Source organism: Modicisalibacter tunisiensis (assembly GCF_020148005.1).
Taxonomy (GTDB): domain Bacteria; phylum Pseudomonadota; class Gammaproteobacteria; order Pseudomonadales; family Halomonadaceae; genus Modicisalibacter; species Modicisalibacter tunisiensis.
Map to the genome: position 1 here is coordinate 2,502,599 of NZ_JAGXFD010000001.1, position 111,638 is coordinate 2,614,236.

Consider the following 111,638-nt stretch of genomic DNA (forward strand, 5'->3'; position numbering starts at 1 on the left):
GTGGCGCAGATGGACGAGGTCACCCAGCAGAATGCCGAGCGCGTGCAGACCTCGGCGCGCGCCGCCCGCGAGCTCGACGAGCAGGTGATGCACCTGGCCGAGGCGATCGGCGTGCTGCGCCTGAGCGGCAGCGGCCGGGAGCAGGTCGATCGCGAGACCCGCTTCCGTGCCGCGCGGGCCCGCAAGCAGGGCGGGGCGGCGGCCCCGGCGCTGGGCCACGAGCCGGCCGACACGTCGTCGCGTCAGGCACCTCGCCAGCCGGCGCGCAGTACCACGGCGGACACCGAATGGGAGGCCTTTTGATCCCCCCGGCAGGGTCCGGCGATCCGGCGGGCGGTACCGCGCGGGCATCGGCGCCGGGTCTGGAGCGGGACCTGATCATGACCGATGCCGACTTCAACCGGGTGCGTCAGCTGATCTATCAGCGGGCCGGCATCGTGCTGGCCGAGCACAAGCGGGAAATGGTCTACAGCCGTCTGGCACGTCGTCTGCGGCTGCATCGGCTGACGCGCTTCACCGACTACCTGGCGCGCCTGGAGCGCCAGCCGGAGGCCCGCGAGTGGGAGGCCTTCACCAATGCCCTGACCACCAACCTCACGGCCTTCTTCCGCGAGGCGCACCATTTCCCGCTGCTGGCCAGCCACGTCCAGTCGCGCGGCGGGCCGGTTCGCGTGTGGTGCGCGGCGGCGTCGACCGGTGAAGAACCGTACTCGATCGCCATGACGCTCAGCGAGACCCTGGGGGCGCATGCCCGCGAGGCTCGGGTGCTGGCCACGGACATCGACACCGACGCCCTGACGCGAGCGCGCGAGGCGGTCTACCCGCTGGAGCAGGTGCTCAAGCTGCCCGACGAGCGCCGCAAGCGCTTCTTCCTGCGGGGTGGCGGCACCCGTGCCGGGCTGGCGCGAATCCGCCCCGAACTGATGTCGATGGTGGAGTTTCGCCCGCTCAACCTGCTGGCGCCGTCATGGCCGATCGAAGGGCCCTTCGATGCGATCTTCTGTCGCAACGTGATGATCTACTTCGACAAGGAGACGCAGGCGCGCATCCTCGACCGGTTCGTGCCGCTGCTCAAGCCGGACGGCCTGCTCTTCGCCGGCCATTCGGAAAACTTTTCCTACATCAGCCAGGCATTCCGCCTGCGCGGCCAGACGGTCTACGAGCTGGCCGATTCCGCCTCAAGTCGTGCGGCAAGCCGCCGATAAGAAGACACAGCGACTCGGCGGCTGCCCCAGGGCGCGGCCGGGCAATGGATAGGAGACCCTCTCTTGAGTGCCCCGAAGATCAAGGTGTTGTGCGTCGACGACTCGGCGTTGATTCGTGACCTGATGACGGAAATCATCAATGCGCACGATGACATGGAAGTGGTGGCGACGGCGCCCGATCCGCTGGTGGCACGAGACCTGATCAAGCGTACCAACCCCGACGTCCTGACCCTCGACGTGGAGATGCCGCGCATGGACGGCATCGACTTCCTCGAGCGGCTGATGCGGCTGCGGCCCATGCCCGTGCTGATGGTATCGTCGCTCACCCAGGCCGGCTCGGAGGTGACGCTCAAGGCGCTGGAGCTGGGGGCGGTGGACTTCATCGCCAAGCCGCAGCTGGGCATTCGCAGCGGCATGCTCGAGTACAGCGAGATGATCGCCGACAAGCTGCGTGCCGCCGCCCGCTCGCGGCCACGGGCCGCCCCTCGCCGGGACGCGCCGCGTGCCGCGACCCCCGTCAGGGCGCCGCTGATCTCGAGCGAGAAGCTGATCATCATCGGCGCCTCGACGGGGGGGACCGAGGCCATCCGCCAGGTCCTGGAACCGTTGCCCGCCAACTCGCCGGCCATCCTGATCACCCAGCACATGCCGGGCGGTTTCACCCGCTCCTTCGCGGAGCGGCTCGATCGGCTGTGTCGCATTCAGGTCAAGGAGGCCGAGGAGGGCGAGCGCGTGCTGCCCGGGCATGCCTACATCGCGCCCGGGGATCGCCACCTCAAGCTGGCGCGCAGCGGGGCCAACTACGTGGTCAGGCTCGACGACGGCGAGCCGGTCAACCGCCATCGCCCCTCGGTTGACGTGCTGTTTCATTCCGCCGCGGTCAACGCCGGCCGCAACGCGGTCGGCGCGCTGCTGACCGGCATGGGGCGTGACGGGGCCGCGGGGCTGCTCGAGATGCGCCAGGCGGGCGCCCACACCCTGGCCCAGAGCGAGGAAACCTGCGTGGTCTACGGCATGCCGCGTGAAGCCGTGGCGCTGGGCGCGGCCGTCGACATCGTCGATCTCGACCAGATGGCCTCGCGGATCATGCAGCTGGTCGCTGCCTCCGGGCGGGCGCAGCGCGTCTGAACCGGCGATGCCGGCCGGCGAGGGTCGGCATCGCCATGAAACTACCCTGAACACATCGATTGATAACGAGGAACGACGATGGCCGACAAGAACATGAGCATCCTGGTGGTCGATGACTTCCCCACCATGCGCCGCATCGTGCGCAGCTTGCTCAAGGAGCTGGGCTACAGCAACGTCGAGGAAGCCGAGGACGGCCAGGATGCACTGGGCAAGCTGCGTGGCGGCGGCTTCGAGTTCGTCGTGTCCGACTGGAACATGCCGAACCTCGACGGCCTGGAAATGCTCAAGCAGATCCGCGCCGACGACGCCCTGAAATCCCTGCCGGTGCTGATGGTGACCGCCGAGGCCAAGAAGGAAAACATCATTGCCGCGGCCCAGGCCGGTGCCAACGGCTATGTCGTCAAGCCCTTCACGGCCGCGACCCTGGAAGAGAAGCTCAACAAGATCTTCGAAAAACTCGGCAAGTGAGTGCCGTAGCGAGGGAGGGTTAGCCATGAGTGCTGAAGCGCAGCACACCGGAACACAGGCCAGCGACGACCTGATCCAGCGCATTGGCCAGTTGACCCGCATGCTGCGTGACAGCATGCGGGAGCTGGGCCTGGACAAGGAGATCGAGAAGGCCGCGGAGGCGATCCCGGATGCCCGGGACCGGCTCAGTTACGTCGCCTCGATGACCGAGCAGGCCGCCGAGCGGGCGCTCAATGCCATCGACCGCGCCCAGCCCCTGCAGGAGTCGCTGGAGGAGCGGGCGCGATCACTCGATGCCCGCTGGGCCGACTGGTTTGCCGAGCCCAAGGAGCTCGACGAGGCCAAGGCGCTGGTACAGGACACCCGGGCCTACCTGGGCGACGTGCCGACGCAGACCAAGGCCACCAACGCCGAGCTGTTCGAGATCATGATGGCCCAGGACTTTCAGGACCTGACCGGCCAGGTGATCAAGCGGATGATGGACATGATCCGCGAGATCGAGAACCAGCTGGTGCAGGTGCTGCTGGACAACGTTCCCGACAGCCAGGATCGCCAGGAGCTGCGCCGCTCGATGGAGAACGAGCGCGAGGCGTCGCTGCTCAACGGTCCGCAGGTCAAGCCGGAGGGCGAGGACGTGGTCAGCAGCCAGGACCAGGTCGACGATCTGCTGGATTCGCTGGGCTTCTGAGCGCGACAGGCGCCTTGCGGCGCCGTCTGCACGACACTCCCGCCAGCGCGGCAATCGAGGATTAGCGCTCGATTCGTCGCGCTTTTTGCGTGTTCGTCCGCCGGGTCGGCCACGCAGAATAAGCCACGATTCCGCAAGGGCCAGGATGTGGCACAGAGGCGATGGCCGAGGACAGCAGCGACGAGGACAAGACAGAAGACCCGACGCCACGCCGCCTCGAGAAGGCGCGTGAAGAAGGGCAGATCGCTCGTTCGCGGGAGCTGACCACCTTCCTGATGCTGATGGCCGGGGTGGGCGGTCTGTGGAGCCTGGGTGCGCAGCTCTACGACCAGCTCGGCCTGATGATGGAGCAGGCCTTTCTCTTCGATCGCGGCATCGCCTTCGACACCACGCGCATGCTGGCCAAGCTGTGGACGCTGGGCGAACACAGCCTGGTGGCCGTGCTGCCGCTGTTCCTGCTGCTTACCGTGGTGGCTGCCGTGGCTCCGGCCCTGCTGGGCGGCTGGGTGCTGTCGGGCAAGTCGCTCAAGCCGCAGCCCTCCAAGCTCAACCCGCTCAAGGGCATCAAGCGCCTGGTCTCGTCGCAGATCGTCGCCGAACTGGCCAAGGCGATCGCCAAGTCGCTGCTCACCGGCAGCGTGGCCGGGGTCTTCGTGTGGTTCAAGCGCGACGAGCTGCTGGGACTGATGAGTCAGCCGCTCGAGCAGGCCCTGGCCCATGCCATGCGGCTGGCGGCGGTGTGCTGCGCGCTGATCGTGCTCTCGCTGGTGGTGGTGATCCTCATCGACGTGCCCTATCAGCTGTGGAGTCACAACAAGAAGCTGCGCATGACCAAGGACGAGATCAAGAAGGAGCACAAGGAGTCGGAGGGCGACCCGCAGATCAAGGGGCGGATCCGCCAGCAGCAGCAGGCCATGGCGCGCGGGCGCATGATGAGCAAGGTGCCCGAGGCCGACGTGATCGTCACCAACCCGACCCATTACGCCGTGGCGCTGAGTTACCGCGATGGCGAGATGGGCGCACCGCGGGTGATCGCCAAGGGGGCGGACGCCGTGGCGGCACGGATCCGCGAGATCGGCGACGAGCACCAGGTGCCCCGGCTCGAGGCGCCGCCGCTGGCGCGGGCCCTGTATCGTCACGTCGACCTGGATCAGGAGATCCCGGTCGACCTCTACACGGCGGTCGCCGAGGTCATGGCCTGGGCCTTCCGCCTGCATCAGGTACGTCGCGATGGCGGCGAGGTACCCGAGCCGCCCGGCAACCTGCCGATACCGGCCGCCCTGGATGACGATGCCGCATCGTCCCGCGAGGAGACGCCATGAATCTGATGGATACGCTGGGCCGCCAGAACTGGCTCGGCGATGCCCGAATGAAGCTGCTGGCCGGGCCTCTGCTGATCATCATGATCCTGTCGATGATGATCCTGCCGCTGCCGCCGTTCGCGCTCGACATGTTCTTCACCTTCAACATCGCCATGTCGGTGATGGTGCTGCTGGTCAGCATGTTCACCCAGAAGCCGCTGGACTTCGCGGCGTTTCCCGCGGTGCTGCTGTTCACCACCTTGCTGCGGCTCTCGCTCAACGTGGCCTCGACCCGCGTGGTGCTGATGAACGGCGACGCGGGCGGCGACGCGGCCGGCAAGGTGATCGAGGCGTTCGGCGAATTCCTGATCGGCGGCAACTTCGCCGTCGGCCTGGTGGTATTCCTGATCCTGGTGATCATCAACTTCATGGTCATCACCAAGGGGGCGGGGCGCATCGCCGAGGTGGGCGCGCGCTTCACCCTGGACTCCATGCCCGGCAAGCAGATGGCCATCGACGCCGACCTCAACGCCGGCCTGATCGGCGAGGAGGACGCCAAGCAGCGTCGCGCCGAGGTCGCCCAGGAAGCCGACTTCTACGGGTCGATGGACGGGGCCAGCAAGTTCGTGCGCGGCGACGCCGTGGCGGGCCTTATCATCATGGTGGTCAACCTGATCGGCGGGCTGCTGATCGGCGTGATCCAGCACGACATGGCGGTGGCCGACGCCGCGCGCACCTATGCGCTGCTGACCATCGGCGACGGCCTGGTGGCGCAGATTCCGGCGCTGGTGATTTCCACCGCCGCCGGTGTCACCGTCTCGCGGGTCAACACCGAGCAGGACGTCGGCCAGCAGATGATCTCGCAGCTGTTCGCCAATCCGCAGGTGCTGGTGCTGGCCGCCTGCGTGATGGGGCTGCTGGGGCTGGTGCCGGGCATGCCCAACCTGGTCTTCCTGCTGTTCAGTACCCTGCTGGGGTCGCTGGCCTGGTGGATGATCCGCCAGCGCGACGACAAGCTGGCCGAGCAGGCCACCCAGGAGGCGCCGCCGCCGTCGCCCGAGGTGCCCGAGGCCAGCTGGGACGACGTCCAGCTGGTGGACACCCTGGGGCTGGAAGTCGGCCATCGCCTGATTCCGCTGGTCGATCACCGTCAGGACGGCGAGCTGCTGGGGCGCATCAAGAGTGTGCGCAAGAAGTTCGCCCAGGAGGTCGGCTTCCTGCCCCCCGTGGTGCACATCCGCGACAATCTCGAACTGGGTCCCAACACCTACGTGCTGACCCTGAAGGGCGTGGAGATCGGTCGCGCCGAGGCGCATCCCGGCAAGTGGCTGGCCATCGATCCCGGCCAGGTCTCGGGCCAGCTGGAGGGCACGCCGACCCAGGACCCGGCCTTCGGGCTGCCCGCCGTGTGGATCGACGCCGGCCAGCGCGAGCACGCCCAGGTCTACGGCTACACGGTGGTCGATGCCAGCACGGTGGTGGCGACGCATCTCAATCACCTGCTGCACCGCCACGCCGGCGACATGCTGGGCCGCCAGGAGACCCAGCAGCTGCTCGACAAGCTGGGCGAGGAGAGCAAGTCGCTGGTCGAGGATGTGGTGCCCAAGCTGGTGTCGCTGACCACCCTGCAGCGCCTGCTGCAGAACCTGCTCGAGGAGGAGGTGTCGATTCGCGACCTGCGGACCATCCTCGATACCCTGGCCGAGCACGCCTCGCCGCAGAGCGACACCCAGGACCTGACCGCGGTGGTGCGCGTGGCGCTGGGCCGCGCGATCACCCAGCAGTGGTTCCCCGGCCAGGGCGAGCTGCACGTCATCGGCCTGGACGCCAACCTCGAGCAGGTGCTCAGCCAGGCGATGAACGGCGGCGGCGCCATCGAGCCGGGGCTGGCCGACACCCTGATGCAGCAGACCGAAGCGGCGGTGACCCGCCAGGAGGCCCTGGGCGAGCCCACGGTGCTGGTGGTGCCGCACAGCCTGCGGCCGCTGCTGTCGCGCTTCCTGCGCCGCCGGCTGCGTCAGCTGGTGGTGATGTCGCAGGCCGAGATTCCCGATGATCGAACCATCCGCGTCACCGCTCTGGTCGGAGGCCGTCAATAATGAGTGTTCAGCGTTTCGTCGGTGCCAACAGTCGCGAGGCCATGCGCCGGGTGCGGGCCGCACTGGGCGATGACGCCCTGATCCTGGCCAATCGTCGGGTCGCCGAGGGGGTCGAGATCCTGGCGCTGGCCGAGGAGATGGTGCCGCCGGCGGGGCCGGGGCCGGGGTCGGCCGTCGGTGAGGCGCGTCCCGCCGGCGAAGCGCCGGATCGTCCGAGTGGCGCTCATGCCGGGCCGGCCTCCCGTCCTGCCGGCTCGTCGCCCGCGGCTGCGCCGCCGGCGGTTTCCCGTCCGGCACCCTCGGCCCCTGCCGAGCACACGCCGCCCCCGGACACGGCGGCCCCGAGTCCGGGCGACCCGCGTCCGGGCGACCCGCGTCCGGGCGACCCGAATCCGGGCGACCCGTTCGCCGCCTTCAGCGAACGGCTGCTCGGCGAGATGCAGGACCTGCGCGCGCTGCTGGTCGGCCGTCAGGAGGCCGCCGCTCCGGTGGGCACGGCCGAGGACGACAATCGCGTGATGCTCAACCGCCGCCTGCAGGGCGCCGGCTACGGCAATGCCCTGGCCCGGGAGCTGCTCGACGCCCTGCCGCTGGAGCTCGTCCATGCGACGGCGGAGGCGGCCCTGGCCTGGCTGGAGCGGCAGCTGGTCTCGCGGCTGGCCGTGCTGGACGACGAGTCCCGGCTGCTCGACGAGGGCGGCGTCTTCGCGCTGCTGGGGCCCACCGGGGTGGGCAAGACCACCACCACCGCCAAGCTGGCGGCCCGCTACGTGATGCGCCACGGCGCGGGCGGGGTCGCGCTGGTGACCACCGACAGCTACCGCATCGGCGCCCACGAGCAGCTGCGCATCTATGCCCGGCTGATGGGCGCCGAGGTGCATGCGCTGGATGCCGACGCGCCGCTGGACGATCTGCTGGCGCGCCTGGCCGACAAGCGCCTGGTGATCATCGATACCGTGGGCATGAGCCAGCGCGACCGCCGGCTGGTCGATCAGGTGGCCAGGCTGGGGCAGGGGGCGCGACCCGTGCGGCGGCTGTTGCTGCTCAATGCGGCGAGTCACGGCGAGACCCTCGAGGAGGTGGTCGAGACCTACCAGCGGGCCTCGTTGGCCGCCGGCGCGCCGCTGTATGGCGCGATTCTCACCAAGGTCGACGAGGCACCGCGGCTGGGGGCGGTACTGGACATCGCCATCCGCCACGACCTGCGGCTGCACTATGTCTCCCAGGGCCAGCAGGTGCCGGAGGATCTGCGCCTGGTCGACCCGCATGGGCTGGTCGGGCAGTCGCTGACCCCCGTCGACGACTCGGCCTTCGTCGGCGAGCCGCTGGCCTGGCAGGCGACCCCCTCGGCGCGGCGCTGGCGAGGACTGTCCCGCAGCCTGCTGGGGCAGGGCCGCTCGCTGGCGGTGGTGATGGCGCAGCTGCGGGCCCGCGTCGGCGGCGTGGCCGCGCTCGACGCCGCCTGGCCGCTGCAGGGGCTGCCGCTGGCGCGGCAACAGGCGCACCTCGACCGGTTGCGGGGCCTGCCCGCGATCGGCGAGGAGGCGGCGGCGGTGATGCTCTGGTCACGCCACGGGCCGATCAAGGGCAGCCAGTGCCGTCTGCCGGCGCTGTGTCTCAATGCCCGGGGGCTGCCGCTGGCGGCGCCCTGGCCGAGCCACTGCCAGCCGGCGGGCGAGGCGGAGAGGCTGGCTGCCGTCGAGACGCGGCTGGGTGTCGATCGTCATTTCCTGCCCCGCTGTCCCTCGGCCGCGGCCCGCCGGCATCTGCTGGATGCCGGCAGCGACTGGCTGGCGCTGGCCCAGGCCAATACGCGGGTGATCTTCGAAGGCGAGCGGCTGGCGCTGAAGGCGCTCGCCGAGCAGGCGGGCGTGCATGACACGCTGAACTGTCGGTACCGGGGGCGGGAGGGCCGCCTGGCGACGGGCTGGCTGCCGGTGTCGCTGAGCGATGGAACCCCGCTCCAGGCCTGGTTCGCGGTACTGCGCGACCCGGACACCGGCCGCCGACGCCTGACGCGCTACTGGCTCGCGGCGGACAAGGCCGCGGCCTCGCGCCCGGTGCTGCTGGTCGCGCACCTGGTCGCCGAGGAATGGAGCTCGCTGGCCGGCCGCGCCTGGCAATGGCTGGCGCCGGAGGCCGGCGAGGGTGTCGACACCGAGTTGCGTGCCTGGCTGGCCTCCGCGCTCGCCGCCCTGGCGGTGCGCCTCGATCAGGAAACCGCCGACTGGGCGATGGATGTGCGCGGTCATCTGCTGGCATTGCTGGGCGGCTCGCGCAAGCGCAGCGCCGCCGTCCTGCTCGAGGCCCTGTGGCACCTGCTGGCCGCCCGCGACGCCTTCGTGCTGGCGGCCGGGCCCTTGCTGGGCGGAGGTGACGACGCCTCATGAGTGACGGGGATCAGGCCGCCGGCCTGCGACGCTGGGCCGCCGAGATGGCGCCGGTGCCGGAGGCCGACGACAGCAGCGAGCGGGCAGAGGCGGTGACGCCGGAAACGCAAACGCCTGCCACGGCGGAGGAAACCGGGACGCCGACCTGGATTGTCGAGGCGTTACTGGAGCTGGCAGCGTCCCCCGCCGTGGTGGCCGAGACGGCGCCCGCGCCGCGCCGGCTGCTGCTGGTGCTGGGGCTGCCGGGCGGTGATGAGGCGGACACCCGGCCGGTCAGCGAGGCGCTGGCCCGCTGGCAGGCACAGGGCCAGCAGTGGGTCGGCGAGGCGGACGCCTGGCGCATCGTGCCCACGTCGGTGGACAGTCCGCACCTGCCGACCCTGGTCGGCGAGCAGTCGCGCTGGGCGCTGTGGGTGGGCAATGATGCCGAGGCCTTTCGGCGCACCTACCGCCTGCTGAAACGACTGGCGCAGCGGGGTGGTCCGCGCCGGCTGCTGCTGGTGCATCCGCCGCTGGCCTCGCGGGTCGGACTGCTGGCCAACCTGCAGCAGGCCGCGGCGAGCTTCTTCGGCTTCGAGCTGTGGATCGTGCCCGTTCCCCGGCGTCGGCGACCCGACGCATGAGCCGGGCGCGGCGCTTGTCGGCCGGGCTGCTGGTGGCCGGGCTGCTGCTGATGGCCGGGCCGGCCAGCGGTGCGGGAAGCTGGGTAGGGCGGGCGCCGGGCGTGACGCTGGGCACGCCCGGGCGCGTGGCAACCGCCGAGCCCATCACGCCACCGCCGGGGCTGCGGCCCGGGCGCATCACCACCGTGTCCTGGCGGTTCCGGGTGCCGGCGGGTCTGCCGGGGCTGGATGCCTGGCTGTGCCATCCCCGCCGTTGCCTGGAATTGCCGGCGGCGCGCGGGCGCAGTGAGGCCCTGCGCGGTCTGCCGGCCCGCGAGCCGCTGACCCTGCGCTTTCGCCTGCCGCCCGGCACCCGGCGTGGTGCGGTACCTTTCACCGGACTCCAGGTGATCGTCAACTATCGCGAGACGCAAAACGCTAAATAGCCCGAGACCCGGTCAGGTATTCGCCGCTTGGGGTGTCCGGCGAGAGCGACATAATGCCGGTATCGGTCGCCGCTCGGCGCCGCCACCGGCTGCAGGCTTGGAACCGAAGATGTACACGGCACAGGGTAAAATCGATCAACGGGCCTTGCTGGACCAGTACCTGCCCGTCGTCCGGCGCCAGGCGCTGGCGCTCCAGGTTCGCCTGCCGGCCAGCGTCGATCTGGACGACCTGATTCAGGCCGGCATGGTCGGACTGCTCGATGCCCTGGGGCGCTACAGCGCCGAGCAGGGGGCGAGCCTGGCGACCTATGCCAGCCAGCGGATTCGCGGGGCGATGATCGACGAGCTGCGCAGTCGCGACTGGGTGCCGCGCAGCGTCCGCCGCCATGCCCGCGAGATCGACGAGACCATCCGCCGGCTCGAGCAGCAGCTGGGGCGTCAGGCCGAGGAGCGCGAGATCGCCGACGCCCTGGCGCTGGAGGTCGACGAGTATCGCCAGCGACTGGCCGACACCAACGGCGGCCACCTGATGGGGCTCGACGAGATCATCGCCGAGGGCGGTGAACCCGAGGCCGGTGATGGCGCACCGCCGTCACCCTTCGAGGCGCTGGCCGGCTCGCAGCAGCGCGAGCGCCTGGTCGCGGCGATCGAGCAGCTTCCCGAACGCGAGAAGCTGCTGCTCGGCCTGTACTATCAGGAAGAGCTCAACCTCAAGGAGATCGGGGCGGTGCTCGGGGTCAGCGAATCCCGGGTCTGCCAGCTTCACAGTCAGGCGGTGGCCCGTCTGCGCAGCCGCCTCAGGGCCGCCGAGGAGGCCGAGGACTGAGCCGGCTTTCGTGCCTCCCTCTGTTGATGGCCTGTCGAGCCGAGGCGATCAGCCCGTTTCGGCGGCTTCTCCCGTCGTTTCCTTCTCTTCCGTCCCTTTCGTGCCTTCGGGGGCCTGCCACTGGCGCCGGAGCCCTTCCGCGATCTGTTCGGCCACGCTGTTCCAGCTTTTCCCCAGGGCCTTGACCAGCGCCGGGTAGCCGTCCTGCTCCAGCACTTCGCTGGCCTGGAAGGACGACTGTCGGCGAAGCTCGCCCTGCCCGTCACGCAGCTGCCAGAGTCCGCCGGCGATGGCCCGGCCGTCGTAGCGGCCCTGGAACTGCTCGACCTCCACGGACAGGTGCCAGGCCGTGTCGGGGCCGGTGCCTCCGAGCACGCGCGCCCCGGGCAGGGCACGGCTCAGCCGCTGACGCAGCGTCCGCGCCAGCTGCCGGTCGAGCGGTTCCGCCCACTGGTGCCGGCCGGCCGCCTGCAGGCGCAGGGGATCGGTCTGCAGCACGATGCCGGCGTCATCCAGGTAGCGGGCGACGCGCACGTCGTCGATGACCAGGGTGTGCTCGGCCGGACCCCGCACGGCAGAGGACGTGGTCGTGTCGCCGGCCGGCAGCAGGTAGCGTTCGGTGGCCGGCCCGCCGCCGCTGGCGCAGCCGGCCAGCAGGGCGCCCAGCAGCATCAGGCAAAGCGGCTTGGTGACTTGCATCCCTTCATCTCCCTGTCAAGGTCAGCGCTCGGGGGCCCGCGGGACCGGATCACTCGACGGCTTTCGATCGAAGATCAGCGCATTGGGCTGCTCCTCGAGGGTCTTCGCCAGCGGCTGCAGGTCCCGGACCAGGCGTTCGATGCCCTGCAGGGTGTCGTTGAGCTGGCGATAGGCCGCGGAGTCCGGCGACAGGCCGTCGAGGGTGGTGCGCAGGTTCTCGAGCGTGCGGTTGAGATTGCCGGGGATCTGGCGGGTCGCCGGGTCATCCAGCATGGCGCGCAGTGCCTCGGCGCTGTGCTGGACTTCCTCGAGGGTGGCCTGCGAGGTGGCCAGGGTCTGATCGAGCTTGTCGAGTATCGGTTCCACCTGCAGGGCGTTGAGCTTGTCGAGCAGGTTGGAGACCTTCTGCTCGATCTGCGCGAAGCCGCCGGCGGTGGTGGGGAAGACCGTCTTGCCCTCGAAGGTTTCCGCCTGATAGTCGCCGCGCAGTTCCTTGTCGAAGTTGAGGTCCACGAACAGCGCGCCGGTGAGCAGGTTGCCGGCCTTGAGCGAGGCGCGCAGCCCGTAGTCGAACATCCGCGTGAAGCGCTCGTGCCAGGCATTGAGGTCGATCGGTGCGTCGCTGCCGGCATTCAGCCGCTGGGGCTCGATGCGGATCAGCACGGGAATGGCGAAGCGCTGGCGGGTGTCGGGCTGCGGCGCGGTGAAGTGCCAGGGCACGCTGACCACGGTGCCGACGCGCACGCCGCGGTACTCCACCGGCGAGCCCTTGGAGAGCCCGCGCACGGTGTCGTCGACCAGCATCACGTATTCCAGATAGCGGTTGTAGGTGCCCTGCAGGGCGCTCTCCTCGTCGGGGAAGAGCTGATAGGTGCTGTCCGGCCTGGCCTTGGGGCCGGGAGCGACATCCTCGGGGATGCCGAAGGTCACGCCGCCGCCGACCACCGCCTCGAGGGATTCCACGTTCAGGCTGACCCCTTCGGAATCGAGGCTGACGTTGATGCCCGAGGCCGACCAGAAGCGGGTCGCCTCGGTGATCAGCACGTCATAGGGGGACTCGATGAACAGCCGGTGGTGCATCTCGCGATCCTCGGGGTCGAAGGTGGCGTCTTCCACCCGGCCCACCGTGAAGCCCTGGTAGGTGACCGGGTCGCCGACCCGCAGCGAGCTGCCCAGCTGGCTGATCAGGTTGATGCGGATGCCCTCGGCGCCCGGCGGGGCGACCGGCGGCTGCTCCAGGACCTTGAAATGGTAGCGGGATTCGTCGCTCTGGCCGGGCTGCAGCTGGATGTAGGCCCCCGAGAGCACGGTATTGAGGCCGCTGATGCCCTCGCGCCCGATGCGTGGCTTGACCACCCAGAACTGGGTGCCTGCGTTGAGCATGCGCTCGGCATCCTCGCTCATCCGCGCGGTGACCACCGTGTGGCTCAGGTCGTCCGACAGGCGCACGCTCTCGACGCGGCCGACCTCGACGTTGCGGGTCTTGATCAGCGTCTTGCCGGCCTCGATGCCCTCGGCGTTGGGCATCTCCAGGGTGATCTGCGGTCCGCGCCGGCTGACATTGTCGTACACCAGCCACAGGCCGAGCGCCAGCGCGACCAGGGGCACGATCCAGATCGGCGAGATGCGTGACTGGGCATGGCGACGGGCGCGGTGCGCTTCAGGCATGGGAGGCTTCCTTCTCGGGGGGCCGCGGCGCCTGCCACAGCAGGCGCGGGTCGAAGCTGATGGCGGCCAGCATGGTCAGCACGACCACGGCGGCGAAGGCCAGGGCGGCGGGCCCGGGGGTGATCGACATCAGGGCGCCGGCGCGGATCAGGGCGACGAGGATGGCCACCACGAAGACATCGACCATCGACCAGCGACCGATCAGCTCGGTGAGACGATACAGCCGGGTACGGGTCATGCGAAAGCGTCCGGCACGATGGCGCAGCGCGAAGCACAGCCAGCCCAGGGCCAGCAGCTTGCCCACCGGGACCAGTACGCTGGCGATGAAGATCACCAGTGCCACGGGGTAGGAGCCCATCTGCCAGAGCTGCACGACACCGCCGATGATGGTCGAGGGATGCGCCTCGCCCAGGTGCGTGGTGACCATGATCGGGTAGAGATTCGCCGGCAGGTACATGAAGGACGCCGCGATGATCAGCGCCCAGGTGCGCTGCAGGCTGTTCGGCAGGCGGGCGTGGAGGTGCTCGCCGCAGCGCCGGCAGCGGCCGTTCCCCTGTTCATCGAGGCGGTTGACCAGCCCGCACGTGGGGCAGCCCGACAGCCCCTGCTCGGCTGCCGTGGCGCCGGTGCGGCTCCCGGCCGGGGCCAGTGGCTCGCCGGTCAGCGAGAACCACAGCCAGTCGCGGTCCAGCGACAGGGTGGTCAGCAGCAGCAGCAGGGCGAAGGCGCAGAAGGCCCAGAAGGCGACGCCCAGGCTGATCGCGGCGAGGCTGGCGATCTTGATCAGGCTCACCAGCGCGCCGACGATGAACACGTCGGCCATCATCCACGGGTGCATGTGCACCAGCGAGCGCGCGATGCCCCGGCTCAGCGGCAGGGGGTGGCGGCGGAGCAGGCCGATGTGCAGCCAGATCACGCTGCACAGATAGAGCGCCGGCAGCACGGCGATGGTGAGCATGACGGCGATCGCCACCAGCGGCTGATGGAAGTGCACCAGGCTCGCGGCGGTGTCGTAGAGCCCGATGCGGTTGCCGACGCCGCTGATCTCGAAGCTGATGAAGGGAAAGGCCACTGCCACGACGAGCGCCACCAGTGCGGCCGCGGCCAGGGCCAGGCTGCGCTGGGCCGGCTGGGCGTGCCGGGTGACCAGGGTGTGCCCGCAGCGCGGGCAGTCGGCGCGCTCGCCCGGGCGCAGCGGCGGCAGAGCCACCAGCCAGTCGCACTCGTGGCAGACGCGCAGCCGGCGTCGCGTCCTCGGGGCAGGCGCGAGCGGGAGGGGGAACGTGGCCGGCGACGGCATCCGAGAGATCACCGGCATGCAAGAGGCGCGTTGCACATGCGGCTAGTGTAACCCTTTCATGGTCCGCGTCGAACACCGTTTCGTGCCGGCGCGGCTGGCCGCCACGACCGATCTTGGGCATCATGCGGCGTTCCGGAGCCGCGTCGGCTCCACCGAGTCATGACCAAGGGAGTCTACACGTGCTATTGGCAATCGCAGCCATCCTCGTCGGCCTCGTGCTGCTGGTGTGGAGCGCCGATCGCTTCATCGACGGCGCCGCGGCCACGGCCGCCCACCTGGGCGTGCCCTCGTTGCTGATCGGCATCCTGATCATCGGCTTCGGCACCTCGGCGCCGGAGATGATGGTCTCGGCGCTGGCGGCGCTGGATGGCAACCCCGGGCTGGCGCTGGGCAATGCCTACGGGTCGAACATCGCCAACATCGGCCTGATCCTGGGGGTCGTGGCCCTGGTCAGCCCTCTGGCCGTGCACTCCCAGGTCATCCGTCAGGAGCTGCCGCTGCTGGGCCTGGCCACCCTGATCGCCGGCGCGCTGCTGCTCAATGGCACGATCTCGCGGCTGGATGGCGTGCTGCTGCTGGTCATGCTGGTCGGGGTGATGACCCTGAGCGTGATCCGCGCACGTCGGCAGGGCGGGGATGCGCTCGGCGCCAATACCCAGGAGAGCATGGCCGAACACCCCATGTCGCTGCGTGCCGGCATCGTCTGGACGCTGGTCGGCCTGCTGCTGCTGATCGTCAGTTCGCGACTGCTGGTGTGGGGGGCGGTCTACGTGGCCCAGGCCTTCGGCGTCAGCGACCTGATCATCGGTCTCACCGTCGTGGCGCTGGGTACCTCGCTGCCGGAGCTGGCCTCGTCGATCGCCGCCGTGCGCAAGAACGAGCACGACCTGGTGCTGGGCAACGTGGTGGGCTCCAACCTGTTCAACCTGCTGGCGGTGGTGGGCCTGGCGGCGGTGATCGCGCCGATCGACGTCGATGCCGAGGTGCTGGTTCGCGACTGGCCGGTGATGGCGGTGCTGACGCTGGCCCTGCTGATCTTCGGCATCGGCCTGCGCGGCCAGGGGCGCATCAGCCGGTTCGAGGCGCTCACGCTGCTGCTGGCCTACCTGGGCTACAACGCCTATCTGGTCCATACCCTCGTCCGCGCGGTCTGAGCGCCCCCGCGGCTCTCTCGCTATCCCAAGCAACCCACGATGAGGCCCGGTCCGGTCGGGATCATCATGCGGCAACATGCCCTACCCGGGTGCGGCAACGCGCCCCATTTTCTGCCTTAAGTGCATGCCACGGCGGGCGTATCATGAATCCCGAGCTTGCCTGGCTCGCGGGACGGGAGCGTCTACGCTGACAGGCAATGGTGAATCGTGAACGCCTGCGCGACGGCCACGCGGCCCGAGAGATAACCATCCCACGCAGCGACGATGATCCAGGCCCTGACTTCATCGAGGTATCGTCATGGAACTAGATCCGATCCTGCTGTCGCGATTGCAATTCGCGTTCGTGGTGTCCTTCCACGCCATCTTCCCGGTCTTCACCATCGGGCTGGCCTCCTACCTGGCCCTGCTCTACGGGCTGTTCGTCAAGACCGGCAACCCCGCCTGGGAGCGCCTCGCCGAGCTCTGGACCCGGGTCTTCGCCGTGGTCTTCGGCATGGGGGTGGTCTCGGGCATCGTCATGTCGTTCCAGTTCGGCACCAACTGGAGCAACTTCGCCCAGGCCACGTCGAACTTCCTGGGACCGATGCTCAGCTACGAGGTGATCACCGCGTTCTTCCTCGAGGCCGGCTTCCTCGGCGTGCTGCTGTTCGGCCGCCATCGCGTGTCGCCCAGGGTTCACCTGTTCGCGGCGATCATGGTGGCGATCGGCACGTTGATCTCGGCGTTCTGGATCCTGGCCACCAACAGCTGGATGCAGACGCCGGCCGGCGTCGAGTACCGGGACGGCGTCTTCCATGTCACCTCGTGGCTGGAGGCGATCTTCAACCCGTCGTTCCCGTATCGCCTGGCCCACATGGTCATCGCCTCCTTCCTGACCGGCGGGTTCGTGGTGGCCGGGGTGAGCGCCTGGTATCTGCTGCGCGGTCACGATGTCGAGGCCAATCGCAAGGCGCTGTCGATGTCGCTGTGGCTGCTGCTGATCGCCGCGCCGGTGCAGGCCGTGGTGGGCGACATGCACGGCCTCAACACCCTCGAGCATCAGCCCACCAAGGTGGCGGCCATGGAGGCCAACTGGGAGCGCGAGGCCGGCGTGCCGCTGCTGCTGTTCGCGCTGCCCGACAAGAGCGCCCAGAGCAACCATTTCGAGATCGGCATTCCCCATATGGCGAGCCTGATACTCACCCACGAATGGAACGGCGAGGTCCCCGGGCTGCGCGAGGCGCCGGCCGACGAGCAGCCGCCGGTCTGGATCACCTTCTTCTCGTTCCGCGTCATGGTCGGGCTGGGGCTGCTGATGATCGCCTTCGCAGTGGCCGGCCTGTTGCTGCGTCGCGGCGGGCGCTTTTACACCAGCCGGCCCTTCCTGCAGGGCCTGCGGCTGATGAGCGTGGCGCCGTTCATCGCGGTCCTGGCGGGCTGGTTCGTCACCGAGACGGGCCGAGCCCCGTGGCTGGTCTACGGCATGATGACCCAGGCCGAGGCGGTCACGCCGTCGCTGACCGGCGGCATGGCGCTGTTCACGCTGCTCGGCTACGTGGCCGTCTACGCCGTGGTGTTCTATGCCGGCGTCTACTACCTCACCCGGGTGATCCGCCAGGGCATGACCGAGGAGGGCGAGGTCGAGGACGTGGAGCGGGCCATGCGCCCCCTGTCCGCGTCCCACGTGCCCTATGACGACGACTTCCGCGACGGCTACACCACCAGGAGCTGACCCATGGCGACTATCGACTTGTCTCTGATCTGGGCGGTGATCATCGCCTTCAGCGTCATCATGTACGTGCTGATGGACGGCTTCGACCTGGGCGTGGGGATCCTGTTTCCCCTCGCGCCGGACGAGGAGTCGCGCGACGTGATGATGAACTCCGTGGCGCCGATCTGGGACGGCAACGAGACCTGGCTGGTGCTGGGCGGGGCCGGGCTGCTGGGTGCCTTCCCGCTGGTCTACTCGATCCTGCTGCCGGCGCTCTACATCGGGGTCTTCCTGATGCTGGCCGGGCTGATCTTCCGCGGCATCGCCTTCGAGTTCCGCTTCAAGGCGCGGCGTTCGCGGCGCTGGTGGAACCTGGCCTTCGCCGGCGGCTCGGCGGTGGCCAGCTTCGCCCAGGGCGCCGTGGTGGGCACCTACATCCAGGGCTTCGAGACCGCGGACCGGGTCTTCACCGGCGGTGCGCTCGACTGGCTGACGCCGTTCTCGGTGCTCACCGGGCTGGGCATGATGGCCGGCTATGCGCTGCTGGGGGCCGCCTGGATCGCCATGAAGACCGAGGGCCGTATCCAGGAGTGGGCACGTGGGCTGGTCCGCCCGCTGCTGCTGGCGGTGCTGGGCGTCTTCGCCGCGGTGAGTCTGCTGACGCCGGCCATCGATCCCGATGTCGCGGCGCGCTGGTTCAGCCACATCGAGGTGATCTGGATCCTGCCCGTGCTGGCGCTGGGCTGTGCGCTGCTGGTCTGGCGCGGCGCCGCCCGCGGAGGCGAGAAGCTGCCGTTCCTGGCGACCATGGGCATGTTCGTCTTCACCTACCTGGGGCTGCTGGTCAGCCGCTGGCCCTACGTGATCCCGCCCGACTACACCCTGTGGGATGCCGCCTCGGCGCCCGGTTCCCAGCTGTTCCTGCTGGTCGGGATGCTGTTCGTGATTCCCATCATTCTCGGCTACACCGGCTGGGCCTACTGGGTCTTCCGCGGCAAGGTGCGCCCCGGCGAGGGGTATCACTGAACCGTCATGCTGGCCGATGACACGACGCCGCGCGCCTGGCTGGCCGAACTGGCCGGTCGGGTGCGCGGCTGGCTGTGGCTGACCGGCGCCGCCGGCCTGGCGGCGGGGCTGTGCACCGTGGTGCAGATGGGACTGCTGGCCTGGCTGGTGGACCAGCTGGTGACCCGGTCGCGTGATCCCGCCGAGCTGGCGCCCGTCTTCGGCCTGTTGCTGGGCGTGCTGGCGCTGCGCGCCGTCGCCCAGTGGGCGCAGGAGCGGGCGGCCTTCGAGGCCGGATACCGCGTGCGTGAACGGGTGCGCGAGCAGCTGCTCGATCATCTGGTGGCGCTGGGGCCGGTCGGGCTCGGCGATCGCCACACGGCGGGGCTGGGCCAGCAGTGGGTCGAGCAGGTCGAGGCCCTGGACGGCTATTTCGCCCGCTTTCTGCCCCAGCTGGGGCTGGTGATGGCGCTGCCGCTGGTGATCCTGGCCGTGGTGGCCTGGCTCGACTGGCTGGCGGCCCTGCTGCTGCTGGCCTCGGCGCCGCTGATTCCGCTGTTCATGGCGCTGGTGGGCATGGGCGCCGAACGCCTCAATCGCGAGCAGTTCGAGTCGGTGACCCGGCTGGCCGGGCATTTTCTCGACCGGGTGCGCGGCATCGCCACCCTGCAGCTGTTCAACCGCGCCCGGGAAAGCACCCGCGAGGTCTACGTCGCCGCCGACGACTACCGGCGTCGCAGCCTGCGCACGCTGCGTCTGGCCTTCCTGTCCTCGGCGGTGCTGGAGTTCTTCGCCTCGGTGGCGATCGCGGTGGTGGCGATCTACATCGGCTTCGGCCTGCTGGGCTACATCGCCTTCGGTCCTGCCGACTCGCTGACGCTGTTCAGCGGCCTGCTGATCCTGCTGCTGGCGCCGGAGTTCTTCCAGCCGCTGCGCACCCTGTCCCAGCATTACCACGACCGGGCCGCGGCGCTGGGTGCGGCCGACGGGCTCGTCGCGCTGCTCAAGGAGCCGGCTGCGGCACCGTTCCGGCCGGCGCCGGCCGACCGGGAGGCGCCGCGCATCACGCTGCGGGGCGTGACGCTGCGTCATCGCGGCCGCGACGCACGCCTTGGCCCCTTCGGTCTGAGCGTGGCGCCGGGCGAATGCGTGGCGCTGGTCGGGCCGTCCGGCAGCGGCAAGTCGTCGCTGCTGCAACTGCTGGGCGGTTTTTTGGCGCCGGAGGGCGGCGAGGCGACGATCACCCCGCGCGGGCCGCTGGCGTGGATGGACCAGCGGCCCTGGCTGGTGCAGGGCAGCCTGGCCGACAACCTGCGCCTCGCCGCCCCGGCGGCCGACGAGGCGGCGCTGTGGCAGGCGCTGTGCGAGGTGCACCTCGAGGCGCTGGTGGCCGGGCTGCCGGCAGGGCTAGACACACCACTGGGCGAGCGCGGAGTCGGGCTGTCCGGCGGGCAGGCGCAGCGGCTGGCGCTGGCCCGGGTGTTCCTCGCCGAGGCGCCGCTGCTGCTGCTCGACGAGCCCACCGCGGGGCTCGATGCGGACACCGAGGCGGCGGTGATCGAGGCGCTGCAACGGCTGATGCAGCGGGGGGCGACGGTGGTGATCGCCACCCATCAGCCGGCCCTGTGCGCGGCCGCCGATCGGGTGGTCGAGCTGAACGTGAGCGGGGCAAGCCGGGAGGTGGCGGATGTCTGAGTGTCAGGACGGTTCCCGTCCCGGACGCGGTTCGCTGGTCGCGGACTTCCGCCCCTGGCTGGGTCGGCTGGGGCGTCGCCGCCGTCGCCTGTGGCTGGGTGGGGCGCTGATGCTGCTGACGGCGGCCGCGGGGATCGGCCTGCTGGCGCTGTCCGGCTGGTTCATCACCGCGACGGCGGTCACCGGCGCGCTGATCGCGGCGGGCGTGGCGGCGACGCTCGAGGTCTACGTGCCGGGCGGCGGCATCCGTGCCTTCGCCGTGACCCGCACCGTGGCCCGCTACACCGAGCGGCTCTACAACCACGACACGGTGCTGCGGGTGCTGGCCGACCTGCGGGCCGACCTGTTCGCGGTGCTGGTGCGGCTGGATGGCCAGGCCTTGTCGCGGCTGCGGGCCTCGGAATGGCTCAACCGCCTGACCGCCGATATCGACACCCTGGACGGCCTGTACCTGCGCCTGCTGGCGCCGCCGGTGGTCGCCCTGCTGGCGATGCTGGCGGTGGTGGGGCTGCTGGGGATCATGGCGCCCCCGGTGGCCTGGGGCGCGGGCCTGGTGCTGGCGGCGCTGTGGGGCTGGCTGGTGATCGGCCAGCCGGCCTGGGGAATGACCCCCGGCCAGCGCGAGGTGGTGACCCGCGACCGGCTGCGCAGCCGGATGATCGAGCTGCTGCAGGGGCTGGCGGAGCTGCGCGGCTACGGCACCCTGGCGCCACGGCGCCAAGAGCTGGCGGCACTATCCCGGCGGCTGTATGCCGATCAGCGCCGGCTGGCGGCGCGTCAGGGGGTGGCCCAGGCGCTGGTCGGCTGCGGCGTGAGCGCGGCGGCGGTACTGGCGCTGTGGCTGGGCGCCCGGGCCCACGCCGCCGGGCATATCGGTGCCGCGACCCTGGTCATGTTGCCGCTGGCGGTGCTGGCGCTCGGCGAGGTGTTCGGTGCACTGCCGGGGGCCTTTACCCGCCTGGGCGGTACCCGCGCCGCGGCCCGCCGGCTCAATGCACTGGTCGCTACCTCGGGGCGGATTCGTCCGCCACGGGAGGCGCGGCGGTTGAGCGAGGCGATGCCGGCGCTGGCACTCGAGGGCGTCACGCTGCGCTACCCCGATGCCCTGACCGCGGCGCTCGACGACATCTCGCTGACGCTGCACCCCGGTGAACGGCTGGCGCTGCTCGGCGCGTCCGGGGCCGGGAAGTCATCGATCGGCCAGCTGCTGACTCGCCAGATCGATCCGAGCACCGGGCGTGTCACCGTCGACGGCACCGATCTGCGCCAGGTCTCGCTTGACGATCTGCGCGATCGCATCGCCTGCCTGACCCAGCACAGCGAGCTGTTTCAGGCCTCGGTGGCCGACAACCTGCGCCTGGCCGACCCCGAGGCCGACGAGGCCGCCCTGTGGCGGGTACTCGAGGCGGTGGATCTGGCCGAATGGGCGCGTTCGCTGCCCGAGGGGCTGGAAACCCGGGTCGGCGAGTCGGGTCGGCGCGTCTCCGGCGGTCAGGCGCGGCGGCTGGCGTTGGCCCGGGTGCTGCTGCGTCCGGCGGACGTGGTGATTCTCGACGAGCCGTTCACGGGACTCGATGAGGCCACCGCGGTGCGCGTGGCAGGGCGCCTGGATGCCTGGCTGGCCGGGCGCAGCGTGCTCTATCTGGCCCATGACGCCTCGCGGCTGCCGGGGGTGACGCGAACGTTGACGCTGAGCGAGGGGCATCTACGGTAACCAACTTGCCCAATTGGTCAAGTCAGGCAAGATGGGGGTTCCATCGACTGCGGAGGCTCATGATGCGTGACTGGCTGAAAACCCTGCCCAAGGCGGAACTGCACCTGCATATCGAGGGCACCCTGGAGCCGGAGCTGATGTTCTAGCTGGCCGGGCGCAACGGCATCGCGCTGCCCTACGATTCGATCGAGGCGGTGCGCCGGGCCTATGATTTCAGCGACCTGCAGTCCTTCCTCGATCTTTACTACCAGGGCATGGCGGTACTGCGTACCGCCGATGATTTCCGGGACCTGGCGATGGCTTACTTCCGCCGGGCCCACGCGGAAGGCGTGGTCCACGTCGAGCTGATGTTCGACCCTCAGGCACATCTGGCACGCGGCGTGGCCCTGGCGGTGCCGTTCGAGGGACTGCAGCGGGCGATGCGTCAGGCCGAACGCGAACTGGGGCTGTCGACGGCGTTGATCCTGAGCTTTCTGCGTGACCGGCCGGCCGAGGAGGCGATGGCGGTACTCGATCAGGCCGGCGACTACCTGGCTGTGGTCGATGCGGTCGGGCTGGACAGCGCCGAGCGGGGCAATCCGCCGGAGAAGTTCGCTGCGGTGTTCGCTCGGGCGCGTGACCTGGGTCTGCCCCGGGTCGCCCATGCCGGCGAGGAGGGGCCCGCGGATTACGTCCGTCAGGCCCTCGATGTGCTCGATGTCTGCCGGATCGATCATGGTGTACGCTCGCTCGAGGATCCGGCGCTGGTCGAGCGACTGCGCGAATCGCGAGTACCGCTGACGGTCTGCCCGTTGTCCAACCTGCGTCTGAAGGTGGTCGACACCCTGGAGGCGCATCCGTTACCGGCAATGCTCGACGCCGGCCTGAACCTGACGCTCAATTCCGACGATCCGGCCTATTTCGGCGGCGGCATGCTGGAGAACTTCCTGGCCTGTCGGCAGGCGTTCGGTTGGGATCGGGAAACCTTCCGGCGACTGGCCCGCAATGCGGTGGAGGCGGCGTTCATGACCCCGGCACGGCGCGAGACGCTGCTGGCGCGCATCGACGCGGCCTGAACCTGGGTAGCGAAACCAGCAAACCGGGGGAGCGAAGAAAAAGGGGCGGCGTCCGGAGGAGCGAGCCGCCCAACAGCGCAAGTCGAGCGAAGAGGGTCAGGCCGGCTGGCCGGGGGCGTGCGACACCCGGTGCGTCGGTACGGCGTCGCGCTGGTGCACGCAGCGGCCGTTGGCCCAGGTGGCCTGCACGGCGCGGTCATCGCCGAGGATCATCAGTGCGAAGAGCAGCTCGTCGAGGCGCCGGGTGCGCGCCGCGCGGCGTGCCAGCAGTGGTGTGGCGCGTGGATCGAGCACCACCAGGTCGGCCTCGCCGCCTTCGCGGAGGCTGCCGATGTGTGCATCCAGGTGCAGGGCACGGGCGTTGCCCAGGGTCAGGCGGTAGAAGCCCTGCCAGGCGGTAAGCGGCTGGCCAAGCAGCTGGCCCACCTGATAGGCCGCCTTGAGGGTGCCGAAGCCGGACAGGTCGGTGCCGCCGCCCACGTCACTGGCCAGCGAGATGTTGAGACCCGCCTCGCGGCATGCCCGACGATCGAAAAGGCCGCTGCCCAGGTACAAATTGGAGGTCGGGCAGAAGGCGATGTTGGCGCCGGCCTGGGCGAGCCGCTTGCGCTCGCCGTCCGACAGATGAATGCCGTGGGCGAAGGTGCTGCGCGGCCCCACCAGGCCGTAGCGCTCGTAGACCGCCAGATAGTCGCGGGCCTCGGGAAATAGCTCGGCCACCCAGTCGATCTCGCCGCGATTTTCCGAGAGGTGACTCTGCAGGTGCAGGTCCGGTGCGTTGCGCAGTACGCCGCCGACGGCATCGAGCTGCTCGCGGCTCGAGGTGGGCGCGAAGCGTGGCGTCAGGGTATAGCCGAGCCGGTCGCGACCGTGCCAGTCGGCGATCAGCCGCTCGCTGTCGGCGATGCCGCCCGTGGCGGTGTCGGTCAGCGCCTCGGGCGCGTTGCGATCCATCAGCACCTTGCCGGCGAGCATCCGCAGCCCGCGCTTCCGGGCGGCGGTGAAGAAAGTATCCACCGACACGGGATGCGAAGTGCAGAACACCTGTGCGGTGGTGGTACCGACGCGTAGCGTCTCGTCGAGGAAGGCCTCGGCGACGGTCTCGGCGTGGGCGCGCTCGGCGAAGCGGCACTCCTCGGGGAAGGTGTACTCGTTGAGCCAGTCGAGCAGCTGACGGCCGTAGGAGGCCATGATGTCGAGCTGCACGTAATGCACATGGGTATCGATGAACCCCGGCAGGATCAGCTTGCCACGGTAGTCGACCATCTCGAGACCCGCCGGCAGGTGCGGGGCGAGCGTGGTGTACTCGCCGACGGCGTGGATGCGACCGTCCACCAGCCACAGCGCGCCGTCCTCGATGTGCAGGACGCTGCCCGGTTCCGGGGTATCGCCCTCGCCGGGGTCATTGAGAAAGCCGACCAGCGTGCCGCGCAGCAGGCGGGAATCGGTCATGTGGGGTCTCCAGAAGCGGTTGCAGGTGTCGGTTGCGCCGACGGCGGCGGCGCAAAGGCGGCACGCAGCGTCCCGGGGTCAACGCCACGCTCGTCGCGACGCGCCTCGCGGGGCTTGAGGGTGAGCAGTTCGGCGACCACGGCCACGGCGATCTCGTAGGGCAGCTTGCCGTGGGCGCCCGGCACGCCGATCGGGCAGCGCACGCGCTCCAGGGCGTCGGCGGTGTGCCCGGCATCGCTCAGCCGGCGCCGGAAGCTGGCCCACTTGCTGGCCGAGCCGATCAGGCCGATCGAGGCGCAGTCTCCACGCGTGAGCAGGGCGTCCACCAGTGCGCGATCCTCGGCGTGGTCATGGGTCATCACCAGGGCATGACAGCCGGCGGGCAGGGCAGCGACGGCCGCCTCGGCCCGGGGTGCCGTGTGGCATGCGAGGCGGGGGCGATCGGCCGCCCAGTCGGGAAACGCGGAGCGGCGGCTGTCGTGCCACAGTACGCGCCAGGGCAGCGGCGCCATCAGCCTGACCAGCTCCTGGCCCACATGACCGGCGCCGAACAGGGCCACCGTCATTGCCGCGCCGGGAAACACCTCGAGCAGGACGTGGACGTAGCCGCCGCAGCACTGGCCGGAGCGCGCGCCCAGCGGAAAGGCTTCCAGCCGGGTACCCGGTTGCCCATGTGCCAGTGCCTGCCGGGCGGCGTCGATCACCTGAAACTCGAAGCTGCCTCCGCCCAGGGTATCGTGGACGGCATCGGCGGTGATCACCATCTTGGCCCCCGGCTCGCGCGGGGTGGAGCCCGCCGTGCCCACCAGGCTGGCCAGCACATGGGGCTCGGCGGCACCCTGCAGGCGATGCAGCGCCTCATGCCAGATCATGCTGCGTCTCCTGCGCGGCGGCCGGGGCGCCATCGCGGCGCAGGGCCTCGGCGGCCATCAGTACCCGCTCCGGCGTGGCTGGGGTATCCAGCCGCGGGCAGACGCGATAGTCCGCCAGGCTGGCCAGGGCGTCGCGCAGCGCCGACCACACCGACATGCCGAGCATGAAGGGCGGCTCGCCCACGGCCTTGGAGCGGTAGATGCTGGCCTGCGAGTTGGGGTGGCCCTCGAGCAGCTCGACGTTGAACACCGCCGGCTGGTCGCCGAAGGCGGGAATCTTGTAGGTCGCCGGTCCGTCGGAGATCAGCCGGCCCTTGGCGTTCCACTTGAGTTCCTCGCTGGTCAGCCAGCCCATTCCCTGGATGAAGCCGCCTTCCACCTGGCCGATGTCGATGGCCGGGTTCAGCGAGTCGCCGACGTCGTGAAGGATGTCGACCCGGGTGAGGCGATACTCGCCGGAGAGGGTGTCGACCTCGACCTCGGAGACCGCCGCGCCGTGAGCGTAGTAGTAGAAGGGGCGGCCCTTGCCGGTCTCGCGGTCGTAGTGGATCAGCGGTGTCGAGTAGAAGCCCTTGGCCGACAGCGACACGCGGCCCAGGTAGGCGGCCTGGACGAGCTCGCCCCAGGGAATGCGGCGGTTGAAGGCGACGAGCTCGCCGTCTTCCAGGCGCATGCCCTCGCGGTCAATCTGGTAGTGCTCGGCGGCGAAGTCGAACAGCCGCTCGCGCAGCTGGCCGGCGGCGTCGCGGGCGGCCATGCCGTTGAGATCGGCGCCGCTCGAGGCCGCAGTGGGCGAGGTGTTGGGCACCTTGTCGGTGCGCGTGGCGGTGATGCGCACGCGCCGGGTATCGAGGCCCAGCTCGCGGGCCACCACCTGACAGACCTTGGTGTGCAGGCCCTGGCCCATCTCGGTGCCGCCGTGGTTGATTATCACGCTGCCGTCGGTATAGACGTGCAGCAGCGCGCCGGCCTGGTTGAGGTGCTTGGCGGTGAACGAGATGCCGAACTTCACCGGCGTCAGTGCCAGACCTTTTTTGATGATTGGGCTCGTGGCGTTGAACGCGGTGATCGCCTCGCGGCGCTGCCAATAGTCGCTGCTCGTCTCGAGGCGCTCGATGAGCTCGCTCATCAGCGGGTGCTGGTCGACGGTCTGGCCATAATGAGTCACGTCGCGCTCGGCGCGGTAGAGGTTGCGCTTGCGCACCGTCAGCGGGTCCTCGCCGACGTGGCGGGCGATATCGTCCATTGCCTGCTCTATGATCATCATGCCCTGCGGACCGCCGAACCCGCGAAAGGCGGTATTGGAGGCGGTGTGGGTGCGGGCGCGATGGCCGGTGACCCGGGCCTCGCCCAGCGAATAGGCATTGTCGGCGTGGAACATGGCGCGGTCGACCACCGCCTCGGAGAGGTCCGGCGAATAGCCGCAGTCGCCGATCACGGTGATGTCGCCACCGGCGAGCACGCCCCGGGCGTCGAAGCCCAGCCGGTAGCGGTTGTGGAACGGATGGCGCTTGCCGGTGGCGCGCATGTCCTCGGCACGCGGCAGGCGCAGCCGGGCGGCGCGTCCCGTACGGCGTGCGACGAGTGCGGCGATGCACGCCCAGGGCGAGGCCTGGGTCTCCTTGCCGCCGAAACCGCCACCCATGCGCCGGGTCTCCACGGTCACCGCATGGAAGGGGATGTCGAGCACCTCGGCGACCAGCTTCTGGGTCTCGCTGGGATGCTGGTTGGAGGTGTAGACGACGACGCCCTCGTCCTCGGTGGGGGTGACCAGGCACGCCTGGCCTTCCAGGTAGAAGTGCTCCTGCCCACCGACGAACTGTTCACCCTCGAGCGTGAACGCGGCGCCCGCCAGGGCCGCCTGCCAGTCGCCGCGCTCCTGAACGTGGGTGGGGCGAACCACGTCGCCGTGCTCGGCACTGGCGACCGGGTCGAGGCTCGCCGGCTGTTCGTCGATCTCGACGACGACTTCCCTGACTGCCAGGCGCGCCGCCTTGTAGCTGGTGGCGGCGACCGCGAAGAGCGTCTGGCCGAGGTAGCTGATCTCGTCGTCGACGAACAGTGGGTCGCCGGGGAATACCGGGCCGATATCCGTGTGCCCCGGCACGTCGACGACGGTGACGACGTCGACCACGCCGGGGGCACGCTTGACCGCCTCGAGATCGAGCCGGGTCAGGCGACCGTGGGCCACCGGCGAGAAGCCCAGCGCCACGTGCAGGGCGTCGGCGGGCGCCGGGATGTCGTCGATGTAGGCAGCGCGTCCGGTGACGTGCTTGATGGCGCTCTCGTGGGCCTGGGCCGTGCCCGCACCATTGGCTCGTGTTTCACGGGCCTCGCGTGCCAGGGGGCCGTCGCCCTTGTTGTGGCCATCCTGATCCTGCCGGGCGCAGGCCGAGGCGTCGTCGACCTGGGTCGGCTGGCCCGAGGCGGGGGCGGTGTCGGGCGCCGTCCGGGAAAGCTTAGTGAGCGTACGCATCGAGACACACCTCCATGGCCGGGTTGTTGTTGTCAGTATCGAGGGTCAGGCGCAGCCGCTCCAGCAGGTTGGTCGCCGTGACCAGGCGATACTCGCGGGAGCCCCGCACGTCATCGAGCGGGTCGAATTCGCCGCGCAGGGTGGCCCTGGCCGTCGCGAAGAGCGCCTGGCTGGGCGCCTGGCCCTCCAGCACGGCTTCGGTGGCGCCGGCGCGCTTGGGGATGCCGGCCATGCCGCCGAAGGCCAGATGCACGTCGCGCATCACGCCGTCCTCCAGGCGCCAGGCAAAGGCGGCGAGCACTGCGGAGATATCGTCCTCGCGGCGCTTGGAGATCTTCCACACCTTGAGCTGACGGTCCGCGGTCGGCCTGGGCACGAAGATCGCGCTGAGGAATTCGCCATCCTTGAGCGCCGTCTTCTTGTAGTCGAGGAAGAACTCGCCGATCGGCAGTTCGCGTTCGCCGTTGGGGCCATCAAGGCGCAGGGTTGCGTCGAGGGCGAGCAGCACCGGCGGGGTGTCGCCGATCGGCGAGGCATTGGCGACGTTACCGCCCATGGTGGCGCGGTTGCGGATCTGCTGCGAGGCGAAGCGGTGCATCAGGTGCGAGAAGGCCGGGTAGGCGTCTTCAAGCAGCGGTTCGAGCCGGCGGTAGGTGACGCCGGCGCCGATCCACCAGCCGTCCTCGGTTTCGTCGATGTGCTGCAGTTCGGCGACCCGGGAGAGGTCGATCAGCGCGTCGAGCGACTTGAGCTGCTGGGTGCTTTCCAGCCACAGATCGGTGGCGCCGGCGACCAGGCGCGCCTTGGGCAGGCGCCGACGCAGGTCGCGCAGTTCGGCGAGGTCGCGGGGGCGGGCGAAGAAACCTGTCGCCTCGTTCGGTGCCGAGTTCTTCCGGGTGGCGTCGTGGGCCAGGGCGGCGACGTCGGCCGGCAGCTGCGGGTCGTCGGCCCAGGTCGGATGGGTATCCGGGTAGTCGCTCATGCACAGCGCCGCATCACGGATCGGCCGGTAGCCGGTGCAGCGGCACAGGTTGCCGCCGAGGGCCGCCTCGAGGCGCTGCGGCGTCAGCGGGGCGGGGGCGCGACGCTGCGATTCGTGCAGCGTGAACAGCGACATCACGATGCCCGGCGTGCAGAAGCCGCACTGGCTGCCGTGACAGTCGACCATCGACGCCTGGACGGGATGCAGCGCATCGCCGCGGGCGAGTCCCTCGACGGTGACCAGGTGGCAGCCGTCGATCTGGTGGGCAGGCATGATGCAGGCATTGGCCGTGTGGTAGGCGAGTTCGCCGCTGTGGTCGGGAGTGCCGATCGCCACGGTACAGGCGCCGCAATCTCCCGAGGCGCAGCCTTCCTTGGTGCCGGTGCGCCCCAGATGCACGCGCAACAGTTCGAGAACGCTGGTGTCGGGCGGCACGTCGCGGCACTGCTGGCGCTGCCCGTTGAGATAGAAGTCGATCATCACGGTGGCTCGTTGTTGTTGCTGTTCGAGTATCAAGTCATTTTGACCAAATGGTCAGGTTCGTGAAGCGTGGCGTATCCGCCGGGGGAATGCAAGCCGTGCAGCGGGAAGTTCGCCGCGGCGTTGAGTCTGCCGGTCAGCTGGGGCAAGCTGGCGGCTTTGAGCGGCAGGATGAGCTGATGACGACCCCGCTACCGCCCGATGCCACGCGCACCCGGCTGCGCAACGAACCGCGGATTCTCGACGCGGCCGAGAACGTCTTCGCGCGTCACGGCTATCGTGGTGCCAGCGTGCAGGCCATTGCCGAGGCGGCCGGGCTGCCCAAGTCCAATGTGCTGTATTACGTCGGTAGCAAGCGCAAGCTCTACGTGGCGCTGCTCGAGCGCATGATGAGCCGTTGGAACGCCATGCTCGATGACATCAGTGTCGAGGACGACCCCGCCGAGGTGCTCGAGGCCTTCATCCGCAGCAAGATGACCCTGACACGAACGCATCCGGAGGGCTCGCGGCTGTTCGCCGCCGAGGTTCTGCAGGGCGCCCCCTTCCTCCAGGAGTACCTGCGCGGCGAGTTGCGCGACTGGGTTCGCCAGCGCGCCCGGGTCTTCGAGCAGTGGAGCGAGCGCGGCCTGATGGACCCGGTCGATCCGGTATGGCTGATCTTCCTGATCTGGTCGGCGACGCAGCACTATGCCGACTTCGAGGCCCAGGTGCTGGGGATTACCGACCGGGAGCGGCTCGATGATGCGGACTACCGGTCGGTCACCGACTTTCTCTGTCGGGTCATTCTCAAGGGATGCGGCGTGACGCCACGCGGCCCCCAGTAGAGGGCCACGCGGCCGTACCTCAGAACTTCCAGGTCACCATCGCCTGCGGATTGTGCTCGTCGGCACCCTCGATGCCGTACTTGTTCTTCCAGTACTGGTACTCGACACCGGCATAGAGACGATCGCTGGCCCCCCAGAAATCTCCCACGTCGAGCAGCAGTTGCGGGGCGCTGTTGATGTTGTGCCCGACATGGCCTTCCGACCCGGCATAGTCGAAGTGGCCCTTGAACAGCCACTTCGTGCTGGCGAGATCGAAATGCGACCCCCACACCAGGGTGACCTGCCAGGTGTTGCCGGGCAGGTCGGTGTCGTCGCGTACGTAGGTGTTGAGCTGGAAGTAGTCCATGCCCGGCACATCAAGATCGAAGCCCAGCCCATAGAGGCGCCGATTGATGTTCTCGCCCATCTCGAGCTGGCCGGCGAGCAGCACGTCGGTGACGGGGCCGGCGCCCAGGTCGCTGCCCGTGATCTTGCCCAGGCTCAGGCGCGGGGCATATTCCCCGTAGATGTTGGGCAGGGTCTTGCCGTCGCGGTCGCCTTCGAGGTTGGTGTAGTCGAAGAAGAAGTAATTGTCGCCGTATTCCCAGCCGTTGGCCACCTCGTAGGTGGCGATGCTGCGTTGCTTGTCGCCGAGCGCGTAGTCCCAGCCCTTGAGCAGCGACAGCGATGCCTGGGTCCAGGCGTGGGCGGTGCCGGTGACGCCGACCAGAAGCAGGCCGGCGGTGCAGGCGGAGACGAGACGGGGCGGTGCTGAAGCCTGAATCATGCTTCCCTCTTTGTATTCAATGTTTGTTTTTGTTGTGTGTCACAACGGTATACAAAAATAGCATTATTTGTGCACTTTTTGAGGGTGCCGGTGTGTTCGTGAATAATTCGAAAGGATTCACTGCACTGCGAGAGAAAACGCGGTGCCTCTTGTCGCCATCCAGGCCGGTCTGCAGAGGATTGTCATGGCCGCACGTTCTGCGCCGATTGCCGCGGGGCGCCGAACTCTGCCGAGAGATGGCCTGCGCCGGGAGGTCGGCGGCAGGACAGCGTGATCGGGTATACATGGTCTTGAGCCGCATAACGTGCGATGGTGGTCGCAGTGCGGTGTAACGAGGAGAAGGGCAATGACCACATCCTGGCAGGAGACGGTGCTGGCCGATGTGTCGGGGCGCGGGCGGATCAGTGACCCGCAGATCGTCGAGATGATCCGTCAGGCGGTTCTGACCCAGCGACTGCCGCCGGGGACTCGATTGCCCGAGGTGACGCTGGGCGAGATCTTCGGGGTCAGCCGCTCGGTGGTGCGCAAGGCACTGACGCGACTGGCCTCGGATCATGTGATCGTTCAGCAGCCCAATCAGGTGGCGCGCGTGGCGGCGCCGAGCGTCGAGGAAACCCGCGAGATCTTCGCCGCGCGTCGTCTGATCGAGGGCGAGGTGGCGGCGCTGCTGGCCGGAAACCTGAGCGCCGAGCAACGTCATGAGCTGGCCGCGCTGATCGAGCGCGAGCAGGAAGCCCACGAAAGGGGGGATGAAGCCTCGCGCGTGGAATGTTCACTGGCCGTTCACCGCTACCTGGCCGACCAGTCGCCCAACCGGGTGCTGGGCGCCATGCTGGCGGATCTGATCCTGCGCACCTCGATTGTCATTGCCTTGTACAAGCGTCCGGGGATGGAGGCCTGTTATCTGGATCACGACCATGCCGATCTGCTGACCTTGCTCGAGAGCGGCCCGGCTGAAGCGGCTCGTCGCCGCATGCACGACCATCTGAGCGAGCTGGAAGCGCTGCTGGATCTACGGGCTCAGGAGGCGCGCATCGACCTGGCCGCGATTCTGGGCGGCGTGGCCTGAACGAGCGACCCGAAAATTATCTGTACAAGACTTGTACTACAGGCGGGGCTGGTCTATGTTTAGGGCGTGTTCAACGCTCCCTGCTGTCCCGTTTGAGCACCTTTGGGCCGGCCTCGCACGAGGCCGGCCGTTTTATTTTGCAGCGGCGACTTCAGGCGCGGCTCAACGCGTTTCCTTCCAGAGCTGCAACAGGGCGGCCTTTGCCCCATTGCGACGCGCCGCGTACTCCGCCACGCGTCGGGCGTTGGCACGCTGCGCCGCCGTCATGGTGGGCATTTCCGCGTCACCAAGACCGACGGTGAGATTGCGTCCGACAGGGGAGGAACGGTTTTCGCGAGAAGCGGGCCGGCTCAAGGCGGGCAGGTCGAGTGTCGGTGTCGGGGGCATGGGGCTCTCCTTTGCCACATCGGGGGTGAGTGGAACGGCGTGGGCTTGTCGCGTGACGTCTGCATCACGTGAGGCGTGACTCGTTCGCTGCCGTCCGGGTCGGGCCGGGATCATCACTGGCACCATCGTTCGTAGGCATCGGGGTCTGTCGAGCCAACGGCGAGAAGGTCGGGGTCGATGCCATCGAGACCTCCCCGGTTCTGCCATTCGTGGACGGTGTCGCAGTATTCCTGCTGGCTGGGGGTGGTGAAGGCGGGTTGCGAGGCCGCGGGCTTCAGGGCGACCAGGCCCATGGCGGCCAGCACCATGCCGGTGGTGCCGAAGGCAATGCTTTTATGCATTTTTATGTTTCCCTACGTAAAGATGCGTTAAAAAATCTAGCAGGTCTTCCGCAGGGTTCAAGTCTTCCGGAGGCCGGCATGCGCCCGACCATGACGTGCATCATCAGTCGAGGCGTTGGTGCCTGACACGGCCGGCCGGGGGATGTCAGGCGCGACTATTGGTGCTTCTTGCACCAGCTGGCATAGGTGTCGGGATCGCCCGACCCGGCGGCGAGCAGGTCCGGATCCGGCCCTTCGCTGCCCCCCAGCTTTTGCCATTCCTCGATCTGTTCGCAGTATTGCTGCCTTTCGCGGAGCGTGGCGCTCGATTCCTGCGACGCTTGATGCGCCTGGTAGCCCAGAATGGCGATGACTGCGAGGATGCCTGTCGTGATTCCCAGGGCGGCAAGTTTGTACATGGGCCAACTCGTTTTGTAATTCAATGTTACGAATTTAGCAGTTGAGGGCTGTCGCTGTCATGTGGCTGCCGTCACGGCTCAGCAGATGCGCGGCAGCTGCTCGCCGCTGAGCATGTCGATGATCCGCTCGACGCCGAGCGCGCCCCGGCAGGTGACCTCGCCGGCCGGCGCCTCCTTCACCGCGCCGATGACGACCGCGCCCGAGGCCGGCGCATGGCACCTCAATGCGCCCAGCGCCCGCTCGGCCTCGGCGCCCGGCACGAAGGCGACGAAGCGCCCTTCGTTGGCGACCTGGAGCGGGTCGAGGCCTAGCAGTTCGCAGGCCGCCAGCACGTGATCGGCAACGGGGATCGCGGCTTCGTCGATGCCGATGGCCCGTCCGGCGGCCTCGGCGATCTCGACCAGGGCGCTGGCCAGCCCGCCACGCGTCAGGTCGCGCAGGCAGTGCACCGTGACGCCCGCCGCGAACAGCGCCAGCACGGCCTCGGCGAGCGGGGCGCAGTCGCTCTCGATGACGGTCTCGAAGCCGAAGCCCTCGCGGGCCGCCATGATCGCCATGCCGTGGCGGCCGATGTCGCCGCTCAGGATCACGGCATCGCCGGGTTCGACGCCGGCGGGGCCGACCGGCACCGGCGCCACGACCTGGCCGATCCCGGCGGTATTGATGAACAGGCCGTCCGCCTTGCCGCGCTCGACCACCTTGGTGTCGCCGGTCACCAGGCGCACGCCGCTGGCCGTCGCCGCCGCGCCCATCGAGGCGACGACACGCCGCAGCACCGCGAGCGGCAGTCCCTCCTCGAGGATCAGGCCGACGCTCAGGTAGCGCGGGCGGGCGCCGCACATGGCGAGGTCGTTGACGGTGCCATGGACGGCCAGCGTGCCGATGTCGCCGCCGGGGAAGACCAGCGGCCGGACGACGTAGGAGTCGGTGGTGAAGGCGGCGGGACCGTCGAGCGCCAGCAGCGCGCCGTCGTGTCGGCGGTCGAGCTCCGCATCGGCGAAGGCCGGGCGGATGAGCGCATCGATCAGCCGCGCCATGGCGCGTCCGCCGCCGCCATGGGCGAGCTGCACCGTATCGCCCGCACCGGCTGGCAGCGGGCAGGTCAGCCGGAAGTCGTCGTCGCGGCTCATGAGCTCCTCGCAGGGATACCGCGATAGCGGTAGTAGGCGGCGCAGGCCCCCTCGGCGGAGACCATGGTCACGCCGAGCGGGTGCTCTGGCGTGCAGCGGGTGCCGAAGGCGGGGCAGTCGGTCGGCTTGCACTCCCCCTTGAGCACGCGGCCGCTGATGCATTCGCCGGTGGCCTCCCGGTCGAGGGCCACCGGGCCGAAGCGGTTCTCGGCGTCGAACGCCGCGTAGGCGTGGGCGAGGCCGAGGCCGCTGTCGGCGATGTCGCCGATGCCGCGCCAGCGCCGCGGGATGACCCGGAAGACCTCGCCCATGACCGCCAGCGCCGTCCGGTTGCCGGCCCGGCGGACGACGCGGCTGTACGGGTTCTCGACCTCGGCCCGGCCGGCCTCGAGCTGGCGCACGCAGCGATACACGCCCTCGAGGATGTCGAGCGGCTCGAAGCCGGTCACCACGATCGGCACCCGGTAGTGGGCGGCGAGCGGCAGGTACTCCTCGTAGCCCATCACGGTGCAGACATGGCCGGCGGCCAGGAAGCCCTGGATGCGGTTGTCCGGCGCGTCGAGGATCGCGCGCATGGCTGGCGGCACCAGCACGTGCGAGACCAGCAGCGAGAGGTTGCCGAGGCCCTCCTGCCGGGCCCGGTAGGCCGCCATGGCGTTGGCCGGGGCGGTGGTCTCGAAGCCGACGGCGAAGAACACCACCTCGCGGCGGGGGTTGCGGCGGGCCACCTCCAGCGCGTCCAGCGGGGAATAGACCGCCCGCACGTCGGCGCCGCGCGACCGGGCGGCCAGCAGGTCGCCGCCGCTGCCGGGCACGCGCAGCATGTCGCCGTACGAACACAGGATGACCCCCGCGCGGCCGGCGATCGCGATCGCCTTGTCGACGTATTCGACCGGCGTCACGCAGACCGGGCAGCCCGGCCCGTGCACGAGGCTGACGTCCGGGGGCAGCAGCCGGTCGATGCCGAAGCGCACGATGGCGTGGGTCTGGCCGCCGCAGACCTCCATCAGCGTCCAGGGGCGGGTCACGGTGCGCGCGATGGCGTCGGCCAGGGTGCGTGCCGCCCGGCCGTCGCGGTACTCGTCACGGAATCTCACGGCGCCCCTCCCGGTCGTCGAGCGCGTCGATCTCGCGCAGGTGGTCGAAGATGCGCCCCGCCTCCGCCGCATCGAGGATGCCGATCGCGAAGCCGACGTGGACCAGCACGTGGTCGCCGATCACCGCCTCGGGGACATAGGCGAGACTGACCTGCTTGACGACGCCGCCGAAATCGACGCGGCCGACCCGCATCAGCGGATCGTCCCCCGCCATGCTCAGCAGGCGTCCGGGTATCGCTAGGCACATGGTGATTCTCCCGCGTGTTCCATCCAGCCGGCCCAGACGGCCTGGCCCAGGGCGAGGCCGCCGTCGTTGGGCGGGATGCGGCGATGCCAGAGGGGCTCGAAGCCGCCGGCGCGCAGGGCGGCGACGGCGACCTCGGTCAGAAACGTATTCTGGAAGCAGCCGCCGGAGAGCACGACGGTGCGTTCGCCGGCGTGCTCGGCGGCGGCCACGATGGCCGCGGCGAGGCCGCGGTGCCAGGCGTCCGCGATGACGCCGATATCGACGCCGGCGCGGATGTCGGCGAGCAGGGCGTCGAGTGCCGGCCGCCAGTCGAGTTCCGCCACGGCGCCCTCCGCCGCCTCCCGCAGCGGGAAGGCGTAGGCCGCCCCGGGCGTGCCCGGGCCTGCCGCCCACTCCAGGCGCATGGCCGCCTGGCCCTCGAAGCTCGAGCGCTGCTGGAGGCCGAGCAGGGCGGCGCAGGCATCGAACAGCCGGCCCATGCTGGAGGTCGGCGGGGCGTTCACGCCGCGCGCGAGCAGCGTCCCGAGGATCGTCCGCTCGCCCGGAGCGAAGGCCGCGAGCGGCGTCAGGTCGGTCATGCCGAGGGCGCGTTCGCCGTAGGCGGCGTACAGCAGGCCCAGGGCGGCACGGCGCGGCTCGCGAACGGCCGCCTCGCCGCCGGGCAGCGGGAAGGGGCGAAGGCGGGCGATACGCCGCCAGCCGCTCCCGGACACCCGCAGGAACTCGCCGCCCCAGATCGTGCCGTCGGGCCCCAGGCCGGTACCGTCCCAGGCGACGCCGAGCGCCGGCGGCGCCCGGCCGTGCTCGGCCAGACAGGCGGCGACATGGGCCAGGTGGTGCGGGACGGTGACCCGCGGCAGGCCGGTGCGCTCGAGCGTACGGCGCGACGCGTAGCCGGGGTGATCATCGCCCACGGCCAGCCGCGGTGTCGCATCCAGGAGCCGGACGAGGTCGGCGAGCGCGGCGGCATGGGCACGGCACGCCTCGGCGCTCTCCAGGTCGCCGAGATGCGCGCCGAGCACGACGTCCGTCTCGCGCGTCAGCGCCACGCTCGTCTTGAGGTGACCGCCGCCGGCCAGCAGCCCCGCCCGGACCCCCGCGACCGGGAGGGACGTCGGCGCATGGCCGCGGGCGTGGCGCAGGAGCTGCGGCGCGCCGCCGACCAGCTGGGCCAGCGAGTCGTCGAGCGGGCGGACGATGGGCCGGTCGTGGACCAGGAAGGCGTCGGCGAGGCCGGAAAGCCGCTGCAGCGCCAGGGTCTCGTCGGTGACGATGGGCTCGCCGCCGAGGTTGCCGCTGGTGGCCACCACCGGGAAGCCCAGTTCGCGCAGCAGCAGGTGATGAAGCGGCGTGTAGGGCAGCAGCGCGCCCAGCCGCGGATTGCCGGGCGCCACCGCGGGCGCTATCGGCCCGCCCCGGTACGGGAGCAGCACGATCGGCCGGGCGGCCGACAGCAGCAGGGTCTCGGCGGCGGGCGACACGTCACAGCACGCCTGGATGGCGGCCAGCGACGGGAACATCACGGCGAAGGGCTTGTCGGGGCGCCGCTTGCGGGCGCGCAGCCGGGCGACGGCCGCCACGTCGCGGGCGTCGGCGACGAGATGGAAGCCGCCGAGTCCCTTCACGGCGACGATGCGCCCCTCGCGGATCGCCTGCGCGGCGCCGACGAGGGCGTCATCGTCGCGCGCCAGCACGGCGCCGGCGGCTTCCCACAGCGCCAGCCGGGGGCCGCAGGCGGGACAGGCATTGGGCTCGGCGTGGAAGCGGCGGTTAGCCGGGTCGTGGTACTCGGCCCGGCACGCCGCGCAAAGGGGGAAGTGGCGCATGGCGGTGCGCGACCGGTCGTAGGGCAGGTCCTCGATGATGCTGTAGCGCGGCCCGCAGTCGATGCAGTTGATGAAGGGATAGCGGTAGCGGCGATCATTCGGGTCCAGCAGCTCGGCGAGGCAGCGCTCGCAGGTCGCCAGGTCCGGGAGCAGCTGCAGGCTGCGGGGCCCGCCGGCCTCGCTCGTGGCGATCCGGAAGCCGGCCGCGCCGCGCGGGGCGAGATCGCGAACCTCGAGGGCCGTGATCCGGGCGTTGGCCGGCGGCGTGCGTCGGATCGCGTCGCGCAGGGCGGCCAGGGCCGCGGCGTCGCCCTCCACCTCGATGATCACGCCGGCCGGCGAATTCCGGACCCAACCGGCCAGGCCGCGCGCCGTCGCCTCGCGGTAGACGAAGGGACGGAAGCCGACACCCTGCACGGTGCCCCGGACGGTGAGGCGCCACCGCGCCACTGCGGCCATCGCCGCCGGGTCGGTCGGGAGGGCGTCATGTTTCATGTCGCTCAGACCTCCACCTCGACGGCCTCGAGTCGCAGGTCCTGGGCATGCGCGTGATGGGGGTCGGTGGACACCGCGATGTCGAGCCTCGCTCCATCGGCGATGGTGCCGGCCGCGGCCGCGTCGAAGTGCTCGATGAAATGGTCTTCCGACATGTGGCTGAGGGCGCCGAGCCACACCGACACGGCGACGACACGCCGGGCGCCCTCGGCCTCGGCGATCGCCTCGATGCGGTGTATCAGGTCGCGGATCAACGAGAGTTCATGCATCGCTGGCTGGCTCCTTTGCGTGGCCAGCGAGTTCCAGTCGCAGCCGCTCGCCGACTCGGGCGACCGCCTCGGCGACCACCGGCGACAGCGGTGCACCGGGTTCGAACCGCCGGCCCTCGATGGCGAAGACGACGCTCGGTGCGGGCAGTTGATCCAGCGCGCGGGCCAGTTCGATGGCGTCCGCCAGGCCCAGCCCATGCGTGGAGACCGTGAACATCGCCTGGGGCAACGGCTCGGCGGCCACGTCGAGGCGTCGGATCGTGCCTGCCGGCGCCCCGGAGACACAGGCGTCGACCAGATAGAGTGCCGACGCCTGCCCGAGCAGGGCGAGCAGCGACGTCGCCTCGCCGTCGTGAGTGATGACCTCCACGGGCGCCGGCAGCCTGCCGGCGAGCCACGCCGCCACCGCGAGCCCGGCGGCATCGTCGCCGCGCTCCGGGTTGCCGATACCGATGACGAGTGTTCGGTCCATGAGTCAGTCCCGGTCCAGTTCGAGTCGCAGGAAGTGGGTGGCACAGGAGATGCAGGGATCGTAGTTGCGCACCGTCTGCTCGCAGCGATGGCGCAGCTCGTCGTCCGGCAGGCCGAGGAAGCCCTCCACATACTCGGCCAGGTCCGCCTCGATGCTGGCCTGGTTCTGGGAGGTGGGCGGGACGATCCGCGCCTCGGCGATGGTGCCGTCGGCCGCGAGCCGGTAGCGGTGGTAGAGCAGGCCGCGCGGCGCTTCGGTGGCGCCATGGCCGATGCCGGCGCACGGGGTGACGGCGACGGCCGGCCGCTCGGGTTCCTGGTAGGCGTCGATGAGGCGCAGCGCCTCGTCGCAGGCGAAGAGGACCTCCACCGCGCGCACCACGATGCTCTGGAAAGGGTTGCGGCAGACCGGCCCCAGCCCGGCCTCGCGCGCGGCCTGTTGCACGGCGGACGGCAGGCGATCGAAGTTGAGCGCGTAACGTGCCAGCGGCCCGACCAGATAGCTCGTGCCGTCGACCAGGCGCGACTGCAGCGCCGTCGAGCGCGCCACCTGATGCTCCACGAAATGCGCCTCGTACTGGTCGGCGGCGATGTCGAGGCCGCGACTGGAGGCGATGCGACCCTGGTTGAAGGGGTATTCCTCGGGGTGCGCGAGCGCGACGAAGGTGTAGTCGCGCTCGCGGTCGGGAAAATCGAAGCCGGCCACCCAGTCAAGCGTCTCGGCGGCCAGTTCCCGTGCCCGCTTCAGCGTCTCCGCAAGCCCGGCCAGCTCGCGCCGACGCGGCACGCAATAGAAGCCGCCGACGCGGACATTGATCGGATGGATCTCGCGCCCGCCGAGCAGTGTCATGATGTCGTTGCCGGCCTTCTTGAGGGCCAGCCCGCGGCGGACGGCCTCGCCGTGATCGCGCGCCATGTCGATCGCCCCGGCGTAGCCGAGGAAGTCCGGCGCATGCAGCAGGTAGATATGCAGGGCGTGACTCTCGATCCATTCCCCGCAGTAGAGCAGGCGTCTCAGCTCGCGCAGCGGCCCGTCCACGGTGACGCCCAGGGCGTTTTCCATCGCGTGGACGGCGCTCATCTGGTAGGCGACGGGGCAGATGCCGCAGATCCGTGCGGTGATGTCCGGCGCCTCGGCAAAGTCGCGGCCACGCAGCAGCGCCTCGAAGAAGCGCGGCGGCTCGAAGATGCTCAGCTCGGCCGAGCGGACCTTGCCACCTCGCACGACCACGCTGAATGACCCCTCGCCCTCGACGCGGGCCAGGTAGCCGACCTTGATCGTCTTACGGGTCATGGCGGTCGCTCTCCTCGCGAAACGCCGGTGCCCCGGCGTTGAAGGTACGGTAGACGCGTCGCCGGTCCCGGGCATCCATGCCGAGCGCCTCGAGCGCCGGGTCGAGCGAGACGGTGTTGGGGGTCTCCTGCGGGCCATAGCAGCCGTAGCAGCCGCGATGATAGGCCGGGCAGAGGGCCCCGCAGCCGGCATGGGTCACCGGACCCAGGCACGGCGTGCCGTGGGCCACCATCACGCAGACGTTGCCCCTGAGCTTGCAGTCGAGGCACACGCTGTGGGCCGGCGTCACCGGCCGGCGGCCGGCGAGGAAGGCGGTGATCACCTCGAGCAGCTGGTGCTTGGCGATCGGACAGCCGCGCAGCTCGAAGTCGACCGACACGTGGTCGGCGATCGGCGTGGAGGTCGCCAGGGTCGCGATGTAGTCCGGCCGCGCGTAGACCACGGCGGCGTATTCCCGGACGTCCGCGAAGTTGCGCAGGCCCTGGATGCCGCCCGCCGTGGCGCAGGCGCCGATGGTGACGAGATGAGCGGAGCGTCGCCGCACCTCGCGGATCCGCTCGGCATCGTGCGGCGTGGTGATGGAGCCCTCAACCAGCGACAGGTCATAGCGGCCGCGGAGCTGCCCGCGCGTGGCCTCGGGGAAGTAGGCGATCTCCACGGCGCCCGCGAGGCCCAGGAACTCGTCCTCGCAATCGAGCAGGGTGAGCTGGCAGCCATCGCAGGAGGCGAACTTCCAGACGGCGAGGCGCGGCGTTGCGCGGCGGTTGGCCATGGGTCACAGCTCCTTGAGGCCGAGCAGGCCGCCGAGCCGGTCGTGGCACAAGACCGGGCCGTCGCGGCAGACGAAGACGGGGCCGAACTGGCAATGACCGCACAGGCCCACGGCGCATTTCATGTTGCGTTCCAGGGAAAGATGGATCGCCGCGTCGCCGAGCCCCGCCTCCTTCAGCGCGGCGATGGTGAAGCGCATCATGACCTCGGGACCGCAGACGAACGCCAGGGTGTTCGCGGGGTCGAGCGCCAGGCCGGGGATCAGCCGGGTCACGACCCCCACATGGCCGGTCCAGTCCGACGGTGCATGATCGACCGTCACCCCGATGCGGATATCGTGGCGTCGTTGCCAGGCCGCCAGTTCACGACGGAACAGGATCTCGTCGGGGCTGCGGGTGCCGTAGAGCAGGGCGATGGTGCCGTAACGCTGGCGCTCGGCCAGCAGCCGATAGAGCGCCGGTCGCAGCGGCGCCAGGCCGAGCCCGCCGGCGATCAGCACCACGTCGTGCCCGTGGGCCGCCGCCATCGGCCAGCCGCTGCCGAAGGGGCCGCGCAGGCCGAGGGCGTCGCCGGGCGCCAGGCGCGCCAGGGCGCTCGAGACCGGCCCCACGGCACGGATCGTGTGGACCCGCCGGTTCGTGTCGGCGGGATCCCCGCTCAAGCTGATCGGCACCTCGCCGACGCCGAAGGCGGTCAGCATGTTGAACTGGCCGGGCTGGAAGGCTGTGGCGTCGTCCGCCGCGATGTCGAGCGTGACCGTCCGCGGGGCGTCGCGGCGCCGCTTCAGGACCCGCACGACGCGTGGCGTCAGCGGATCGCCCGGCGGCGCGCGGTCAGGACGGGCTGCCATAGACATCGAGCATCTGCCGCTGGGTGCCGTGCAGGCGTTCGATCAGGATCGGCACGACGCGCTTCATCACCTCGAAGCCCAGGTCATGGTCCTGCTCGCATTTCCGGCGCAGGCAGACGGCATCCATGGCGATCGCCCGGACGGGTTCCAGCGCCCGGGCGTCGTAGGCCCAGCGGTAGGGCGGGACGAGCCAGGAGAGACCGACGAGTTCGCCGGCATCGAGGGTCCGGAACACGATCGCGCCTTGCCCCGGTGTCGGGGTTTCCAGGGCGACGCGGCCCTGGCGCAGCAGGAAGAGCCGGTCGGCCGCCTCCCCCTCGTGAAAGAGATAGTCGCACGCCCTGAAGCGGACATTCGTCGCGCAGCCGCAGACCAGCTGGCAGAACGCCTCGTCGAGGCCGGCGAAGAGGGGATGCGCGCGGATGATGGGCTCCAGCCCGACGCGGGTCATGTCGGCGCCCCGTCACGGGTCTCGCGGATGGCGCGTACCTCCTCGGTGATGTCGATGCCGACTGGGCACCAGGTGATGCAGCGTCCGCAACCCACGCAGCCGGAGGTGCCGAACTGGTCGTGCCAGGTCGCCAGCTTGTGGGTCATCCACTGGCGGTAGCGGGCGCGGCCGCTGGCACGCACGCTGCCGCCGTGAAGGTAGGAGAAATCCATCGTGAAGCAGGAATCCCAGTGCCGCGAGCGCGACGTCTCGGTGCCCGTCAGGTCGCTGGAATCCGCCTCGCTGGTGCAGAAGCAGGTGGGGCAGACCATGGTGCAGTTGCCGCAGGTCAGGCAGCGCGAGGCCACGTCGTCCCAGCGCGGGTGTTCGAGGTTGGCCAGCAGCAGCTCGCGGACGTCGCCGGCCGCCATCTCGCGGCCCATCGAGGCGGCAGTGGCGGCGAGGAGCGCCTCGGCGGCGGCGATCTCCGCATCGCTGGCCGGGCTGGCCGGCAGTTCGGCCAGCACCTCGCGACCCTCGGGCGTGCCCGCCTCGACCAGGAAGCGGTGCTCGCCGTCGCCGACGAGCTCGGTCAGCACCAGGTCGAAGCCGTGTTGCGCCTGCGGTCCGGTGTCCATGGAGGCGCAGAAGCAGGTGCCGCCGGCCTCGGCGCAGTTGACGGCGACGATGAAGTTGTCCCGCCGACGGGCCTGGTAATGGCCGTCGCGATAGTCGCCGCCGAGCAGGACGCGATCCTGGATGGCGATGGCGTGCAGCTCGCAGGCACGGACACCCAGCAGGGCGACGCGGGTCGCCTCGGCCGGCTCGGCGACCACGATGATCTCGTCGTCCTCGTGGCGGGCTCGCCACAGGCGCTGCACGGGCGGATGCAGGAAACGCTTCCAGGAGTGCGGCCCCACCGCGTAGCCGAACAGGGCGGCGTCGCGGCGCCGGGTCAGCCGGTAGTGGCCGGCCTCCTGCTCGTCGGTCCAGCCGGCCGGCAGGTCGTCCAGGGTGTGGATGTCGTCGTAGACGATGGCCTGATCGTGCAGCGTCGGGCCGATGACGCGGTAGCCGCGTGCCCGAAGGGCATCGAGCAGCGCCTGGAGCCCGTCGGTGGTCAAGCGTTGGCAGTCTGGCATCCCGCGGCGCACTCCCCATGGGCATGTTGGCCATTGGCACTCTGGCGACATGCCGGGCCGGTGACATGCAGGAAAGCCTAGTCGGCGATGGGCCGGTCGGCCTTGATGAACATCAAGCGAAGGGAGGCGTGCAGGGTTATCCTGGATTCTGCCCGGCCTGGCGGCGGACATTCCGTGAGCGAGCAACGGGTTGCGCTGAGCCGAGATGGCACGCGGCGATCCGCTTTCTCACCTGACATGAAGATTCGTGACGGGACACGGCAGGCCCATGCCCATGCCCATGCCGTGTTTCAGGCTGCTGGAGCCATGGGGAGTCTGGAAATGTTCAGTCGGCAGGAAAATGAAAAACCGCCACCCGGCATGACCCGTAAGTGGCGGTTTTCATTAATCTTTTTGGTCGGAGCGACTGGATTCGAACCAGCGACCTCTGCAACCCCATTGCAGCGCGCTACCAAGCTGCGCCACGCTCCGATCCTGTCTCGTCAGGGACTCAAGCCCCATCGGGCTTGCCTGCGAACGAGGCATATATTACGGATTTTTCGGCGGGGTGCAAGTGCCAATTTGCACTTGGCATTCAGTCGGTTGGGTGTCTGCGAAAGGCCTGGCGGGTATGAGCGCGATAAATGCGACTTTCGTAGTATAGTTGCGAGTCGTGACACAACGACATGCAAGGGGAACAGGCCATGCCACTGATCATGGGAATGAGTGTTTTGCTGGGTTGCCAGTTCATCGGGGAATTGCTGGTGCGGGCCCTGTCGGTCCCGGTGCCGGGCCCGGTGATGGGCATGGTGGTACTGCTGATCGGTCTGATGATCCGTGGCCGCGTTCCCGACGCCCTGCGGCTGGCGGGAGAGGGGCTGCTGCGCTATCTGACGCTGCTGTTCGTGCCGGCGGGGGTGGGCATCATGGTGCACTTCGGCCTGATCGGCGCGGATATCTGGGTACTGCTGGTGACGCTGGTGGTATCCACCGCGCTGACCATCGCGGTGACGGCCAAGGTGCTCGATAGCCTGGCTCGGCGGCGTTCGGGCGGGGAGGAGGCATGAGTCTGGCGAGTCTCGATCAGCTCTGGGTCTATCTTTCCGGCAATCCGCTGGTCTCGCTGCTGGCGACCCTGATCGCCTTCTACCTGGCGACGCACGTCAACCGTCTGCTGGGGCGTTCGCCCTTCGCGCATCCGGTGCTGGTGGCCATCGCGCTGCTGATTGCCTTTCTTCTGTTCACCGGCATCGATTACGCGACCTATTTCGAGGGGGCGCAGTTCATTCATTTCCTGCTGGGGCCGGCCACGGTGGCGCTGGCGATCCCGCTCTTCGATCATCGCGAGCGGGTGCGTCGCCTGTTGCTGCCGCTGTTGATCGCCTGCCTGTCCGGCATCATCACGGCGGTGAGCTCGACGCTGGGTCTGGCCTTGCTGCTCGGGGCACAGAAGCCGGTGCTGCTGTCGCTGGCGCCGCGCTCCGTGACGTCGCCGATCGCCATGGGGATCGCCGAGCAGATCGGCGGCATTCCCTCGCTGGCTGCCGCGCTGGTGCTGCTGACCGGCTCCGTGGGGTGCGCCCTGGGGCCGTGGATCCTGCGGCTGTTGCGCATCGAGGACCCCAGCGTCAAGGGCTTCACCATGGGGCTGGCGGCCCACGGGTTCGGAACGGCACACTGCTTCGCCTCGATGGGGGCAATGGCCGGTGCCTTTGCCGGGCTGGCGATGGGGCTGACCGGCATGCTCACGGCCTTCATCCTGCCGTTGATCGTGCAGCTTTTCGGGCTGTGACGCCTCGGGCGTGACTAGATCTCGTCCCAGATGCGTTCACGCAGGTCGTGCGAGAGCTCGCTGACCTTGTGGAAGCGCTGCATGGCCGCATCCGCGACGTTCAGGGCGGCTTCCTGATAGCAGCTGGACAGCTCGGCGGGCGTCGGCGTTTCCTGGTTGCACAAGCAACGCGAGACCTTCTCGCCCGAGCTGGCCACCACCTTGAGGAATTCCGCTTCGTGCTGCATGGCTTCGCCGAGCGCCTGCAGCCAGACCAGTTGCATCCGGGCAAGCGGAGTCGAGGTCTCCAGCCACTGCTGCATCCACCATGTCGTCAGTGATGCGCTGTCCTCGAGGGCCGCAGCCGCCGGACGCTTGCGGGTCTTTGAATCCGCCATGGAGAACTCTCCTGTGGGTGGCTGAAACTGGGCTTGAGTATAGATGCTGAAGCGGGAGATGAAGACGGCATGCGACGTGACGACGCCCGAATACTGACCGGTGTCATGAGTGGGAAAGCCACTGGCGTTGAAGAGCCTGCCGGCTGGTGTCCTGTTGGCATGTGGCGACGGTTGGGTCGGCCGTCAGGGCGACGTATACTGCGCGGATTTTGCGGCAAAGAGTTAGCGAGGATTGCATGAGTGTCACCACGGCCTGGATGTTGCTGCTGGCCGGCCTGGTTCTGGTTGCCGGGCTGGCAGGCTATGCGTTTTTCCTCTGGCGTGAGGTGGGGCGTCGTCGTCGCTTTCGCGAGGACGAGGTGCGGCGGGCCAACCGCAACTGCCTGGAGAGCCTCGATGCCATCGCCCGCGCCATGCTGGCCGAGCAGGTGAACCTGACCGAGGGCAGCTGGCGCTGCAAGGTGCTGCTGGAGATCATCGATCCACAACTGCTGGAGCGCGATGCCTTTCGGCCCTTCGGCGAAGTCCACCGGCGCACGTCGCACCTGCGTACCCATTCGGCGCGACGCGAGCTGGCACCGCGCGAGCGCATGCGCGAGGATCGCGAGCGGCTGACGGTGGAGTCGGAGCTGCGCCAGGAGGTGCTCGCCGCGGCCCAGGCCGTGCTGGATTTCAAGCAGCGCTGGCCGGCCAGTCTGCATTGATTGCCCCCTTCAACAGGAGTCCTGCCATGTCCCCGTCATTGCTGGATACGCCGCTGAGCGAGATTCGCCACGCCCTGCATGCGCACCCCGAGCTGTCGGGTGACGAGAGGCGCACCGCCGAGCAGGTGGCCCTCTGGCTGGAAGAGGCCGGGGCGGATAGCGTGCTGCGCCACCTGGGCGGGCACGGCGTGGCCGGCGTGTTCTGGGGCGCGGCTCCGGGGCCGCGGGTGATGCTGCGTGCCGAGCTCGATGCGCTGCCGATTCGCGAGCAGGGAGAGCGTTCCTGGCGCTCGTGCCACGAGGCCGTGGCCCACAGCTGCGGTCATGATGGACACATGAGTGCCCTGCTGGGGGTCGCGCAGCAGCTGGCTCGGCGACGTCCGGCCAGAGGCGAGGTGGTGCTGCTGTTCCAGCCCTCGGAAGAAACCGGCGACGGGGCCGGACGCATCGTCGACTCGGCCGCCTTCGAGACAATCCGGCCGGACCATGTCTATGCCATGCACAATCTGCCCGGTCGGCCGCTGGGCGAGGTTTCGGTGCGCCCCGGGGCGTTCAGCTGCGCCTCCCGGGGGCTGGTCGTGCGGCTCAACGGCCTGTGTTCGCATGCCGCTCATCCGGAACTGGGGCGCAGCCCGGCGATGGCCATGTGCCGCATCCTCCAGGGACTCAAGCGCCTTCCGCTGCAGCTGCCCGACGATCACGGGCTGGTCATGGTCACGTTGATCCATGCGCGTCTGGGCGAGGTGGCCTTCGGCACGTCGCCGGGGCAGGCGGAGGTCATGGCGACCCTGAGGACCGCCAGCGACGACATGATGCGGGCGCTGGCCGAGGCGGCGGTCTCCCTGGTGCAGGCCGAGGCGGAGGAGGATCAGCTGGGTGTCGAGATCGACTGGTGTGACGTGTTCGCGGCCACCGTCAATGCCCCCTCGGCCGTGTCGGTGATCGAGATGGCGGCCCGGCAGGCGGGGGAGTCGGTGGTCCGCCTGGAGACGGCGCATCGCTGGTCGGAGGATTTCGGCGTGCTGGCGGCGAGTGGCGAGGGGGCCATGTTCACGCTGGGCAGCGGCGAGCAGTGCCCGCCCTTGCACCATCCGGCGTATGATTTTCCTGATGTCCTGATTGAGCGGGCCGTCACTCTTTTCACCGGGATTGTCGCTCATCATCTGGATTGAGCGGCCCGAGCGGGCGGTGTTTGCATCGGCCATGACCATGCGTCACGATGATGGCTGCTATTCTTGTTGAGAAATTGTCGTTGATAGCGGCAAGGGAAAAGAGGGGGCACTGGCCGACTTTCTGGTGCTGTGCTTTCTTTTCAGGGGAATGCGTCAACTGGATCAGCGCATCCCCGGACTTGGGTTCGCGGTGTTTGGAACCCGCCAAGTAACGACACGTTACGCTGAGCGCTGTGTTAAGAAGGAGTCTTACATGAAGAAATCAACGACTGGCTTGCTGCTTGGTTCCGCCCTGGTGATCGGTTTGTCGGGCTGTGCCAGCTCCGGCTCCCAGTCCATGGGCGACAGTCAGAAGGATGCGTGGTATCAGTCTCCGTTCGTCTGCGGCCTGGCCGGCGGGCTGATCGGCGGCGGCATCGGCTATGCGTCCAGCAGCGATGCCGACGAGGAAGATGGTGCAGCCATCGGTAGCGTGGCAGGTGCCACTGCCGGCGCTCTCCTGTGTGCCGATTACGGCAGCCAGGCAACCGACAGCGACGGTGATGGCGTGCCCGACGAGCGCGACCAGTGCCCCAACACGCCGGCCGGCGTGGCCGTGGATGCCGACGGCTGCCCGCTGGACACCGACGGTGACGGCGTGCCGGATTACAAGGACGAGTGTCCGGGAACCCCGGCCGGTGTCGAGGTCAATGCCTCCGGCTGCCCGCTGGATTCCGACGGTGACGGTGTGCCCGACTACATGGATCAGTGCCCCGACACCCCGGCGGGTGCCGACGTCAACGCGCTGGGCTGCGAAGCCGATGTGGTCCTGAAGGATGTCAACTTCGAGTTCGACTCCGCGCGCCTTACCTCTCAGGCCGAATCGATCCTGGACGGCGTGGCCGAGAAGTTGGCCAGCAACCCCGGCGTGCGGGTGCGTCTCGAGGGCTATACCGATTCCATCGGCAGCGCGGCCTACAACAAGGACCTGTCTCAGCGTCGTGCGAACTCCGTCAAGGATTACCTGACCTCTCAGGGCATCGCGGCGGATCGCATGAAGGCCATCGGCTACGGTGAATCGCAGCCGATCGCCACCAACGACACCCCGGCAGGGCGCGCCAAGAACCGTCGCGTCGAGCTGGGCGAGTGGAAGCAGCAGTAAGAGCCCGGGTCATCGCGCCGGTTGCCGGCGCGTGACACGCCAGAGGGGCGCTTCGGCGCCCCTTTTTGCTGTCTGGCATCCGGCCTGCAGCCCGGGTGTGCCCGGCCGGGGTGGACGCTCGGCATGGCGGCTGCTACTGTCGTGGCCCTTCCGGGTGCTGCCCCCGGCACTGTCCTCATGCCGTGCCACCAGCAGGAGGCCGCGGCCATGATGGCCGGAGGCGGCGACCCGGGTATCGCGACCTACACTGACCAACTCCGCGACATGTGATCCCTGGTATGGATCACCACTGCGCTCAAGGATGCCTGATGCCCATCGTGACTCTTCCGGACGGCAGCCAACGCTCGTTCGACGCCCCCCTCACCGTGATGCAGCTCGCCGAGTCGATCGGCCCGGGTCTGGCCAAGGCCTGCGTGGCCGGCAAGATCGATGGCGTGCCGGTCGATGCCGCCGACCTGATCGACCATGATGCCGAGGTGGCGATCCTGACCGCCCGCGACCCCGAGGGGCTGGAGGTCATTCGTCACTCCTGTGCCCACCTGATCGGTCATGCGGTCAAGCAGCTTTATCCGGATGCCAAGATGGCGATCGGCCCGGTGATCGATGACGGCTTCTATTACGACATCGACTTCGGCCGCTCGGCGACGCCCGAGGATCTCGAGGCGATCGAGAAGCGCATGAAGCAGCTGATCGACAGGGACTACGACGTGGTCCGTGAATATGTCGATCGTGATCGGGCCATGTTGACCTTCCTGCATCGCGACGAGCCCTACAAGCAGGAGATCGTGCGCGGGATCCCGGAAGGCGAGACGATCCGGCTCTATCATCACGAAGAGTACACGGACATGTGCCGTGGTCCGCACGTGCCCAACACGCGGCATCTCAAGGCCTTCAAGCTGACCAAGCTGGCCGGTGCCTACTGGCGAGGCGATGCCAGCAAGCCGATGCTGACGCGTATCTACGGCACGGCCTGGCCCGACAAGAAACAGCTCAAGGCCTATCTCAAGCGCCTCGAGGAAGCCGAGAAGCGTGACCATCGCAAGCTCGCCAAGAAGATGGATCTCTTCCACCTGCAGGAAGAGGCGCCGGGCATGGTCTTCTGGCACCCCAACGGCTGGACCATGTACCAGGCGCTCGAGCAGTACATGCGTCGCGTGCAGATCGAGAACGGCTATCAGGAGATCAAAACGCCGCAGGTGGTGGACCTGTCGCTGTGGAAGAAGTCCGGCCACTGGGGGCACTATTCGGAGCTGATGTTCGCCACCGAGTCCGAGAAGCGCGAATATGCAGTCAAGCCGATGAACTGCCCGTGCCACGTCCAGGTCTTCAACCAGGGGCTGAAAAGCTACCGGGACCTGCCGCTGCGCCTGGCGGAGTTCGGCAGCTGTCACCGCAACGAGCCGTCGGGCTCCCTGCACGGCCTGATGCGGGTACGAGGCTTCACTCAGGACGATGCCCATATCTTCTGTACCGAGTCGCAGATCCAGGCCGAGGCGGAGGCGTTCATCGCGCTGACGCTCAAGGTCTACCGGGATCTGGGCTTCGAGGATGTCGAACTCAAGCTGTCGACGCGTCCGGACTCCTTCGTCGGCGAGATCGAGGACTGGGAGCGGGCCGAGAAGGGGCTTGCCGAGGCGCTCAATGCCTCCGGGCTCGAGTGGGAGCTGCTGCCCGGAGAAGGGGCCTTCTACGGACCCAAGATCGAGTTTTCCCTGCGCGACTGCCTCAACCGCGTCTGGCAGTGCGGCACGCTGCAGCTCGACTTCAACCTGCCTGGCCGCCTGGGCGCCCAGTACGTCGACGAGGACGGCTCGCGCAAGACACCGGTGATGCTCCACCGTGCGATCCTCGGTTCCTTCGAGCGTTTCCTGGGAATCCTCATCGAGCACTACGCCGGCGCCATGCCGTTGTGGCTGGCACCGCAGCAGGCCGTCGTGCTGACCATCACCGACGCGCAGCGCGATTACGCGCTTGCCGTGGCGCAGCGCTTGCAGAAAATCGGTCTGCGCGTCAAGGCGGACTTGAGGAACGAGAAGATCGGCTTTAAAATCCGTGAGCATACGCTGCAGAAAATCCCCTACCTGCTGGTCGTGGGGGACAAGGAAATTGAATCGGATTCAGTCGCCGTTCGTACCCGTAGTGGTGAGGACCTGGGCAGCATCAGGGTCGATGACCTGATTGCCCGCCTCGAGGCAGAGCGGGGCTGACGACAACGTTAACCTGAACGGAGACGTAACGATCAAGCGGAACAATCAGCGCGGGCGTCCACAAGACAAGCGCCCTCCCATGAACGACCGCATCCGTGAAGACGAAGTGCGGTTGATCGATAGCGACGGTGAGCAGGTCGGTGTGGTGCCGACCCGCGAAGCGCTCGAGCGCGCCGAAGAGGCCGGCATGGATCTCGTGCAGATTTCCAATGCCGACCCCATCGTCTGTAAAATCATGGATTACGGTAAATTCCTCTTCGAGCAGAAGAAGCAGAAGTCGGCTCAGAAGAAGAAGACCAAGCAGATCCAGGTCAAGGAAGTCAAGTTCCGGCCTGGTACCGACGAGGGCGATTATCAGGTCAAGCTCAAGAACCTGACTCGCTTTCTCGAAGGGGGTGACAAGGGTAAGGTCACCCTGCGATTCCGGGGGCGCGAGATGGCACACCAGGACATCGGCCGCAAGCTGATGGAACGGATTGCTGCCGATCTCGAGGAACTGGCCAGTGTGGAGTCCTTCCCCAAGATGGAAGGTCGCCAGATGGTCATGATTCTGGCTCCCAAGAAGAAGTGATCCGAGGGCAGTTGAACGGGTGGTCGTGCGGCAAGCGCGGCCATCGGCCACGGATTTTCTAAAGAAACCCGAGCGGAGACTTTCTCCATGCCGAAGATCAAGAGCAACAGTGGCGCGGCCAAGCGCTTCAAGAAGACGGCCAACGGCTTCAAGCACAAGCAGTCGTTCCGCAGCCACATCCTGACCAAGAAGTCCACCAAGCGTAAGCGTCAGCTGCGCGGCATGAAGCAGATCCATGACGCCGACAAGGCACTGGTTCGCCGCATGCTGCCCAACCTGTAACGCCTTGGTCGAATTCACTAACGTCAGGAGATTGCCATGACTCGCGTCAAGCGTGGCGTCGTAGCACGCCGCCGTCACAAGAAAATCATGAAGCAGGCCAAGGGCTACTACGGTGCCCGGTCTCGCGTGTTCCGTGTCGCCAAGCAGGCGGTCATCAAGGCAGGCCAGTACGCCTACCGCGACCGTCGTCAGCGCAAGCGCCAGTTCCGTGCGCTGTGGATCTCGCGGATCAACGCCGCGGCCCGTCAGAACGGCCTGTCCTACAGCCGCTTCATCGCCGGCCTGAAGAAGTCCGGCATCGAGATCGACCGCAAGGTCCTGGCCGATCTCGCCGTTCACGAAAAGGCTGCCTTTGCCGCTATCGTCGAGAAGGCCAAGGCTGCCCAGTAAGCGAGATGACCACCGGTAGCCTGTGGGTTGCCGGTCGTGCATCGTGAACGTCACAGGGGAAGAGCAGCCGCTCTTCCCCTGTTTTTTTGGACCCGCATTCCGGGATCCCTGACTCAGAATCGGAGCGTAACGGATGGAGCATCTATCCACTCTGGTCAACGAGGCTCGCCAGGCCATCCAGGCTGCCGAGACAGTCGCAGCGCTGGATGAGGTCCGGGTACGTTATCTGGGCAAGAAGGGCGAGATCACCGCCTTGCTCAAGGGCCTGGGCAAGTTGCCGGCCGAGGAACGCCCCCAGGCCGGCGAACAGATCAACCAGGCCAAGCAGGCGCTCAACGCCGACCTCGAGACACGCCGCCGGGCGCTCGAGCAGGCCGCGCTGGAGGCCCGTCTGGCCGAGGAGCGTGTCGATGTCACGCTGCCGGGACGTGGCTCGGCGACGGGTGGCCTGCACCCCGTGACGCGCACGCTGGAGCGCATCGAGGGCCTGTTCACGCATATCGGTTTCGACGTGGCCGTCGGCCCCGAGATCGAGGACGACTACCACAACTTCGAGGCGCTCAACATTCCGGCGCATCACCCCGCACGCGGCATGGCCGATACCTTCTACTTCGATGCCGGCCGCCTGCTGCGCACCCACACCTCGCCGGTGCAGGTGCGGACCATGGAAACCCAGGCGCCGCCGATCCGCATCGTGTGCCCCGGGCGGGTCTACCGCAGCGATTCCGACCTGACCCACACGCCGATGTTCCACCAGGTCGAGGGGCTGCTGGTCGACGAGGACGTGAGCTTCGCGGACCTCAAGGGCACCATCGAGGGCTTCCTGCACGCCTTCTTCGAGCGCGACGACCTGTCGGTGCGCTTCCGGCCGTCGTACTTCCCGTTCACCGAGCCTTCCGCGGAAGTGGACATCCAGTGCGTGATGTGCAGTGGCGAAGGGTGCCGGGTCTGCTCGCACAGCGGCTGGCTCGAGGTCATGGGCTGCGGCATGGTGCACCCGGAAGTGTTCCGCCACTCCGGCATCGACAGCGAGCGCTACAAGGGCTTCGCCTTCGGCATGGGCGCCGAGCGCCTGGCCATGCTGCGCTATGGCGTGAACGATCTGCGGCTGTTCTTCGAGAATGATCTGCGCTTTCTGCGCCAGTTCGCCTGAGCGACACAAGGAGACGGGATCTCAAGATGAAATTTTCCGAACAATGGCTGCGTGAGTGGGTGTCGCCGGCCCTGTCGACCCAGGCGCTGGCCGACCAGATCACCATGGCCGGGCTCGAGGTGGATGCCGTCGAGCCCGTGGCGAGCGACTTCAGCGGGGTCGTGATCGCCGAGGTCATCAGCCGCGAGCCGCATCCTGATGCCGACAAGCTGAACGTCTGTCGTGTCGACGATGGCTCCGGGGAACCGGTTCAGGTGGTCTGCGGCGCGCCCAACGTCGCCGCCGGCCAGAAGGTGCCGTTCGCCCGGGTCGGCGCAGTGCTGCCGGGCGACTTCAAGATCCGGAAGGCCAAGCTGCGGGGCGTCGAGTCGCGCGGCATGATCTGCTCGGCCTCCGAGTTGGGACTGGAAGAGGAAACCTCCCCGGGGATTCTCGAGCTGCCGCCGTCCGCGCCGGCCGGCGACGATTTCCGGGCCTGGCTGTCGCTCGACGACCACACCATCGAGATCGACCTGACGCCCAACCGTGGCGACTGCCTGAGCCTCAAGGGCGTGGCGCGGGAGGTTGGCGTGCTCAACCGCATGGCCGTCGAATCGCCGGCGATCGCCGAGCAGCCGGCCGTCTGCGAGGATACCTTCCCGGTCGCGGTCAGCGCCCCCGAGGCGTGTCCGCGCTATGTCGGTCGGGTGGTGCGCGGGGTCGACGTCGGCGCGGAAACGCCGCTGTGGATGGTCGAGCGCCTGCGCCGCAGCGGGGTGCGCTCGATCAACGTCATCGTCGACATCACCAACTACGTGATGCTCGAGCTGGGGCAGCCGATGCACGCCTTCGATCTGGCCGAGCTGGTCCGGACGATCGAGGTGCGTCATGCCCACGACGGGGAGACCCTGGTACTGCTCGATGGTCAGGAGATCGCGCTGCGTCCCGATACCCTGGTGATCGCCGATGCCGACAAGCCGCTGGCCATGGCCGGCATCATGGGCGGCGAGCACTCCGGCGTGAACGGGGCGACGCGCGACGTCTTCCTCGAGTCGGCCTTCTTCACGCCGCTGGCGGTGGCCGGTCAGGCGCGCTCCTACGGGCTGCACACCGATTCCTCGCACCGCTTCGAGCGGGGGGTCGATCCGGCACTGACCTGGCAGGCGATCGAGCGCGCCACCGAGCTGCTGACCCGCATCGCCGGCGGTCGCCCCGGCCCGGTCAGCGAGACGGCAAGCCCCGATCACCTGCCCGCCGCGCGCCGGGTGCGCCTGCGTGCCGAGCGGATCGAACAGTGCCTGAACCTGGCGCTGCCCGGCGAGGAGGTCGTCGAGATCCTCGATCGGCTGGGCATGCCGGCGGTGGTCGAGGCACTGGGCGCCTGGCAGGTCAGCGTGCCCAGCTGGCGCTTCGACGTGAGCATCGAGGAGGACCTGATCGAGGAGCTGGCGCGCATTCACGGCTACAATCGCCTGCCGGCACGGCGCCCGCCGGTGCGGTTGGGGCTGAGCGCCGACAACGAAGCACGGCAGCCGCTGGCACGCCTGCGGCGTCAGCTGGTGGCCCGTGACTTCCAGGAAGCCATCACCTACAGCTTCGTAGCGCCCGACCTGCAGGGCATGCTGGCCCCCGATGCCGTGGCGCCGCGCCTGGCCAACCCCATCTCCAGCGACATGGCGGTGATGCGGGCGAGCCTGTTTCCGGGGCTGGTCAAGGCGCTGATGCACAACCTCAATCGCCAGCAGAGCCGGGTGCGCTTGTTCGAGGCGGGGCTGGTCTTTCGCGGCGAGCTCGATTCGCTCGAGCAGGTACCCATGCTGGGAGCGCTGGTCGCCGGCCCGCGCAGCCCCGAGGGGTGGGCAGGCGGCCGGGACACGGTGGATTTCTTCGATCTCAAGGGCGATCTGGAAAGCCTCTTCGCCCTGAGTGGCAGTGCAGACGACTGGCGCTTCGAGCCGGCGACCCACCCGGCGCTGCATCCGGGGCAGACGGCACGCATCCTGCGTGACGGCCGCCCGGTCGGCTGGCTGGGTGCGCTGCATCCCGGGGTTCGCCATGAGCTGGGCATCCGGGCCGAGGTCTTCGTGTTCGAGGTCGAGCAGGCGGCGTTGCTCGAGGGGCGGCTGCCGATCTTCGCGCCGCTGTCGCGCTTCCCCGAGGTGCGCCGCGATTTGGCGCTGGTGGTGGAGGCGACGGTACCGGTTCAGGCGCTGCTCGACACGCTGCGCGAGCAGGCCGGCGAATGGCTGACCGACCTGCACCTGTTCGATGTCTATCACGGCAGGGGCGTGGCCGAAGGCCACAAGAGTCTGGCCCTGGGCTTGACCTGGCAGCATCCTTCGCGCACGCTGAATGACGAGGAAATCAATCAGTTAGTCGAGGCGATCGTTGCCGAGTCGAAGCATCGCTTCGGGGCCGAGTTGCGCGGCTGATGTCGTCATCCTGCACGAGGGAGTGATCATGGGGGCGTTGACCAAGGCGGAGTTGGCCGAACATCTGCATGCCGAGCTGGGCGTGTCCAAGCGTGAAGCCAAGTCGATGGTGGAAGCGTTCTTCGAGGAGATCCGCGGTTGCCTGCGCGAGAACGAGCAGGTCAAGCTGTCGGGATTCGGCAACTTCGATCTGCGCGACAAGCGCGAGCGCCCCGGCCGCAACCCCAAGACGGGCGAGGAGATTCCCATTTCGGCACGTCGTGTGGTCACCTTCCGCCCGGGGCAGAAGCTCAAGGCGCGGGTCGAGAGCTACGATGGCCCCCATGACTGAGGCTCCCGTGACTGAGCGAGTGCCGGTCTGACGAGACGCAAACAAAGGGCCCCACCTTGACGGTGGGGCCCTTTGCGTAGCGAACGCCGTAATGCGCTCAGGGGAACAGATGGGACAGTCGAGTGGCCAGCATGATGTTGCCCGTGGCCTTGAGCCGCCCGGACATGAAGGCCTGCATGCCGCTGAGCTCACCGCTCATCACCCCCTTGAGCGTCGCGCTGTCGGTACTCAGCGTGACGGAGGGGTCGTCGTGTTCTCCCGACTGGATGTCCAGCGTGCCGTCCTGAACGGTCAGATAATAATCGTCGGCATCGCTGATGTGGAATTGAAAGGTTTCGTCCATGCCCCGGGCGGCCTGGGGATCGAAGCGGGACCGTAGCATGTCGATGACGCGAGAGGCGTTGCTCATGAAGACTTCCTGATCTGGGCAATGACGTTCCCGTAGCGTATTTAAAACAGATGTTTGAATCAAGCGTGCCGTTGCGGGAGATATTCCGGAGCGGGATGCCTGCCAGAGGAGGTGTGGAGCGTGACGGAGTGGATTGCACACTATGGCCTGTTCCTGGCCAAGATGGCGACGCTGGCGGTGCTGGTGCTGGCCGTCCTGGCGGTCACCTTCCGCCGGCGTGGCGGCGACTCGGATCGTACACGGCTGCGGGTCGAGGAGTGGAATGCGCGCTATCGCGCCCGGCGGCGTCAGTTGCACCTGGCGACCCTCGACAGGAAGGCACGCCGGGCGGCACACAAGGCCTTCAGGCGCGAGGACAAGTCGCGTCACAGGGCGTCGCCCCGGGCCACAGCCGAGCGCGTCTGGGTCATCGACTTCCATGGCGACATCAAGGCGTCCGGGACGCAGCGGCTGGCCGAAGAGGTGTCACTGCTGCTGGACGCCGCCGAGCAGGGCGATGAAGTGGTCGTGCGCCTGGAGTCCGGCGGCGGGCTGGTGCATGCCTACGGCCTGGCTGCCGCCGAGCTTGACCGCCTGCGCGATGCCGGATTGCGCACTACCGTCTGTGTCGACAAGGTGGCCGCGAGCGGCGGCTACATGATGGCGTGCTGCGCCGACCGGCTGCAGGCGGCGCCGTTCGCGGTGCTGGGCTCGATCGGTGTGGTGGCCCAGCTGCCCAACCTGCACCGTCTGCTCAAGCGCCACGATATCGATGTCGAGCTGCTGACCGCCGGGCGCTACAAGCGCACCCTGACCGTGTTCGGCGAGAATACCGAGGAAGGGCGCGAGAAGTTCGTCGAGGACCTGGAGAACACGCACGCACTGTTCAAGGCCTTCGTGGCCGAGCGGCGCCCGGCGCTGGATATCGAGGCCATTGCCACCGGTGAAATCTGGTACGGGCGCCAGGCCGTGGAGAACGGACTGATCGACGCCGTCATCACCAGCGAGGCCTACCTGCTCGAGCGCATGCGCGAGGCACGGGTCTTCCATGTCGCCCTCGAGCAGCGTCGCGGTCTGGCCGAGCGGTTGGGGGCGGGCGTTTCGCAGGGCGTCGAGCGTGGGGTCCAGCGGCTCTATGAAGTGCTGGAGGCGAGCCGCTGGCAACGACGCTGACCGGCGGCGTCAGCGGCCGGGGAACAACCCGGCCAGGGTCTCCACCAGGGCACGAGCGTGATGGCCGTGCAACGAATAGTAGATGGTCTGGGAGGCACGTCGTGTGCTGACCAGCCCCTCTCGACGCAGGATGGCCAGGTGCTGGGACAGCGCCGATTGGCTCAATGCCAGGCGCTTGTTGAGTTCCGAGACCGACAGCTCGGTGTCATCGAGCAGGCACAGGATACGCAGCCGGTTCTCGTTGGCCATGGCCTTCAGCAGGTTGGTAGCGTCGGTGATCGCCGTACTGTCGGGATCAAGCAGCCGGGCGGCTGACTGACGAGTGCTCATTGGGGATCTCCTGGGATAACGGGTCACGCGTGCTGCGCGTGGTTCGGGCCACGTTTGTCGCTTGTTGTTGTCGGCGGCATCTTCGGGCGGTGCATTGTGCTTTCGCGGCAGGCTCGACGGCGGGATGATCCCTCGAGGCGCTTGTGCCCGGCAGCGGCGCATCTGCCTTCATTACTGATTTAGTGAATTGTCATTCACGCTGCAAATGTCCGACAGGCATTGATTTAACGGAAAATCATCGGAGGAGGCTGAGGAGACACTATCGGCCTGACAACTTGTCGACAAGATTGTCGTGACAATCGGCCCGGCGATGAAGTTTCCGGCAATCCTGGCCGGTTTTAGTCGATGGTATGAAGGTAAACGCTGGAGACTGTTCTAGAGTGTCAACAATCGGCAGACATTCCCGGTCTGTCGAGCCACACCAATTCTCTCGACACGGCAGGAACTTCATGAGCGCGTATCAGGCCGAATACCAGCGATCGATCGAACAACCGGAAGCCTTCTGGGCGGAGCAGGCGCAGCGGATTCCGTGGTTCACGCCTCCCGAACGCGTTCTCGAACACGACGAGCACGGGCATGCCCGCTGGTACGGGGATGGCATCCTCAATACCTGCCATGTGGCCATCGATCATCATGTCGAGAACGGGCGGGGCGAGCAGCCGGCGATCCACTGGGATTCACCGGTCAGCCAGTCGCGACGGACGCTGACCTATCGCGAACTGCGTGACGAGGTCGCGCGGTTTGCCGGGGCGTTGCGTGACCTGGGGGTCGAGAAGGGCGACCGGGTGGTGATCTACATGCCGATGGTGCCGGAGGCGCTGGTCGCCATGTACGCCTGTGCCCGACTGGGTGCGGTGCACTCGGTGGTCTTCGGCGGCTTTGCGCCGCACGAACTGGCGGTGCGCATCGACGACGCGCAGCCCCGGGTGGTCGTGGCCGCTTCCTGCGGCATCGAGTTCGAGCGGGTCGTGCCCTACAAGCCGATTCTCGATGCCGCGCTGGCGCAGAGTACGCACCGGCCGGACGCCTGCGTGATTCTTCAGCGTCCGTCGCTGCCCGCCGAGCTGGGGGCAACCGATCACGACTGGGCGGATGTGGCGGCAAGGGCGCAGCCGGCACCCTGCGTGCCCGTGGCGGCCACCGATCCGCTCTATATCCTCTACACCTCCGGGACCACGGGCAAGCCCAAGGGCGTGGTGCGCGATCACGGCGGCCATGCCGTGGCGCTGCACTACTCGATGGAACGCGTCTACGGCATGACGCCCGGTGAGGTGTTCTTTTCCGCGTCCGACGTGGGCTGGGTCGTGGGGCACTCCTATATCGTCTATGCGCCGCTGATCTATGGCTGCACGACCCTGGTCTACGAGGGCAAGCCGGTACGCACCCCCGACGCGGGTGCCTTCTGGCGGTTGATCGAGACCTATCGGGTCAACGTCTTCTTCACGGCGCCGACGGCCTTCCGGGCGATCAAGAAGGAGGATCCGGACGGCCGGCATCTGCCGCAGTACGATATCAGCAGCCTGCGGACGCTGTTCCTGGCCGGCGAGCGGCTCGATCCGCCGACCTTCTACTGGCTGGAAGGGCTGCTCGATGTGCCGGTGATCGATCACTGGTGGCAGACCGAGACCGGCTGGCCGATCGCCGCCAACCTGCAGGGACTCGAGCCGATGCCGACCAAGGCGGGCTCGGCGACCATGCCGGTGCCGGGCTACGCCGTGGCGGTGCTGGACCCCCACGGTGAGCCCGCGGCCCCCAACGAGCAGGGCAGCGTGGTGATTCGCGAGCCGATGCCGCCCGGCTGTCTGGCAGGCATCTGGCGGGATCCGCAACGGTTCCAGCGTGCCTACCTGTCCACCTTCGCGGGCTGTTACCTGACCGGCGACGGTGGCTACTTCGATGAGGAGGGCTATCTGTTCATCATGGGTCGCACCGACGATGTCATCAATGTCGCCGGGCATCGCCTGTCCACCGGTGAGATGGAAGAGGTGGTCGGCGAGCATCCGGCGGTGGCCGAGTGTGCAGTCATCGGGATCCAGGACCCGATAAAGGGTCAGGTGCCGATCGCGCTGGTGATCCCCAAGGATGGCTACGACGGCGACGACGAGGCGCTGGAGGCGGCCCTGAGCGAACGCGTGCGCGAGCGCATCGGCGCCATCGCCAGTCTGCGTCAGGTGCTGGTGGTGTCGCGCCTGCCCAAGACCCGCTCCGGCAAGATCCTGCGCAAGCTGCTGCGCAATATCGCCGACGGCGAGCGCTATGGCGTGCCCTCGACCATCGATCATCCGGCGAGCCTGCAGGACGTGCACGAGACGATGGTCGCCCGCGAGGTGGGGCAGGCCAGCCAGGCGCGTCCCGCGGATTGAGTCGCATGGCGCGGGCTGGCCGCCGGGCGGTCGTGCCCGCTACGGGCCGACGCCCTCGATCAGCCCGGCGATCACCGTCTTGACGAGAAAGGCGCCCAGGCCGGCTCCCAGGACCACGAACAGCATCACGGTCCCCAGCCGGCCGGCCCGCGAACGGCGGGCCAGATCCCAGATGATGAACCCCATGAACAGCATCAGGCCGCCGATCATCACCGGCGTGATCCAGGCTTCGACGATGCGGGTCATGCCTGTCCTCCAGCGCGCAAATCGCCAGTATAACGAGCCGTCGACGGACGCGCAGGCCGCCCTGCCGTCGATGCCGGATTCATGCTAGTATCCGAGCAAATTTCTCAAGCAAGTCGCGGACATGCCTACGCTGAAGATCTTTGTCGGGACCGTGTACGGCGGTGCCCTGGATGTTGCCGAACAGGTCAAGCCCCTTTTCGAGGATGCCGGTTACAGTGTCACCGTGCTGGAGCAGCCGACGCTGGAGGATCTGGTGGAGCCGCTGCCCGATCTGGCGCTGTTCTGCGTGTCCACCACCGGCAGCGGCGATCTGCCCGGCAACCTGACGCCATTCGCCCGGGCGTTGCAGGAGCGTCACCCGGCACTGACCGAGCTGCGTTATGGCCTGATTGCGCTGGGCGACAGCTCCTACGGTGACACCTACTGCGGCGGCGGTCGGCGGCTCGATGCGCTGCTCGAGGAACACGGTGCCCGGCGTCTCGGCGAGCGCCTGGAGGTGGATGCCATGGAAACCTTCATGGCCGATGACGAGGCGCTGCCCTGGGCCGAGCGCTGGATCGACGAGCAGGGACTGCGCCAGGCCTGAGGAGGGCATCGTGAAGCAACGGGTGATGACGCCGGAGCGTGTCAGTGTACTGGTGGGTGTGGCGATCGCCATGCTGGCCAATCTGCCGCGTTACGTGACGGCGGCGGGGCAGTCCGAACGTGCCATGCTGCTGGGCGTGGCACTGGGCGTGGTGGCCCTCGTGGCCCTGCTGTCGTGGCGGCTGCTCGATGCCTCCTCTCGGCAGCGTCTGCCGGGGCTGTTTCGGCGGCTGGGCGTCGCACTGGCGGCGGGACTGATCGCGGTGGCCGTGCTGCAGTGGAGCCAGGGCGGCCTCCAGCGCTGGCTGTGGCTGTCGCACGGCACCACGCTGGGTCTGCTGGGTTATGCCATCCTCGTGGGCTGGCGCCGGCGCGCGCGCGCCTGACACGCAGCGCCACGCCGTCATGCAGTGCCCCGGCCGGTCGGCCGGGGCACTGTCGTCTTCAGGGGCGCGTCACGCGGCGGTCAGGTCAGGGTATAGCAGGGGACATAGTTGCTGCCCGGCAGCTTCATGCGGCCCTGGGCGACGAAGGAGCCCAGCAGCGCATCCAGGCGCTGCATCAGGGTCTCCTCGGCGTGCAGACGGAACGGCCCGCGCGCCTCGATCGCCCGGATCCCGGGCTCCTTGACGTTGCCGGCGACGATGCCCGAGAAGGCACGGCGCAGGTTGGCGGCCAGCTCGTGGACGGGTTGCTGGCGATGCAGGGCGAGCGCCGCCATGGCCTCGTGGGTGGGCTCGAAGGGCTGCTGGAAGGCCGGCTGCACGTTCAGGCGCCAGTTGAAGTAGAAGGCGTCGTGATGGGCCCGGCGGAACTCGGTGACTTCGTCGATGCCCTCGCGCATGGCGCGGGCCACGCCCACCGGGTCGTCGATCAGGATCCGGTAGCGCCGGCCGACGGCCTCGCCCAGGGTGTAGCGCAGGAACTCGTCGATGCGCTTGAAGTAGTCGGCGGCGCTCGAGGGGCCGGTCAGGATCACCGGGAAGGGCGTGTCGGCGTTGGCCGGATGCAGCAGGATGCCCAGCAGGTAGAGGATCTCTTCGGCGGTGCCCACGCCGCCGGGGAACACGATGATGCCGTGCCCGACCCGCACGAAGGCCTCGAGGCGTTTCTCGATGTCGGGCATCACCACCAGCTCGTTGACGATGGGGTTGGGCGATTCGGCCGCGATGATGCCGGGCTCGGAGATACCCAGGTAGCGGCCCTGGCGGCGGCGCTGCTTGGCATGCGCCACGTTGGCGCCCTTCATCGGCCCCTTCATGGCCCCCGGGCCGCAGCCGGTGCAGATGTCTAGGTCCCGTAGGCCCAGGTGGTAGCCCACGTCCTTGGTATAGTCGTACTCTTCGCGCGAGATGGAGTGCCCGCCCCAGCAGACCACCAGGCTGGGTTCCCGCGATGACTTGAGAGCGCCGGCGTTACGCAGGATATGAAAGACGGCGTTGGTGGTGCCTTCGCCGGTGGACAGGTCGAAGCGCGGCTGCTGCTGAATCTCATTGTAGACGTAGACGATGTCGCGCAGGACTGCCGAGAGATGCTCGCGGATGCCGCGGATCATGCGCCCGTCGACGAAGGCGTCGGCCGGGGCGTTGATCAGGCGCAGGCGAATGCCGCGATCCTGCTGCAGGACCTCGATGTCGAAGTCGTGGAAGGCCTCCATGACCGCCAGCCCGTCATCGGTGATCGAGCCGCAGTTGAGCACCGCCAGGGCGCAGCGCCGCAGCAAATCGTGCAGGCCGTTGGCGGACGTGTCGCGCAGCCGATTGACCTCCTGCTGCGAGAGGACCTCGAGACTGCCTTCGGGGGAGATCGTGGTGGAGATTGTTTCGGGCATTGAAGGGTCCTTGTCATGCCATCGTCAAGCATCGTGCCTTGCCGGCGCCAGCGGCGACTCGAGTCGCGCAGCGGGCTCGCGCTGGTGTCCCCGCGGGCCGGGCGTGGGGGCGTGTCCTGAAGGGCAGGCCTCCGACATCGATGCTAACACGCCGCCGGATTCCCCGCAGCGCTGCGGGCGGCGCGCATTTTTGATAAGCTTTTCCGGCATCCCGGTCGACGGCATCCCGGTCGAATCCGGCGGTGACGAATGGCGTCGTCGTCGAGGCCGCGCCCCGGCCCCTGAATCCCCTCGGAGTGGACTGCCGTTCCATGTTCAATGCCCAGTACTTTCGCACGTTCATCACGCTGGTGGAGACCGGCAGTTTCACGCACACGGCGCGTCGACTCGACATGACCCAGCCGGGGGTCAGTCAGCACATTCGCAAGCTGGAGAAGTATCTCGGCAAGCCCCTGCTCAACCGTCACGGGCGGCGCTTCACGCTCACCGAAGCCGGTCGCCGGGCCTATGACTACGCGGTTCGGCTGTTCGCCGAGCACGAGCATTTCCGCCATTCGCTGGACAACGAGTCGCTGCATTCCGGCGAATGCCGGGTCGCCTCGCCCGGCAGTGTCGGGCTGATGTTCTACCCCTTTCTGCTGGGCTATCAACAGATGTATCCGGGGCTGACGATCAACTACAGCTTCGCCTTCAATCACGAAATCGTGCAGGACGTGCTGGCCGGACGCCACGACCTGGGGGTGGTCACCGAGGTGGTCAAGCACCCGGACCTGCACTACGAGCCCTGGCATCAGGAGCCGCTTTGCCTGGTGGTGCCGGCCGACTTTACCGGTACCACCCTGCAGGAATTGATGGCGCTGGGCTTCATGAACTACTCGGACGGCCTCAACAATGCGGGGCAGTTGCTGCGCGCCAACTTTGTCGGCGAGTTCCGTTCCATGAGCCATTTTCCACGCCAGGGATTCACCAACGAGGTGGCCATGGTGCTGGATGCCGTGGCGCGCGGCCTGGGCTTCACCGTGGTCTCGCGACTGGTGCTCGAGACCTCGCCCTGGCAGCGTCAGGTCAAGGCGCTGACCCTGCCCAATCAGGTCTACGAGTCGCTGTACATCGTCACCCAGGCGGGCAGCGAGCTGCCGCGTCGCTACCAGCAGCTGCTCGACGACTTCCGCGATGAGCGGCGCAATACGCTCTACGGGCTGGTCGAGGAGCCGGGCTTCGACACCTGAGTGACAAGCGGGTCGGGATAACGCGCCGGCCGCAGGGATCCCGGCAGGCGCCGGAACGAAACGGCCCCGCGGTGAGCGGGGCCGTTGTCGTTGGCGGGGTGAACCGCAACGCCGATCAGTCGCGGTAGGCGTCGATGCTCGGGCAGGAGCAGATCAGGTTGCGATCGCCGAAGACGTTGTCCACCCGGTTGACCGCCGGCCAGACCTTGGCGGCCTTGACCGCTTCCGACGGGAAGGCGCCCAGCTCCCGGTCGTAGGGGCGCTCCCAGGCCGCATCCATCAGATCCGCCATGGTGTGCGGCGCATTGACCAGCGGGTTGTTGTCCTGTGGCCACTCGCCGGCTTCCACGCGGCGGATTTCCTCGCGGATCGCGATCATGGCATCGCAGAAGCGATCGATCTCGAAGAGCGATTCCGACTCCGTGGGCTCGATCATCAGGGTGCCCGGCACCGGGAAGGACATGGTCGGCGCATGGAAGCCGTAGTCCATCAGGCGCTTGGCGATATCCTCCTCGCTGATGCCGGAGTCGGCCTTGAGCGGGCGGATGTCGATGATGCACTCGTGGGCCACGGTGCCGTTGACGCCGCGGTACAGCACAGGGTAGTGCGCCTCCAGGCGCCGGGCGATGTAGTTGGCGTTGAGAATCGCCAGCTCGGTCGCCTCGCGCAGGCCGCGCGCGCCCATCATCTTGATGTAGGCCCAGGAGATCGGCAGGATCGAGGCGCTGCCGAAGGCCGCCGCCGCGACCGCACCGCTGTCCTCGCGTACGCCGGCGATCGGCGTGACCACATGATTGGAGACGAAGGGCGCCAGGTGGGCCTTGACCCCGATCGGGCCCATGCCCGGACCGCCGCCGCCGTGCGGGATGCAGAAGGTCTTGTGCAGGTTGAGGTGCGAGACGTCGCCGCCGAAGTCGCCGGGGCGGGTGATGCCCACCTGGGCGTTCATGTTGGCGCCGTCGATGTAGACCTGGCCGCCGTGGTCGTGGACCAGCCGGCAGACCTCGCGCACCGTTTCCTCGAAGACCCCGTGGGTCGAGGGATAGGTGATCATGATCGCCGACAGCCGCTCGCTGTGCTGCTCGACCTTGGCGCGCAGGTCGTCGATGTCGATGTTGCCGCGCTCGTCGCACTCCACCACCACGACCTTCATGTGAGCCATGGCCGCCGAGGCGGGATTGGTGCCGTGGGCCGAGCTGGGGATCAGGCAGATGTCGCGGTGGCCCTGGCCCTGGGCGGCCTGATAGCGGCGGATGGCCACCAGGCCGGCATATTCGCCCTGGGCCCCGGAGTTGGGCTGCATCGAGATGTGATCATAGCCGGTGATCTCGACCAGGAAGGCGCTGAGCTCGTCGATCATCTGCTTGTAGCCCACGGCCTGATCGCGTGGCGCGAACGGGTGGATGTTCGCGAACTCCGGCCAGGTGATGGGAATCATCTCGCTGGTCGCGTTGAGCTTCATGGTGCACGAGCCCAGCGGGATCATCGCGTGGGTCAGCGACAGGTCGCGATTCTCCAGGCGCTTGAGGTAGCGAAGCATCTCGGTTTCGCTGCGATAGCGCGTGAAGTTGGGGTGCGTCAGGTAGGCCGACTCGCGGGTCTGGCCTTCGGGGATGCCGCCGAGGTTTTCGGCGATGACCGCATCATCCAGTGCACTGACCGACAGGTCGTGCTCTTCGCCCAGCAGGACATCGAACAGTACCGCCACGTCGGCCGGGGTGGTGGTCTCGTCGAGACTGACGCCCACGCGGCCGTCCGCATGGAAGCGCAGGTTGACCTCGTGGGTCAGGGCACGGCCGTGGATCTTGCCGGCATCGACGCCGGTCAGGGTCAGGGTGTCGAACCAGCTGGTGTTCTCCAGGGCGACGCCCTTGCGACGCAGTCCCTCGGCCAGAATGGAGGTCAGGCGGTGAATCCGCGTGGCGATGGTGCGGATGCCCTCAGCGCCGTGATAGACCGCATAGAAGCCGGCGATGTTGGCCAGCAGGGCCTGGGCGGTACAGATGTTGGAAGTCGCCTTCTCGCGGCGGATGTGCTGCTCGCGAGTCTGCATCGCCATGCGCAGCGCCGTGTTGCCGCGGCTGTCCTTGGAGACGCCGATGATGCGTCCAGGGATCGAGCGCTTGAGCTTGTCGGTGGCGGCGAAGAAGGCGGCGTGCGGTCCGCCGAAGCCCATCGGCACCCCGAAGCGCTGGGAGTTGCCGAGCACGATGTCGGCGCCCAGGGCGCCCGGCTCCTTGAGCAGGGCCAGGCTCATCAGGTCCGCCGCCACGCAGGTCATGGCGCGCCGCTCGCTGGCCTGGGCGATCAGGGCGCCGAGATCGTGGATGCGACCGGTGTCGCCCGGGTACTGGAACAGGGCGCCGAAGACCTCGTGCTCGGCGACCCGCTCGGCGGCGTCGACCACCAGCTCGATGTCCAGGTAGGCGGCGCGGGTACGCAGCACGTCGAGCGTCTGCGGGAAGACGTCATCGGCGACGAAGAAGCGGTCGCTCTTGACCTTCTTGTTGGCCCGGTGGCACAGCGCCATGGCTTCCGCGGCGGCGGTGGCCTCGTCGAGCAGGGAGGCGTTGGCCAGGTCCATGCCGGTGAGGTCCATGACCATCTGCTGGAAGTTCAGCAGCCCCTCCAGGCGTCCCTGGGCGATCTCGGGCTGGTAGGGCGTGTAGGCGGTGTACCAGCCCGGGTTCTCGAGCACGTTGCGCAGGATGACCGCCGGCGTGTGCGTGTTGTAGTAGCCCTGGCCGATGTAGGTCTTGAAGACCTTGTTCTGGCGCGCCAGGCGCTTCAGGTAGGTGAGTGACTCGGCCTCGCCGCGCGGCGGGTCCAGGTCGAGTTCCCGCCCCAGGCGGATGCCGGCCGGAATGGTCTTGTCGATCAGCGCCGGCATGCTCTCGACGCCGAGGGTTGCCAGCATGGCCTCGACGTCGGCGGTGCCGGGGCCGTTGTGACGATGGACGAACGCATCATGGCCGGCCAGTTCGGCCAGGCGACGATTGTCTGTAGACATGGAACACCCTAGAAGTGACGGGGCGGTCAGGCCCGCGTGAAATCGATCGATGGCGCCGGCGGCCGCGGGCCGCCGGCAGGCCGGTTCGGCTCAGTCCTCGGCGTCGGCGATCGCCGCGTAGGCGTCGGCATCCAGCAGCGAGTCGAGGACCGTGGCGTCGCTGGGCTTGATCCTGGCGATCCAGCCGTCCTCGTAGGGGGACTCGTTGACGGTTTCCGGCGCGTCCTCGAGGGTCTCGTTGACGGCCAGGACTTCACCGGCGAGCGGGGCATACAGGTCCGAGGCGGCCTTGACCGACTCGATCACGCCGAACTCCTCGTCAGTTTCCAGCTCGCGGCCGACTTCCGGCAGTTCCACGAAGACCACGTCACCCAGCGCTTCCTGGGCGTGGTCGGTGATGCCGATGGTGACGGTGCCGTCGCCATTGTCGAGGATCCATTCGTGGCTCTTGGTATAGCGCAGGTTGGCGGGAACGTTGCTCATGATTTTTCCTATACGAAAAAGGTTTTCTCTCGGGGGAAATCGTAGCGCGATTCTGCCTCAATGACGATCATCTTGTCATCCCGGTGGATCGACGGACCGAGGCAGGGGCGCGCGGCAGCCTGACCGTGCCACTAGGGTGGCCAGAAACGGCGGCGCCGTCCAGTTCCCGGAGCGCGGAATGCGATCCCGCCGCACTGGGCTCCGGGACGGGCGCGGGCCCTTGGGCATTTTCCGGGCTATCCTGCTTCTGGGAGGCCAGAAGGGCCTTTGCGCTTGAGTTGAGCCGCCTGGCTGGGTATTGTGACGCGAGTTTCCTAAAGGAAACAAGTTTTCCGGGGCTGGAGGCAGGCCCTGCTGAACCGAGGGCGTCGCCTCATGGGCTTTCTTCGGTCAAGTCGCTTCGGGGGCAGTTTTTCCTAAGGTCTACTGGAGCGCGCATGGTGGGTTCCGCTATGGTACGCGGTTCAACGCCATCCGACGCTGAGCCGGTTCGGGCGTCGGGTGGCGCGACTCCATGCACCTGGGTGCATAACAACAATCCGCAAGTGGGAGACAAGACGTGGAAACGTTGACCAATCTATTGAGCGCGATCGAGGGGGTCGTCTGGGGCCCCCTGATGCTGGTGCTGTTGCTTGGCGTGGGGCTCTATCTCCAGGCCGGCCTCAAGGTGATGCCGATTCGCAAGCTGGGAACCGGTTTCAAGCTGCTCTGGCAGGGGCGCAGCACGGCGAAGGGCGAAGAGAGCGAAGGCGAGGTCTCGCCGTTCAACGCCCTGATGACCTCGCTGTCGGCGACCATCGGCACGGGCAACATCGCCGGTGTGGCCACGGCGATCTTCCTGGGCGGCCCCGGTGCGGTCTTCTGGATGTGGATCACCGCCCTGGTCGGGATGGCGACCAAGTTTTCCGAGGCCGTGCTGGCGGTGCGCTACCGGGAAGTCGACGAGGCCGGTGACCACGTCGGCGGGCCGATGTACTACATCCGCAACGGCCTGGGCAAGAAGTGGGCCTGGCTGGGCGGCCTGTTCGCCTTCTTCGGTGCCGTGGCCGCCTTCGGCATCGGCAACACCGTGCAATCCAATTCGGTGGCCGACGGTCTGGGCGAATCGATCAACATGCCGCACTGGCTGACCGGCATCGTGATCATGGTGCTGGCCGGCGCGGTGATTCTCGGCGGCATCAAGCGTATCGCCAAGGTGGCGGGCAAGCTGGTGCCGATCATGGCGATCGCCTACTTCGCCTGCGGCGTGCTGGTGCTGATCATCAATGCCGACCAGATCGGCTCGGCGCTCGGCCTGATCTTCGGCCATGCCTTCTCGCCGGCATCCGCGGCGGGCGGCTTCGCCGGTGCGGCCGTGGCCAAGGCCATCCAGTTCGGTGTCGCGCGCGGGGTCTTCTCCAACGAGGCCGGCCTGGGCAGCGCGCCGATCGCGCATGCCGCCGCGCAGACCAAGAACCCGGTGCGTCAGGGCCTGGTGGCGATGCTCGGTACCTTCCTGGATACCATCGTGGTGTGCTCGATCACCGCGCTGGCGATTCTCACCACCAACGACTGGACTTCCGGTGAGACCGGGGCGGCGCTGACCTCCATGGCCTTCGACAGCACGCTGCCCGGCGTGGGCCAGTACGTGGTCTCGTTCGCCCTGGCGGTGTTCGCCTTCACCACCATCCTTGGCTGGGCGTTCTACGGCGAGAAGTGCTTCGAGTACCTCTTCGGCGTGCGCTCGATCAAGGTGTATCGCGTCGTCTACATCCTCGCCATCCTGGCGGGTGCCGTGGCGCCGCTCAACTTCGTCTGGCTGATGGCCAGTGTCTTCAATGCCATGATGGCGATTCCCAACCTGATCGCGCTGGCCTTGCTGTCCCCGGTGGTCTTCAAGCTCACCAAGGACTACTTCGATGGCAAGACGGTGCTGCCGGGTGAGGATCTGAATCGCTGATTCCGTTCATTCCGATGACTCAGGGTGGAGCAACCCCATGACCGAACTCAACCGTACCCCCTTGCACGATCTGCACCTCGAACTGGGTGGCAAGATGGTCGAATTTGCCGGCTATCACATGCCTGTCCAGTTCCCGCTCGGGGTGAAGAAGGAGCATGAACATACCCGCGCCGAGTGCGGCTTGTTCGATGTCTCGCACATGGGGCAGGTCGTGGTGCGCGGGCCGGAGCCGGCCCGCGCTCTGGAAAGCCTGGTCTGTGCCGACATCGTCGGCCTCGAGACTGGGCAGCAGCGCTACGCCCTGTTCACCGGAACCGAAGGCGGCATTCTCGACGACCTGATGGTGGTCAACGCCGGCGATCACCTCTACCTGGTGGTCAACGCGGCCTGCAAGGCGCAGGACATCGCCCATCTGCGTACCGGGCTGGGTGGCGAGTACAGTGTCGAGGAGCTCGATCGCGGCCTGCTGGCCCTGCAGGGGCCGAAGGCCGCCTCGGTGATGGAGCGATTGTGCCCGGCAGCTTGCGAACTGGTCTTCATGCAGCATGCTCGCTTCGAGATCGATGGCATGGCGGTATGGATCAGCCGCAGCGGCTACACCGGCGAGGACGGGTTCGAGATCTCGGTGGCCGCCGAGGACGCCGAACGCCTGGCGCGCCGGCTGCTGGCGGAAGCCGAGGTCGAGTCCATCGGTCTCGGCGCCCGGGACTCGCTGCGTCTCGAGGCGGGGCTGTGTCTCTACGGTCACGACATCGACCAGACCACGACCCCCATCGAGGCCGGGCTGATCTGGGCGATCGGCAAGGCGCGCCGCGCCGGCGGGGAGCGCGAAGCCGGCTTCATCGGCGCCGACATCATCCTGCATCAGCTGCAGGCGCGCGACCATCGTCGCAAGCGGGTCGGCCTGCTGGGCGAGGGGCGTGCACCGGTGCGTGAGGGTGCCGAGCTGTTCGACGAGGCCGGTCACTCGCTTGGCCACGTCACCTCGGGGGGCTTCGGGCCTACCGTGGGCAAGCCGGTGGCCATGGGCTATGTCACCATCGATGCGGCGGAGATTGGCAACGTGGTCTATGCCGAGGTGCGCGGCAAGCGCCTGCCGATGACCGTCAGCAAGATGCCTTTCGTGACGCCCGGTTACCATCGCGGATAACGTATTATACCGTTATCTACAATAGTTGACCTCAGCGGAGGCCGCTTCAGACGAAGCGGCCTCTTTTCGTTGGAAGTCATGCCGGGGACGGCAGGACGTGACGAAAGGTCAGGCTGATGCGCAATCCGGGAATGGCGCGTGGCAACAGGGCATGCTGAAGCCGGGCCTGGACGCCGGGACCCATCAGCAGCAGGCTGCCGTGGGGCTGGGCCACATTGAAGGGGCCGTGCAAACGGCTGCGCCAGCGAAACCGCAGTGGGCGTTCGGCACCCAGGCTGACGGCGGCGATCACCGGCTCCGGGCCCAGTTCCGGCTCGTCGTCGGCGTGCCAGCCCATGCGCTGTCGGCCATCCTGATAGCGGTTGAGCAGCACGCTGTTGAAGGTGGCGCCGGGCAGCTGTCGGGCAACCAGAGACGTCACCTGGTCGCACAGGGCCAGCACGGCCGGATGCCAGGGGGTCGGGGAGAAGCTCGTCCCGGAATAGCGGTACCGGGCCTCGGCGTCGCCCATCCAGCACTGGGCCCGGGGAATCGGGTGACGGCGTCCGTACAGAGTCAGCGTGGGCGTCTCCCACGGGATCTCGCGGTCGAGCCGGTCGAGCAGGGCGTCCCGCCGGCCCGTCTCCAGGGCGTCATCGAGTCGCCAGAGCGGTGGCGAGGCGAGCAGGCGCTGCCAGGTACGGGGTGCATGGGACATGAGGTCAGCGCAGCACCTTGTCGGGATCGATGGGCTTGCCGCCGTGGCGCACGTCGAAGAGCAGGTCGTAGCGGCCGGTGACCGCGCTGTGGCTGACGGTGCAGATGGGGGCGCCCTGCTTGACCGACTGCCCCTTGCTGACGCGCAGCTCGCCGCACAGGGCATAGACGCTCTGCAGGTTGCCGGCATGGTGGACGATCACGACCTTGCCCAGCTGGCGCATGCTGTTGGCGAAGCGCACGTCACCGTCGGCGACCGCATGCGCGACCTCGCCCCGGCGTCCGGTCAGCAGCATGGGCTGCAGGGTGCCGCGCTTGTCCCGGCCGAAATGGCGAACGATGCGGTAGTCGTCCAGCGGCCAGGGCCAGGCCTTCTGCTGCTTGACCGGGCCCGGATCGGGCAGCGGCCGCGCGGGCGGGGCCTTGCGGTGGGCCACCCGGGGGGCTCGCCGTGGCGCCTCTCCTTTCAGGGGGACCTGGATGAGCCGGCCGATGCGCAGGTCGCTGGCCTGCAGGCTGCGGTTGGCGGCGTCGATGCGCCCGGCCGTGGTGCCGAAATAGCGGGCGATACCGGCATAGGTATCGCCCGGGCGGATCTGGTAGCGGTAGGGACCGCCGCGGGGGGCGCGTTCGCGATGGCTGGGGACCAGGACGCGCTGGCCGATGCGCAGATGACGCGCCTGAACCCCCGGGTTGAAGCGCTCGAGTCGCACCAGGGGGACGCCGGCCTGGCGGGCGATGGCCCCCAGCGTGTCGCCGGGACGGATGGTGACCCAGTTGCCGGCCTGTATCCTGGTGTTGCCGCCGCTCACATAGGGCGATCCGGCGCAGCCGGCGAGCAGCAGGAGCAGTATCAGGAGGCCGAGGTGACGCAGGCCGGCCGCGCCAGCTGCTCCAGCCGGCGATCCTTTTCCTGCCACAGTGCATTGAGCCATCGTTGGAAGCGTTCCTTGTACTCCGGGTCCTGATGGTAATCTCCCTGGCGCATCCAGTCGGGCAGGGAGTGGCGGCGGACATCCACGCTGACCGGCCCCTCGCGGCCGCACAGGAAGTCCCAGAAGGTCGGGCGCTCGCGAGCGTAGGCGAGGGTCACGTCGAGAATGCCGCTGAGCCGGTTGCCCAGCAGGTTGACCACCTGGGCGCAGCCACCGGCCCTGGGGCGCAGCAGGTGGTCGTAGGGGCTCTGCTGGGCGCGCTGCTTGTGAGGCGTGAAACGGGTGCCCTCGACGAAGTTGTAGATCGCCATGGGCATCTGCCTGGCCTGCGCGCACAGCCGTTGTGTCGCCTCGCGATCGCGGCGGGCCAGCGCCGGGTTGCGGGCGATGGCATCACGGGAATAGCGGCGCATGAAGGGAAACTCGAGCGCCCACCAGGCCAGACCGATCACCGGCACCCAGATCAGTTCGCGCTTGAGGAAGAAACGCGGCATGGGGATGCGCCGGTGCAGCGCCATCTGCAGCAGGAAGATATCCGTCCAGCTGCGGTGGTTGGCGATGACCAGCCACCATTGGTCGGGCGACAGGCCCTCGGGCAGGTGGATCTCCAGGGTCGGGCGCAGCCAGCGGCGCATCCACCAGAGGTTGGTGCCGATCCAGGCCAGGGCGATGCGGTTCAATCCCGCCAGCACGCGCCGCCGAAGGCGCCGCGAGGGGGTGACGAGCTTGACCAGCGCCAAGGCATAGAGCGGCGCCGACCAGAAGACCGTGCCGGTGATGAGCAGCAGGAGGCTGACGAGTCCCTTGAGGGTCGACATGCCATTCTCCGTCAATGACTTGCCGACCATGCTACTGGAACCGGGAAAGTCTGCCCAGCGCCGGTGACTCACGCAGCGACACCGGGCGGGCGAGCATCAGTGCTGCAGTTCGGGCAGGTTCTCGTAGAGTTCGAGAGCCTCGGGGTTGGCCAGGGCGTCCTGATTCTTGACCGGCCGGCCGTGGACCACGTTGCGCACCGCCAGCTCGACGATCTTGCCGGACAGGGTCCGTGGAATGTCGCTGACCTGGATGATTCGCGCGGGCACGTGGCGTGGTGTGGTGTTGGCGCGAATCGTGCGCTTGATGGTCTCGCGCAGGGCATCGTCGAGCGTCAGCCCCTCGCGCAGGCGCACGAACAGCACCACGCGGATGTCGTCCTGCCATTCCTGGCCGATGCACAGCGACTCCAGCACGCCGTCGACCTTTTCCACCTGGCGGTAGATCTCCGCCGTGCCGATGCGCACGCCGCCCGGGTTGAGCACCGCATCCGAGCGACCGTGGATGATCAGGCCGTCTTCCGGGGTGATCTCGGCATAGTCGCCGTGGGCCCAGATACCCGGGAAGGTCGCGAAGTAGGCGTCGTGATAGCGCTTGCCGTCGGGGTCGTTCCAGAAGCCGATGGGCATCGAGGGGAACGGCCGGGTGCAGACCAGCTCGCCCTTCTCGCCGCGCACGGGGCGGCCGTCGTCATCGAATACGTCGACCGCCATGCCCAGGCCGCGGCACTGCAGCTGGCCGCGATAGACCGGGCGGATCGGGCAGCCCAGGGCGAAGCAGGAGACGATATCGGTGCCGCCCGAGATCGAGGCCAGCAGCAGATCGTCCTTGATATCACGGTAGACGTAGTCGAACGACTCATGTGCCAGGGCCGAGCCCGTGGAGAGAATCGCGCGCAGGGCGCCGAGGTCGTGCTCCCGGCCGGGAACGAGATCGTGCTTCTCGCAGGTGGCGATGTACTTGGCGCTGGTGCCGAACACGCTGACCCGTTCCTCGGCGGCCATGCGCCACAGCGAGCGCGAGTCCGGGGCGAAGGGGGAGCCGTCGTAGAGCACCAGGGTGGCCTCGCAGGCCAGTCCCGACACCAGCCAGTTCCACATCATCCAGCCGCAGGTCGTGTAGTAGAAGAGCACGTCGTCGCTTGCCAGGTCGGTATGCAGCCGGTGCTCCTTGATGTGCTGGAGCAGGGTGCCGCCGGCCGAGTGGACGATGCACTTCGGCGCCCCGGTGGTGCCCGAGGAGAACAATATGTAGAGCGGGTGATCGAAGGGCAGCGCCTCGAACTCGAGGCGGCGGGCGTCGTTGTCGAGATAGTCCGCCCAGGTCACGGCCTTGTCGATGCCGCGGGTATCCGGCGTGTCGTTCAGAAACGGGAAGACGACGACTTGGTTGAGGGAGTCGATCGCTCGGCTGATCTCGCCGACCCGTTCGCGGGTGTCGATGCGCTTGCCGTTCCAGGTGTAGCCGTCGGTGGCGATCAGCACCTTGGGCTGGATCTGCCCGAAGCGATCGAGCACGCCGTTGAAGCCGAAGTCGGGGGAGCAGGAGGACCACACGGCCCCCAGGCTGGCCGCGGCGAGCATGCCGATGATCGCGTGTTCACTGTTGGGCACGAAGCCGGCAACCCGGTCGCCGGGGGTGACGCCGCTGCCGCGCAGGGCATGGGCCAGTCGTGCCACCTGCTCATGCAGCTCGGCATAGCTCAATTCACGACGGCGTTCGCGCTCGTCGCGCATGATCAGGGCCGGCTTGTCGTCGCGGCGGCGCAGCAGGTTCTCGGCGAAGTTGAGCCGGGCCTCGGGAAACCAGCGTGCGCCGGGCATGGCATCCGGGCGCGACAGGACGGTGTCGCCGCGCGTCTCGGCGATGACCTCGCCGAGCTCCCAGACCATCGGCCAGAAGGCCTCGATGTGGTCGACGCTCCAGGCGTGCAGGTCGGCATAGTCGGCCAGCGCCTGGTCGTGTTCGTGGTTGATGCGCTGCATCAGGGCATGCATCTGGGTCGCTTCGATGGCCGCCCGAGAAGGCTGCCAGAGTGGCGTGGACATGCTCCCCTCCTTTTTCTTGTCCGGGATGATGACGGTGACGCGCCTCGCCGGGGCGCGGGCCCGGCGCGTTCGGCTGTTCTTGTGCAGCGCAGAACAATAGCATTCAAAACCGATACCGGGAATTGTCATGCCGGCTCGGGGCGGCAACAAGGCGCCTTTGGGATGACGTGGCGTTGCTGCTCGCCAGGGCGGCAGCCGAGGGGGCTGAACACGGGCGCCGAAAGTTTCATGACCGGAATTTGAACAACGCGTGACCAGGCGCGACGAGTGCCGCAACGTCGGCCCTGGCGGGGTCTTTCCCGGTGTCGCGCACAGGTTTATTCACAGTTTCTGTGAATAACTCCGCGCGGCCCGGGAGCGGGTGGCCCCGGGTAGCCGTCGGGCCGTCCAGCGACTAGAATCTAGCCACACCTGAGAACGATGAGCTACCGCCTGGCCGAATTCCGCGATTCGGCCCGGCGGTTTTCCTGTTTGTTCTGCCGATGATTCATGGAGGTGACGGCGTTGCGCAGTCTGCCGGCGACCCTGCCGATACTTTTCGTGTGCGAGATCAGCTTCCTGCTGGGCCATGGCCTGATCATGACCCTGCTCGGGGTGCGCATGTCGCTGGAAGGCTTTCCGTCGCAGATGGCCGGCCTGCTGATGTCGAGCTTCTCGCTGGGCTTCGTGCTGGGCAGCTACTTCCTGGAAAAGCGCATCCGCTCGGTGGGGCATATCCGGGTCTTCGCCGCCTGTGCCGCCATGCTGGCGGTCACCGCCATGCTGCATGGCCTGTGGGTCAACCCCTGGGCGTGGCTGGTCTGGCGCGTGGCGGGGGGCGCCTCCACGGCGGGGCTGCTGATGGTCATGGAGTCCTGGGTCTCGGGGGAGTCGACCAACGACAATCGCGGCAAGGTGCTGGGCTGGTATCTGGTCATCTCCACGCTGTCGCTGGCCGGGGGGCAGTGGATGCTCAACCTGGCCGACCCGGCGACGATGGTGCTCTTCTCGGTCTCGGGGATGCTGTTCGCGCTGTCGCTGGTGCCGCTGTCGATCCATCGCATCCACGGGCCGTCGCACTCGAGCCACGACACCGCGCACAAGATTCGCTTCAAGGAGCTCTACAAGCGCGCGCCGGTGGGGCTGGTGGGGGCCTTCACCGCGGGGCTGATGGTCCAGGCCTTCTTCGCCATGACGCCCTATTTCGGCCAGGAGATCGGCCTGTCCACGGCGCAGACGGCCCAGTTCATGGCCACCACCACGCTGGTGGCGCTGTTCGCCCAGTGGTTCCTGGGGCGTGTCTCCGACCGGCTCGACCGGCGCAAGGTGATTCTCTGCATGGCCGGGGTGATGGCCATCACCGGGGCCTTCATCTCGGCGGCGGCAGGACACAGCTATCTCGTCCTGCTGGTGGTGGCCTGCTTCCACACTGCCATGCTGCATACGCTCTATTCGCTGAGTCTGGCGCATACCAACGACTGGCTGGAGCCGTCCGAGATCATCGCCGCGAACTCCAAGCTGATGATCTGGTACGGGGTCGGGTCGATCGTCGGGCCGTTCAGCGCGTCGCTGGTGATGCAGGTCGTGGGGCCCGAGGGGCTGTGGCTCTTCCTCGGCTCGGCCGCGCTGGCGCTGGCGATGTTCGTCATGGTGCGCCTGCACGGCACGCAGACCGACAAGGCGCCCGAGGTCGAGCAGGAGCCCTACGCGCCCATGCCGATGATGGAAACGCCGCACTATCACAGCGAACTCGACACCCGCTATGACCCCCAGCAGCTCGAGTTCGACTTCGAGTTCTACGAGTATGAGCTGGAGGATGTGCCTGACGTCGAGGTGGAGACCACGGCGTCAGCCGACGAGGCCGAGTCGGCTGACGCGGCGGACGAGACCGGCACGTCGGAGGACGAGTCGATGGGCGAGGAGCCGGCCCACGAGGACGAGGAAGGCGACGAGGCGATTCAGCAGCGCGGCGAGTCGTGGCACGAGAACGAACACGAGCCGGCCTCGGCGGCGCCTTCGGCACCCCGGGCGGGGTGACCGGGGACGCGTCGAGCGTGGCTCAGGCGATCTCGCAGCGGGTATGCTCGGGCAGCAGCAGTTCGGCGGCCCTTTCCTGGTGTCCCGGCAGGCTGCGCTGGACCAGTGCCAGGCCGCCAGGCACGATGCGATGCTCGTCACCCTCGGCGAAGGCCAGGCGTCGCGAGGCGGCGGTATAGTAGCGGTAGTCCAGCAGCGGCGAGACCGGAAAGAGCCCGTGGCGCCGGTCGTCGCTGCCCGGCAGGCCGGCCTGCCGCAGCTGCCGGTCGAGTCCCGCCAGCGGCTGGCCGAGCCGTTCGCAGTCGAGCCCGGCGTGATGCAGGCGTGGGCCGAGCGCCGCGATCCAGGCGGCCAGCGGATGGGCTCGGAGCAGTTGCTGGTAGGTGGCCCAGTCGGGCATCGGCCAGGGGCGGCCGCGGCACAGCAGGTTCTGGCCTCGGCAGTCGGCGGGGTGGGCGGCACCGATCAGGGCTTCCAGCTGGCGGCGCGGCTCCCGGGTCAGGGCGCCGGGCTGCAGCTCCACCAGCAGCAGCCAGGCGCCGTCGTCGTCCGGCGTCAGGCAGGAGACCAGCACGCCGCGATCGGCCATGGCGTACTGGCCGGCCCGCCGGTAGCCGAAATGCGCGAGCGTGGGCAGCAATGCCTCGGAACTGAAGGGGCCGTGGTTGAGTGTCACGATCGCCAGGTATTCGGCGCTCGGTACCCGTGACCAGAGGTCCAGGGCGGCCAGGTCCGGGTTCAGGTGAACGTAGTCCAGCCACAGCTGCTGCAGAAACTCTTCGCGTTGCATGATCGGAGGTCTCCCTGTGATGCCTCCGAAGTATAGGCAGTGCCGCCCGGGGGCCATTCAACGCCCCGCCTCGTCAGGCGGGGGCGGCGGGAGAGGCCGGCAGGCAGGCCAGCGTTGAACGTCGAATTTCCGCTTCCTCGTCGGCCGCGACGATGCCGATGGCCGGCCCGTCGCCGCGGTCCAGCCGCGGCGCATGACGCGCATTGGCCGCGTCGTCGAGCTTGATGCCCAGCCAGGCGAGGTCGTGGCACACGGCCTGGCGGATCGGCGCGGCATGCTCGCCGATGCCGGCGGTGAAGATCAGGGCGTCCAGGCCGCCGAGCAGGGCGACCAGCCCGCCGATTTCCCGGACCACCCGACGCACGAAGAGCGCGACCGCCTCCGCGGCGGCCGGGGCGTCACTGGCCAGCAGATCACGCATGTCATCGGACAGTCCCGAAACCCCGTAGAGCCCGCTGTCATGGTAGAGCAGGTGCTCGATCTCGTCGGCGCGCCAGCCCTTCTGCTGCAGCAGGTAGAGAATCACGCCGGGGTCGAGGTTGCCCGCCCGGCGCCCCATCATCAGCCCGTCGAGCGCGGTGAAGCCCATGGTGGTGGCCTGGCTTTGCCCATCCTCGAGGGCGCACAGGCTGCAGCCGTGACCCAGGTGGGCGATGATCACGCGGCCCCGATGGCGCTCGCCGATCAGCTCGGGCAGCTGGCGCACGGCGTGGGCGTAGGACAGTCCGTGAAAACCGTAGCGCAGAATGCCCTCCTCGGTCAGCCGGCGCGGCAGCGCGAAGCACTGGTTCAGCCAGGGCTGGCTGCGATGGAAGGCGGTGTCGAAGCAGGCCACCTGCGGCAGGGTGGGCCAGTGAGCGTGCAGGGCGTCGATCAGCGCCAGCGCCGGTGGCTGATGCAGGGGCGCCAGTGGGATCAGTTCGCGCAGCTCGTCGACCACGGCCGGTTCCAGCAGGCAGGGCGCGGCGTGGTGGCGACCGCCGTGCACGACGCGATGTCCCACGGCGCTCAGCGGCACGTCGCCGAACTGCGCCTCGAGCCAGTCAAGCAGCGGCGCAATCACGGCGGTGTGCCCGGTTCCCGTCAGGCGGGGCAAGGCATCACTGGGCGTCGTGGCGCCGTCGAGCACCAGATGCGGCGCTTCGTTGATGCGCTCGATGGTACCGCGGACCCGGCAGCGCTCGTCATGGAAGAGCGCGACCTTCAGCGACGACGAGCCGGCGTTGAGGGCGAGAACGGCGCGCGAGGTCATGGTGTGCGCCCCCGATGCACCACCAGGCAGGCCAGCGCGGCGGAGGCCAGCCGGCTGGCAGTGGTGTCGCTGCGGCTGGTCAGCATGATCGGTACCCGCGCACCCATGACCAGCCCCGCTGCCTGGGCACCGGCCAGGTGGATGAGCAGCTTGGCGATCATGTTGGCGGATTCGAGGTCGGGGCACATCAGGATGTCGGCATGGCCGGCGACCGCCGAGGTCAGGCCCTTGGTGCGGGCGGCCTGCTCGGAGACCGCATTGTCGATGGCCAGCGGGCCGTCGAGATCGCCGCCGGTGATCTGGCCGCGCTGGCTCATCTTGCACAGGGCGGCGGCGTCGAGGGTCGAGGGAATCCGCGGATTGACGGTTTCCACGGCCGAGAGAATCGCCACCCGCGGGCAGTCGAGCGCCAGGGCATGGGCCAGATCGATGGCGTTCTGGATGATGTCCCGCTTGGCGGTCAGGTCGGGCTGGATATGCAGGGCGCCGTCGGTGATCAGCAGCGGCCGTGGATAGCTGGCGACGTCGAGGGCGTAGATGTGGCTCATCTGGCGCTCGGTGCGCAGGCCGGCCTCGTCGACGAGGACGGCGCTCATCAGCTCGTCGGTGTGCAGCGCCCCCTTCATCAGGGCGTTCACCTCATTGCGGGCGGCCAGCGACACGGCGGTCTCGGCGGCGGCGTGGCTGTGCGGGGTGTCGATGATCGTCAGGTCCGACAGCGATTCGCCGAGGGCGTGCGCGGTATCGAGAATACGCGCCTTCGGGCCGACCAGCAGCGGCTCGATCAACCCCTGGCGCCAGGCGGCCAGCGCCCCGCCCAGGGACAGCTCGTCACACGGGTGGACCACGGCGGTGCGGATGGGCGGGTAGCCGCGGGTCGCGTCGATCAGTTGCCGGTGGCGATCGCCGACCGGGGGATCGTGGGGCAGGGTGTCTTGAGCCGCCATGCTGAAGTCTCCGTCATGCCGGGCATCGCCCGGGAATGCCACGACTCTAGGCGGGAATCGTCAGGCTGGCCAGCGAGGGTGTCGCCGGGTTGATCTGCGTCACGTCCGTCGGCGCCCCGGAATGAAAACGCCGGCCCGGGGCCGGCGCGGGGAGAGGGCGCGGCTGTTCAGTTGACCGGGGTTTCCGGCATCAGCTGATTGTCGCGCACGTACTGGTCGAATTCGGTGAAGCCGCCGATATGGGTCTGGTCGACGAAGATCTGCGGCACGGTCTCGACCGGCTTGCCGATGGTCTTCTCCATGTCGGCCTTGGTGATGCCTTCTTCATGGATGTCGATGTAGCGATAGCTGAAATCGTCGCGGGCATTGCTCAGCGCCTCGGCCAGGTCCTTGGCGCGTACGCAGAAGGGGCAGCCGGCGCGTCCGAAGATGACTGTCAGCATGGGGTCTCCTTTCGTGATGACGAGAATCGTGGGGGATGGAACGTTGAACTGGGAGCATTGTTTCGCATTCGGCGCGCGAGGACCAATAGAGTCTCGCTACGCCGACTATTGCATGCCTTTATGGTGCCGGGCTCATGCCTCGCCGGACGCCGAGCGGCCTTCGTCGGTGCGCTGCAGCAGATCACGCAGCGCGACGTAGATGTCCGGCGCCGCGGCGACGATATGCTCGCCGTAGAGCTCCTCGGGGATACTCTCGGGCGCCGGATAGACGTGGCCGGTGCGGGCGCCGGCTTCCCGGGCGATCAGCAGCCCGGCGGCGAAATCCCAGGGCGAGACGCTCTCGTAGTAGGCATCGAGCCGCCCGCAGGCCACGTTGCACAGGTCCAGCGCAGCGGAACCGCAGCGCCGCACGTCCTGACAGTGCTGCATGACCGCCGAGAAACGGCGCAGCAGTGGCTGCCGGCCGTCGCGGCGGTAGGGGAAGCCGGTGGCGATCAGGCTGCTGTCGAGCCGGTTGGCCAGGCTGGCGCGGATGCGTGCCTGATTGCGCCAGGCTCCTTCGCCGCGGATGGCCACGAAGGTCTCGTCCAGGAAGGGGGCGTGCACCACGCCGATCTGCACGCGACCGTCCACCGCCCAGGCGATCGACACCGCGACGTGGGGAAAGCCCCGGGCGAAGTTCACCGTGCCGTCGATCGGGTCGACGACCCACAGTGGCCCCTTGCGCCCCAGCGCCTGGCGGTCGGGGGCGATCTCCTCGCTGAGTCGGGCGTCGTCGGGAAAGTGCTGCTGCAGGCGGTCGCTGATCCACTCGTCGACCGCCACGTCGGTGTCGGTGACCAGTTCCGTGCCGTGCTTGTAGCGCTGCGAGAAGCGCTGGTCGTTTCGCGCGGCCAGGATCTTCCGGCCGGCGCCCTCGGCGATGTCGGTGGCGATGGCGAGTCGCTCGGCGAGCTGCATGTAACCTCCTGGGTCGGGTCGGAATGGCGAAGGCGGGGCGGTCAGCGTCGCACCGGACGCTTCTGGAGCTTGCGCTGCAGGGTGCGGCGATGCATGCCCAGCGCCCGCGCCGTGGCGGAGATGTTGCCGTCGTGCTCCTGCAGCACCTTCTGGATGTGCTCCCAGGTGACACGGTTGATCGACGGCGGGTTGTCGGCGATGTCGATGTCGGGGTCGCCGGTCTCGCGGTTGAAGGCACCCAGCACCTCGTCGGCGTCGACGGGCTTGCACAGGTAGTTCACCGCGCCGAGCTTGATGGCTTCCACGGCGGTGGCGATGCTCGAGTAGCCGGTCAGCACCACCACGCGGCACTCGGGGGCCACGGCCAGCAGCTCCGGCAGCAGCTTGAGCCCCGAGCCGTGCTCGAGCTTGAGATCCAGGGTGGCGAGCTGCGGCGGCGAGCGCCGGGCCAGCTCCAGCGCCTGCTCCTCATCCGTGGCCACCAGCACCTCGAAGCCACGCCGGCTGAAGGCACGTTCCATGACATGGCAGAACATCTCGTCGTCGTCGACGATCATCAGGCGTTCGGCAGTTTGCATAGCAGCGTTCCGTGTCGTAGGGCAATGCCGACGTCATTCGCCGGCAATCAGGCGGGGCAGCTTGACCTCGGTCAGGGTGCCGCCCTCTTCGTGATTGTAAAGACTCACGCCGCCGCCGAAGCGGTTGATGGTGGCGTGGGTCAGGAACAGGCCGATCCCCATCCCCTTGCTCTTGGTGGAGACGAAGGTATCGCCGAGCTGGTCGGCGATCGACATCGCCACGCCCGGGCCGTGATCGCGAATGTCGATGATCACTTCCTCCTTGGTCCAGTCGAGGCTGATGACGATGTCCTCGGGATTGGCGTCGGCGGCGTTGTTGAGCAGGTTCATCAGCGCCTGCTCCAGGGTGGTGTCGACCGCCAGCACGGGGGTGCCGCGCTTGCCGAGGATCTCGATATGATGGGTGACGTCCGGACGCAGTACCAGCCAGCGCTGCACGACATCCTCCAGCCAGGCCTGGGCCGGCTGCGAGGCGGGCTGGGCCAGGCGGCGGCGGTCGGCATTGGCGACCAGGTTCTGCAGCCGCGACTTGCAGGTATCGACCTGGCGGCGCAGCAGGTCGATGTCGGCCTCGAGAGTCGGCTGTCCGGCGGCGTCCTCGCGCATTTCCTTGAGCAGCACCGCCATGGTGGACAGTGGCGTGCCCAGTTCATGGGCGGTGCCGGCCGCCTGGGTGGCCACCGCCAGCACCTGCTCGTTGCGCAGGGCCGCCTCGCGGGTCCGCGACAGGGCCAGGTCGCGACGGCGCAGGGCATGGGCCATCTTGAAGATGAAGTAGGTGACCAGGCCCGCCGAGAGGCCGAAGTTCAGCCACATGCCCAGCACGTGCAGGCTGATGCCGGGGCCGATCATGCCATGGCTGAGCTGCGGCACCGGGTCGTAGAACAGCATCAGGAAGGTGTAGGCGGCCATCGCCGAGCTGGCGACGAGCCAGGCGTAGCGCCAGGGCAGGGTGGCGGCGGCAATGGTCACCGGCACCAGATAATAGGTGATGAAGGGGTTGGTGGACCCGCCGGTGTAGAAGAACAGCAGGCTCAGCCCGGCGATGTCCGCCATCAGGTGCAGCAGGTATTCGAGGTCGGTGACCGCACGGGGGCGCCCCAGCCGCCACCAGCTGGCGATGTTGATGAAGCCCATGGCGATGATCACGCTGATGACCGGCACCACGCGCAGCTGGAAGCCGAGCACCTCGATGCCGAAGATGATCGCCGCCAGAAAGCCGGTCCAGGTGATGCCGCGCACGAAGGTCAGCCGCACCAGATTGCGGTTGGGGGTCGACAAGGGCAGAGGGGTGGGCTGTTGCATGGTGACTCCGGCTGTCTGGCTATGCGCATGATAACCGATGACGGCATCGGGCTCAGTCCCCGAGCACGAGGCTGTGCGTGCTGACGACATTCCGCGCCTGTCGCGCTACAATCGCGGCCATTCTGCAAGCCATGCCGTGCGGGTGTGCCATCGAGGCGTCCCCGACCGAGCACCAATCAGCGATACCTCATTCATGACAGATACCCAGATAGCGCGTGAAGCCGAGCTCAGAAGGACTTTCGCGATCATCTCGCACCCCGACGCGGGGAAGACCACCATCACCGAGAAGCTGCTGCTGTTCGGCAATGCCATCCAGCTCGCGGGCTCGGTGAAGAGCAAGCGCAACGACCGCCATGCCACTTCCGACTGGATGAAGATGGAGCAGGAGCGCGGCATCTCGGTAACCACCTCGGTGATGCAGTTTCCCTACAAGGGGCGCATCGTCAACCTGCTCGACACCCCCGGGCACGAGGACTTCTCCGAGGACACCTACCGCACGCTGACCGCGGTGGACTCGGCGCTGATGGTGATCGACGGCGCCAAGGGTGTCGAGGACCGCACCATCAAGCTGATGGAGGTGTGTCGGCTGCGCACCACGCCGATCCTCACCTTCATCAACAAGATGGACCGCGACATCCGCGATCCCGTCGAGGTGATGGACGAGGTCGAGACGGTGCTCAACATCCAGTGCGCGCCGATGACCTGGCCGATCGGCATGGGGCGGCACTTCAAGGGCGTCTATCACCTCTACGATGACGTCATCCATCTCTACAAGCAGGGCCAGGGCAATCGCATTCCCGACGACGTGCGCATCGAGGGGCTCGACAATCCCGAGGTCGACGAGGTGCTGGGCGCCGACCAGGCCGAGGAGCTGCGCATGGAGGTCGAGCTGGTGCGCGGCGCCTCCCACACCTTCGACCTCGAGGCCTACCGGCGCGGCGAGCTGACCCCGGTCTACTTCGGCACTGCCATGGGCAACTTCGGGGTGCGCGAGATGCTCGACGGCTTCGTCGAGTACGCACCGATGCCGCAGCCCCGCGAGACCGACACCCGCGAGGTGGCGGCGGGCGACGAGCGTTTCACCGGGTTCGTCTTCAAGATCCAGGCCAACATGGACCCCAAGCATCGCGACCGGGTGGCCTTCCTGCGCGTCTGTTCGGGCAAGTACGAGAAGAACATGAAGATGCGCCATGTGCGCATCGGCAAGGACGTCAAGATCGCCGATGCCCTGACCTTCATGGCCTCGGACCGCGAGCATGTCGAGCAGGCGTGGCCGGGCGACATCATCGGTTTGCACAACCACGGCACCATCCAGATCGGCGACACCTTCACGCTCGGCGAGGACATGCGCTTCACCGGCATTCCGCACTTCGCGCCGGAGTTGTTCAAGCGTGTCCGGCTCAGGGACCCGCTGAAGATGAAGGCGCTGCAGAAGGGCCTCCAGCAGCTCTCCGAGGAGGGCGCGACCCAGGTCTTCATGCCGCTGGACAACAACGACCTGATCGTCGGCGCGGTCGGAGCACTGCAGTTCGATGTGGTCGCCCACCGCCTCAAGGAGGAGTACAAGGTCGACTGTATCTACGAGGGCGTGAACGTCCAGACCGCGCGCTGGGTGTATTGCGACGATGCCAAGCGCCTCGACGAATTCCGGCGCAAGGCCAGCAACAACCTGGCTCTCGATGGCGGTGGCTACCTCACCTATCTGGCGCCGACCCGGGTCAACCTGCAGATGGCCCAGGAGCGCTGGCCGGAGGTGCGCTTCAACGCCACCCGCGAGCACTGACACGATCCTTGCCCAAAGCCGTGCGATGTCACATCTTGCACTCGAGGGGCGACACCCGTCGCTCCCCCGGTCGAGGAAAGCGGACATGGCATCCCGGTTTCTCAAGGAGTTCCGCGAGTTCGCGGTCAAGGGCAACGTGGTCGACATGGCGGTGGGCATCATCATCGGTGCGGCCTTCACCGCCATCGTCAACAGCCTGGTCAAGGACATCTTCACGCCGCTGATCGGTCTGGTCACCGGCGGCGTGAACTTCACCAACCAGTTCTGGGTATTGCGTGCGGGCAGCGGGGAAGGCCCCTACCATACCCTCGAGCAGGCCCAGGCCGCCGGTGCGGTGACGCTCAACTACGGCCTGTTCATCAATGCCACGCTGTCGTTTCTGATCGTGGCCTTCGCCACCTTCGTGCTGATCCGCAACATCAACCGGCTCAAGAACCTGCATCGCGAACCGGAGCCGGCCGCGCCCACCGTCAAGAGCTGTCCCTACTGCATCTCCAAGATCCCGCTCGAGGCGACGCGCTGTCCGGCCTGTACCTCGCACCTGAAGGACGCCGCCCCATAGGCTGTGCGGCACGGGAGCCCGACAAGGCCCGACAAGGAAGGAGAGTGCATGCTGATCGACGCCCACTGCCATCTCGACTTCACCGCCTTCGACGAGGATCGTGATGACGTCTTTGCGCGGGCCCGCGAGGCCGGTGTCGGCCACTTCGTGGTGCCGGGGACCACGCGTGCCGCCTGGGACGGTGTGCTGGCGCTGGGCGCGCGGGAAGACGTCAGTGTCTGTCTCGGGCTGCATCCCTACTTCGTGGAGCAGCACGACGAGGACGCCGTCGAGGCACTGGCGCCGGCGCTCGACGCGCATCCCGAGGTGGTGGCGCTGGGCGAATGCGGCATCGATGCCCGTTTCACGGACAGTCTGGAGGCCCAGTGGCGGCTGTTCGACGCCCAGGTGCGCCTGGCCAGGGACCGGCACCTGCCGCTGGTGATTCACTGCGTGCAGTGCAACGATACGCTCGCCAAGCGGTTGCGCCAGCTGTCACCGCCGGCCGGCGGGCTGGTCCATGCCTTCGCCGGCAGTCCCGAACAGGCCCGGGCGTTTCTCGACCTGGGCTTCGTGGTGGGACTGGGCGGGGCGGTGACCTATCCCCGTGCCCGACGGCTGGCGCGCATGGTCGCGGCACTGCCGGATGACGGTTATGTACTGGAAACCGACAGCCCCGACATGCCGCTGTGCGGTTTCCAGGGGCGGCGTAACGAGCCGGCCCGGGTCGCGCGGGTCGCCGAGCGCGTCGCGTGCCTGCGCGGCCAGGAGGTGGCGGAGGTCGCCGCCCGGAGCACGGCCACCGCGCGGCGCCTCTTCGGCCTCACTGACGGGCTCTCGCGCTGAGGCACCGGGCGTCTGGCAGGGGCGCAAGGCGGATCAGTGGTCGCCTGCTGCCATCGCCTCGGGGTCGAGACGCTCCACCGGGTAGGGCAGCTTGAGTCGCTGCAGAGGCTGGCCCGCCACGCTCAGCGGTTCGGGCACCTCGCGGGTGGTCAGCACGGCGAGGACCTCCGCCCGGTCGTGGGCGTCCAGCGCCGCGGCGACCACCTCGCCCCGGGGCTTGCCGTCGGCATCGGTCACGTCGTCGCCGATCGTCGGCAGCGTGGCGCCGCCGAGCTGGGCGCGAACCAGGCGCTTCTTGACCTGGCCGCGGAAGTGCGCGCGGGCGACGACCTCCTGGCCGGTATAGCAGCCCTTCTTGAAGCTCACCCCGCCGAGCGCCTCCCAGTTGAACATCTGCGGCAGGTAGGCGTCCTGCTGGCCGGCGTCCAGCCAGGCCAGCCCGGCCTGGATGTCCTGCCACTGCCAGACGGCGTTGCCCATCGTCACGGCATTGCGGGCGAGGGCCTCCCAGGCCTCGCGGGCCGCCGTCGCGGGCAGGCAGAGCAGCAGGCGGGCCACGCTGCCGGGATGGCGCAGCACCACCCCCTCGCCGAGTCGTGCCTGATGCCAGACGGCCGGCGGCCGCACGTCCAGCCGCGTCTCGAGCAGCGCCGGGGCGTCGCGGCCGCTCAGGCCGATCAGCGCCAGGTCGTCGCGGTCGCAAAGCGTCACCTGATAGAAGGGGGCAAACTTGCCCAGATGAGCGCGCAGCGGCTCGACCAGGCCGGCCGTCATCACCAGCCAGTAGGTGTCCGGGGCGGGGTGCAGCAGTTGCGCATTGGCCAGCATGCGCCCCTTGGGCGTGCAGAAGGCCGTGGGCGCGGCGAGGTCGCCGTCGGCCAGGTCGAGCTGGGCGCTGGTCTGGCCCTGCAGGAAGCGCTTGGCGTCGCTGCCGCTGACTTCCAGTACTCCCAGGTGGACCAGCGGCATCAGGGCCGTCGCCTCCTGCGCCTGGCGCGCCTGGTGTGGATCGCCGAAATCGCGATGGCGGTCATCGACGCGGCGTGCCCCCAGGCCGTCGAGGTAAGCGTTCCAGTCGGTCATTCTCTCTCCCTTGCCAGGCCGTCGATTCACTGACTGCAATGTGGGGGCGGTGCGCGAAAATGCAAGACGCTCGATGCCGTGGGCGGCGTGCTAGACTGGGCGTTCCACGCGCGGCTCGAGCAACGAGGAGAGAACCCATGGCGCAGGGCATTTCACTGACCTTCACCGATGTCGATGATGCGGACACCGTCAACCGGCTGACCACGGCGCTGATGATGGTCGACGGGGTCGAGAGTGCCGAGGTGGGCCGCCACGGCGCGCACGTCGAGGGGCGGGCGTCGCGCGAGGCGCTGCTGCGCGCCGTGCGCGAACTGGGTGTCGAGGTACGCTGAGAGGAGAGCGCAATGAGCATTACCGTCAGCAGTGTCGATGCGCAGGGCCTGCGCCAGCGTGTCGTGGTCGATTCCTTCGAGGAACTGTTCGCCGACGCGCCCGTGGTGGTCGGCGGCGACGAGACGGCGCCGGACCCTCACGACTATTTCGACCTGGCGCTGGGCACCTGCAAGGCGATCACCGTGCGCATGTATGCGCGCCGCAAGGGCTGGCCGCTCGAGGCGATCGAGGTGCAGGTGGCCCGCAATGATCGCGAGGAGCGCCACGGCCGCTACTACCTCGACGTGGCGCTCAGCTTCACGGGAGCGCTGGATGCCGACCAGCGTCGGCGGCTCGCCGAGATCGCCGATCGCTGTCCGATCCATCGCCTCATGACCGACGCCACGGTCGCCATTCGCACGACGCTGGAGGAGGCCGCGGACGCTTGAAGTTGTCGCCGGGCGCCTGCATCTCACCGTCATGAGCAAACCATTCCGCATCCAGTCGCAGTACCGCCCGGCCGGTGACCAGCCGACGGCCATCGACGGCCTGGTCCGGGGGCTCGAGGCCGGCCTGGCCTACCAGACGCTGCTGGGCGTGACCGGCTCGGGCAAGACCTTCACCATGGCCAACGTGGTCGAGCGCCTGCAGCGCCCGACCATCGTGCTGGCGCCCAACAAGACCCTGGCCGCCCAGCTCTACGGCGAGTTCAAGTCGTTCCTCCCCGACAACGCCGTGGAGTACTTCGTCTCCTACTACGATTACTATCAGCCGGAAGCCTACGTGCCGTCGTCGGACACCTTCATCGAGAAGGACGCCTCGATCAACGATCATATCGAGCAGATGCGGCTGTCGGCCACCAAGGCGCTGCTCGAGCGTCGCGATGCGCTGATCGTCGCCTCGGTGTCGGCGATCTACGGCCTGGGGGACCCGGACCAGTACCTGAAGATGCGCCTGCACTTCAATCGTGGCGAGATGATCGACCAGCGCTCCTTCCTGCGGCGGCTCGCCGAGCTGCAGTACACCCGCAACGACATGGACTTCCGACGCGGCACCTACCGGGTACGTGGCGACGTGATCGACATCTTCCCCGCGGATGCCGAGGAGGAGGCGGTGCGCGTCGAACTGTTCGATGACGAGATCGAGTCGATCCGGCTGTTCGATCCGCTGACCGGCGAGCTGCGTGACAAGGTGCCGCGCATGACCATCTACCCCAAGAGCCACTACGTGACGCCGCGCGAGACGATCCTCGAGGCGACCGAGCATATCAAGGCGGAGCTCGCCGAGCGCCTCGAGTGGCTGCGCAGGAACGACCGGCTGGTCGAGGCCCAGCGTCTCGAGCAGCGTACCCTCTACGATATCGAGATGATGCTCGAGCTAGGCTACTGCAACGGCATCGAGAACTACTCGCGCTACCTGTCCGGGCGCGCGCCGGGCGAGCCGCCGCCGACCTTCTTCGACTACCTGCCGGACGATGCCATCCTGTTCATCGACGAGTCCCACGTCAGCGTTCCGCAGGTGGGCGGCATGTACAAGGGCGACCGCTCGCGCAAGGAGACGCTGGTCGAATACGGCTTTCGCCTGCCGTCGGCTCTGGACAACCGGCCGATGACCTTCGAGGAGTGGGAGCGGATCTGCCCGCAGACGGTCTTCGTCTCGGCCACGCCGGGCCCCTACGAGGCCGAGCATGCCGGCCAGGTGGTCGAGCAGGTCGTGCGTCCCACCGGGCTGCTCGACCCCGAGGTCGAGGTACGCCCGGCCTCCACCCAGGTCGATGACCTGCTCTCCGAGATCCGCCTGCGTACCGAGGTCGGCGAGCGGGTGCTGGTCACCACCCTGACCAAGCGCATGGCCGAGGACCTGACCGAATACCTCGACGAGCACGATGTGCGGGTGCGCTATCTGCACTCGGATATCGACACTGTCGAACGGGTGGAGATCATTCGTGACCTGCGACTGGGCAAGTTCGACGTGCTGGTGGGGATCAACCTGCTGCGCGAGGGGCTCGACATTCCCGAGGTGTCGCTGGTGGCGATTCTCGATGCCGACAAGGAAGGCTTCCTGCGCGCCGAGCGTTCGTTGATCCAGACCATCGGCCGTGCCGCTCGCAACGCCAACGGCAAGGCGATCCTCTACGGTGACCGGGTCACCGACTCGATGCGCCGGGCGATCGACGAGACCGAGCGGCGTCGTGCCAAGCAGATCGCCCACAACGAGCAGCACGGCATCGTCCCGCAGACCGTCACCAAGTCGGTCGCCGACATCATGGAAGGTGCCCAGACGCCGGGGAAGAAGGGCGCGCGCCGCAAGGGCGCGCGCAAGGTGGCCGAGCCGGCCGGCGAGTATGGCCTGGAAACCCTGCGTACCCTGTCGGTGCCCGAGCTGACCCGCGAGATCGCCAGGCTCGAGGACGCCATGCACGAGGCGGCCCAGAACCTCGAGTTCGAGGAGGCGGCGCGTCTGCGCGATCAGGCCCAGGTGCTCAATGCCCGTCTGCTCGAGCTGAAGTGACGCGTCCGCGCGCCGGCGGCTTGGTGAAACCGCCGGTGCGCGGCTGATCGTCAGTCCCTGTCCTTGTGGCGTCCCAGCAGGGTGCGCCCCAGCTGCTTGGCGGAGAGCCGGGCATGATGTGTGGCCGAGTCGTCGCCCTTGAGCATCGAGGCCAGGTAGTTCCTGGCCTGCTCGAGCTTGATGTGCGGCGGCAACGGTGCCACGTCACCGTCGGTGTAGGCGTTGATCACCACCGGCCGGTCGGCGGCGAAGGCCTGGTCCCAGACGTGATCGATCTCCTCGGCGCGTTCCAGGCGCAACCCTTCCAGCCCCAGCAGCCGGGCGTATTCATCGAAGGCGAAGTCGGGCAGGTCCTGCGAGGTGGCGAAGCGCGGGTCGCCCTCCATGACGCGTTGCTCCCAGGTCACCTGGCTGAGGTCGCGGTTGTTGAGCACCAGCACGATGCAGCGCGGGTCCTCCCACTCGCGCCAGTACTTGGCCAGCGTGAGCAGGGCCTGGTTGCCGAGCATCTGCATGGCGCCGTCGCCGACCATGGCCACCGCCGGGCGCTGCGGATGGGCGAACTTGGCGGCCAGCAGGTAGGGGACGGCATTGCCCATCGAGGCCAGGCCACCGGATACCGAGCCGAGCATGCCGCGACGGACCTTGATGTAGCGGGCATACCAGTTGGTGGCGCTGCCCACGTCGCAGGCGAGCATCACGTCATCCGGCAGGCGTGGCGATAGGGCCTGGAACAGGCGCTGCGGGTTGATGGGGCTGGCATCGGTGGCGGCACGCTCGTCGGTGATTCGCCACCAGTCGTCGATCCAGCCCTGGACGCGCCCGTGCCACGCCCGATCGTCCTTGTAGGCCACCCGCTCGGTCAGGGCGGCCAGGGTGGCGCGGGCATCGCCATGCAGGTTGATCTCGGTGGGGTAGCGCAGCCCCAGCGCCGCGGGGGCGACGTCGATCTGCACGGCTCGCGCCTGGTCCGACTTGGGCAGGAACTCGGCATAGGGAAAGCGGGTGCCGACCAGCAGCAGGGTGTCGCACTCCTCCATCATCTTCTCGCTGGCCTCGGTACCCAGCAGGCCGATGGTGCCGGTCACCCCGGGCGCGTCGTCGGGGATCATGGCCTTGGCCAGGATCGCCTTGGCGATGCCGGCGCCGAGGCGATCGGCGAGGGCCAGCAGGTCGTCGACGGCATGCTTGACGCCGGCGCCGGCAAGAATCGCCACCTTCTCGCCCTGGTCGAGCAGCGCGGCCGCGGCGTCGAGGTCCGCCGGCTCGGGCAGCCGTTGCGGGCGGCGGTAGCCGACCCCCGAGAAGACCGCGCCATGAGTGGCGGGCGGGTCGGCCATGGGCAGGTCCTGCACGTCGTTGGGCAGGATCACGCAGGTCACGGTGCGCTCGGCGATGGCGATGCGCAGCGCCTGGTCGATGACGTGCCGGGCCTGGGCGGGTTCGGTGACCATCTGCACATAATCGCCGGCGACGTCCTTGTAGAGCGCGATCAGGTCGAGCTCCTGCTGGTAGTCGGTACCCAGACTCATGCGCGCCTGCTGACCGACGATCGCCACCGCCGGCATGTGGTCCTTGCGAGCGTCGTACAGGCCGTTGAGAAGATGTACCGCCCCCGGGCCCGAGGTCGCCACGCACACCCCCACGTCGTCGCTGAACTTGGCATGGCCGCTGGCCATGAAGGCGGCGACTTCCTCGTGGCGCGGCTGGATCAGGCGCGGCCCGTCCTCGGCACGGCGCAGGGCGGCCATGAAGCCGTTGATGCCGTCGCCGGAATAACCGTAAAGGCGCTCGACGCCCCACTCCTTGAGACGCGAGACGATGAAATCGCTGACCGTGTCTGACATGCTTTCCCTCCTATGGATTGGCGTGAAGCCACTCGGCCTCGGGCCGGATCAGAAACGTTCGGCCCGGGCGGCCTCCCAGTACGGGGCATAGGCCTCGGGTACCTCACCGCCCTCGAGCAGCTGGCCCGGCCTGAGCGGAACGATGCTGGTCCGGTAGGGGTGTGCCGGTGTGTAGTCGTTGCGGTGGTAGATCATGTCCGGCGTGAGCTGGTCGGGATGATCGACCCCCAGGGCCCCGGCGAGTTCGCGAAACGCCTTGAGGGTGCCGTGGTGGTAGTTGGCGACCCGCCAGGCCTTCTCGTCGACGTTGATGGCGCGGCTGCGCCGGGGATCCTGGGTGGTGACCCCGGTGGGGCACTTGTTGGTGTGACAGCGCCGTGCCTGGATGCAGCCCACCGAGAACATGAAGGGACGCGCGGCGTTGCACATGTCGGCGCCCAGCGCCATCTTCACCACCATGTCGAAGCCCAGGGCCACCTTGCCGCTGGCGATCAGCTTCATGTCGTCGCGCAGCCCGGTGCCGACCAGGCACTGGTGGACGAAGGGCAGGGCCTCGTTGATGTAGTTGCCCAGCCGGTCGGAGAACTCCTGAGGAGCGGCGCCGGTGCCGCCTTCGGCGCCGTCGATGGTGATGAAGTCGGGGCGGATGCCCGTCTCGAGCATGGCCTTGCAGATGCTCAGGAACTCGCTGCGCTTGCCCAGGCACATCTTCATGCCCACCGGCTTGCCGCCCGAGAGCTCGCGCAGCCGGGCGATGAACTCGAGCAGGCCGATCGGGGTGTCGAATTCCGGATGCGAGGCCGGCGACTGGCAATCCTCGCCTTCCGTGATCTGGCGTGTCTCGGCGATCTCGCGGTTGACCTTGGCGGCGGGGAGCAGGCCGCCGTGCGAGGGCTTGGCACCCTGGGACAGCTTGAGCTCGATCATCTTGACCTGGTCCTCGCGGGCCTTTTCGCGAAAGGTCTCGGCGTCGAAACGGCCTTCGCGGGTCCGGCAGCCGAAATAGGCGGTGCCCAGCTCCCAGATCAGGTCGCCGCCGTGGCGCTGATGATAGGGGCTGATGGCGCCCTCGCCGGTGTTGTGGGCGAAGCCGCCGCGCTTGGCGCCGAGATTCATGGCGAGAATTGCCGTCGACGACAGCGAGCCGAAGCTCATGGCCGAGATGTTCAGGCGTGAGGCCCGATAGGGCCGCGTACACTGCGGGCCGCCGACGGTCAGGCAGGTGACGTCCTTCGGCACGTCCTTGGGGACCAGCGAGTGTTCGGCAAACTCGTAGCCGGCGGCCTCGAAGTCCCGCAGGGTGCCGAAGGGCGAGGCGTCCGAGCTGCCGTCCGCCCGGGCGTTGATCAGGGTACGCTGGGCACGGCTGAAGGGCCGGCCGCTCTGCTCGGATTCGAAGAAATACTGGCGCAGTTCGGGGCGCACGAACTCCAGCATGTAGCGAAGATGGCCGATGACGGGGTAGTTGTTGAGCACATTGTGCCGCGAACGTAGATCATGAAAGCCGATGGCGGCGAAGAGTGCCCAGGCGATGAGCAGATAGCCTGCCGGCGGCCAGAACGGCCACCAGATCAGGATGACGACGAGCGCGGCGAACAGCGCCGTGGCGAAGTGTCGACGGTACATGGGCGGCATCCTTGCGCGTTGAGGTTTCGGGCATCGTTCGGGCGGCGGAGCCGGAGCCGGGGATACCCTGGCAAGTCTGGTAACAATCCCGGCGACTTGCAAAGTTCTTCCCGTCCGGGAGGCGGCCTCCCGGCGCCGGGGCGCTGCCGTGCCCGGGCCGGATGCGGTATACTGCGTTCCCCCGGAGGCTTGTCGCCGCGCGTCCCGCTGTGGGCGGCGAGCCGCTTGTCACCCGCAAGGAGTTCCTGCTTCATGACCGTGATTCGCCAGGACGATCTGATCCAGAGCGTTGCCGACGCCCTGCAGTACATTTCCTACTATCATCCCAAGGATTTCATCGAGGCCATGCATGCGGCCTACGAGCGCGAGGAAAACCCGGCGGCCCGGGACGCCATCGCGCAGATCCTCATCAATTCGCGCATGTGTGCGACCGGCCATCGGCCGATCTGTCAGGACACCGGCATCGTCACCGTCTTCGTGCACGTGGGCATGAACGTCCGCTTCGAGGCCGACATGAGCCTCGACGAAATGATCAACGAGGGGGTGCGCCGCGCCTACACGCTGCCCGACAATGTGCTGCGGGCCTCGGTGCTGGCCGATCCGGACGGCAAGCGCCAGAACACCCGCGACAACACCCCGGCGGTGATCCATCACAAGCTGGTGCCCGGTGACAGCGTCGAGGTGCATGTCGCCGCCAAGGGCGGCGGCAGCGAGGCCAAGTCCAAGTTCGCCATGCTCAATCCCTCCGACAGCGTGGTCGACTGGGTGCTCGAGCAGCTGCCGAAGATGGGCGCCGGCTGGTGCCCGCCGGGGATGCTGGGTATCGGCATCGGCGGTACCGCCGAGAAGGCCATGGAGCTCGCCAAGGAATCACTGCTCGATCCCATCGACATTCAGGAACTCCAGGCGCGCGGTGCCGCCAACCGTGCCGAGGAGCTGCGTCTCGAGCTCTACGACAAGGTCAACCAGACCGGCATCGGTGCCCAGGGGCTGGGCGGGCTGACCACGGTGCTCGACATCAAGGTCAAGGATTACCCGACCCACGCCGCCAACAAGCCGGTGGCAATCATTCCCAACTGCGCGGCCACCCGACACGTGCACTTCACCCTCGACGGCAGCGGTGCCGCCGAACTCCCGGCGCCGAAGCTCGAGGACTGGCCGGAGATCACCCGTGAGGCCGGTGGTGACGTCAAGCGCGTCAACCTCGACGAGGTGACCCCGGAGGACGTGCAGAGCTGGCAGCCCGGCGATACCCTGCTGCTCAACGGCAAGCTGCTGACCGGCCGCGACGCCGCCCACAAGCGCATGGTCGACATGCTGGCGAAGGGCGAGGAGCTGCCGGTGGACCTGAAGGGCCGCTTCATCTACTACGTGGGCCCGGTGGACCCGGTGCGCGACGAGGTCGTGGGCCCGGCTGGCCCCACCACCGCGACACGCATGGACAAGTTCACCCGCACCATGCTCGAGCAGACCGGCCTGCAGGGCATGGTCGGCAAGGCCGAGCGGGGCCCGATGGCGATCGAGGCGATCCGCGACAACCAGGCCGTCTACCTGATGGCGGTCGGCGGTGCCGCCTATCTGGTCGCCCAGGCGATCAAGAAGGCCCGCGTGGTGGGTTTCGAGGATCTGGGCATGGAAGCGATCTACGAGTTCGAGGTCGAGGATATGCCGGTCACCGTGGCCGTGGACAGCGAGGGCACCTCGGTGCACCAGACCGGTCCGGCCAAGTGGAAGGCGATCATCGCCGAGCGCGCCTGAGCCGCCTGCTTCCTGAGTGATCAGGCGCCGCCCGGCGAGATCGGGCGGTGCCTGCCTGTTCCTTTGTTCCGCCATCCGCTACCGTGGGCGCTCATCGTGACAGCGAGGCCCGTGATGATCCGTCTGGTGTTCGCCCGCAATCTTGACTACCGTGATCGCCGCCACGGCGGCGGCGGTTGCCTGTGCCGTTGGGAAGAGCGAGCATGACGTCCTGGCTGCTGGGCCTCATCCTGTTCCTGTTCCATGCCGTGGGCATGGCGTCCGCCGTCGTGGCGCTGATGTCCAGCCGCACCTCCCAGGGGGCCGTGGCCTGGATCATTTCGCTGGTGACCTTTCCCTACCTGGCCCTGCCTGCCTACTGGGTCTTCGGGCGCCCGCGTTTCTACGGGTATGTCTCTGCGCGCGGTGAGCGCGACACGGTGCTGCGCCGGGTGCTGCTGCGCTACCGGCCGCTGATCGAGCCGTATCTCGCCGATGCCCGGCAGGGCAACGTGCGGGCCGTCGAGAAGCTGGCGATGATGCCCCTGACCAGCGGCAACCGCGCCGAGCTGCTCATCGACGGCCAGGCCACCTTCGACAGCCTGTTCGCCGGCATCGACTCGGCGCGCCATTACGTGCTGGTACAGTTCTTCATCATTCGCCGCGATCGGCTGGGCCTGATGTTCAAGGAGCGACTCGAGCACAAGGCGCAGCAGGGCGTGCGCGTCTATCTGCTGTATGACGAGATCGGCAGTCACGCGCTCGACGACGGCTATCTGGAGGATCTGCGCCGCGCCGGGGTCGAGGTCAGCGCCTTCAACTCCTCGCGCGGGCTGCGTCATCGCTTCCAGCTGAATTTCCGCAACCATCGCAAGGTGGTGGTGGTCGACGGGGCCCAGGGCTGGACCGGCGGGCTCAACGTGGGCGTCGAGTATCTGGGCGAGAATCCGCGTCACGGACCCTGGCGGGATACCCATCTGCGGCTGACCGGTCCCAGTGTGCTGGGGCTTCAGGAAGCGTTCTGGGAGGACTGGCACTGGGCCACCGGGCGGGTGATCGATCTGACCTGGACCCCCCGGGTGACCTGCGAGGAGTGCCAGAACGTGGTGGTGGTGCCCTCCGGCCCGGCCGACGCGCAGGAGACCGCCAGCCTGTTCATGCAGCACAACATCACCAGCGCCCAGCACCGGCTGTGGGTCACCAGCCCCTATTTCGTGCCCGATCAGGGCGTGCAGGATGCGCTGCGCCTGGCGGCGATGCGCGGCGTCGACGTGCGGGTGATGATGCCCGAGCGACCCGACCATCTGCTGGTCTTCCTTTCGGCGTTTTCCTTCCTGCCCGACATGATCCGTGCCGGAGTCAGAATATACCGTTATCAACCCGGCTTCCTGCATCAGAAAGTCATGCTTGTCGACGACCACAGCGCTGCCGTCGGGACCGTCAACCTCGACAATCGCTCGTTTCGGCTCAACTTCGAGATCATGGCGTTCATTCCCGACGCCGGCTTTGCGGGCGAGGTACGGCAGATGCTGGAGCGTGACTTCGCCCACTGTCGCGAGGTGACGCTCGAGGAGCTGCAGCAGCGTCCGCTCTGGCGCAAGCTGGTTTCCCGGGCCGCCTACCTGATGGCCCCCATCCAGTAGGTGCCGGTGTGTGGAGCGGCGGGACGGCTTGTTGCAAAACCTCGACAGGCAGCGTGGAGCCACGGAGCGCGCTTGAGTAAACTTGGCGACCTGTCCAAGTGATCGCGTTTGTTCTTCTCATCGGCAAATGGAGTCGCGGTGAACCTCGAAACCAAGTGGCTGGAAGATTTCGTGGCCCTGGCCAACACGCGCAGCTTCTCGGCGTCGGCTCGTCAGCGCCATGTCACCCAGCCGGCCTTCAGCCGGCGGATCCGTTCCCTGGAGCAGGCGGTGGGCGCGACCCTGGTGGATCGCTCGACCACGCCGGTGGGGCTGACGCCGGAGGGGCAGCTGTTTCTGGTCACCGCGCGCAACCTGGTCGAGCAACTCAGCGAGTGCCTGGGCCATCTACGCGGCCTGGCCATGGCCAACGAGGCGCTGGACATCGTCGCCGCCCACTCGCTGGCGCTGGCGTTCTATCCGCGCTGGATCTCGCGCCTGCAGCAGGGGGTCGGCGAGCTGCCGACACGCCTGGTGGCCATGAACGTGGGGGACGCCATCCATGTGCTGCGCGAGGGCAATTGCGATCTGATGCTCGGCTATCACGACCCCTATGCCACCATGCAGCTCGATGCCGAGGTCTTTCCCTCGTTCTCCATCGGCAAGGCAATGATGATCCCGGTCTGCGTTGCCGACGAGGCGGGGCGGCCGCGCTTTCCCCTGGAGGGCGAGGCGGCCATTCCCTTCCTCGCCTATACCCAGGGTGCCTTTCTGGGCCGCAGCGTGCGCATGCTGCTCAAGAACGACCCGACGCGGCTGCGGCTCAAGACCGTCTACGAGACCGCCATGGCCGAAGGGCTCAAGGGCATGGCCCTGCAGGGCGTGGGTATGGCCTGGATCCCCGACTTCTGCATCCGCGACGAGCTGGCCGATGGACGCCTGGTGCGCGCGGGGGATACGGTCTGGGATATCCCGCTGGAGGTCCGGCTCTATCGTTGTGCGCTGGTCCACAAGCCGGGGGTGGAGCGGCTCTGGCGCCAGATGACCCGGCTGCCGAGCGATTTCCTGCGCGCCTGATCGCGGCCGGGCACTCAGGGACTGGCCCAGCCGGCGGGCAGGCCGAGGAAGTTCTGGATGATGAAGAAGTGATCCTCGAACAGGGTCTCCGGTTCGAGGTCGGCCAGCGCGACCCAGCGTGCCTGGTCGCCGCCGCGGGCGGGCTTGAGCCGAGGCAGTTGCTGCTCCGGACGCAGGGCGAAGTAGAAGGCCTCGGCCAGGGTTCGGCCTCGCCAGCTGCGGTGCGGGTCATCGAACAGACGCTGATCGCGCAGCGAGCCCTTGAGCACCGGTTCGGGCACCTTCAGGCGCACGCGCTCGCGCAGCTCCCGCAGGCAGGCGTCGAGCAGGCGCTCCTGGGGGTGGATGAACCCGCCGGGCAGCGCCAGGAGCCCCTTGCCGGGCGCCGCGTTGCGCCGCACCAGCAGCACGTGCCCCGACTGCACCACCACCGCATTGACGGTGACGAAGATCGGCGGGTAGGGCGCCTGTGCCCAGGCGTGGCGGTACTGCTCCAGCAGGTGCTGTTCCTCCAGCAGCTGGGAACAGGATGAGGTGGCCATGAAGGCGCTCAGTGCCCGATGCACGGGGCGGGGCAGGTCGTGCTCCGCGTCGTCGGCCAGGTAGGCGTCGCCGGAGGCCCGGGAGTGAAAGAGCCGTTCGCGGATGTGGCTGGCGGAAATGCCCTCCACCAACGGCACGCTGACCGATTCCCACTGCGGGAACAGGCTCAGGTAGTAGCTCGACTGGCCGCGGCTGGCGCCGATCAGGCCGATGCGCGGCAGCTTGCCATGGCAGGGGCGGGCCACGTCGCGGACCTTGCGCTGGACGTCGCGGACCCAGACATCGTCGTTGTAGAGCGCATCGAGCAGCGGCTCGATCTCCAGGCGGTCGTTGTCGGTGGCGTCGAAGGCGCTGCGCAGCATGTCGCGGCGTTCCTCGAAGCGCCAGGGATTGCGCAGGGAACGGGCTTGCCAGGCCGACCCGATCAGCACGATGACCTGCCTTGCCCGCTTCAATGCCTCCCGGATCACCGCCAGATGCCCCAGGTGCGGCGGCTGAAAACGGCCGATGAACACCAGGCAGTCGAAGTCGGGATGCGGTGTCGGCGTCTGGGCGGGGGTGGGCACCATAGGGTCTCCGGTCGAAAGGGCGCGGCCATTATGGTGGCCGTCCCGGGAGGCTGCAAGCTGGCCGCAGGGCATGGGCTTGTGGCCGGCGTCATGTCGATTATGCTGGGAGTTCTTCTCGTGTCGGGAGTCTCTCGTGCCTGTCGAACGGCTTCGTCGTGCCGCGACCATCGTGCGCGCCGCCATCACCCTGTGGCTGACCAGCAATGCGTTCAGCTTTGCGGGATCGCTGGCCTTCTACACGCTGTTCTCGCTGGCACCCACGGTGATCATCGCGGTCGCGGTGCTGGGGGTGGTGCTCGGCGAACCGGCCGCCCAGGGGCAGATCGTCGCCCATCTGCAGACGCTGGTCGGCCCCGAGGCGGCGGACGCGGTCCGTCGTGCCGTGGCGGCGGCGCGGCCCGCGATGTCGGCCCGGCTGCCGGCGCTGGTGGGGGCGGGGGTCCTGCTGATCGGCGCGACCACGGTCTTCGCCCAGCTGCAGTATTCGTTCAACGTGCTGTGGGGCGTCACTGCCAACCCGCAGCGCAGCAGCCTGCTGATCTGGATCAAGCAGCGCCTGCTGTCGCTGGCGGTGGTGCTGTCGATCGGTTTCGTGCTGCTGGTCTCGCTGGTGCTGGGGGTGGCGCTGCGCAGCACCTTCCATTTTCTGGGCGACTGGCTGCCCTGGAGCGAGCGGCTGCTGAGTGGCGGGGAGCTGGCGGTTTCGCTGCTCGTCGCGGCGCTGTTCTTCGCGGCCCTGTTCAGGGTGCTGCCCGACGTGGTGCTCGGCTGGCGGGATGTACTGCCCGGAGCGGTGATCACGGCCGTGCTCTTTTCCCTGGGGCGCTACGCGATTGCGGTCTATCTGGCTTATACCGCCACCGCATCGACCTACGGCGCCGCGGCGTCACTGGTGTTGCTGCTGTTATGGGTTTACTACAGTTCCCTTATCGTTTTGTTCGGCGTGGCCCTGACCCGGGCGCACTACGAATCCCGGGGCCGGGTGATACAGCCTCGTGGCGTGGCCGTGCGCGTGCGACGCGAGCTGCTGGATGGATGATGCCGCGCTGCACTGGCGATCGGCGGCAGGATTAGCAGGAGGTGACGAATGAGCCAGCGTTGTGTACAGGCACGTGTGACCGGCAAGGTCCAGGGCGTGTGGTTTCGGGCTGCCACCCAGTCCCAGGCCCGGGAAGCCGGGGTGACGGGCTACGCGGTGAACTGTGAGGATGGCAGCGTCGAGGTGGTCCTGTGTGGCCATCGCGAGGCCGTGGACAGCGTCGTGGACTGGCTGTGGCAGGGGCCACCGGCGGCGCAGGTGGCCCATGTCGAAGCGGTCGATATCGACTGGCAGCCCCACGACGACTTCACGACACACTAGGCAGCAGCTCAGCCGCCCAGGGTTTCGACGATCCAGTCGATCACGGCCGGGCCGTCGGCATTCAGGCAGACCTCGGCCAATGGGGTGGTGGACCACTGTTCGGTGATGAACGGACGCCCTTCGGGCGCGAAAACGGTTTGCCCCATGGCGGGGCCTTCGGTCACCACATTCAGGTGGCCACGCTGGGTCGTGAACAGCTCCGGCTTCATCAGCCAGGCCAGCGAGCAGCTGTCGTGCGGGCAGCAGCCATTGATGCCCAGGGCCTGCCGGTAGAAATCCTTGTAGAAGGTATAGCTCTCGGCGAGCACGCGGCCCAGCTCGCCCTGGGCTGCGGCGATGCGCTCCATGGCCTCGGGGTCGAGCACGCAGCGGTGGGTGGCGTCGAGCCCCACCAGGGTCAATGGCCAGCCGGCGGTCAGGACCCGGGCCCCGGCGTGCGGGTCGTTGTACAGGTTGGCTTCCGCGACCGGCGTCACGTTGCCGCCCTCGCGGATCGATCCGCCCATGATCACCACCCGCCTGACCCGGTCGACGATGCCGGGGTCGAGCTGCAGGGCGGCCGCCAGATTGCCCAGCGGCCCCACGGCGACCAGGGTGACCTCGCCGGGGCGCGCGTTCACCGTGTCGACAATGAACTGGGCGGCGCTCACCGGTTGCGGCTTGCCGGTCACGGCCGGCAGGTCGATGTTGCCCAGGCCGTCGGCGCCATGGATGTGCGCGGGTGCCGGCGCCTTGGGCTTGACCAGCGGTGCCGCGGCCCCCTGGGCGACGGGGATCGACTGGCCGGCCAGCTCGCTGAGCAGCAGGGCATTGTGAGTCGCCGTCTCGACCTCGACGTTGCCGAAGGTGGTGGTCAGCCCCAGCAGCTCGATGTCGGGGTGGGCGAGGGCGATGGCAATCGCCTGGGCGTCATCCACGCCGGGGTCGGTATCGAAGATGATGGGTGTCGCCATGCAGGACTCCTTGCGTTGAGGCGATGGAAGAACCTTCAGCTTTCGTCGAGCGGCAGCGCGTCCCAGTCGCGAGTGACCTCGGTCACTTCGCTGACGACCGGGATGCTGGGGGCCGCCCCTTCGCGCTGGACGCACAGTGCGGCCGCGGCACTCGCCAGGCGCAGGGCCGGGACGATGGCCTGCCCCTGCTGGCGCGCCGCCATGAAATAGCCGATGAAGGTGTCGCCGGCGGCCGTGGTATCGACCGCCTCGACCGGATGGGCCGGCAGGTGCAGCCGCCGCGCGTCATCCTGGTAGCAGACGCCGTCGCCGCCCAGGGTCAGTACCACCTCGCAGCCGGGCAGGCGTTGGCGCAGTGCTGTTAGCAGGCCGTCGAGATCGTCCTCGTCCTCGCGGCCGACGAGGGCGGCGGCTTCGCCGCGATTCAGGAACAGCAGCCGGCACTGCTCGAGCGGCAGGCGCAGGATGCTGGCCCCCATCGGGGCCGGATTGAAGGCGATATTGAGCTCCCGGGCGACGGCGCGATTGATCAGGCGCTCGAGGGCGTTGCACTCGTTCTGCAGCAGCAGCCAGTCGCCCGGCTGCACGGAGGTCATCAGGGCATCGAGGCGGGCATCGGTGAAGCCGTGGTTGGCACCGGGATGGAGGATGATGGCGTTTTCGCCATGATCGTCGACCTGGATCACGGCATGGCCGCTGGGTTCGGCGGTCAGCTCGATATGCACGGTATTGACGCCGGCACTGGCCAGCGTTTCCAGCGCCCAGCGATCATGCTGGCCGAGCCGCCCCCAGTGGGTGACCTGGCCGCCGGCTCGGGCCACCGCCAGCGACTGGTTGGCGCCCTTGCCGCCGAGTACCTGGCGATAGCCGTGACTGGTCAGGGTTTCGCCGGGCCTGACCAGGTGCGGGACCCGGTAGACGTGATCGATATTGACCGAACCATAGTTGAAGAGCATGTGGCCTCCGCGGGCAGCCTGGCCTCGCCACGCGCAACAGCGTAGCGAGCATCACGATGGGTGGGCAAGCCGGGTTTTTATACCGTTATCTTTTTTTGCTACTTCTTCATATCTGCCGCTGCCCGATAAGCCTTCAGGTTTTCCACCGTAAGTGCGACGACATTCGCCCGGGCTTCGGGGCTGATCCAGGCATTGTGCGGCGTGACGATCAGGTTGAGCGGCTCGTTCAGCGCCTCCAGTAGCGGGTGACCGTCACGCGGCGGCTCGTCAGGCAGGACATCGACGCCCAGACCGCCCAGGCGGTCTTCACGCAGGGCACAAAGGGCAGCTTGCTCGTCGATGATGCCGCCGCGGGCGCAATTGATGAGCAGGGCATCCGGCTTGAGGCGCACGAGCAGGGCGTCGTCGACCAGGTGGCGGGTGGCCTCGGTCAACGGGCAGTGAAGGCTGATGATGTCGGCGTCCGGGGCCAGTTCGGCCAGCGACGGGCGGGTGTCGTGAGCCTCGTTGCCGGGACGGGCGGCGAAGCGGACCTCCATGCCGAAGGCCTCGGCGAGTCGGGCCACGGCGCGGCCGAGCTCGCCGCTGCCGACGATGACCAGGCGCTTGCCGTCGAGCTGCAGGGTGCGATGGTCGAGCAGACAGAAGATCGGGGCGCGCTGCCAGGCACCGTTGCGCAGGTCGTGCTGGTAGCGGGGCAGCCGGTTGGCGAGGCTGAGCATCAGCATCAGGGTGTGCTGGGCGACGCTGGCCGTGCCGTAGGCGGTGACGTTGCGCACGCTGATGCCGTGACGCTCGGCGGCGGCCATGTCGATGTTGTTGGTGCCCGTGGCCAGGACACAGATCAGCCGCAGATCGGGCAGCTCGGCGAGCAGGGCCTCGTCGAGCACCACCTTGTTGACCAGGGCCACCTCGGCCCCGGCCAGGCGTTCGCGGCACTGGTCGGGGCGGGTGAGGTCATGCACGTCGAGGCTGTCGACATGGCGGCGGATCGGCTCGAGGTCGATGTCGTCACCCAGCGTGGCGGCGTCCAGCAGTACGGCTTTCATGCGGTTCCCTTGTTCGGCAGATCGTCATTGGCGGCCAAGGCGGGCATAACTTGCCCGCCGGGGGCCGCAGCACGCTATAATATGCGGCTTTCGCGGCAGGCTTGGAAAGCACGGCGAGCGGCCACATATCGGGAATCGCCGGGCCCGTGTCAGGGCCTGCGGTCAAGATTCCGTCACAGAGTGATTAGAACGATGCCCATCTACGAATATGAGTGCAAGGCCTGTGGCCATCGTCTGGAAAAGCTGCAGAAGATCAGCGCGCCGGCGCTGACGGACTGTCCGGCCTGCGAGGCCAGCGAGCTGTCGCGTCTGGTGTCCGCGGCCGGCTTCCGGCTGGCGGGCGGCGGCTGGTACGAGACCGACTTCAAGTCGGGCGGCACCAAGCGCAACCTGGCCGGCGATTCCGGCAAGAGCGGCGATGCCACGTCGTCGGGGGCCGCGACGAACGGCAAGGCCTCGGCCTGACAACAACCCCGCCGGCCGCCGCCGGCGGTGGCACACCCTACATAGCAACGGAACAGGATTTGACATGCGCAGCCATTATTGCGGCCAGTTGAACGAGACTCTGGTGGATCAGGAGGTCACGCTCTGCGGGTGGGTCCACCGCCGCCGTGACCACGGCGGGGTCATCTTCCTCGACATGCGCGATCGCGACGGCATCGCTCAGGTCGTGGTCGATCCCGACACCCCCGAGGCCTTCGCCAGCGCTGACCGTGCCCGCAGCGAATTCGTGCTGCGCATTCGCGGGCGCGTGCGTATGCGCCCGGAGGGGACCCAGAACCCGGGCATGCCCACCGGCCTGATCGAGGTGCTGGCCAAGGATGTCGAGGTGCTCAACACCGCCGCGACGCCGCCGTTCCAGCTCGACGAGCACGGCAAGGTCGGCGAGGAGGTGCGTCTCAAGCACCGTTACATCGACCTGCGTCGCCCGGAGATGATCGACAAGCTGCGGCTGCGCTCGCGGATCACCCACAGCGTGCGTGCCTACCTCGAGGGCGAGGGCTTCCTCGACATCGAGACGCCGATTCTCACCCGCGCCACCCCGGAGGGCGCCCGTGACTACCTGGTGCCCAGCCGTACCCACGAGGGGCAGTTCTTCGCCCTGCCGCAGTCACCGCAGCTGTTCAAGCAGCTGCTGATGGTGTCCGGGCTGGATCGCTACTACCAGATCGCCAAGTGCTTCCGCGACGAGGACCTGCGCGCCGACCGTCAGCCGGAATTCACCCAGATCGACCTCGAGGCCTCGTTCGTCGACGAGGATGCGATCATGGGCATCACCGAGCGCATGATTCGTCAGCTGTTCAAGGACGTGCTCGATGTCGAGCTGCCCGAGTTCCCGCGCATGCCCTACGCCGAGGCCATGCGTCGCTACGGTTCCGACAAGCCGGACCTGCGCATTCCGCTGGAGCTGGTGGATGTCGACGACCTGATGAAGGATGTCGACTTCAAGGTGTTCTCCGGCCCGGCCAGGGCCGACGACGGCCGTGTGGCGGCGCTCCGGGTGCCGGGCGGTGCCCGCCTGACCCGCAAGGAGATCGACGAGTACACCAAGTTCGTCGGCATCTACGGCGCCAAGGGGCTGGCCTGGATCAAGGTCAACGAGCGCGCCAAGGGCCTCGAGGGCCTGCAGTCGCCGATCGTCAAGTTCATGGACGGCATCATCGAGACGCTGCTCGACCGCGTGGGTGCCGAGGACGGCGACATCATCTTCTTCGGCGCCGACACGGCGCGCGTCGTCAGCGAGGCGATCGGCGCGCTGCGCGTCAAGCTGGGCGAGGATCTCGAGCTCTATACCCGGGAGTGGGCACCGCTGTGGGTGGTCGACTTCCCGATGTTCGAGGATGACGGCAGCGCGCGCCTGCAGGCATTGCACCATCCGTTCACGGCGCCGTCCTGCGACGTCGAGACGCTCAAGGCCAATCCCGTCGAGGCGCTGTCGCGGGCCTATGACATGGTGCTCAACGGCACCGAACTGGGCGGCGGCTCGATCCGTATTCACGACCAGGCCATGCAGCGCGCGGTACTCGACGTGCTGGGCATCGGCGAGGAAGAGGCCAACGAGAAGTTCGGCTTCCTGCTCGACGCCCTGAAGTTCGGTGCACCGCCCCACGGCGGCCTGGCATTCGGGCTCGACCGGCTGGTGATGCTGATGACCGGCGCGCGGACCATCCGCGAGGTGATCGCCTTCCCGAAGACCCAGAGTGCCGCGTGCCTGATGACCGATGCCCCGGGCGAGGTCAGCGCCGAGCAGCTCAAGGAGCTCAACATCCGGCTGCGTCACAAGCCGAAGGTCGGCGACGACGCCTCGTGAGCCCGAGGGGCTAGCGTCGGCGATGACGCTGATTTTCTCCCATCCACACCGGCGCCCCTGATCCCAGCGGCGCCGGTCTTGTTGATCAGGAGGCTTTTTGCATGGCTGGCCACAGCAAATGGGCAAACATCAAGCACCGCAAGGCCGCTCAGGATGCCAAGAAGGGCAAGGTCTTCACCAAGCTGATCCGCGAGCTGACCGTGGCGGCGCGCGAGGGCGGCGGCGAGCCCGCGGACAACCCGCGGCTGCGGGCGGCCATCGACAAGGCGCTGGCCAGCAACATGACCAAGGACACCATCCAGCGGGCGGTCGACCGGGGCGCCGGCACCGGTGACGACGACCACATGGAGGAGGCCGTCTACGAGGGCTACGGGCCCGACGGGGTGGCCATCTACGTCGAATGCCTGACCGACAATCGCAACCGCACGGTGTCCGATGTGCGCCACGCCTTCAACAAGCACGGCGGCAATCTGGGTACGACCGGATCGGTGGCGTTTCTGTTCAGCAAGCAGGGGCGCTTGAGCTTCCCGGCCGGCAGCGACGAGGAGGCGATCATGGAGGCGGCGCTGGAAGGCGGTGCCGAGGACGTCACGACCCACGATGACGGGACCTTCGAGGTCATCACCACGCCGAAGGCCTTCGGTGAGGTGAAGGATGCCCTCGCGGCTGCCGGCCTCGAGCCCGAGCGCAGCGAAGTGGGCATGTTTCCCGAGAGCTACTCGGCCATCGCCGATGGCGAGGTGGCTCGCCAGGTGATCAAGCTGTTCGAGCGTCTCGAGGATCTCGACGATGTGCAGAACGTCTATTCCAATGCGGACTTTACCGATGACGTGCTCGCCGAGCTGGAGTGACCCGGCCGGCGCACCGGCGGCCGGCGCACCGGGGAGGGTGCGATGATCGTGCTGGGGATCGACCCGGGCTCGCGGATCACCGGCTACGGCGTGCTGGATGTCTCGGGGTCGCGCCCGGCCTATGTCGCCAGTGGCTGCATCCGCATCCAGCCCGGCGAGCTGGCCCAGAAGCTCGCCCAGGTCTACGCCGGGGTCGCCGAGCTGATCGCGCGTCACGCGCCCGCGGTGTTCGCCATCGAGCAGGTATTCCTCGCGCGCAACCCGGACTCGGCGCTCAAGCTGGGGCAGGCGCGGGGCACGGCGATCGTCTGCGCCGCCAACCATGGTCTGCCGGTGCACGAGTACGCCGCCCGTCAGGTCAAGCAGGCGGTGACCGGCACCGGCGCGGCGGACAAGGCGCAGGTCCAGCACATGGTGACGGCACTGCTCTCGCTCAATGCCGCGCCACCGGAGGACGCCGCCGACGCCCTGGCCATCGCCCTGACGTATTCCTATGCCAGTCGCGGACTGTTGCCGGAAGCACGCCGTGGACGCCGGCGCGGCGGTCGCCAGGCGTGGCGCGAGTTCACGCCCGATTCCTGAGCGGGCGCCGCTGGTCAGCTGCGGGGGCGATCAGTATAGTGACTCCCCAGTCATACCAAGGGACGCAAGTGCATGATTGGACGCCTGCGAGGCACCCTGCTGGAAAAACAGCCCCCCTGGCTGGTCATCGATGTCCAGGGCGTCGGTTACGAGCTGGAAGCCTCGATGAACACGCTGCTGGCCTTGCCCGGGATCGGCGAGACCGTGCAGCTCCATACCCACCTGAGCATTCGTGACGATGCGCACCTGCTCTACGGCTTCATCGACGAGCCCGAGCGGGCCCTGTTCCGTGCGCTGGTGAAGGTCAACGGCGTCGGTCCCAAGCTGGCGCTGGCGATCCTCTCCGGCATGGAGCAGGACCAGTTCATTCGCTGTGTCATGGACAGCGACGTCAAGGCGTTGACGCGGCTGCCGGGCGTCGGCAAGAAGACCGCCGAACGCCTGATCGTCGAGATGCAGGACCGCTTCCCGCACTGGGTCGGCGGCGACGAGACGTTGCCGGCCGGTCAGGCCCCGTCGACCACCCCGGCGAGCGATCCGCGCGGCGATGCGGAGGCGGCGCTGGTGTCACTGGGCTACAAGCCCACCGAGGCGAGCCGGCTGCTGTCCGGGCTGGAGGACGAGCTGTCCACCGAGGCACTGATCAAGGCGGCCCTGTCGCGCCAGTTCACGGGATGACGCACCATGATCGAAAGTGACCGTCTGATCGCCGCCGCGCCGCAGGCCGGCGAAGTGCGCCACGATTATGCCATCCGCCCGCGCCGGCTGGGTGACTACATCGGTCAGCCGCGGGTCCGCGAGCAGCTCGATATCTTCATCAGCGCGGCCCGGCGCCGGGGCGACAGCCTCGACCATACCCTGGTATTCGGCCCCCCGGGCCTGGGCAAGACCACCCTGGCCAACATCATCGCCTCGGAGATGGAGGTCGACATCAAGTCCACCTCGGGGCCGGTGCTGGAGCGGGCGGGCGACCTGGCGGCGATGCTCACCAACCTGCAGCCCGGCGATGTGCTGTTCATCGACGAGATCCATCGCCTGCCCGCGGCCGTCGAGGAGGTGCTCTATCCGGCGATGGAAGACTTCCAGCTCGACATCATGATCGGCGAGGGGCCGGCGGCCCGCTCCATCAAGCTGGACCTGCCGCGCTTCACCCTGGTGGGGGCGACGACCCGGGCCGGGCTGCTGACCTCGCCGTTGCGCGACCGCTTCGGCATCGTCCAGCGCCTCGAGTTCTACGCCATCGACGAGCTCACCGAGATCGTCGCCCGCTCGGCGCGTCTGCTGGGCATCGAGGCGGAAGGCGACGGAGCGGCCGAGGTGGCACGCCGGGCCCGGGGCACGCCGCGCATCGCCAACCGGCTGCTGCGGCGGGTCCGCGACTTCGCCGAGATTCGCGGCGACGGGCGCCTGACCGCCGACATCGCCGACCAGGCGCTGAACATGCTGCATGTCGACAGTCACGGGCTCGATCACATGGATCGGCGCCTGCTGCTGGCGATGATCGAGAAGTTCGACGGCGGGCCGGTAGGTGTCGACAGCCTGGCCGCGGCGATCAGCGAGGAGCGGGATACCATCGAGGATGTCATCGAGCCCTACCTGATCCAGCAGGGCTTCATGCTGCGCACCGCTCGCGGGCGCATGGTCACCGGCCAGGCCTATCGTCACTTCGGCCTGGAGGCGCTGGGGGGCACGCCCGACGGCGGCAGCGAGGCACACGTATGAGCTTCGCGATGCCCGTCACGGTCTACATCGAGGATACCGACGCCGGCGGTATCGTCTATTACGTCAACTATCTCAAGTACATGGAGCGGGCACGCAGCGAATGGCTGCGCGCATCGGGGCTGACCCAGCGCGAACTGTTCGACGACGGCGTCCAGCTGGTGGTGCACCGGCTGACCTGTCGCTATGCCAAGCCCGCCCGACTCGACGACCGGCTGCAGGTCACCGCGTCGGTGGTCGAGGCCACGTCATGTCGCGTGCGCTTTCATCAGCAGGTACTGGCGGGCGGGGAACCCCTGTGCGACGCGGACGTCGATATTGCGTGTGTCGACGCGACGCGGCTTCGCCCCACGCGCTGGCCGGCGGCCCTGGCCGCGGCCCTGAAGGAACAACCGCAATCACTGACGAGGACGCCGTGAACGACTCTCTCTCCATCCCGCACCTGATACTCAATGCCAGCCTGGTGGTCCAGCTGGTGATGCTGCTGCTGATCGTGGGCTCCGTGGCCTCCTGGGCGGTGATCTTCCAGCGCGGCTTCGTCCTGCGCCGGGCCCGCAAGGCCCATCGCGCCTTCGAGGATCGCTTCTGGTCCGGGGTCGATCTCAACGAGCTGTATCGCGTGACGCCCGCCGAACAGGATGTCGAGGGCGCCGAGCATCTCTTTCGTGCCGGCTTTCGCGAGTTCAACCGGCTGCTGCCCAAGACCCGCAGCAGCCAGGCGATTCTCGACGGCGTGCAGCGCGCGATGCGGGTGGCCTGGTCGCGCGAGGAGGAACGTCTCAACCAGCATCTGACCTTCCTGGCCACGGTGGCTTCCGCCAGCCCCTACATCGGCCTGTTCGGCACCGTCTGGGGCATCATGGGCTCCTTCATGGGGCTGTCGATGGCGCAGCAGGCCACGCTCTCCACGGTGGCGCCGTGGATCGCCGAGGCACTCATCGCCACGGCGATGGGGCTGTTCGCGGCCATCCCGGCGGTGATCTTCTACAATCGCCTGTCGGCGCTTTCCAGTCGGCTGCTGGGTCAGTACGAGGATTTCGCCGAGGAGTTTCATTCCATCCTGCACCGCAACCTGCAGGGACGCGACGAGCGCGACGCCGCCTGAGGAGCCCGTCATGATGCATGGACCCTTCAATCGTGGCCCGCGGCGCAAGCCCATGGGCGAGATCAATGTCGTGCCCTTCATCGACGTGATGCTGGTGCTGCTGGTGATCTTCATGATCACCGCGCCGATGATGACCCAGGGCGTCCAGGTGGAGCTGCCCAAGGTGGCCTCGAAGCCGATCAAGACCGACGAGAACAGCGAACCCCTGGTGGTGTCGGTCGATCGCGATGGCCAGTACTTCCTGTCGCTGGGCGACGGCGAGACGCCGCTGACCCTCGACGAGCTCAGCACCAAGGTGGTGGCCATTCTCAAGCGCAAGCCGCAGACACCGGTCATGGTCAAGGGCGACCAGAACGTGGCCTACGGCCAGGTGGTGACGCTGATGGGGGCGCTGCAGTCGGCCGGTGTGCCCAACGTGGGGCTGATTTCCGATCCCCCGCCGGCCGAGCAGTGAGGCATCGACATGGCTAGAGCGAAGAAGCGGGTGGGTTACGGCCTGCCCGTGATCCTGGCCGTCGGCCTGCATGTTGGCGTGCTGGCGATAACCCTGTTGCGCTGGCCGGCCAGCGACCCCGAGCCGACCTCGTCGGCGATCGTCAAGGCGACTCTGGTGCGTAGCGAGACGGCGACCGACAAGGCCCAGCGTGCCCAGCAGGCCGGGGCAAGTGCGGCCGAGGCCAGCAAGCCGCAAGAGGCTGAGCCGACGCAACAGCAGGCCGAGCAGGCGGCGGCAAGGGCTGAAGCCGAGAAGCAGCGTCAGGCAGCAGAAGCGGCGCGCCAGGAAAAGGCCGCGGCGGAAAAGCAGCACGCAGCCGAGCTGCAGGCCCTGAACCAGGCTCGGGAGCAGGCGCAGGAGGCCGCCCGGCGCCGCGCGGAGGAGGCCCGGCAGGCCGCCCGTCAGAAGGCCGAGGCCGAGAAGCAGCGCCAGGCGGAGGAGGCGGCGCGCAAGAAGGCCGAAGCCGAGAAGCAGCGTCAGGCGGAGGAAGCCGCCCGCCAGAGGGCGGAGGCCGAGAAGCAGCGTCAGGCGGAAGAGGCGGCTCGCAAGAAGGCCGAAGCCGAGAAGCAGCGCCAGGCGGAGGAAGCCGCCCGCCAGAAGGCGGAGGCCGAGAAGAAACAGCGTCAGGCGGAAGAGGCGGCGCGCAAGAAGGCGGAGGCACAGGCCAAGCGGGCCGCCGAGGCGGCACGCCAGGCTTCCGAGCAGGCGCTGGCCCAGTCCATCGCCGGCGAGGAGCAGGCGATCGCCAATGCGCGTCAGGCGCGCGAGGCCGCCAATGGCTTCAAGAACCTGGTCAAGCAGGCCGTCGAACAGGCCTGGATCATCCCGTCGTCCGCCGGCGATCAGCAGCGTGCCGTGGTTCGTATTACGCTGTTACCCACCGGCGAGCTGGTCGATGCCAGCATTCGCGAGAGCAGCGGGAACGCGGCCTTC

105 protein-coding genes, 1 tRNA gene and 2 pseudogenes (1 of these 108 cut by a window edge) are annotated in these 111,638 nt (G+C 68.1%); 60 read left to right on the top strand and 48 right to left on the bottom strand.

Going from position 1 to position 111,638, the window contains the following annotated elements; genetic code table 11:
• The 11 genes and pseudogenes from KGQ91_RS11695 to KGQ91_RS11745 form a co-directional block, all read left to right on the top strand.
• A pseudogene (locus KGQ91_RS11695) lies at window positions 1-303 on the top strand (methyl-accepting chemotaxis protein); the annotation flags it as partial.
• A 77-nt stretch (window positions 304-380) separates the two neighbouring features.
• Window positions 381-1,205 carry a CheR family methyltransferase gene (locus KGQ91_RS11700; protein ID WP_224415024.1) on the top strand — a complete coding sequence of 275 codons (825 nt, stop codon included), beginning with the start codon at window positions 381-383 and terminating at the stop codon, window positions 1,203-1,205.
• A 63-nt stretch (window positions 1,206-1,268) separates the two neighbouring features.
• Complete coding sequence (locus tag KGQ91_RS11705) at window positions 1,269-2,333, top strand: protein-glutamate methylesterase/protein-glutamine glutaminase (protein WP_224415023.1); 1,065 nt, start codon at window positions 1,269-1,271, stop codon at window positions 2,331-2,333.
• Window positions 2,334-2,411: 78 nt separating this feature from the next.
• On the top strand, window positions 2,412-2,801 hold the full coding sequence (gene cheY, locus KGQ91_RS11710; protein WP_224415022.1) for a chemotaxis response regulator CheY: 390 nt from the start codon (window positions 2,412-2,414) through the stop codon (window positions 2,799-2,801).
• A gap of 25 nt (window positions 2,802-2,826) precedes the next feature.
• Window positions 2,827-3,489 (top strand): protein phosphatase CheZ, encoded by a 663-nt coding sequence (cheZ, locus tag KGQ91_RS11715; protein ID WP_163648840.1) that lies wholly within the window; start codon window positions 2,827-2,829, stop codon window positions 3,487-3,489.
• Between the two features lie 161 nt (window positions 3,490-3,650).
• A complete protein-coding gene (flhB, locus tag KGQ91_RS11720) occupies window positions 3,651-4,811 on the top strand; it encodes a flagellar biosynthesis protein FlhB (RefSeq protein WP_163648837.1) in 1,161 nt (386 codons plus the stop codon).
• A complete protein-coding gene (gene flhA / locus KGQ91_RS11725; RefSeq protein ID WP_163648835.1) occupies window positions 4,808-6,889 on the top strand; it encodes a flagellar biosynthesis protein FlhA in 2,082 nt (693 codons plus the stop codon). Before flhB ends, flhA begins: the two co-directional genes overlap by 4 nt.
• Window positions 6,889-9,279, top strand: coding sequence for a flagellar biosynthesis GTPase FlhF (flhF, locus tag KGQ91_RS11730; protein ID WP_224421048.1), 2,391 nt, complete (start codon window positions 6,889-6,891; stop codon window positions 9,277-9,279). Before flhA ends, flhF begins: the two co-directional genes overlap by 1 nt.
• Complete coding sequence (locus tag KGQ91_RS11735; protein WP_163648832.1) at window positions 9,276-9,902, top strand: hypothetical protein; 627 nt, start codon at window positions 9,276-9,278, stop codon at window positions 9,900-9,902. The genes flhF and KGQ91_RS11735 overlap by 4 nt, the downstream gene beginning before the upstream one ends.
• The gene (locus tag KGQ91_RS11740; RefSeq protein ID WP_205596233.1) at window positions 9,899-10,327 is read left to right on the top strand and encodes a flagellar protein FlhE; all 429 of its coding nucleotides are present in this window, start codon (window positions 9,899-9,901) and stop codon (window positions 10,325-10,327) included. Before KGQ91_RS11735 ends, KGQ91_RS11740 begins: the two co-directional genes overlap by 4 nt.
• Window positions 10,328-10,436: 109 nt before the next feature.
• Entirely contained in the window at window positions 10,437-11,153 is a 717-nt protein-coding gene (locus KGQ91_RS11745; protein ID WP_224415020.1) for an RNA polymerase sigma factor FliA, read from the top strand.
• A 48-nt stretch (window positions 11,154-11,201) separates the two neighbouring features.
• Here the strand turns inward: KGQ91_RS11745 and KGQ91_RS11750 are convergent, their stop codons facing one another.
• Genes KGQ91_RS11750 through KGQ91_RS11760 form a run of 3 tightly spaced genes read right to left on the bottom strand, consistent with a single transcriptional unit; the run spans window position 11,202 to window position 14,820 of the window.
• The gene (locus tag KGQ91_RS11750; RefSeq protein WP_224415019.1) at window positions 11,202-11,852 is read right to left on the bottom strand and encodes a PqiC family protein; all 651 of its coding nucleotides are present in this window, start codon (window positions 11,850-11,852) and stop codon (window positions 11,202-11,204) included.
• A gap of 21 nt (window positions 11,853-11,873) precedes the next feature.
• Window positions 11,874-13,520, bottom strand: coding sequence for an intermembrane transport protein PqiB (gene pqiB, locus KGQ91_RS11755; RefSeq protein ID WP_224415018.1), 1,647 nt, complete (start codon window positions 13,518-13,520; stop codon window positions 11,874-11,876).
• On the bottom strand, window positions 13,513-14,820 hold the full coding sequence (locus KGQ91_RS11760) for a PqiA/YebS family transporter subunit (protein ID WP_224421410.1): 1,308 nt from the start codon (window positions 14,818-14,820) through the stop codon (window positions 13,513-13,515). The genes pqiB and KGQ91_RS11760 overlap by 8 nt, the downstream gene beginning before the upstream one ends.
• Before the next feature lie 179 nt (window positions 14,821-14,999).
• On the opposite strand from KGQ91_RS11760, the gene KGQ91_RS11765 reads away from it, so the two are divergent.
• From KGQ91_RS11765 to KGQ91_RS11790, 6 genes and pseudogenes are all read left to right on the top strand, one after another.
• Window positions 15,000-15,974: a calcium/sodium antiporter gene (locus KGQ91_RS11765; RefSeq protein ID WP_224421049.1), complete on the top strand. Its 975-nt coding sequence runs from the start codon at window positions 15,000-15,002 to the stop codon at window positions 15,972-15,974.
• Between the two features lie 298 nt (window positions 15,975-16,272).
• Window positions 16,273-17,685, top strand: a complete 1,413-nt coding sequence (locus KGQ91_RS11770) for a cytochrome ubiquinol oxidase subunit I (RefSeq protein ID WP_224421050.1) — start codon at window positions 16,273-16,275, stop codon at window positions 17,683-17,685.
• A gap of 3 nt (window positions 17,686-17,688) precedes the next feature.
• Complete coding sequence (gene cydB, locus KGQ91_RS11775; protein ID WP_224421051.1) at window positions 17,689-18,690, top strand: cytochrome d ubiquinol oxidase subunit II; 1,002 nt, start codon at window positions 17,689-17,691, stop codon at window positions 18,688-18,690.
• Between the two features lie 6 nt (window positions 18,691-18,696).
• Window positions 18,697-20,364 (top strand): thiol reductant ABC exporter subunit CydD, encoded by a 1,668-nt coding sequence (gene cydD / locus KGQ91_RS11780; protein ID WP_224421052.1) that lies wholly within the window; start codon window positions 18,697-18,699, stop codon window positions 20,362-20,364.
• Window positions 20,357-22,078, top strand: a complete 1,722-nt coding sequence (gene cydC, locus KGQ91_RS11785) for a thiol reductant ABC exporter subunit CydC (RefSeq protein ID WP_224421053.1) — start codon at window positions 20,357-20,359, stop codon at window positions 22,076-22,078. Before cydD ends, cydC begins: the two co-directional genes overlap by 8 nt.
• Window positions 22,079-22,140: 62 nt before the next feature.
• Window positions 22,141-23,133: pseudogene (locus tag KGQ91_RS11790) on the top strand (adenosine deaminase).
• Window positions 23,134-23,229: 96 nt separating this feature from the next.
• Here the strand turns inward: KGQ91_RS11790 and guaD are convergent.
• From guaD to xdhA, 4 genes are read right to left on the bottom strand one after another with little or no spacing between them, the layout of a single operon-like run.
• Complete coding sequence (guaD, locus tag KGQ91_RS11795) at window positions 23,230-24,585, bottom strand: guanine deaminase (protein WP_224421054.1); 1,356 nt, start codon at window positions 24,583-24,585, stop codon at window positions 23,230-23,232.
• The gene (gene xdhC, locus KGQ91_RS11800; protein WP_224421055.1) at window positions 24,582-25,457 is read right to left on the bottom strand and encodes a xanthine dehydrogenase accessory protein XdhC; all 876 of its coding nucleotides are present in this window, start codon (window positions 25,455-25,457) and stop codon (window positions 24,582-24,584) included. The genes guaD and xdhC overlap by 4 nt, the downstream gene beginning before the upstream one ends.
• Entirely contained in the window at window positions 25,444-27,933 is a 2,490-nt protein-coding gene (gene xdhB / locus KGQ91_RS11805) for a xanthine dehydrogenase molybdopterin binding subunit (protein WP_224421056.1), read from the bottom strand. Before xdhB ends, xdhC begins: the two co-directional genes overlap by 14 nt.
• On the bottom strand, window positions 27,917-29,395 hold the full coding sequence (gene xdhA, locus KGQ91_RS11810; protein ID WP_224421057.1) for a xanthine dehydrogenase small subunit: 1,479 nt from the start codon (window positions 29,393-29,395) through the stop codon (window positions 27,917-27,919). The genes xdhB and xdhA overlap by 17 nt, the downstream gene beginning before the upstream one ends.
• Window positions 29,396-29,574: 179 nt before the next feature.
• Between xdhA and KGQ91_RS11815 the strand changes: the two genes are divergently transcribed.
• Window positions 29,575-30,219 (top strand): TetR/AcrR family transcriptional regulator, encoded by a 645-nt coding sequence (locus KGQ91_RS11815; protein ID WP_163648809.1) that lies wholly within the window; start codon window positions 29,575-29,577, stop codon window positions 30,217-30,219.
• Between the two features lie 19 nt (window positions 30,220-30,238).
• Here KGQ91_RS11815 and KGQ91_RS11820 read toward each other — a convergent pair whose 3' ends face one another.
• Complete coding sequence (locus KGQ91_RS11820) at window positions 30,239-30,985, bottom strand: outer membrane protein OmpK (protein WP_224415009.1); 747 nt, start codon at window positions 30,983-30,985, stop codon at window positions 30,239-30,241.
• Between the two features lie 346 nt (window positions 30,986-31,331).
• On the opposite strand from KGQ91_RS11820, the gene KGQ91_RS11825 reads away from it, so the two are divergent.
• The gene (locus KGQ91_RS11825; RefSeq protein WP_163648805.1) at window positions 31,332-32,054 is read left to right on the top strand and encodes a GntR family transcriptional regulator; all 723 of its coding nucleotides are present in this window, start codon (window positions 31,332-31,334) and stop codon (window positions 32,052-32,054) included.
• Between the two features lie 162 nt (window positions 32,055-32,216).
• Here the strand turns inward: KGQ91_RS11825 and KGQ91_RS11830 are convergent, their stop codons facing one another.
• The 15 genes from KGQ91_RS11830 to KGQ91_RS11900 all read right to left on the bottom strand — a co-directional run bounded on the left by KGQ91_RS11830 (window position 32,217) and on the right by KGQ91_RS11900 (window position 43,674).
• Window positions 32,217-32,441, bottom strand: a complete 225-nt coding sequence (locus KGQ91_RS11830) for a hypothetical protein (protein WP_224415008.1) — start codon at window positions 32,439-32,441, stop codon at window positions 32,217-32,219.
• A gap of 113 nt (window positions 32,442-32,554) precedes the next feature.
• A complete protein-coding gene (locus KGQ91_RS11835; protein WP_163648801.1) occupies window positions 32,555-32,782 on the bottom strand; it encodes a hypothetical protein in 228 nt (75 codons plus the stop codon).
• A 155-nt stretch (window positions 32,783-32,937) separates the two neighbouring features.
• Window positions 32,938-33,180 carry a hypothetical protein gene (locus KGQ91_RS11840; RefSeq protein WP_224415007.1) on the bottom strand — a complete coding sequence of 81 codons (243 nt, stop codon included), beginning with the start codon at window positions 33,178-33,180 and terminating at the stop codon, window positions 32,938-32,940.
• 78 nt (window positions 33,181-33,258) lie between these two features.
• Window positions 33,259-34,311, bottom strand: coding sequence for a hydrogenase expression/formation protein HypE (gene hypE / locus KGQ91_RS11845; RefSeq protein ID WP_224415006.1), 1,053 nt, complete (start codon window positions 34,309-34,311; stop codon window positions 33,259-33,261).
• On the bottom strand, window positions 34,308-35,408 hold the full coding sequence (gene hypD, locus KGQ91_RS11850) for a hydrogenase formation protein HypD (protein ID WP_224421058.1): 1,101 nt from the start codon (window positions 35,406-35,408) through the stop codon (window positions 34,308-34,310). Before hypD ends, hypE begins: the two co-directional genes overlap by 4 nt.
• Window positions 35,395-35,655, bottom strand: a complete 261-nt coding sequence (locus KGQ91_RS11855) for a HypC/HybG/HupF family hydrogenase formation chaperone (RefSeq protein WP_163648793.1) — start codon at window positions 35,653-35,655, stop codon at window positions 35,395-35,397. The genes hypD and KGQ91_RS11855 overlap by 14 nt, the downstream gene beginning before the upstream one ends.
• On the bottom strand, window positions 35,646-37,976 hold the full coding sequence (gene hypF / locus KGQ91_RS11860) for a carbamoyltransferase HypF (RefSeq protein ID WP_224421059.1): 2,331 nt from the start codon (window positions 37,974-37,976) through the stop codon (window positions 35,646-35,648). The genes KGQ91_RS11855 and hypF overlap by 10 nt, the downstream gene beginning before the upstream one ends.
• A 5-nt stretch (window positions 37,977-37,981) precedes the next feature.
• Window positions 37,982-38,245 carry a hydrogenase maturation nickel metallochaperone HypA gene (locus KGQ91_RS11865; protein ID WP_224415003.1) on the bottom strand — a complete coding sequence of 88 codons (264 nt, stop codon included), beginning with the start codon at window positions 38,243-38,245 and terminating at the stop codon, window positions 37,982-37,984.
• Entirely contained in the window at window positions 38,238-38,717 is a 480-nt protein-coding gene (locus KGQ91_RS11870; protein ID WP_224415002.1) for a hydrogenase maturation protease, read from the bottom strand. Before KGQ91_RS11870 ends, KGQ91_RS11865 begins: the two co-directional genes overlap by 8 nt.
• Window positions 38,718-38,720: 3 nt before the next feature.
• Window positions 38,721-40,010 (bottom strand): Ni/Fe hydrogenase subunit alpha, encoded by a 1,290-nt coding sequence (locus tag KGQ91_RS11875; protein ID WP_224415001.1) that lies wholly within the window; start codon window positions 40,008-40,010, stop codon window positions 38,721-38,723.
• Window positions 40,000-40,782, bottom strand: coding sequence for an NADH-quinone oxidoreductase subunit B family protein (locus tag KGQ91_RS11880; protein ID WP_224415000.1), 783 nt, complete (start codon window positions 40,780-40,782; stop codon window positions 40,000-40,002). The genes KGQ91_RS11875 and KGQ91_RS11880 overlap by 11 nt, the downstream gene beginning before the upstream one ends.
• 3 nt (window positions 40,783-40,785) lie before the next feature.
• The gene (locus KGQ91_RS11885; protein ID WP_224414999.1) at window positions 40,786-41,631 is read right to left on the bottom strand and encodes an FAD/NAD(P)-binding protein; all 846 of its coding nucleotides are present in this window, start codon (window positions 41,629-41,631) and stop codon (window positions 40,786-40,788) included.
• Window positions 41,615-42,082 carry a cyclic nucleotide-binding domain-containing protein gene (locus tag KGQ91_RS11890; protein WP_224414998.1) on the bottom strand — a complete coding sequence of 156 codons (468 nt, stop codon included), beginning with the start codon at window positions 42,080-42,082 and terminating at the stop codon, window positions 41,615-41,617. The genes KGQ91_RS11885 and KGQ91_RS11890 overlap by 17 nt, the downstream gene beginning before the upstream one ends.
• On the bottom strand, window positions 42,079-43,203 hold the full coding sequence (locus KGQ91_RS11895; RefSeq protein WP_224414997.1) for a 4Fe-4S dicluster domain-containing protein: 1,125 nt from the start codon (window positions 43,201-43,203) through the stop codon (window positions 42,079-42,081). Before KGQ91_RS11895 ends, KGQ91_RS11890 begins: the two co-directional genes overlap by 4 nt.
• Before the next feature lie 394 nt (window positions 43,204-43,597).
• A tRNA-Pro gene (locus KGQ91_RS11900) sits at window positions 43,598-43,674 on the bottom strand.
• A gap of 212 nt (window positions 43,675-43,886) precedes the next feature.
• Between KGQ91_RS11900 and KGQ91_RS11905 the strand changes: the two genes are divergently transcribed.
• Both KGQ91_RS11905 and KGQ91_RS11910 read left to right on the top strand, forming a co-directional pair.
• Window positions 43,887-44,249 (top strand): CidA/LrgA family protein, encoded by a 363-nt coding sequence (locus KGQ91_RS11905; protein WP_224414996.1) that lies wholly within the window; start codon window positions 43,887-43,889, stop codon window positions 44,247-44,249.
• Window positions 44,246-44,974: an LrgB family protein gene (locus tag KGQ91_RS11910; RefSeq protein ID WP_224414995.1), complete on the top strand. Its 729-nt coding sequence runs from the start codon at window positions 44,246-44,248 to the stop codon at window positions 44,972-44,974. Before KGQ91_RS11905 ends, KGQ91_RS11910 begins: the two co-directional genes overlap by 4 nt.
• Before the next feature lie 14 nt (window positions 44,975-44,988).
• Here KGQ91_RS11910 and KGQ91_RS11915 read toward each other — a convergent pair whose 3' ends face one another.
• Window positions 44,989-45,351 (bottom strand): hypothetical protein, encoded by a 363-nt coding sequence (locus tag KGQ91_RS11915; RefSeq protein WP_163648776.1) that lies wholly within the window; start codon window positions 45,349-45,351, stop codon window positions 44,989-44,991.
• Between the two features lie 236 nt (window positions 45,352-45,587).
• Between KGQ91_RS11915 and KGQ91_RS11920 the strand changes: the two genes are divergently transcribed.
• From KGQ91_RS11920 to ihfA, 10 genes are all read left to right on the top strand, one after another.
• Entirely contained in the window at window positions 45,588-46,055 is a 468-nt protein-coding gene (locus tag KGQ91_RS11920; protein ID WP_163648774.1) for a DUF2489 domain-containing protein, read from the top strand.
• Between the two features lie 26 nt (window positions 46,056-46,081).
• Entirely contained in the window at window positions 46,082-47,227 is a 1,146-nt protein-coding gene (locus tag KGQ91_RS11925) for an amidohydrolase (protein WP_224414994.1), read from the top strand.
• Window positions 47,228-47,480: 253 nt separating this feature from the next.
• Window positions 47,481-48,368 carry an OmpA family protein gene (locus KGQ91_RS11930; protein ID WP_163648770.1) on the top strand — a complete coding sequence of 296 codons (888 nt, stop codon included), beginning with the start codon at window positions 47,481-47,483 and terminating at the stop codon, window positions 48,366-48,368.
• Window positions 48,369-48,676: 308 nt separating this feature from the next.
• Window positions 48,677-50,575: a threonine--tRNA ligase gene (thrS, locus tag KGQ91_RS11935; protein ID WP_163648768.1), complete on the top strand. Its 1,899-nt coding sequence runs from the start codon at window positions 48,677-48,679 to the stop codon at window positions 50,573-50,575.
• Window positions 50,547-51,146: a translation initiation factor IF-3 gene (gene infC / locus KGQ91_RS11940; protein ID WP_455429763.1), complete on the top strand. Its 600-nt coding sequence runs from the start codon at window positions 50,547-50,549 to the stop codon at window positions 51,144-51,146. Before thrS ends, infC begins: the two co-directional genes overlap by 29 nt.
• An 87-nt stretch (window positions 51,147-51,233) precedes the next feature.
• Window positions 51,234-51,428 (top strand): 50S ribosomal protein L35, encoded by a 195-nt coding sequence (gene rpmI / locus KGQ91_RS11945; protein ID WP_163648764.1) that lies wholly within the window; start codon window positions 51,234-51,236, stop codon window positions 51,426-51,428.
• 36 nt (window positions 51,429-51,464) lie between these two features.
• Window positions 51,465-51,818: a 50S ribosomal protein L20 gene (gene rplT, locus KGQ91_RS11950; RefSeq protein WP_129138398.1), complete on the top strand. Its 354-nt coding sequence runs from the start codon at window positions 51,465-51,467 to the stop codon at window positions 51,816-51,818.
• Window positions 51,819-51,951: 133 nt separating this feature from the next.
• On the top strand, window positions 51,952-52,971 hold the full coding sequence (gene pheS, locus KGQ91_RS11955; RefSeq protein ID WP_163648762.1) for a phenylalanine--tRNA ligase subunit alpha: 1,020 nt from the start codon (window positions 51,952-51,954) through the stop codon (window positions 52,969-52,971).
• Window positions 52,972-52,997: 26 nt separating this feature from the next.
• Entirely contained in the window at window positions 52,998-55,382 is a 2,385-nt protein-coding gene (gene pheT, locus KGQ91_RS11960) for a phenylalanine--tRNA ligase subunit beta (RefSeq protein ID WP_224414993.1), read from the top strand.
• A gap of 28 nt (window positions 55,383-55,410) precedes the next feature.
• Entirely contained in the window at window positions 55,411-55,713 is a 303-nt protein-coding gene (gene ihfA, locus KGQ91_RS11965) for an integration host factor subunit alpha (RefSeq protein ID WP_163648758.1), read from the top strand.
• A gap of 97 nt (window positions 55,714-55,810) precedes the next feature.
• Here the strand turns inward: ihfA and KGQ91_RS11970 are convergent, their stop codons facing one another.
• On the bottom strand, window positions 55,811-56,122 hold the full coding sequence (locus KGQ91_RS11970) for an SCP2 sterol-binding domain-containing protein (protein ID WP_163648756.1): 312 nt from the start codon (window positions 56,120-56,122) through the stop codon (window positions 55,811-55,813).
• A 120-nt stretch (window positions 56,123-56,242) separates the two neighbouring features.
• On the opposite strand from KGQ91_RS11970, the gene sohB reads away from it, so the two are divergent.
• Entirely contained in the window at window positions 56,243-57,274 is a 1,032-nt protein-coding gene (gene sohB, locus KGQ91_RS11975; RefSeq protein ID WP_163648754.1) for a protease SohB, read from the top strand.
• A 9-nt stretch (window positions 57,275-57,283) separates the two neighbouring features.
• Here sohB and KGQ91_RS11980 read toward each other — a convergent pair whose 3' ends face one another.
• Entirely contained in the window at window positions 57,284-57,604 is a 321-nt protein-coding gene (locus KGQ91_RS11980) for an ArsR/SmtB family transcription factor (protein WP_163648752.1), read from the bottom strand.
• Window positions 57,605-57,993: 389 nt separating this feature from the next.
• Between KGQ91_RS11980 and KGQ91_RS11985 the strand changes: the two genes are divergently transcribed.
• Window positions 57,994-59,967 (top strand): propionyl-CoA synthetase, encoded by a 1,974-nt coding sequence (locus KGQ91_RS11985; RefSeq protein ID WP_276207481.1) that lies wholly within the window; start codon window positions 57,994-57,996, stop codon window positions 59,965-59,967.
• 39 nt (window positions 59,968-60,006) lie between these two features.
• On the opposite strand, the gene KGQ91_RS11990 is transcribed toward KGQ91_RS11985, so the two are convergent.
• Window positions 60,007-60,213: a DUF2788 domain-containing protein gene (locus KGQ91_RS11990; protein ID WP_163648748.1), complete on the bottom strand. Its 207-nt coding sequence runs from the start codon at window positions 60,211-60,213 to the stop codon at window positions 60,007-60,009.
• Window positions 60,214-60,334: 121 nt separating this feature from the next.
• Here KGQ91_RS11990 and KGQ91_RS11995 point away from each other — a divergent pair, with 121 nt between their 5' ends.
• Window positions 60,335-60,799 carry a flavodoxin gene (locus KGQ91_RS11995; RefSeq protein WP_163648747.1) on the top strand — a complete coding sequence of 155 codons (465 nt, stop codon included), beginning with the start codon at window positions 60,335-60,337 and terminating at the stop codon, window positions 60,797-60,799.
• A gap of 10 nt (window positions 60,800-60,809) precedes the next feature.
• On the top strand, window positions 60,810-61,184 hold the full coding sequence (locus tag KGQ91_RS12000) for a hypothetical protein (protein ID WP_224414991.1): 375 nt from the start codon (window positions 60,810-60,812) through the stop codon (window positions 61,182-61,184).
• 80 nt (window positions 61,185-61,264) lie between these two features.
• Here the strand turns inward: KGQ91_RS12000 and ppnN are convergent, their stop codons facing one another.
• Window positions 61,265-62,629 (bottom strand): nucleotide 5'-monophosphate nucleosidase PpnN, encoded by a 1,365-nt coding sequence (gene ppnN / locus KGQ91_RS12005; protein ID WP_263478954.1) that lies wholly within the window; start codon window positions 62,627-62,629, stop codon window positions 61,265-61,267.
• Between the two features lie 311 nt (window positions 62,630-62,940).
• Here ppnN and KGQ91_RS12010 point away from each other — a divergent pair, with 311 nt between their 5' ends.
• Entirely contained in the window at window positions 62,941-63,858 is a 918-nt protein-coding gene (locus tag KGQ91_RS12010) for a LysR family transcriptional regulator (protein WP_163648745.1), read from the top strand.
• A gap of 115 nt (window positions 63,859-63,973) precedes the next feature.
• On the opposite strand, the gene gcvP is transcribed toward KGQ91_RS12010, so the two are convergent.
• Both gcvP and gcvH read right to left on the bottom strand, forming a co-directional pair.
• A complete protein-coding gene (gene gcvP, locus KGQ91_RS12015; protein ID WP_224421060.1) occupies window positions 63,974-66,868 on the bottom strand; it encodes an aminomethyl-transferring glycine dehydrogenase in 2,895 nt (964 codons plus the stop codon).
• 90 nt (window positions 66,869-66,958) lie between these two features.
• Window positions 66,959-67,351, bottom strand: coding sequence for a glycine cleavage system protein GcvH (gcvH, locus tag KGQ91_RS12020; RefSeq protein WP_163648742.1), 393 nt, complete (start codon window positions 67,349-67,351; stop codon window positions 66,959-66,961).
• A 559-nt stretch (window positions 67,352-67,910) separates the two neighbouring features.
• Between gcvH and KGQ91_RS12025 the strand changes: the two genes are divergently transcribed.
• On the top strand, window positions 67,911-69,290 hold the full coding sequence (locus tag KGQ91_RS12025) for an alanine/glycine:cation symporter family protein (RefSeq protein ID WP_163648740.1): 1,380 nt from the start codon (window positions 67,911-67,913) through the stop codon (window positions 69,288-69,290).
• A 37-nt stretch (window positions 69,291-69,327) separates the two neighbouring features.
• The gene (gcvT, locus tag KGQ91_RS12030) at window positions 69,328-70,440 is read left to right on the top strand and encodes a glycine cleavage system aminomethyltransferase GcvT (protein ID WP_224421061.1); all 1,113 of its coding nucleotides are present in this window, start codon (window positions 69,328-69,330) and stop codon (window positions 70,438-70,440) included.
• 76 nt (window positions 70,441-70,516) lie between these two features.
• Here gcvT and KGQ91_RS12035 read toward each other — a convergent pair whose 3' ends face one another.
• The 4 genes from KGQ91_RS12035 to KGQ91_RS12050 all read right to left on the bottom strand — a co-directional run bounded on the left by KGQ91_RS12035 (window position 70,517) and on the right by KGQ91_RS12050 (window position 74,935).
• Window positions 70,517-71,137, bottom strand: a complete 621-nt coding sequence (locus KGQ91_RS12035; RefSeq protein ID WP_224421062.1) for an alpha-ketoglutarate-dependent dioxygenase AlkB family protein — start codon at window positions 71,135-71,137, stop codon at window positions 70,517-70,519.
• Between the two features lie 4 nt (window positions 71,138-71,141).
• A complete protein-coding gene (locus KGQ91_RS12040; protein WP_163648735.1) occupies window positions 71,142-72,071 on the bottom strand; it encodes a murein hydrolase activator EnvC family protein in 930 nt (309 codons plus the stop codon).
• Window positions 71,990-72,889 (bottom strand): acyltransferase, encoded by a 900-nt coding sequence (locus KGQ91_RS12045; RefSeq protein ID WP_163648733.1) that lies wholly within the window; start codon window positions 72,887-72,889, stop codon window positions 71,990-71,992. Before KGQ91_RS12045 ends, KGQ91_RS12040 begins: the two co-directional genes overlap by 82 nt.
• Before the next feature lie 96 nt (window positions 72,890-72,985).
• Window positions 72,986-74,935 (bottom strand): acetoacetate--CoA ligase, encoded by a 1,950-nt coding sequence (locus KGQ91_RS12050; RefSeq protein ID WP_224421063.1) that lies wholly within the window; start codon window positions 74,933-74,935, stop codon window positions 72,986-72,988.
• A gap of 504 nt (window positions 74,936-75,439) precedes the next feature.
• Between KGQ91_RS12050 and KGQ91_RS12055 the strand changes: the two genes are divergently transcribed.
• A complete protein-coding gene (locus tag KGQ91_RS12055) occupies window positions 75,440-76,951 on the top strand; it encodes an MFS transporter (protein WP_224421064.1) in 1,512 nt (503 codons plus the stop codon).
• Between the two features lie 22 nt (window positions 76,952-76,973).
• Here KGQ91_RS12055 and KGQ91_RS12060 read toward each other — a convergent pair whose 3' ends face one another.
• The 7 genes from KGQ91_RS12060 to KGQ91_RS12090 form a co-directional block, all read right to left on the bottom strand.
• Window positions 76,974-77,741, bottom strand: coding sequence for a VOC family protein (locus KGQ91_RS12060; protein WP_224421065.1), 768 nt, complete (start codon window positions 77,739-77,741; stop codon window positions 76,974-76,976).
• 73 nt (window positions 77,742-77,814) lie between these two features.
• Window positions 77,815-78,993, bottom strand: a complete 1,179-nt coding sequence (locus KGQ91_RS12065) for an acetate/propionate family kinase (RefSeq protein WP_224421066.1) — start codon at window positions 78,991-78,993, stop codon at window positions 77,815-77,817.
• A complete protein-coding gene (locus KGQ91_RS12070) occupies window positions 78,990-79,940 on the bottom strand; it encodes a bifunctional enoyl-CoA hydratase/phosphate acetyltransferase (protein WP_163648728.1) in 951 nt (316 codons plus the stop codon). The genes KGQ91_RS12065 and KGQ91_RS12070 overlap by 4 nt, the downstream gene beginning before the upstream one ends.
• 167 nt (window positions 79,941-80,107) lie before the next feature.
• On the bottom strand, window positions 80,108-80,383 hold the full coding sequence (locus KGQ91_RS12075) for a GrxA family glutaredoxin (RefSeq protein WP_163648727.1): 276 nt from the start codon (window positions 80,381-80,383) through the stop codon (window positions 80,108-80,110).
• Window positions 80,384-80,515: 132 nt separating this feature from the next.
• The gene (locus tag KGQ91_RS12080; protein ID WP_224414978.1) at window positions 80,516-81,343 is read right to left on the bottom strand and encodes an inositol monophosphatase family protein; all 828 of its coding nucleotides are present in this window, start codon (window positions 81,341-81,343) and stop codon (window positions 80,516-80,518) included.
• A gap of 41 nt (window positions 81,344-81,384) precedes the next feature.
• Entirely contained in the window at window positions 81,385-81,921 is a 537-nt protein-coding gene (locus KGQ91_RS12085; RefSeq protein ID WP_163648725.1) for a response regulator transcription factor, read from the bottom strand.
• Window positions 81,922-81,954: 33 nt separating this feature from the next.
• Window positions 81,955-83,226, bottom strand: coding sequence for an ATP-binding protein (locus KGQ91_RS12090; RefSeq protein WP_163648724.1), 1,272 nt, complete (start codon window positions 83,224-83,226; stop codon window positions 81,955-81,957).
• A 193-nt stretch (window positions 83,227-83,419) separates the two neighbouring features.
• Here KGQ91_RS12090 and KGQ91_RS12095 point away from each other — a divergent pair, with 193 nt between their 5' ends.
• From KGQ91_RS12095 to KGQ91_RS12105, 3 genes are all read left to right on the top strand, one after another.
• Window positions 83,420-85,009 carry a peptide chain release factor 3 gene (locus KGQ91_RS12095; RefSeq protein ID WP_224421067.1) on the top strand — a complete coding sequence of 530 codons (1,590 nt, stop codon included), beginning with the start codon at window positions 83,420-83,422 and terminating at the stop codon, window positions 85,007-85,009.
• 85 nt (window positions 85,010-85,094) lie between these two features.
• Window positions 85,095-85,571 carry a large conductance mechanosensitive channel protein MscL gene (gene mscL, locus KGQ91_RS12100; protein WP_224421068.1) on the top strand — a complete coding sequence of 159 codons (477 nt, stop codon included), beginning with the start codon at window positions 85,095-85,097 and terminating at the stop codon, window positions 85,569-85,571.
• Between the two features lie 48 nt (window positions 85,572-85,619).
• Entirely contained in the window at window positions 85,620-86,396 is a 777-nt protein-coding gene (locus KGQ91_RS12105) for a TatD family hydrolase (protein ID WP_224421069.1), read from the top strand.
• Between the two features lie 33 nt (window positions 86,397-86,429).
• Here the strand turns inward: KGQ91_RS12105 and ygfZ are convergent, their stop codons facing one another.
• Window positions 86,430-87,479, bottom strand: a complete 1,050-nt coding sequence (ygfZ, locus tag KGQ91_RS12110; RefSeq protein ID WP_224421070.1) for a CAF17-like 4Fe-4S cluster assembly/insertion protein YgfZ — start codon at window positions 87,477-87,479, stop codon at window positions 86,430-86,432.
• Between the two features lie 137 nt (window positions 87,480-87,616).
• Between ygfZ and KGQ91_RS12115 the strand changes: the two genes are divergently transcribed.
• From KGQ91_RS12115 to uvrB, 3 genes are read left to right on the top strand one after another with little or no spacing between them, the layout of a single operon-like run.
• Window positions 87,617-87,811, top strand: a complete 195-nt coding sequence (locus tag KGQ91_RS12115) for a hypothetical protein (RefSeq protein ID WP_224421071.1) — start codon at window positions 87,617-87,619, stop codon at window positions 87,809-87,811.
• 12 nt (window positions 87,812-87,823) lie between these two features.
• A complete protein-coding gene (locus KGQ91_RS12120; protein ID WP_163648713.1) occupies window positions 87,824-88,240 on the top strand; it encodes an OsmC family protein in 417 nt (138 codons plus the stop codon).
• Between the two features lie 31 nt (window positions 88,241-88,271).
• Entirely contained in the window at window positions 88,272-90,302 is a 2,031-nt protein-coding gene (gene uvrB, locus KGQ91_RS12125; RefSeq protein WP_224414972.1) for an excinuclease ABC subunit UvrB, read from the top strand.
• A 50-nt stretch (window positions 90,303-90,352) separates the two neighbouring features.
• On the opposite strand, the gene KGQ91_RS12130 is transcribed toward uvrB, so the two are convergent.
• Both KGQ91_RS12130 and KGQ91_RS12135 read right to left on the bottom strand, forming a co-directional pair.
• On the bottom strand, window positions 90,353-92,149 hold the full coding sequence (locus KGQ91_RS12130; RefSeq protein WP_224421072.1) for a thiamine pyrophosphate-requiring protein: 1,797 nt from the start codon (window positions 92,147-92,149) through the stop codon (window positions 90,353-90,355).
• Between the two features lie 48 nt (window positions 92,150-92,197).
• Window positions 92,198-93,775: an FMN-binding glutamate synthase family protein gene (locus KGQ91_RS12135; protein ID WP_224414970.1), complete on the bottom strand. Its 1,578-nt coding sequence runs from the start codon at window positions 93,773-93,775 to the stop codon at window positions 92,198-92,200.
• 252 nt (window positions 93,776-94,027) lie between these two features.
• On the opposite strand from KGQ91_RS12135, the gene KGQ91_RS12140 reads away from it, so the two are divergent.
• The 3 genes from KGQ91_RS12140 (at window position 94,028) to KGQ91_RS12150 (ending at window position 98,211) form a co-directional block, all read left to right on the top strand.
• Window positions 94,028-95,533: a fumarate hydratase gene (locus KGQ91_RS12140; protein ID WP_224421073.1), complete on the top strand. Its 1,506-nt coding sequence runs from the start codon at window positions 94,028-94,030 to the stop codon at window positions 95,531-95,533.
• Window positions 95,534-95,736: 203 nt separating this feature from the next.
• On the top strand, window positions 95,737-97,155 hold the full coding sequence (gene cls, locus KGQ91_RS12145; RefSeq protein ID WP_224421074.1) for a cardiolipin synthase: 1,419 nt from the start codon (window positions 95,737-95,739) through the stop codon (window positions 97,153-97,155).
• A gap of 138 nt (window positions 97,156-97,293) precedes the next feature.
• Window positions 97,294-98,211 (top strand): LysR substrate-binding domain-containing protein, encoded by a 918-nt coding sequence (locus tag KGQ91_RS12150; RefSeq protein WP_224414967.1) that lies wholly within the window; start codon window positions 97,294-97,296, stop codon window positions 98,209-98,211.
• Window positions 98,212-98,225: 14 nt separating this feature from the next.
• On the opposite strand, the gene KGQ91_RS12155 is transcribed toward KGQ91_RS12150, so the two are convergent.
• The gene (locus tag KGQ91_RS12155) at window positions 98,226-99,323 is read right to left on the bottom strand and encodes a bifunctional nicotinamide-nucleotide adenylyltransferase/Nudix hydroxylase (RefSeq protein WP_224421075.1); all 1,098 of its coding nucleotides are present in this window, start codon (window positions 99,321-99,323) and stop codon (window positions 98,226-98,228) included.
• A gap of 133 nt (window positions 99,324-99,456) precedes the next feature.
• Between KGQ91_RS12155 and KGQ91_RS12160 the strand changes: the two genes are divergently transcribed.
• Together KGQ91_RS12160 and yccX are read left to right on the top strand one after the other, a co-directional pair.
• Entirely contained in the window at window positions 99,457-100,362 is a 906-nt protein-coding gene (locus KGQ91_RS12160; protein ID WP_224421076.1) for a YihY/virulence factor BrkB family protein, read from the top strand.
• 48 nt (window positions 100,363-100,410) lie between these two features.
• Window positions 100,411-100,683 (top strand): acylphosphatase, encoded by a 273-nt coding sequence (gene yccX / locus KGQ91_RS12165; RefSeq protein WP_163648696.1) that lies wholly within the window; start codon window positions 100,411-100,413, stop codon window positions 100,681-100,683.
• An 8-nt stretch (window positions 100,684-100,691) separates the two neighbouring features.
• Here yccX and KGQ91_RS12170 read toward each other — a convergent pair whose 3' ends face one another.
• From KGQ91_RS12170 to KGQ91_RS12180, 3 genes are all read right to left on the bottom strand, one after another.
• Window positions 100,692-101,636 carry a nucleoside hydrolase gene (locus tag KGQ91_RS12170; RefSeq protein ID WP_224421077.1) on the bottom strand — a complete coding sequence of 315 codons (945 nt, stop codon included), beginning with the start codon at window positions 101,634-101,636 and terminating at the stop codon, window positions 100,692-100,694.
• A gap of 35 nt (window positions 101,637-101,671) precedes the next feature.
• On the bottom strand, window positions 101,672-102,592 hold the full coding sequence (locus KGQ91_RS12175; RefSeq protein ID WP_224421078.1) for a ribokinase: 921 nt from the start codon (window positions 102,590-102,592) through the stop codon (window positions 101,672-101,674).
• Between the two features lie 98 nt (window positions 102,593-102,690).
• Window positions 102,691-103,641 carry a D-2-hydroxyacid dehydrogenase gene (locus KGQ91_RS12180; RefSeq protein WP_224414961.1) on the bottom strand — a complete coding sequence of 317 codons (951 nt, stop codon included), beginning with the start codon at window positions 103,639-103,641 and terminating at the stop codon, window positions 102,691-102,693.
• 192 nt (window positions 103,642-103,833) lie between these two features.
• Between KGQ91_RS12180 and KGQ91_RS12185 the strand changes: the two genes are divergently transcribed.
• The 10 genes from KGQ91_RS12185 to tolA form a co-directional block, all read left to right on the top strand.
• On the top strand, window positions 103,834-104,106 hold the full coding sequence (locus KGQ91_RS12185) for an FmdB family zinc ribbon protein (RefSeq protein WP_224421079.1): 273 nt from the start codon (window positions 103,834-103,836) through the stop codon (window positions 104,104-104,106).
• 64 nt (window positions 104,107-104,170) lie between these two features.
• Window positions 104,171-105,952, top strand: a complete 1,782-nt coding sequence (aspS, locus tag KGQ91_RS12190; protein ID WP_224421080.1) for an aspartate--tRNA ligase — start codon at window positions 104,171-104,173, stop codon at window positions 105,950-105,952.
• A 101-nt stretch (window positions 105,953-106,053) separates the two neighbouring features.
• Window positions 106,054-106,803, top strand: coding sequence for a YebC/PmpR family DNA-binding transcriptional regulator (locus KGQ91_RS12195; protein WP_224414958.1), 750 nt, complete (start codon window positions 106,054-106,056; stop codon window positions 106,801-106,803).
• A 42-nt stretch (window positions 106,804-106,845) separates the two neighbouring features.
• Window positions 106,846-107,385: a crossover junction endodeoxyribonuclease RuvC gene (gene ruvC / locus KGQ91_RS12200; RefSeq protein WP_224414957.1), complete on the top strand. Its 540-nt coding sequence runs from the start codon at window positions 106,846-106,848 to the stop codon at window positions 107,383-107,385.
• A 72-nt stretch (window positions 107,386-107,457) separates the two neighbouring features.
• Entirely contained in the window at window positions 107,458-108,063 is a 606-nt protein-coding gene (gene ruvA, locus KGQ91_RS12205; RefSeq protein ID WP_224414956.1) for a Holliday junction branch migration protein RuvA, read from the top strand.
• A gap of 6 nt (window positions 108,064-108,069) precedes the next feature.
• Window positions 108,070-109,107, top strand: a complete 1,038-nt coding sequence (gene ruvB / locus KGQ91_RS12210; protein ID WP_224421081.1) for a Holliday junction branch migration DNA helicase RuvB — start codon at window positions 108,070-108,072, stop codon at window positions 109,105-109,107.
• Window positions 109,104-109,523, top strand: a complete 420-nt coding sequence (gene ybgC, locus KGQ91_RS12215) for a tol-pal system-associated acyl-CoA thioesterase (RefSeq protein ID WP_318010284.1) — start codon at window positions 109,104-109,106, stop codon at window positions 109,521-109,523. The genes ruvB and ybgC overlap by 4 nt, the downstream gene beginning before the upstream one ends.
• The gene (tolQ, locus tag KGQ91_RS12220; protein WP_224421082.1) at window positions 109,520-110,209 is read left to right on the top strand and encodes a protein TolQ; all 690 of its coding nucleotides are present in this window, start codon (window positions 109,520-109,522) and stop codon (window positions 110,207-110,209) included. The genes ybgC and tolQ overlap by 4 nt, the downstream gene beginning before the upstream one ends.
• Before the next feature lie 13 nt (window positions 110,210-110,222).
• Window positions 110,223-110,663, top strand: coding sequence for a protein TolR (tolR, locus tag KGQ91_RS12225; protein WP_224421412.1), 441 nt, complete (start codon window positions 110,223-110,225; stop codon window positions 110,661-110,663).
• Between the two features lie 9 nt (window positions 110,664-110,672).
• A protein-coding gene (gene tolA / locus KGQ91_RS12230; protein ID WP_224421083.1) for a cell envelope integrity protein TolA crosses the window boundary here: on the top strand, window positions 110,673-111,638 show its 5' portion. The gene runs 126 nt beyond the window's last position; the window shows 966 of its 1,092 coding nt (coding positions 1-966); it begins with the start codon at window positions 110,673-110,675; its stop codon lies beyond the right edge, outside the window.

Bases quoted from the DNA above. Each gene is read 5' to 3' on its own strand.
- ihfA (WP_163648758.1), top strand. From the start codon at position 55,411: ATGGGGGCGTTGACCAAGGCGGAGTTGGCCGAACATCTGCATGCCGAG.
- KGQ91_RS11925 (WP_224414994.1), top strand. From the start codon at position 46,082: ATGTCCCCGTCATTGCTGGATACGCCGCTGAGCGAGATTCGCCACGCC.
- KGQ91_RS12140 (WP_224421073.1), top strand. From the start codon at position 94,028: ATGACCGTGATTCGCCAGGACGATCTGATCCAGAGCGTTGCCGACGCC.
- KGQ91_RS11865 (WP_224415003.1), bottom strand. From the start codon at position 38,245: ATGCATGAACTCTCGTTGATCCGCGACCTGATACACCGCATCGAGGCG.
- pheS (WP_163648762.1), top strand. From the start codon at position 51,952: ATGGAGCATCTATCCACTCTGGTCAACGAGGCTCGCCAGGCCATCCAG.
- KGQ91_RS12075 (WP_163648727.1), bottom strand. From the start codon at position 80,383: ATGCTGACAGTCATCTTCGGACGCGCCGGCTGCCCCTTCTGCGTACGC.
- KGQ91_RS12120 (WP_163648713.1), top strand. From the start codon at position 87,824: ATGAGCATTACCGTCAGCAGTGTCGATGCGCAGGGCCTGCGCCAGCGT.
- KGQ91_RS12115 (WP_224421071.1), top strand. From the start codon at position 87,617: ATGGCGCAGGGCATTTCACTGACCTTCACCGATGTCGATGATGCGGAC.
- KGQ91_RS11980 (WP_163648752.1), bottom strand. From the start codon at position 57,604: ATGAGCACTCGTCAGTCAGCCGCCCGGCTGCTTGATCCCGACAGTACG.
- xdhB (WP_224421056.1), bottom strand. From the start codon at position 27,933: ATGCGTACGCTCACTAAGCTTTCCCGGACGGCGCCCGACACCGCCCCC.
- KGQ91_RS11930 (WP_163648770.1), top strand. From the start codon at position 47,481: ATGAAGAAATCAACGACTGGCTTGCTGCTTGGTTCCGCCCTGGTGATC.
- KGQ91_RS11920 (WP_163648774.1), top strand. From the start codon at position 45,588: ATGAGTGTCACCACGGCCTGGATGTTGCTGCTGGCCGGCCTGGTTCTG.
- mscL (WP_224421068.1), top strand. From the start codon at position 85,095: ATGGCATCCCGGTTTCTCAAGGAGTTCCGCGAGTTCGCGGTCAAGGGC.
- rpmI (WP_163648764.1), top strand. From the start codon at position 51,234: ATGCCGAAGATCAAGAGCAACAGTGGCGCGGCCAAGCGCTTCAAGAAG.
- gcvH (WP_163648742.1), bottom strand. From the start codon at position 67,351: ATGAGCAACGTTCCCGCCAACCTGCGCTATACCAAGAGCCACGAATGG.
- flhA (WP_163648835.1), top strand. From the start codon at position 4,808: ATGAATCTGATGGATACGCTGGGCCGCCAGAACTGGCTCGGCGATGCC.
- KGQ91_RS12060 (WP_224421065.1), bottom strand. From the start codon at position 77,741: ATGCAACGCGAAGAGTTTCTGCAGCAGCTGTGGCTGGACTACGTTCAC.
- KGQ91_RS12130 (WP_224421072.1), bottom strand. From the start codon at position 92,149: ATGTCAGACACGGTCAGCGATTTCATCGTCTCGCGTCTCAAGGAGTGG.
- KGQ91_RS11870 (WP_224415002.1), bottom strand. From the start codon at position 38,717: ATGGACCGAACACTCGTCATCGGTATCGGCAACCCGGAGCGCGGCGAC.
- KGQ91_RS11835 (WP_163648801.1), bottom strand. From the start codon at position 32,782: ATGCATAAAAGCATTGCCTTCGGCACCACCGGCATGGTGCTGGCCGCC.
- KGQ91_RS11875 (WP_224415001.1), bottom strand. From the start codon at position 40,010: ATGACCCGTAAGACGATCAAGGTCGGCTACCTGGCCCGCGTCGAGGGC.
- KGQ91_RS11885 (WP_224414999.1), bottom strand. From the start codon at position 41,631: ATGGCAGCCCGTCCTGACCGCGCGCCGCCGGGCGATCCGCTGACGCCA.
- KGQ91_RS11905 (WP_224414996.1), top strand. From the start codon at position 43,887: ATGCCACTGATCATGGGAATGAGTGTTTTGCTGGGTTGCCAGTTCATC.
- hypE (WP_224415006.1), bottom strand. From the start codon at position 34,311: ATGAGCCGCGACGACGACTTCCGGCTGACCTGCCCGCTGCCAGCCGGT.
- pqiB (WP_224415018.1), bottom strand. From the start codon at position 13,520: ATGCCTGAAGCGCACCGCGCCCGTCGCCATGCCCAGTCACGCATCTCG.
- cls (WP_224421074.1), top strand. From the start codon at position 95,737: ATGACGTCCTGGCTGCTGGGCCTCATCCTGTTCCTGTTCCATGCCGTG.
- KGQ91_RS12090 (WP_163648724.1), bottom strand. From the start codon at position 83,226: ATGCAACAGCCCACCCCTCTGCCCTTGTCGACCCCCAACCGCAATCTG.
- hypF (WP_224421059.1), bottom strand. From the start codon at position 37,976: ATGAAACATGACGCCCTCCCGACCGACCCGGCGGCGATGGCCGCAGTG.
- uvrB (WP_224414972.1), top strand. From the start codon at position 88,272: ATGAGCAAACCATTCCGCATCCAGTCGCAGTACCGCCCGGCCGGTGAC.
- KGQ91_RS12195 (WP_224414958.1), top strand. From the start codon at position 106,054: ATGGCTGGCCACAGCAAATGGGCAAACATCAAGCACCGCAAGGCCGCT.
- KGQ91_RS11970 (WP_163648756.1), bottom strand. From the start codon at position 56,122: ATGAGCAACGCCTCTCGCGTCATCGACATGCTACGGTCCCGCTTCGAT.
- KGQ91_RS12095 (WP_224421067.1), top strand. From the start codon at position 83,420: ATGACAGATACCCAGATAGCGCGTGAAGCCGAGCTCAGAAGGACTTTC.
- KGQ91_RS11750 (WP_224415019.1), bottom strand. From the start codon at position 11,852: ATGCAAGTCACCAAGCCGCTTTGCCTGATGCTGCTGGGCGCCCTGCTG.
- flhB (WP_163648837.1), top strand. From the start codon at position 3,651: ATGGCCGAGGACAGCAGCGACGAGGACAAGACAGAAGACCCGACGCCA.
- cydD (WP_224421052.1), top strand. From the start codon at position 18,697: ATGCTGGCCGATGACACGACGCCGCGCGCCTGGCTGGCCGAACTGGCC.
- KGQ91_RS11760 (WP_224421410.1), bottom strand. From the start codon at position 14,820: ATGCCGTCGCCGGCCACGTTCCCCCTCCCGCTCGCGCCTGCCCCGAGG.
- KGQ91_RS12155 (WP_224421075.1), bottom strand. From the start codon at position 99,323: ATGGTGCCCACCCCCGCCCAGACGCCGACACCGCATCCCGACTTCGAC.
- ruvB (WP_224421081.1), top strand. From the start codon at position 108,070: ATGATCGAAAGTGACCGTCTGATCGCCGCCGCGCCGCAGGCCGGCGAA.
- KGQ91_RS11825 (WP_163648805.1), top strand. From the start codon at position 31,332: ATGACCACATCCTGGCAGGAGACGGTGCTGGCCGATGTGTCGGGGCGC.
- KGQ91_RS11740 (WP_205596233.1), top strand. From the start codon at position 9,899: ATGAGCCGGGCGCGGCGCTTGTCGGCCGGGCTGCTGGTGGCCGGGCTG.
- ybgC (WP_318010284.1), top strand. From the start codon at position 109,104: ATGAGCTTCGCGATGCCCGTCACGGTCTACATCGAGGATACCGACGCC.
- gcvP (WP_224421060.1), bottom strand. From the start codon at position 66,868: ATGTCTACAGACAATCGTCGCCTGGCCGAACTGGCCGGCCATGATGCG.
- KGQ91_RS12180 (WP_224414961.1), bottom strand. From the start codon at position 103,641: ATGAAAGCCGTACTGCTGGACGCCGCCACGCTGGGTGACGACATCGAC.
- KGQ91_RS11910 (WP_224414995.1), top strand. From the start codon at position 44,246: ATGAGTCTGGCGAGTCTCGATCAGCTCTGGGTCTATCTTTCCGGCAAT.
- KGQ91_RS11735 (WP_163648832.1), top strand. From the start codon at position 9,276: ATGAGTGACGGGGATCAGGCCGCCGGCCTGCGACGCTGGGCCGCCGAG.
- xdhA (WP_224421057.1), bottom strand. From the start codon at position 29,395: ATGATCGACTTCTATCTCAACGGGCAGCGCCAGCAGTGCCGCGACGTG.
- KGQ91_RS11895 (WP_224414997.1), bottom strand. From the start codon at position 43,203: ATGCCAGACTGCCAACGCTTGACCACCGACGGGCTCCAGGCGCTGCTC.
- KGQ91_RS11815 (WP_163648809.1), top strand. From the start codon at position 29,575: ATGACGACCCCGCTACCGCCCGATGCCACGCGCACCCGGCTGCGCAAC.
- KGQ91_RS11855 (WP_163648793.1), bottom strand. From the start codon at position 35,655: ATGTGCCTAGCGATACCCGGACGCCTGCTGAGCATGGCGGGGGACGAT.
- KGQ91_RS12050 (WP_224421063.1), bottom strand. From the start codon at position 74,935: ATGTCCACGCCACTCTGGCAGCCTTCTCGGGCGGCCATCGAAGCGACC.
- flhF (WP_224421048.1), top strand. From the start codon at position 6,889: ATGAGTGTTCAGCGTTTCGTCGGTGCCAACAGTCGCGAGGCCATGCGC.
- ruvA (WP_224414956.1), top strand. From the start codon at position 107,458: ATGATTGGACGCCTGCGAGGCACCCTGCTGGAAAAACAGCCCCCCTGG.
- KGQ91_RS11745 (WP_224415020.1), top strand. From the start codon at position 10,437: ATGTACACGGCACAGGGTAAAATCGATCAACGGGCCTTGCTGGACCAG.
- thrS (WP_163648768.1), top strand. From the start codon at position 48,677: ATGCCCATCGTGACTCTTCCGGACGGCAGCCAACGCTCGTTCGACGCC.
- yccX (WP_163648696.1), top strand. From the start codon at position 100,411: ATGAGCCAGCGTTGTGTACAGGCACGTGTGACCGGCAAGGTCCAGGGC.
- gcvT (WP_224421061.1), top strand. From the start codon at position 69,328: ATGACCGAACTCAACCGTACCCCCTTGCACGATCTGCACCTCGAACTG.
- KGQ91_RS11995 (WP_163648747.1), top strand. From the start codon at position 60,335: ATGCCTACGCTGAAGATCTTTGTCGGGACCGTGTACGGCGGTGCCCTG.
- ruvC (WP_224414957.1), top strand. From the start codon at position 106,846: ATGATCGTGCTGGGGATCGACCCGGGCTCGCGGATCACCGGCTACGGC.
- tolR (WP_224421412.1), top strand. From the start codon at position 110,223: ATGCATGGACCCTTCAATCGTGGCCCGCGGCGCAAGCCCATGGGCGAG.
- KGQ91_RS12135 (WP_224414970.1), bottom strand. From the start codon at position 93,775: ATGTACCGTCGACACTTCGCCACGGCGCTGTTCGCCGCGCTCGTCGTC.
- KGQ91_RS12105 (WP_224421069.1), top strand. From the start codon at position 85,620: ATGCTGATCGACGCCCACTGCCATCTCGACTTCACCGCCTTCGACGAG.
- KGQ91_RS12175 (WP_224421078.1), bottom strand. From the start codon at position 102,592: ATGCTCTTCAACTATGGTTCGGTCAATATCGATCACGTCTACCGGGTC.
- KGQ91_RS12080 (WP_224414978.1), bottom strand. From the start codon at position 81,343: ATGCAGCTCGCCGAGCGACTCGCCATCGCCACCGACATCGCCGAGGGC.
- KGQ91_RS11840 (WP_224415007.1), bottom strand. From the start codon at position 33,180: ATGTACAAACTTGCCGCCCTGGGAATCACGACAGGCATCCTCGCAGTC.
- KGQ91_RS12170 (WP_224421077.1), bottom strand. From the start codon at position 101,636: ATGGCGACACCCATCATCTTCGATACCGACCCCGGCGTGGATGACGCC.
- cheY (WP_224415022.1), top strand. From the start codon at position 2,412: ATGGCCGACAAGAACATGAGCATCCTGGTGGTCGATGACTTCCCCACC.
- guaD (WP_224421054.1), bottom strand. From the start codon at position 24,585: ATGACCGATTCCCGCCTGCTGCGCGGCACGCTGGTCGGCTTTCTCAAT.
- KGQ91_RS11890 (WP_224414998.1), bottom strand. From the start codon at position 42,082: ATGACCCGCGTCGGGCTGGAGCCCATCATCCGCGCGCATCCCCTCTTC.
- KGQ91_RS12085 (WP_163648725.1), bottom strand. From the start codon at position 81,921: ATGCAAACTGCCGAACGCCTGATGATCGTCGACGACGACGAGATGTTC.
- KGQ91_RS11770 (WP_224421050.1), top strand. From the start codon at position 16,273: ATGGAACTAGATCCGATCCTGCTGTCGCGATTGCAATTCGCGTTCGTG.
- KGQ91_RS12065 (WP_224421066.1), bottom strand. From the start codon at position 78,993: ATGACCTCGCGCGCCGTTCTCGCCCTCAACGCCGGCTCGTCGTCGCTG.
- ppnN (WP_263478954.1), bottom strand. From the start codon at position 62,629: ATGCCCGAAACAATCTCCACCACGATCTCCCCCGAAGGCAGTCTCGAG.
- KGQ91_RS12045 (WP_163648733.1), bottom strand. From the start codon at position 72,889: ATGTCGACCCTCAAGGGACTCGTCAGCCTCCTGCTGCTCATCACCGGC.
- KGQ91_RS11880 (WP_224415000.1), bottom strand. From the start codon at position 40,782: ATGGCCAACCGCCGCGCAACGCCGCGCCTCGCCGTCTGGAAGTTCGCC.
- KGQ91_RS11820 (WP_224415009.1), bottom strand. From the start codon at position 30,985: ATGATTCAGGCTTCAGCACCGCCCCGTCTCGTCTCCGCCTGCACCGCC.
- KGQ91_RS12185 (WP_224421079.1), top strand. From the start codon at position 103,834: ATGCCCATCTACGAATATGAGTGCAAGGCCTGTGGCCATCGTCTGGAA.
- KGQ91_RS12070 (WP_163648728.1), bottom strand. From the start codon at position 79,940: ATGGCGGCTCAAGACACCCTGCCCCACGATCCCCCGGTCGGCGATCGC.
- KGQ91_RS11915 (WP_163648776.1), bottom strand. From the start codon at position 45,351: ATGGCGGATTCAAAGACCCGCAAGCGTCCGGCGGCTGCGGCCCTCGAG.
- KGQ91_RS11990 (WP_163648748.1), bottom strand. From the start codon at position 60,213: ATGACCCGCATCGTCGAAGCCTGGATCACGCCGGTGATGATCGGCGGC.
- KGQ91_RS11830 (WP_224415008.1), bottom strand. From the start codon at position 32,441: ATGCCCCCGACACCGACACTCGACCTGCCCGCCTTGAGCCGGCCCGCT.
- aspS (WP_224421080.1), top strand. From the start codon at position 104,171: ATGCGCAGCCATTATTGCGGCCAGTTGAACGAGACTCTGGTGGATCAG.
- cydB (WP_224421051.1), top strand. From the start codon at position 17,689: ATGGCGACTATCGACTTGTCTCTGATCTGGGCGGTGATCATCGCCTTC.
- KGQ91_RS12035 (WP_224421062.1), bottom strand. From the start codon at position 71,137: ATGTCCCATGCACCCCGTACCTGGCAGCGCCTGCTCGCCTCGCCACCG.
- ygfZ (WP_224421070.1), bottom strand. From the start codon at position 87,479: ATGACCGACTGGAACGCTTACCTCGACGGCCTGGGGGCACGCCGCGTC.
- cheZ (WP_163648840.1), top strand. From the start codon at position 2,827: ATGAGTGCTGAAGCGCAGCACACCGGAACACAGGCCAGCGACGACCTG.
- KGQ91_RS11700 (WP_224415024.1), top strand. From the start codon at position 381: ATGACCGATGCCGACTTCAACCGGGTGCGTCAGCTGATCTATCAGCGG.
- cydC (WP_224421053.1), top strand. From the start codon at position 20,357: ATGTCTGAGTGTCAGGACGGTTCCCGTCCCGGACGCGGTTCGCTGGTC.
- KGQ91_RS12010 (WP_163648745.1), top strand. From the start codon at position 62,941: ATGTTCAATGCCCAGTACTTTCGCACGTTCATCACGCTGGTGGAGACC.
- KGQ91_RS12040 (WP_163648735.1), bottom strand. From the start codon at position 72,071: ATGGCTCAATGCACTGTGGCAGGAAAAGGATCGCCGGCTGGAGCAGCT.
- rplT (WP_129138398.1), top strand. From the start codon at position 51,465: ATGACTCGCGTCAAGCGTGGCGTCGTAGCACGCCGCCGTCACAAGAAA.
- pheT (WP_224414993.1), top strand. From the start codon at position 52,998: ATGAAATTTTCCGAACAATGGCTGCGTGAGTGGGTGTCGCCGGCCCTG.
- xdhC (WP_224421055.1), bottom strand. From the start codon at position 25,457: ATGATCTGGCATGAGGCGCTGCATCGCCTGCAGGGTGCCGCCGAGCCC.